This window comes from Pseudoxanthomonas sp. 134C1, assembly GCF_057773065.1.
In genome coordinates this window covers 52,826-162,142 of the sequence record NZ_JBYMTH010000013.1, presented here as the reverse complement: position 1 = coordinate 162,142, position 109,317 = coordinate 52,826, and the positions used below count along the sequence as shown (strand labels likewise).

Genomic DNA, 109,317 nt, shown 5'->3' with positions numbered 1-109,317 from the left:
CCACGCCCTGCTAGGACGATTCCTATAGCCCATGGCCCGGTGCCTTGTTCATCGTGGCCGGCACCGCAACACCAACGGAGCTGGCATGGGAACCGGGATGTCCACGAAACAAGCGCCAGACCAACGCGCCCTCACCAGCAGAATCCGTCGCCTGCCGGCGCTCGCGCTCGTCGTCGCGTCCGCCACCTGTGCGCAGACACCTGCCGCCTCACCGACGCCGCCGGCCCAGGAACCCGCCGCCGCGGCCTATCGCCCTCACACGCTGGACGAATTCCCGGAACTGACTCCGGAGGAAATCGGGCGGCGCTTCCTGGCCCTGGCCGACAGCCTGACGTCGTTTGACGAACTCACGCTCGACCGCCTGCACGCGGTCATGCGACTGCCGTTGACGCGCCTGCCGGACGCGCCCAGCCCCTTTTTCACGATGCACCTGCCGGCGTCCGGCTGGTACTACGGCTTTTCGTATTACACCAGCCCGGTGGACCCCGGAAACAGAATCGCCATTTACCAGTTCACCAACCGGCCCGCGGGCTGGGACCACAACGACGACCGCGCCGACATGGCGCCGGTGTGCGGCCTGGACTACCCGGCCTACGTGGCGGAACTGAAGAAGAAGGGCTTCGTGGAGCGGGAGGACCTGGCGGAATACGACTCCCCCGTGCCGCCCGCCATCTACAACGCCAAAGGAAAGCAGATTGGCTTCGAGGAGCGCCGGTTCTTCCGCCTGCCTGTCTACTTCTTTTCGCGAGGCGATGTTGGAATCGTCATCCACGAACGGCGCGAAGCCGATGCCCCGGAGGCGAAGCTGTATCACGCCTGTGTAGAGCGCATCAGCATCGGAAGAATGTACTGAGTCATGGCCCACCCCAACCCTCGATTGCAAGCCGCGATTGCTCAATTCACTGGGCAACCCGGCGTCACGTCGGAGCAGGCGGCGCAGCTGCAGGCCGCCGTCACCCGGGAGGCCGGCCTGCTGCGCCAATTGAACCAGGCCGCCGCCGACGGGCAACTCCAGGGGTTTGCCCTGCTCCAGGGCGGGGCCGCCCCCCAGCCGGCCGGCGCCTATGACAAGGCCACCGGGATGGTCTCGCTGCCGGCCACCGGCTTCCAGCCCGGCGACACGGCGCCCAGCGCCGACCTGGTCGCCACGCTGCGGGTGCAGGAGATGGCGGTGCGTTTCGCCCATGGCAGCTACGTGGACGCCGCCCACGTCACCCGGCCGGTCACCCAGGACATGCTCGTCAACCTGCAATCGGCCCTCAATGGTTCGCCGCTGCTGGCCGCCGAGCTCAAGCGGGCGGTCACGCCGCCAGGCCCCGGGCAGGCCGCCCCCTTGCAGCACTTCGCCTTGCTCAGTGGTACCTTAGCGGGCGGCACCTACAGTTCCGCGACCCGCACCATAAGCCTGCCGCCAGGCAGCCTCGCCGTGCCGCCGGCAACGTTCGCCGCGGCGGATATGACCTTCGTGCTGGGGCATGAGATTCAACACGCTTTCAACGCCCAGGACGCGCAGCGCGCCCGCGACGCCGCCTACGCGCAGGCCCGGCAGATTGCGCGCGACCGCCATCCGGTCAACGACTACACCGTCGTCGTCGGCACGGTGATTCAATCCGGGCGCGAGGACGAGGCCAAAGCGCAGATTGCCGGCTGGAATGCCCTGCTCAGCCGTGAACAACACGCAAACCCTTCCGCAAATCTGACCGATATTTGGTCGTTGGCTACGAGACCTCAAGATCGAACTGTTCGGATTCTGGATTTCGTGATGGAAAATCCTGCGGTATCCGGCCAGGCCGTGGCCCTGCCGGGTCTGTCTTTCAACCTAGACGGCAGCCTGTCGATGACGCCAACGAATGTGGCGCAAGTAGGCAAAAACTACTTCGACAAGCCGCCCAGGGGCGCACCCGGCCTGCCCGCCCGTCAGACCACCGGCCTCGGGTTCCACGGCGACTCGGACTATCCCAATTACTACGCGGCCCACGCCGTCAGCAGCATCATCGCCATCGAGCGCACCTACGCCCGCCCCATTCGCGGTGTGGTCCCACGCATGCAGATCGACATGGCAAGCCTGCGCCTGCGCGAGGACCTGATGGAACGCAACGGCATCACGATCGCGCGGGATCCAGGCACGCCACACCCCTACTACGACACCAGCCAGTCGCCGGCGGCCTTGCATCACTTCGACCATACGCACAATCCGGAGCACGCCGATGAAATCAATGCCCATCGGCACATACCGATCGCCCCAGGCGCCTGGCCAGGAGCCCACGGAGACGTTCACTGGCATGACAACGACGCTCCCTTTTCCCGGACAGGGCAGGATGTCCCGTCATCGCCTGCCGTTCCGGAACAGGCCGTGTCACGACAGCGACATCCCCTGGTCGCCCAGTATTTCGCCGCGCTGGAAGCCGGCGACGAACACACCGCACGGACCGCTTCGATGGCCTACGCCACGCCTGAGCGCTGGCAGGGGATGCAGGCCACGGCGGAGCAGCGGATCCTGGAACAACACCGGCAATTGCCAGGCCGGGACAATCCCCTCTTCGGGCAAGCAATGATGCAATTGGAAAAGCTTGGGCCGCAGGCCGGCGGATATCTGGACCGTGTGCAGATGGAACAGATGGCCGGGGTCATCGCCTGTCAAGCCAAGCTGCATCGCCTGCCCCGCATCGATGCGCTGACGCCGAGCGGAGACGGCCAGACGCTGCTGGCCGCTTCAACCCACCCGAACAACCCTTCGCACGTCAACCGTGCTGTCATTGACATGGCACAGGCCACGACACAGCCCCTGGAACAAAGCCTGCGGCAACTCACGACTGAAACACTGCGCCAACAACAAGAGCAAGCCCTGTTCCAGCCCCAGACACGGTCGATGGAAGCGACACGAACGGGTTTTTCACGATGATGCCGCGGCGGAAAAAGTGACATGAGCGAAACCACCCGGGATACCCTGGCACAGATGGCGCTGGCCGCCGGACGGCTGGAAACCTTGATTGTCCGCTTGCAGCAACAGGCCGTGCAGGCGCAGGCGGCACTGCAAGCGACCCGCGAGCAGGAAGAGACCCGATTCAGGCAGGCCATGGGGATGCAATTCCAGGATTTGCAGCAGCGACTGGAAGCGGCACTGCGCCCCAGGGTGGCATGGACCTGGAAGGTCATCACCGTGCTGGCCGGCTTTTCGGTGCTGCTGCTGATGGGATATGGGCTGCTGGTGAAACAGGCCGATGCACGGCTGCGCGCCGCGCAGGCGCGCGCGGATGCCATAGAAGTGAAGGCTGAAATCCTGGAAGCGTCGCGGCATATCGAAATCACATCCTGCGGCGGTCACCCCTGCATCAGGATCGACCGGGAAACGCCCACCTGGAAGAGCAGAGGCCGCGAGTACATCCTTGTGCATGGACAGCCCGGCAGGGAGCAGCGCAAGCAGCCATAGACTGCCAGCGCTGAACCAGGCTGGGCATCACGCCCATGCCGCACATCGCCCCGGATCTCGGCGAGTTCCACTTCCGCCCTCCTGTTCGAAGGCGTCAACGAAGGCTCCGACGACGAGTAGCTGGCCTCGCTGGGCTGAGCCCGCGTTCCCGAGCGGCGGCGGACCCCTCAGTCGCCGCCATCGCGCCCTGCCGCCATTCCATGGCGGTGAGGTCGCGCATCCCGCACCTGCGTCCGCCCGCGCGGTTGCGGCGCCTTCGTGCCGATTGCTAGGCTCGCCACGGTCCACCGTTGCGGAGTCCGTCATGAAGCTGGCCGTTTCGCTGTTCCTGTCTTCGCTGCTCCTCGTGTCCGGCGTCGCCACCGCCGCGCAGCCGGCGCCGTCAACGCGCCCGGCGGGCTATTTCGACAACACAGGACGCGACGACGTGTTGTCCGGCGGCGCCCGCATGATCCCGATCCACACGCCGGTCGGCGACTTCAAGGTCTGGACCAAGCGGGTCGGCAACAATCCGCGCATCAAGCTGCTCCTGCTGCACGGCGGTCCCGGCGCCACCCACGAGTACTTCGAGGCCTTCGACAGTTTCCTGCCCGCGGCGGGCATCGAGTACTACTACTACGATCAGCTCGGTTCCGCCTACAGCGACCAACCCGATGATCCGCGCCTGCTGGACACCGCGCGATTCGTCGAGGAAGTGGAGCAGGTCCGCCAGGCGCTGAAGCTGGACAAGGACAACTTCTACCTGCTCGGCCACTCGTGGGGCGGCATCCTGGCGATGGAGTACGCGCTCAAGTATCCGCAGCACCTCAAGGGCCTGATCATCTCCAACATGATGTCCAGCATTCCCGCGTACAACGACTACGCGCACAAGGTGCTGGAACCGAAGATGGACCCCGCCGCGCTGGCGGAGATCAAGCAACTGGAGAAGGACAAGCGCTTCGACGATCCACGCTACATGGAACTGCTGCAGCCACACTACGAAGCGCATGTCCTGCGCATGCCCGGCGCGCAATGGCCGGAGCCGGTCAACCGTTCCTTCGCCCACATCAACAAGAAGGTGTACGTGCCCATGCAGGGTCCCAGCGAGCTGGGCGCCAGCGGCATCCTGGCCGACTGGGACCGGACCGCCGATCTCGGGAAGATTCCGGTGCCCACCCTCGTCATCAGCGCGCGCCACGACACCATGGATCCGGACTACATGGAAATGATGAGCAAGCGGCTGCCGAAGGGCCGCTACCTGTTCTGTCCGGAAGGCAGCCACATGGCGATGTACGACGACCAGGCCACCTACGTGAACGGGCTGATCGATTTCCTGCTTGATACCGACGCGGGTCGCTGATCCGAAACACCGTCCTGTGGGAGCGGCGTGAGTCGCGGAATGGCTGGCGGCAATATCGCGAATCGCGACTTGCGTCGCTCCCGCAGGCAAGCGTCAATCCTCGTAAAGCTCCAGCGGCAAATCGTCCGGATCCGCGAAAAAGGTGAATCGCCGCCCGGTGAATTCATCCACCCGGATCGGCTCCACCGCCACGTCATGCGTTTCCAGATGGGCAACGGCGGCGTCGAGGTCCGCCACCCGCAGCGCCAGATGGCGCAGCCCGCAGGCCTCGGGACGGGACACGCGCGCCGGTGGCGAGGGAAACGAGAACAGTTCGATTTGGACGTGTTCGTCCACCCGCAGATCCAGCTTCCAGGAGTCGCGCGCCTCGCGGTAATGCTCCGCAATCACTTCCAGTCCCAGCACCTCGACATAGAAACGCCGCGAACGCGGATAGTCCGAAGCGATGATGGCGACGTGATGGATGCCGATAAGTTTCATGCAGACCATTCTATCCCTGCGTCCTGTGGGAGCGACGCAAGTCGCGAACTCTCACCAGATATCGCGATCCTTGAGCAAGCGGTCGCAACTTGTGTCGCCCCCACAACGGGGTGATACCGTTAGTGCGCCGCCGCCGCCTCCGCGCCCGCCGTACCGGCCGCGGGATGCTTGCCGCTCTGCATCATCAACACCAGCGGCATCGAGACCAGGGTCAACAGCATCATCAGCTTGAAGTCGTTGAGATAGCCGATCGCCGCCGACTGCCGCATCACCTCGACGTTGAGCAGCGCGGCGCCGCTCACGGTATCCGGATTCCACATCGGCGGCAGCAGCGTGGTCTCGGCGCCGAAGGCGGGGATGCGCGCGCCAATCTCGGCGTGGTTGATCTGGCCGGCACGCGACAGCAGCGTCATCACCACCGAAATGCCGACCGACGAGCCGATATTGCGGACCAGGCTGAAAAGCCCGGCCGCCTCGGTGCGCTGGTGGGGTTCGAGGGTGGCATAGGCGACCGTCGAAATCGGTACGAACACCAGTCCCAGCCCCAATCCCTGGATGACGCCCAGCCAGACAATGGCCGACATCGACGCGGTCGGACCGAACTGGGTCATGCCGTGCAGCGAGAGCACCATCAGGCCCATGCCGATCAGGATCGGTCCACGCGCATCCACACGCCCCAGCAGGCGCCCGACCACCATCATGCTGAGCATCGTGCCGACACCACGCGGCGCCAGCACCAGACCGATGGTCAGCACCGGGTAGTTCATCAGCGTGCTCAGATAGGGCGGCAGCAGCGCGAGGGTCGCGAACAGCACGATGCCGACGATGAAGATCAACGCGCAGCCGACCGCGAAGTTGGCGTTCTTCAGCAGGCCGAGATCCAGCAGCGAATGCTCGCGATGGCGCCACCACCACAAGGCATAGGTATACAGCGCGAGGAATGCCAGCGCCGCCTCGATCTGGATCTCCAGGCTGTCGAACCAGTCCTCGCCCTGTCCGCGATCCAGGAACAGCTGCAGCGCGCCGATGCCCAATGCCAGCAGGCCCAGTCCGATACCGTCGAGCGGACGCTCGTGCGGCTGATCCTTCTTCACGCTGGCGAGGATGCCGATGAGGGCGAGGATGCCGATCGGCAGGTTGATCAGAAACACCCAATGCCAGCTGTAGTTCTGGGTCAGGAAGCCACCCAGCGGCGGGCCGAGGATGGGGCCGACCATGATGCCCATGCCCCACATCGCCATCGCCGCGCCGTGCTTCTCCTTGGGAAAGGCATCCAGCAGCAGCGACTGCGAGATCGGCACCAGCGAGGCGCCGAACACGCCCTGCAGGACCCGGTAGAACACCATCTCGCCGATCCCGGTGGCGATGCCGCACAGCAGCGAGGCCACGGTGAAACCGCCCACCGCGATGATCAGCAGGCGACGCCGGCCCAGCCGGCCGGCCAGCCAGCCGGTGACGGGCGTCAGGATCGCGGCGGCCACGATGTAGCTGGTCAGCACCCACGACACCTGGTCCTGGGTCGCCGACAGCGAGCCCTGCATGTCGGGCAGCGCGACATTGGCGATGGTGGTGTCCAGCGCCTGCATCAGCGTCGCCAGCATCACCGACACCACCAGCAGAGTGCGGTTGCCGTTCGCGTCGTTGTTCTTCAATCGGCTGATCATGGCATCACGGCCCGCGGGTGGCCGCGGCGCCAGCGGGCGGCCACGGCCTGGAATCAGGAGTCATCCCGGAGCGCCGCGGAACCCACCACGACTCCACCACAGCGCCGCGATACGATCCGCAGACGCCCGGAATGACGAAAACTTCGGAAATCAGCGCGCCGCCGTCGCCTTGCCGGCGTGACCACCACCATCCGCTTCGCGCAGATCGACCTTGACGTCGGCGCTCATGCCTGCGCGCAGTTGCGGCGCATCCTGCTTGTCGGCGCCGTCAATCTCCAGCCGGACCGGAATGCGCTGCACGATCTTCACCCAGTTGCCGGTCGCGTTCTGCGGCGGCAGCACGCTGAACTCGGCGCCGGACGCCGGCGCGATCGAGGCCACGTGCGCCTTCCATTTCACACCCGGATAGGTATCAACCTCGATGGTCGCCGGCTGGCCGACACGCATCCGGGTCAGCTCGGTTTCCTTGAAGTTGGCTTCCACCCAGATCGGATTGGTCGCGACCAGCGGCATCGCGGTCTGGCCGACGTTGATGTATTCGCCGACCTGCAGGTCGTGCAGGCCGATGATGCCGTCGACCGGCGCGCGCACTTCCGCGTGCGCCAGATCCAGCCGGGCCTTGGCCAGCATCGCCAGCGCACCGCGATAGCCCGGCAGTTCCTGCAGGGGCGTGCGCGCGCTGCCGCTCAGCGCGGCGTTGGCTTCCGATTCCGAAGCTATCGCGTCGGCAAGATCGGTCCTCGCCTCGGCCACGGCATGGCGCGCGTCGTCCAGCATCTTGCGCGAGACCAGTTGTTGGCCGGCGAGCTGCTGCATGCGGGCCAGATCACGCTGCGCCCAGGCCAGGGTTTCCCGCTTGGCCGATACCGACGTGCCCGCGCCGGTCACCTTGGCGCGGCTGGCGCTGGCCGTGTTCGCGACATAGGCCAGGGTGGCTTCGTTCTGTGCGAGCGCGATCTGCAACGGCTCGGGATCGATGCGGAACAGCAGGTCGCCCTTCTTCACCGCCTGGTTCTGGGTCACCGCCACTTCCACCACCCGGCCGCCGACCTGCGGTGCGATGAGGATGCGCTCGGCCTTGATGTAGGCGTTGTCGGTGCCGACCTCGCGACTGGACACCATCCATTCCCAGCCGAAGAAACCGATGACCGCGGCCGGTGCGGCAATCCACAGCCAGACCGGCACGCGCCGGCGTTTGGGAGATGCGGGAGTGGCCGCCTGCTCGGCGGCGGCATTGATCTTGGTGGTCATGGTGGTGGGGTCAGGACTTGCGCAGGGAGGACTCGCCGCGGCTGGCGCGGTCGAGCTGGGAAAGGGTTTCGCGGATCTGGGACAGCACCTTCAGCGTGGTCTGCAGTTCGCCTGCCTCGACCTCTGCGAGGCTGTCCTCGCGCAGACCGGTGGCCACGCCCTCGATCAGATCCATCAGTTCGTTCGACTGCGGCGACAGATGCAGCCGCCAGCAGCGGCGATCGGCGGGATCGTTGCGGCGCTCGACGAAACCGGCCTTCTGCAGGCGATCGACCACCCGGCCGACCGCGATCGGTTCCATATCCATCACATCAGCCAGCGCCGCCTGGGTCAGCCCTTCGTTCTGATGGATGCGCTTGAGCGCGCGCCACTGCACCCGGGTCAGACCCAGGTGCGCGGCGCGCCGATCGAACACCCGGCCGTACAGGCGGCTGAGGTCGGCAATCAGATAGCCGAGGGAGGCGGGGGACACCGGGTCATGGGGCTCGCTCATGGCTGCCTATGATATAGCTGCCTAGGCAACAATATAGAGGGATGCCAGTTTTCTTGAACGGACGTTCAGCTTGAAGAGCCCTTGGACTCTCGGGACGGAAAAAGAAAAACGCCGGCTTGTGGCCGGCGTTTCCGGGGCTTTCTATTGGAATCCCGGTTCGCCGAGCGGGCTCGGCGCCACAGGGCTCAGCCTTCCCACTTGCCCAGCGCGGCCAGGCCATTGTCCTTGGCGCGCGCATAGACGGTGGACTGGGCCTTGGCGAAGTTGCCCTTCAGATCCTCGGACCACAGCTTCAGCGCGGCCTGCTGCATGGCGCGGCCATACGAGAACGACAGCGGCCACGGCAGTGCGCCCAGACGGTTCATCGCGTCCAGATGCGCGGTGGCGTCCTCGTCGCTCTGGCCGCCGGACAGGAACACGATGCCCGGCAGGATCGCCGGCACCGTGCTCTTCAGACACATGACGGTGGATTCGGCGACTTCCTCGACGTCGGCCTGATCCGGGCAGTCCTTGCCGGGAACGACCATCGAAGCCTTCAGGATGGTCCCTTCCAGCAGCACGTTGTGCTCGTACAGGGCGGCGAACAGCGAACGCAGCACCGCTTCGGTGACCTCGTAGCAGGTCTGGATGTCGTGCTCGCCATCCATCAGCACTTCCGGCTCCACCATCGGCACCAGCCCGGCTTCCTGGCACAGCGCGGCATAGCGCGCCAGCGCGTGCGCGTTCGCCTCGATGCAGGTGCCGGTCGGGATGTCCTCGCCGATGTTGATCACCGCGCGCCACTTGGCGAAACGGGCACCCAGCGCGTAGTACTCCTTCAGGCGATCACGCAGGCCGTCCAGGCCTTCGGTGACCACTTCGCCCGGGCAGCCGGCCAGCGGGTGGGTGCCCTTGTCGACCTTGATGCCCGGGATGATGCCGTGCTGGGCCATGTACTTGGCGAACGGCACGCCGTCCTTGGTCGACTGGCGGATGGTCTCGTCGTACAGGATGGCGCCGGAAATGTAGTCGCTCAGCTTGGGCGTGGTGAGCAGCAGCTCGCGATAGGCGCGGCGGTTTTCCTCGGTGTTCTCGATGCCCACGCCGGCGAAACGCTTGGCGATGGTGCTGGTGGATTCGTCGATCGCGATGATGCCCTTGCCCGCGGCCACCATGGCCTGGGCGGTTTCGGCAAGCTGTTCGATGCTCATGTGGGTCCTGGAGGAGCGGCGGGAAAGATACCAATTATAGCCCAATCGATGGAGCGGCTTGGGCCACGGAAAATCTGCAAACGGTTACAAGCATGGCGTAACAACGGAGTGACGATTCAGTCCAAAGCGGACTCCTCCGCTTCCAACCGACCATAACGCCACCGGTGCACGAGCCGGGCCAGGCCAGGTCCCTGAAGCAGGAAAACACCTGCCAACCCGGCTTCGATCAACAACGTCAAGCCCTGTACCGCCAACGGCTCGCTTGCACCGTCCAGTTGCAGGTAGCCAACGCTCGAACGAGACAGCATGACCCATTGGCTCAATAGCGGCGCCACGTCGCGCAGCACCTGGAACAGGAAGTAGGCGCCGATGATCGAGAACGCCAGCCCCAGCCAGGTGCGCGCTTCGATCCGGCTCTCGAACACGGGTTCCTGCGGTCGTGCCAGCGCCAGACGCGCCAGCTTGTCGGCGAACAGCCAGGCCAGACCCAGCACCAACGCCGGCAGCAGAATCCCCGCCAGGCCCAGCCAGATCGCATCGCCTTCGTATGCACCATCGCGCATGGCGATCATCAGGCCGGGAACCATCAGCAGAAGGGAGGCGGAGAACCACACCACGACGGCGCGAATCGCGACGCACAGCAGCGTGTAGGCATTGGTCCTGGTCATGGACTCCGCTTCCATTCGTTGGGCGAGTGCGTGCAGCCTCGCCCGAATGGAGGGTAATTACAACTCGCCCAGACCCTCGGCCTGTCCCTGCATGCCGATCTGCAGCAGGCGCAGGGTGTTGGTGGCGCCATGCTTCTCCATGTGATCGCCGCTGGTGAAGATGATGCGGTCGCCCTCGGACAGCAATTGGCGGTCGTACAGGCAGCGCATCGCCTCGCGCGCGGCTTCGCGCGGCGCCAGCCCGCGGCTGTCGAACGCGATCGGGAACACGTCGCGCATCATCGCCATCCGCCGGCGCGCGCCATCATGGCGGGAGAACGCATACACCGGCGCGCGCGCGCGGAAGCGCGACAGGTAGCGGGCGGTGCCGCCGGACTCGGTCATCGCGACGATCGCGCGAACGCCGATGTGCTCGGTCAGGAACATGGCGGCCATCGCGATCGCCTGATCGGCGCGCGCCAGATCGCGCGGCGCCTTCTCGAAGTCGGTATCGGTCTCGAACTGCTTTTCCGCGCCCAGGCAGATGCGCGCCATCGCCTCGACCGCCTTGACCGGATAGCTGCCGGCGGCGGTTTCCGCGGACAGCATCACCGCATCGGTGCCATCGATGACCGCGTTGGCCACGTCCAGCACTTCGGCGCGGGTCGGGATCGGATTGTCGACCATCGATTGCAGCATCTGGGTCGCGGTGATCACGACGCGGTTGCGCGCCAGCGATTCGCGGATGATCTTCTTCTGCAGACCGGGCAGTTCGGCGTCGCCGATTTCCACGCCCAGATCGCCACGCGCCACCATGACCACGTCGCTGGCTTCGACGATCTCGGCCAGGTTATCGATCGCCTCGGTACGCTCGATCTTCGACACCAGCGCGGCATCGCTGCCGTGTTCGCGCGCGATCCGGCGCGCTTCGTTCATGTCCTCGGCGTTGCGGCAGAACGACACCGCGATGAAGTCCACGCCGATCTCGGCGACGATCGCGATGAGTTCCTTGTCGCGCTCGGTCAGCGCGCCCAGCGACAGGCCGCCGCCGAGCTTGTTCAGTCCCTTGCGGTCCGACAGCACGCCATCGTTGAGCACGGTGGTGATGATGCGTTCGCCATCGACCTGCTCCACCCGCAACTGCATCAGGCCGTCATCGAGCAGCAGCGTATCGCCGTGGGTCACGTCGCCGGGCAATCCCAGATAGCTCACGCCGACCTGGGAAACGTCGCCGGCAGGCGCGTTGGCGCTGGCCACCAGGTCGAAGCGCGCGCCCGCCTTGAGCACGATCTTGCCTTCGGCGAAACGCTCGATGCGGATTTTCGGCCCCGGAAGATCCGCCAGGATGCCGACCTCGGCCCCGGCGCGCTGCGCTGCCGCGCGCACCGCGGCGGCACGCTTGGCCTGGCCGGAGGGATCCCCATGGGAGAAGTTCAGGCGAACCACGTTGACGCCGGCACGGAACAGCTCGTCAAGCACGCCCGGCGGGTCGGTGGCCGGTCCGAGGGTGGCGAGGATCTTGGTGCGGCGCTGGCGTTCGATCATTGGTACGGTTCCCTGAATTGGCGCAAACGCTACCACACCGTGCGCATGCTGCAATGCTGGTGACGGCAACGACGGAAACCGTACGTCGGAGACTGCGTGCCCGCGCGGGAAGGAATCCATTGAAACCGCTGTTTTCATGCGGTTTCGCGCGCATCAGTGATGCGCCGATACTGGTATTTTTTTGGTCTCGTGAGTGCGTCGCCATGCTGCGATCGCACCCCGGTTTGCGCGCCCGCACACGGGCGGGCGCGGTACTCAGGCGAGCAGCGCGCGCAGTTCCGCGGGCATCGCGGCGAGCCGATCCGCACCGGCCTGGCGCAGTTCCGCTTCGCCACCGAATCCCCACAACACGCCGATGTTGCGCATGCCGTGGTGGCGCGCGCCATCGATATCCATGTGGCGATCGCCGATCATCCAGCACTGCGCGGGCGACAGCGACAGGCGGCGCATGGCCTCGGCGATCAGCTCCGGCTTGTGGCTGAGGCTGCCATCGATGGTGGAACCGATCACGTCCTCGAAACGATGGCCGAACGGCAGGTGGTCGATGATCTTGCGCGCGTGCGGTTCATTCTTCGCGGTGACGATGGCCAACCGGTGTCCCCGCGCATGCAGCATCTCCACCGTTTCGCCGATGCCCTCGTAGACATCGTGCTCGGCCCAGCCATGCGACTCGAAGCGCGTACGGTAATGATCGACGGCCAGCTCGACCTGTTGCGGATCCTTAAGCAACGGGCCAAAGCTGGTGCGCAGCGGCGGACCGATCCACCGGCGCAGTTCCGTCTCCGGCGGAATCGGATGCCGCATCTGCTCCAACGCATAGGCCACGCAGCGGGTGATCCCGACGGCGGAATCGATCAGGGTGCCGTCGAGATCGAAGAACAGGGTATCGCGCGTCACGAGCCGCGGGCCTCCAGCGCGGCCACGGCCGGCAAGGTCTTGCCTTCCAGGAATTCCAGGAACGCACCGCCACCGGTGGAGATGTAGCTCACCTTGTCGGCGATACCGTACTTGTCGACCGCGGCCAGGGTGTCGCCGCCACCCGCGATCGAGAACGCCGACGATCCCGCGATCGCGTGCGCCAGTGCCTCGGTGCCCTTGCCGAACGCGTCGAATTCGAACACGCCGACCGGGCCGTTCCACACCACCGTGCCCGCCGAACGGATCAGTTCCGCGTAGCGCTGCGCGGTCTGCGGACCGATGTCGAGGATCAGGTCATCCGCGGCCACCGCGTCGACGGCCTTCACCTCGGCCGGCGAAACCGCCTTGAATTCCTTCGCCACCACCACGTCGGACGGCAGCGGGATGTCGGCGCCACGCGCCTTGGCGTCGGCATCGATTTTGCGCGCGGTATCGAGCAGATCCGGCTCGTGCAGCGACTTGCCGACCGCATGGCCGGTGGCCGCGATGAAGGTGTTGGCGATGCCGCCGCCGACGATCAGCTGATCCACCTTGCCGACCAGGTTGGACAGCAGTTCCAGCTTGGTCGAGACCTTGCTGCCGGCGACGATCGCCAGCAGCGGGCGCGCCGGCTTGTCCAGCGCCTTAGCCAGGGCGTCGAGCTCGGCCATCAGCAACGGTCCGCCAGCGGCTACTTTCGCGAAGCGGATGACGCCATGGGTGGAGGCCTGCGCGCGGTGCGCCGTACCGAACGCATCCATCACGAATACATCGCACAGCGCGGCGTATTGCTTCGACAGCGCTTCGTCGTCCTTGCCCTCGCCCAGGTTCATGCGGCAGTTCTCCAGCAGCACGACCTGACCGGGCTTCACATCGACACCCTCGACCCAGTCGCGCACCAGCGGCACATCCACGCCCAGCAGTTCCGACAGGCGCGCGGCCACCGGCGCCAGCGAATCGGCCTCGCTCCATACGCCCTCCTTGGGGCGTCCCAGATGCGAGGTGACCATCACCGCCGCGCCCTGCTCCAGCGCGTGCTTCAGCGTCGGCAGCGACGCGGTGATGCGCTGTTCGGAGGTGATCCGGCCGTCCTCTATCGGCACGTTGAGATCCTGGCGGATCAACACGCGCTTGCCGGCGAGGTCGAGGTCGGTCATGCGGACGATGGACATGGGCATTCCTTCGGGGCGGGGAAAGACGCCTATTGTCCCGGCTGCGCGCAGGCGCCGCAAACCGCGGGCCTCAACCCGCGGGCGGCGGCTTGCGCAGCAGGCTGAAAGCGAATCCCGCCACCAGCAGGGCGCCGGCCACGAGCAGGCCCCACAGCAACCAGGCCTTCCAGTCGCGCTGCGGCGGCGCGGGCGTCAGCGCCGCATCTCCGGCCACGACCCGGGCCGGCCCGAGCGTCGCCAGCGCCGGTTGCCACGCGGCACCATGCTGTTGCCGAAGCGCGGCCACCAGCTCCACCAGGGGCGCGTCGTCACGCCGGGTGCGCGCGCTTCCGGCCGCAAGGGTGAACGGCGCCTCGCCCTGCGCAACGAACACCAGCGTCTCGGGCCGGTAGCCCAGACGCAACCGCGGCGTCTCCACCGCGACGCCGCGCGCGGCGGTCAGTCGCCAGTGGCGGTCCCGGCGCATGCCATCCAGCGCCTGCGGCGGCGAGGCATCGGTGCGCCCGCCGGATTGCAGGCGATAAGCCACCCACGGCGCCGCGGCCTGGCGCCACGGCGCCGTGGTCGCATCCCGGGATTCCAGGGTCCACGATTGGGTGCTGTTGCCGGGCAACCGCACGTCCGCGCGTTCGATCGGGAAACGGCCGGGCAGGCTGAATTCGTAATGCACCGTGCCGTTCGGATCCTCGCCGCGGGTCGCCGGCAATTCCTGCCAGGCCCACGCCGGTTCGCTGCCGGCCTGCGCCAGCTCGGCCTCGATGCGTTCCAGGCGCAGGGCCGGATTCGCGGCCAGCGGTACCAGTCGCAGGTAGCGCGCTTTCGCCGTCGCCACTTCGATGCGATCGCGCACGACCCGCTGGCCCTGATTCTCCAGTTCGACCAGGTGCGCTTCGTCCTGCACGCTCCGCCAGTCACGGAGATTGTCGGAGGCCAGCACCTGGTAGGCGCGATCGAACGGTGCCTGTCCCGCGGCCCAGTGAATCCGCAGCGCGATCGGCGCCGACGTCAGCCGGCTGGCATCGATCAGGATGCCGCCATCCCGCGCATCCGTGCCGCGCAGTTCGACCCGGCGCAGACTGCCATCGGTGGCGATCTCGCTGATCGCGGCGATGTCGCGCGAGGCCGCGCCGGTCATCGCCGGCAGTGGAAACCACGGCAACGCTTCAAGCCGCGCGGGCGCGACCTCCGGCCGGACCGGATCGAACAGCGCGGCCGGTACCGGCCGGCCGCGTACATCGAACACCTCCAGATCACGCAGTCCGGACGACTGCACCTGCCGGTAGATCGCCTCGTCGAGCACCACCCGATAGGCGCCCGCCTCCGCTTCGGATGCGGTCAATGGCCACTCGCGCGCGTAGTCGCTGCGGGAGCCCGCCAGGGCCACCACGGGCAGGAGCGACAGCAACAGTCCCCGCGCGGTGCGTGATGCGATCGGATTCATGCGCGTTCTTCCTCGTTTTCCAGGGTGGCCGGGCGCGGCGGCGCCGGCGCCAGATAGCCCACGACCGTGCACAGCAGGCCGTAGGCGATGAAGGACGCGATGCCCAGCACATCGCCCAGGTTGCCGCGGTCCACCAGGATCAGCTTCACCAGCACCACGCCCATCAGCACCGCGCCAGCCAGCCACAGGCCGCGCTGGCCGCGCCGCGACCCGGCGATCCAGCCGAGCACGCCCAGCACGCTCCATACAACCGTCAGGCTGGTCTGGGCCAGGCCGGTCGAAATCAGGTTGCCGTTCCAGGCCACGCTCCCCCAGTGATGCACCGCATGCAGCACGATCGAGGTGATCAGCACGAAGCCGAGCAACGCCAGCACCATCGGCCGCCGCTCCCGCAGAAGCGCCGGCGCCTGCGGCGACCAGACCCAGCAGGCGAACAGCACAAAGGCGGCCAGTTGCGCCAGCTCCAGCGGATTGATCAACGGGATCCACGGCAACGGCGCGGCGCTGCCGGCCAGCCACAGGGACCACAGTCCGGCGACGCCGATGATCAGGAACAGCACCGTCAGCAGCCTGTCGCGATAACCGTTGAACCGTTCGCCCAGCGGCGCCGCCAGCCAGGGCCAGCGGAACAGACCCAACGCGGCCGCGACGAGCCACGGCAGCGCAACGCCCAGCGCGCGCCAGCCCTCGGCGAGTTCGAAGTGCCCGCCCGTCCATTCCAGCAGCATCGACAGGACCGACGGCCATACCAGCAGCCAGACGAACTGCGCCCATCCGGCCAGCGCATGCTCGCTCGAACGCAGACACAACAGGCTGCGCACGCCCAGTACCGCGTAGACCAGCCATGCCAGCGCGCCGTGCCCGCCAAATGGCTGGTCGTGCGCCTGCGCCTGCGCCAACGCCAGCGGCAAGGCGGCGGCCAGACCCAGCAGGGTGGTCGTCGCCAGCGCGGCCGCGGGACGGCGGCGATGCACTTCGGCGGCGATCCAGCCGGTGATGGCGATCAGTGCGAGCACCGCGTCGGCACGCGCATCCCAGGCGATGAACCGGCCAATCTCGTTGACCGTCGTGCCCAGCCACCAGGCCAGACCCCACAGGTAGAAGACCAGCGCGGGCATCTGCCTGGCGTGCGCACGCAATACCCACGCGCTCGCCAGTCCCGCCAGCGCGATCAACAACGCGCCCATGAACTGCGGGTTGGCGATCGCGGTGGCCGGCGCCAGCCGCTCCATGCCCACCACGAAGGCGAACGCCGCCAGCAATTGCAGGCCCGTGCCGCTGATCAGCGGCAAACGGCGTTGCTGCCGCAGTCCCAGCCAGACCAGCGCCGCGCCTTCCAGCGCGAACACGCTGGCGGTGGCGTGCGCGGACAAGGCCAACGGGACCGCCAGGGTGGCGAAACCCACCGCCAGCACCGCATAGGACGGCACCATCCGCTCGAAACCGCCGCGTCGCCGCAGGGCCGCCGCCAGCAACGCGTACAGCGCCGCCAGTCCCAGCGCATTGAAGGCCAGCGGCAGGCGGTCACCGTGCAGCAATCCGGCTTGCAGCGAGAACGCCACCAGCGGTGTGCCGAACACCAGACAGCCTTCCACCAGCCCCCGTCGCCCTTCCGGTTGCCGGCGCGCGTACAGCAGCGGAATGATCAGGTAGAACGCGAAGAACAGCAGCAGGAACGGCTCGGTCGTGGCGAACTTGGACGGCGCGTAGTCGAACACGCCCCAGGCCGTGCCGATGCCGAAGGTGAAGGCGAATCCCAGCAGGTTGAGGATGCGCCAGGGTTTCCACCAGGCCACGCCGAGAATGGCCGCGTTCAACACGGCGTAGTACGAGAACAGCGCGACATGGTTGCCGCTGCCGGTGGACAGCCAGATCGGCGCCAGGAAGCCGGCGAGGATCGCGAACACGGCCAGCGCCTTCGCGTTCTGCAGCACCGCCAGCGCGCCGGCACCCGCGATCAGGATGACGCTCAAGGCAAAGGCAGGTAAGGGCTCCAGCAATTCATAACGCTTGAACGCCGCGAACACCGTCAGCAACAGGATGCCGATGGCGCCGCCCTGCAACGACAGCGCGAAGCTGCGGTTGCTTTCGCGCTTGCGCCAGGCGAACACCAGCGCCGCCAGCGAGGCCGCCGCGATACCGGCAAGGCGCAGTTCGATCGGCAGGCGCAACCAGCCCTGGTCGCTGGCGTACTTCAACAACGCCGCCACGCCCGCGAACAGCACCAGCACACCGATCTTGACCGGCACGTTGCCGACGGTGAACCAGCGCTTGACCGCGCGCAGGCCCAGGCTGATCACATCCGGACGCGGTGGCTCGGCGGGTGCCGGGGGCGTGCGTGGCCGCGGGGGCGCTTCCGGCGCGGCGGATGCGGGCGCCGTGTTCGCGGAAACGGGTGGCAGCGGCGGCGGTACCGGCGCGGCGGCGCGCGGCGGCGGTGTTCCCGGAGAAGGTTGCGGCGAAGTCGCTCGCGTCAGCTCCGCGAGCGTGGGCGAGGCTGCGTCGTCGCTCTGCGACGCCGGTCGGACGCGCTCGCGGACGGGAATGTCGGCACGGGCGTCCTGTGCCATCCCGGCCGCCGCCGCGTTCCGCAGGCCATCCAGTTGCTGCTCCAGCGCCCCCACCCGCCGCTTCAATCCAGCGATGGATACCAGCGCCAGGATCAACAACACCGGAACCGCCAACACGATCAGGCCGATCAGGACCAGCAATCCCGCCAAGTCATCCATTTCCTGTCCTCGTCAAGAAGCCGCGCCGGGCAGACGCCTTCGGCGCATGGCATCCCGCAGCGTCCGGCAAAGCCGGGGCCATTGCAAGAAGCTGGCCCCCGGTCGCCTCCCGTTGTCCGGCGGGTATAGCACGGCGCTACCTGGGTAGGGCGGCGCGCGGAGACGTCCCGGGTCAGCCGCCGCCGGGGCCAGTCATCGGGACCGGCCCGTCGGCGCGGAACAGGCGGCGCGGAACACGCTGTGCAGAAACGCGGAAGGCGCCCGCAGGCGCCTTCGCGTATATGGCCTTCGGAAACGCGGCTTACTTGCCGGCGACCACGCGGACCATCTCCAGGCACTTGTTGGAATAGCCCCATTCGTTGTCGTACCAGCTGACCAGCTTGACGAAGGTGCCATCCAGGGCGATGCCGGCATCGGCATCGAAGATCGAGGTGCGGGTGTCGCCGCGGAAATCGGTGGCGACCACCTTGTCCTCGGTGTAGCCGAGGATGCCCTTCAGCGCGCCTTCGCTCTGCGACTTCATCTCGGCGCAGATCTCGGCGTAGGTGGCGGGCTTCTCGAGTTCGCAGGTGAGATCCACGACCGACACGTCGCTGGTCGGCACGCGGAAGCTCATGCCGGTCAACTTCTTGTTGAGTTCCGGGATCACCACGCCGACCGCCTTGGCCGCACCGGTGCTGGAGGGAATGATGTTCTCCAGGATGCCGCGGCCACCACGCCAGTCCTTGTTGGACGGGCCATCGACGGTCTTCTGGGTGGCGGTGGCCGCATGCACGGTGGTCATCAGGCCGCGCTTGATGCCCCACTTGTCATGCAGCACCTTGGCCAGCGGCGCCAGGCAGTTGGTGGTGCACGAAGCATTGGAGATGATCGCTTCGCCCTTGTAGGTCTTGTCGTTGACGCCGTAGACGAACATCGGCGTGTCGTCCTTGGACGGCGCCGACAGGATCACCTTCTTCGCGCCGGCATCCAGGTGCTTCTGCGCGGTGGCCTTGTCGAGGAACAGGCCGGTCGATTCGATCACCACCTCGGCGCCGACTTCATCCCACTTGAGGTTGGCCGGATCGCGTTCCTGGGTCAGGCGGATCTTCCTGCCGTTGACGACCAGGGTGTTGCCCTCGACCTTGACGTCGCCCTTGAAGCGGCCGTGCACGGAGTCGTATTGCAGCATGTACGCCAGGTAGTCCGGTTCCAGCAGATCGTTGATGGCGACGATTTCGATGTCGTCGGCGAAGTTCTGCACGGCGGAACGCAACACGTTGCGACCGATACGGCCGAAGCCGTTGATACCAACCTTGATCGACATTGCTCGGGACTCCTGCGGCCGCGCCCGGCGCGGCGGGGTTGACGGGACCCCCATTCTATCAGGGCCAGCGCGACTCACATTCCCCTCTCCGGGCCATGCCCTCGCATACCGCCCCCCACCCGTACGTGAACACCGGAACTCACATATTTCCGGACATTGATCCGGATCAAGGCGGGGATCCGGGATGGCGCAGACACTGGCGCCCGTTCCTCACAACCGACAGAACTAAAATGAAAAAGCCCCTTTCCGCCCTCCTCGCCGTCGCCATTGCGGGCTGCGCGCTGCCCGCGTTCGCCCAGTCCAAGGGCGACTGGACGCTCGGCGTCGGCGTCCATCAGGTCAATCCGAAATCCGACAACGGCAAGCTCGCCAATGGCACCCTGGCGCTGGACATCGACAGCGACGTCAAGCCGACGGTGACCTTCGAATACTTCCTGCGCGACAACCTGGGCCTGGAAGTGCTGGCGGCGCTGCCGTTCAAGCACGACATCGAGATCAAGGGCCTGGGCCGGGTCGGCAGCACCAAGCACCTGCCGCCGACCTTCACCCTGCAGTACCACTTCAACAACCAGGGCAAGGTGTCGCCATTCCTGGGTGCCGGCGTCAACTACACCACCTTCTTCAGCGAGGACACCCGCGGCGCGCTGGCCGGCAGCAAGCTGAAGCTGAAGGACTCCTGGGGTCTGGCCGCGCATGCCGGCCTGGATTTCAAAGTCAGCGAACGCGGCGCGGTGCGCGTGGACGTGCGCTGGATCGACATCGACAGCGACGTGAAGGTCGGTGGCGTGAAGCTGGGCCAGGCCAAGATCGATCCGCTGGTCTATGGCGCGGCATATGTGCTGAAGTTCTAAGGTCGTAACCACCGGGACGGGGCATGTCGGTTAAAGTGCCGGCATGACCCGGTCCCTCCTGTTCGCTCTCTTCGCTTTCGTCCTCGCCCTGCCGCTGTCGCCGTCCGCGCATGCGTGGGGACCGCTGGGACATCGCCTGGTCGCGCGTCTCGCCGACACCGATCTGGATCCACGCGCACGCGCCGAGATCCATCGGCTGCTGCAAGGTGAAGCCGATCCCACCCTCGCCGGCATCGCGAACTGGGCCGACAACCTGCGCGAGAACGATCCGGATCTGGGCAGGACCAGCGCACGCTGGCACTACGTCAACATCGGCGAACACGATTGCAGCTACCAGCCCGCACGCGACTGCCCCGACGGCAAATGCGTGGTCGAGGCCATCCGCGCGCAGAGCGCCATCCTCGCGGACAGGAGCCGTCCGGATGCCGAGCGCCTGCAAGCGTTGAAGTTCGTCGTCCACCTGGTCGGCGACGCCCACCAGCCGCTGCATGCGGGCTATGCGCGCGACAAGGGCGGCAACGATTTCCAGACCAGCTACCAGGGCAAGGGCGGCAACCTGCACCGGGTATGGGACAGCGGCCTGCTCGGCAGCCGTGGACTCGACGAGGACAGCTATCTGCGCGTGCTGCGTGCCCTGCCCGCGCCCGCGGCTGACCGCGCAGACGCGCTGCCGCCCACTTCGGCCGATTGGGCCAGGCAGTCCTGCGCGATCGTGGTGGCTCCCGGTTTCTATCCCGCCCGCGCCACCCTGGACGCCGCCTACTACGAGGCACAGCGCCCGATCGCCGAACGGCAACTGCGCCTGGGCGGCGCGCGGCTGGCGGCGCTGTTGAACGCGACGCTGGCGGCACATTGATTCCCCGGCCAGGACGCATTCCGATGAATGTCCGACGCATTGTTTCGCTGGCACTGCTGCTGTCCATGTCATCTGCCACCGCCTGGGCGGAAGATCATCCGCATGCCGCCGCATCCACCGCACCCGCACCGGTGAGCCAGTCGATTCCGCTGGATGCGGCCGCGCGCAGCGGATTGCCGCGCGAGACGGCCGAGTTCAGCGCGCATGGCCAGCGCCACGCCTGCGAAGGCGTCGCCCTGATCGCCGTCCTGCGGCGGGCCGGCGCGATGTCGGCCGAACCCCTTCGGGGGGCCGACCTCGCGCGCCGGGTGGAAGCGGTGGCGCGCGACGGCTACCGGGTGACCTTCTCGCTGGCCGAACTGGATCCCAGCCTGGGCAACCGCCGCGTGCTGCTGGCCGATCATTGCGATGGCCAGGCCCTGTCGGCGGCGGACGGGCCATTGCGCCTGGTCGTCCCCGAGGATGCGCGCCCGGCCCGCAGCCTTCGCCAGTTGGACACGCTGACCGTCCTGTCCCCCTGAATCCACCCGGAGCCATCCCATGAGCTTCCCTGTTCCCGTTCGCCGAAATCTGATGCGTCTGTGCCTGATGGCGCTGCTGCCGTGGTTCGCGACCACCTCCATCGCCCAGGAACAGGCGCCGCTGACCGTGTTCGCCGCGGCCAGCCTGAAGGAATCCATGGACGAAGCCGCCGCCGCCTACCAGCGACATACCGGCATTCCGGTACGCGTGTCGTACGCGGCCAGTTCCGCGCTCGCACGCCAGATCGATCAGGGTGCGCCCGCCGACCTGTTCTTCTCCGCCGATCTGGAATGGATGGATTACCTGCAGCAGCGGGGCAAGGTCGACGCCGCGCAGCGGCGCAACCTGCTCGGCAACCGATTGGTCCTGATCGCACCGAAGGCGAGCACGCTCAAGGTGGACCTGGGCAAGGCCGGCGCGCTCACCGCCGCGCTCGGTCAGGGCCGGCTGGCGGTCGGCCAGACCAGCAGCGTTCCCGCCGGCAAGTACGCCCGCGCCTCGCTGGAAAATCTCGGTCATTGGAGCGGCGTGCAGACGAAGCTGGCGGAATCCGAAAGCGTGCGCGCCGCCTTGATGCTGGTGGCGCGAGGCGAAGCGCCACTGGGCATCGTCTACCTGTCCGACGCGCTCGCCGAACCGGCGGTGCGCATCGTGGCCACGTTCCCCGACGACAGTCATCCGCCCATCGTCTACCCGGTCGCAGCGTTGCGCGGTGAGCGCAACGCCCAGGCGCAGGCGCTGGTGACCTGGCTGGCCTCGCCGCAAGCCGCGACGATTTTCCAGCGCCGCGGCTTCGTCCTGCTGAAGTAGGCCGCCCGGTTGGACTGGTTCACGCCCGAGGAAATCACCGCCATCCGGCTGAGCCTGAAGGTGGCGATCACCGCCGCCGTGGCCAGCCTGCCCTTCGGTGTGCTGGTGGGCTGGCTGCTGGCGCGCCGACGCTTTCCCGGCAAGGCGCTGCTGGATGCGCTGGTGCACCTGCCGCTGGTGTTGCCGCCGGTGGTGATGGGCTACGCGCTGTTGATGACGCTGGGAACACAGGGCGCGGTGGGCGGCTTCCTGGAACGGCATTTCGGCATCGTGTTCGCGTTCCGCTGGACCGGCGCGGCGCTGGCCTGCGCGGTGATGGGATTCCCGCTGATGGTGCGCGCCATCCGCCTGTCGCTGGAAAACACCGACCGGCGGCTGGAACAGGCCGCGGCCACGCTGGGCGCCGGCCCCTGGCGGGTGTTCTTCACCGTCACCCTGCCGCTGGCCTGGCCGGGCCTGGTCGCCGGCACGGTGCTGGCCTTCGCCAAAGCGCTGGGCGAATTCGGCGCCACCATCACCTTCGTCTCCAACATTCCCGGCGAGACCCAGACCCTGTCTTCCGCGATCTACGGGCTGATGCAGGTGCCCGGTGGCGAAGCCGGCATCTGGCGGCTGGCCGCGGTCGCGATCGCCATCTCGCTGGTCGCGCTGCTGCTTTCCGAATGGCTGACGCGCCGCCATCGCGGACGGGAGGAAGCCTGATGCTGCGACTCGACGCGGAACTCAGGCGCGGCGCCTTCCAGCGGCGGGTACGCATCCATTCGGATGCGCGCGTGCTCGCCCTCACCGGTCCTTCCGGCATCGGCAAGACCACCGTGCTCAACGCCATCGCCGGACTCGTCTCGCCGGTGGCGGGACATATCGAAGTGGATGGCCGGGTGCTGTTCGACAGCGCGGACCGCATCGACGTGCCGACCCACCGGCGGCGCATCGGCTACGTGTTCCAGGATGCGCGCCTGTTCCCGCACCTGGATGTGCGCGGCAACCTGCGCTATGGCCGTCATGGCCGCGATACGCCGGTGCGTTTCGGCTTCGACACGGTGGTCGATTTGCTGGGCATCGCGCCGCTGCTGGGCCGGCGCACCCGCAATCTTTCCGGCGGCGAAGCGCAGCGGGTGGCGATCGGCCGCGCGCTGCTCTCGCAACCGGCGATCCTGCTGTTCGACGAACCGCTGTCGGCGCTGGATCAGGCTCGCCGCGAGGAACTGATCCCGTATCTGCAACGGGTGCGCGATGAAATCCGCCTGCCGATCATCTACGTCAGCCACCATGCCGAGGAAGTCCGGCGCCTGGCCGACGCCGTGCATGCGATGGATCCGCAGGACGGCTAACGCTTCGTCGCCGCCACTTCGCCCTTGCCGTTGCGCAGGCTGAAGGTGAAGGCGTAGGCCAGCGACACCGGTACCACCCGCGCCTGCGCCGTCGCCCCCGCGCAGCCGACGCCGTTCCAGTCGCGATCGCGGGTGGCCGCATCCGGATAGTCGCAGAACATCGCCGGCTCGAAACGCCAATGCGCGACAGCGGCCAGCATCGCATCGCGCAGCGAGGCGAACTGTTCCGCGGGCGCGCAGCCTTCCTGCGTCAGTGCGGCCACCCGGGCCGGCTCACCCTGTTCGTCCACCACGAACGACACACACAGCGTTGTCGGCGCGAGTTCGCGCGCGGGATAGTCCGCGGGAAACACCGGCGAAGCATTGGCATGCGGTTCCGGAAAAGCGAATGCCTGATGGGCCGCCATTTCATAGCGGGCGCCGCCTTCGGGCAGGATCAGGCGGCGCTCGACACTGTCGATGCGAGTCTCCCCGGGCGCGCTGGCGCAGGCTGCCAAGGCGGCGATCGTCAACGTCGGCAGCACGCGCGATGCGATCGCGCGCGGGGTGTTCTTCATCGCCACTCCCTCCCTGCTTCGTTGCGCATGGGTCCCTCGGAGGCGTACCCGTCCTGTTGGGTATCGGCCTGCGGTTCATCCAGCGAGAATTCCACCGGCACCCGGATCGTGGAGGCCACGGCCCGGCCCCCCTCGATGGCGGGTTCGATGTACCAGCCCCGCGCCGCGGTCATCGCGGCCTGATCGAGATCCTCGAAGCCGGAGCTGCGGTCCAGGGCCACCCGCGTCACCCGTCCGTCCGTTCCGATGTCCAGCAGCATCACCACTTTGCCCTCGTGCCTGCTGACGGGATACCGCGGTGGTGCAAGCTTCGAGTGATCCACGCGACGGTCGAACCCGTTCGCTGGCATGTTGTCGCGCACGAATGGCGATGCGATCGCCGGCTCGCGGGCAACCATGAGTTCGATCGCCAGCGGAACGGTTCCATCCTCACCCCCGAGGCGTATTCCCGACGGCTTGCCCAGCTCGACCACGAGTTCCGGCTTTCCCGCCGCCTTTCCCGCAATCTCGATCTCGGTGAAAACGCGTGCCTGGCCGGCGCCCGTCGGCTCGATCCGGAACACGCCCTTCCAGGTCCCGCCGGCATCCGTCGCGCCCGATACCGCGAACGCTTTCCCGGGATGCTCGCGAATCTCGAACGCGCGGGTCGCACCCTCCACGCTCACCTGCAGAGCAATGTGATACAGGCCCTCCTGCGTAGTCGCCGGTCGCTGCGCCGGTTGCGCGGCCCAGGCACCATAGCCGGCCGCCGCGGCCAACGCGGCGACCAGCAGCGTGGCCAGCGCGCGGCGGCGGGCGGAGGGAAGCTTCTTTCCCAGCATCGTGATCCTCTCCCTGAGCGGATGCGGCGCGGGCCAGTGGCAGGCCAGCGGTACCGGACCGATGTCCAGTTGTCCCTTCAGCATGGCCTCCCCGTAGGCGCGTCGCGCATCGGGATGGCGGCGGATCACATCCTCGTCGCAAGCGAGTTCCTGATCGATGCGGAAGCGACGCGCAGCCAGATGCAGCAACGGATTGAACCAGTACACGCAACGCAGGGCGGCGACGCATGCGTTGGCGAACAGATCGCCACGACGGACATGAAGCTGTTCATGGCAGGCAATCAACGTCCGCTCCCGCGCCAGATAGCGGGATTCGTAGTCGGCGGGCACCACCACGCGGGTGCGGAACAGTCCGACCGCCGCCGGCAGCCCACGGGAGGTTTCCGCCATCCACAGCCCGTCCGTGCGCCGGTGCAGTTTCCCCAGGCCGCGCACGAAGCGGTGCTGCTGCATCCACAACCATGCGGCCATCGCCACCATGCCGCCCAGCCAGATGACCAGCAGGAAGGCTTCCCACATCAAGGCCAGGGAAGGCGCCGTTGCGGCAGCGGCGGCCCGCGTCGGCATCAGCACCGCAGCTATCGCGCCCCATTCCATCGGCACTTCACGCGCGGGCAGCAGCACCGCCGCCGCGGCCGCAGGTACGCACAACCATGAAGCGTAAGCGGCACCGGCTCCGAGCCATCGCCGGAGCGGAGCGCGCAGCACGTGCAGCAACAGGATCATCGCGGACGCGGCCAAGGTGGTCGTCAGCAACCCATGCAGGACATCACTGCTCATCGTCGAGCTCCGCGATCAGTTTCTTCAGCTCGGCGATGTCCGTCGGCGACAACCGGCCACGCTCGCTGAAATGCGCCACCAGCGGCGCCACCCGGCCGCCGAACAGCCGTTCCAGCAGGCCGGCGCTCTGTTGTTGCACCCAGTCCCCGCGGGCCAGCAGCGGCGAGTAGAGATAGCGACGCCCCTCCTTCCGGGCCTGGATGGCGCCCTTGTTGAGCAGGCGATTGAGCAGGGTCTTCACGGTCGGCTCGGCCCAGCCCGTCTGCGCGGACAGCGCCGCCAGAACCTCGTCGGCGCCCTGGGGATGCTTTCCCCACAGCACCTCCATCACCACGGCCTCGGCATCGCTGATGGGCATTTTGTTTACGCCTGTAATTTTTATCGATTACGCGCGTAATCGAATTACCTGTCAAGTCCCCCGCCCGCGCTTCCCTTCGAACGCCCCTCACCGGCTTTCGCCTAAGCTTGCGCGCATGACCGTTCACCTGGACTCCCTCGACGACGCCGTCGACTTCATCCTCCAGCACACCCCGCAGACACTGCGCATGGGCGCGCCGCTGGGCATCGGCAAACCGCACCGGCTGATCAACGCGCTGTACGCCCGCCTGGAGCAGGATCCGACGCGTCCCTGGTTCTTCTACACCGCGCTGTCGCTGGATCCACCGCGGGCGCACGCGGGGCTGGAAGCACGCTTTCTCGGACCGTTCGCCGCGCGCCATTTCGGTGACGACTTCCCGCGCCTGGCCTATGTGCAGGCGATGAAGCACGACGCGTTGCCGGCGCACGTCGAGATCGAAGAGTTCTACATGCAGTCCGGGGCATTGCTGGGCTCGTCACAGGCGCAGCGGCACTACGCCAGCCTCAATTACACCCACGTGGCGCGGGCGCTGGGCGAGCGTGGCCTCAACCTGATCGTGCAGAAGGTCGCGCGTGAACCCGGCGGGCGGCGCCTGTCGCTGTCGTGCAACAACGACCTCACCCAGGACGCGGTGGACGCCGTGCTGGCGCGCGGCCTGCCCCGCCCCCTGCTGGTGGCGGAAGTGGATCCGCAGCTGCCCTGGCTGGGCGGTACCGCCGCGGTGGAAGAAGACTACTTCGATGCGGTGCTGACGCCCCCGGGGCCATACCCGATGCTGTTCGGGCTGCCGCGTCAGCCGGTCTCCGATCCTGAGTACGCCATCGGCCTTTACGCCAGCGCGCTGGTGCGCGACGGCGGCACCCTGCAGATCGGCATCGGCGCGTTGGCCGATGCGCTCTCCCACGCGCTCGTCCTGCGGCATACCGACAACGTCGCCTATCGCGAGGTGCTGGCGGCGCTGGACCCCGAACTCGAACGGCACCCGGCGGTGATCGAGAGCGGCGGCCTCGGCCCGTTCGCCATCGGCCTGTACGGCTGCAGCGAAATGGTCAACGAGGGTTTCAAGCGGCTGGTGGAAACCGGGGTCATCCGCCGCAAGGTGGTCGACGACGAACTGCTGATGCAGCGCATCGCCGACGGCACCGCCAATCTCGGCGACCACGCCCGTCTGCAACGCGATGGCGAATACCTGCACGGCGCGTTCTATCTGGGTTCGCCCGACTTCTACGAATGGCTCCGGCATCTGCCGGACGACGAACGCCGCGCCATCGGCATGCGCCGCATCGGCAGCGTCAACCAGCTCTACGGCGGCCATGAATCACTGGAGCGCCTGCAGCGCCGCGAAGCCCGCTTCTTCAATTCCGCCATGATGATGACCGCGCTGGGCGCGGCGGTCTCCGACGGCCTGGAAGACGGCCGCGTGGTCTCCGGCGTCGGCGGCCAGTACAACTTCGTGGCAATGGCGCACGCGCTGGAGGACGCGCGTTCGGCGCTGCTGTTCCGCGCCGTCCGCGAGGCCGGCGGCAAGCCGCAATCGAACGTGCGCTGGAACTATGGCCACACCACGATCCCGCGCCATCTGCGCGATCTCTGCATCAGCGAGCACGGCATCGCCGACCTGCGCGGCCGCAATGACGAGGACTGCGTGATCGCGATGGCGGGCATCACCGATGCGCGTTTCCAGGCGGGTCTGCTGGAGGAGGCGCAACGCAACCTGAAACTTCGGCGCGGCTTCGTCCCGCCGGCGCGATGGAACGACAACACGCCCGCGCACCTCACCGCGTCCCTGCGCCGCTTCCGCCATGACGGAACCCTGCCCGACTATCCGCTGGGCAGCGATTTCACCGAGGTGGAGCAGCGTCTGGTGAAGGCGCTGTCGTGGTTGAAGGGCCAGACAATGACACCGCTGGCAAAAGTGGGCACCGTGTTGCGGGCGTTGTCCGCGGGCGCCGGGGAGCCCGAGGCGATGGCGCGGATGGGGTTGGCGAAACCCACGGGATTGGGGGAATGGGTGGAGGCGAGGTTGTTGGCGTTGGGATTGCGGGAGACGCTGCGATAGTTTCGAGATTGCTGTTTTCTAGTTGGCGCTGGCGCGGTGGTTGCTATCGGTTGGCGTAGGTGGCGCGCTCGCCGCGGGGCATTCTTTCTTTGCTTGTGCAAAGAAAGAATCAAAGAAACACACCCCTGGCGGCGTGCCCTGCGCTGCGCTCCGGGTCCGCAATCGTTCCGGGAATTTTCGGAAGGGGCATCCTGCCCCTGCCGAAAACGGCGCACGTCCTGTGCGCCGCCCTGCGGGTTTTACCCGGCCCGCTTGCCACGCCTGAACGGGGCCCCGAAGAGCAAAGGCAACAGCGATTGCCGAACCTCGTGAAGGTATCGCTATAGCGCTTTGGCTTTGGTTTTGGACTTTGCTTCCAGGCCCCCTTCCGCAGCGGTGGCGACGGTGGGCAAACCCGCAGGGCGCCGCACAAGGATGTGCGGCGTTTTGGGTCGGCACAGGATGTGCCGTCCCAAAATTCCCGCCGGCGACACGAACCCCAGCCGCCACGCGGCTGGGGCGCGAAGGCCGGGGTGTGCTTTCTTTTGGTTCTTTTCTTTGCACAAGCAAAGAAGCGCTCCTCAACAGCCGAATGGCTGGTCAAAGAATGCCCACGGCAGCGCGCCATCTACGCCAACCGATAGCAACACCGCGCGTCAGCGCCAGCCCCAGATGCGCAGGAGAGCAAGATATCGCTACAAAGCGGTATGTCCCCGCGCCTTTGTCATCAGATCAATAATTCGCAGACATGAAAAAAGCCGGGCTCACGCCCGGCTTTTCCATCATCACAAGGAAGCAGAACTTACCCCAGCGACTTCGCCGCCTCGATCACCTTCTCGACGGTAATCCCGAAGTGCTTGTACAGCGCCTCCGCCGGCGCCGACGCGCCGAAGCTCTCCATGCCCACCACCGCGCCATCCAGGCCTACGTACTTGCGCCAGAAATCCACCGTCGCCGCTTCCACCGCCACGCGCCTGCGCACCGCCTTCGGCAGCACCGCCTCGCGGTACTCGGCCGGCTGGCGATCGAACACGTCGGTCGACGGCATCGACACCACGCGGGTCTTGATGCCTTCCGCATCCAGCGCCGCCTTGGCCTGCGTCGCCAGGCCGACTTCCGAACCCGTGGCGATCAGGATCACGTCCGGAGTGCCGGCGGCATCCGCCAGCACATAGCCGCCGCGCGCGATGTCGGCCACCTGCGCTTCGCTGCGCGCCTGGTGCGGGAGGTTCTGGCGCGAGAAGATCAGGCAGCTCGGACCGTCACGGCGGACGATCGCCGCCTTCCACGCCACCGCCGACTCGACCGCGTCGCACGGACGCCATACATCGTTGTTGTGGATGTAACGCAGCGAAGCCAGGTGCTCGACCGGCTGGTGGGTCGGACCGTCCTCGCCCAGGCCGATGGAATCGTGGGTATAGACGTGGATCGCGTGCGCCGGGATCAGTGCGCTCATGCGCACGGCGTTGCGCGCATAGTCGCTGAACACCAGGAAGGTCGCGTCGAACGGCAGGAAGCCGCCGTGCAGCGCCAGACCGTTGCTGATCGCGGTCATGCCGAACTCGCGCACGCCGTAGTACACGTAGTTGGCGTTCGGATCATCGGTGGCGACCGACTTGCTGGCCTTCCACAGGGTCAGGTTGGAGTGCGCCAGATCCGCCGAACCGCCAATCATTTCCGGCAGCAGCGGGGCGAATGCTTCGATCGCCAGCTGCGAAGCCTTGCGCGAGGCGATCACCGGGCCTTCGGCCTGGGTCCTGGCGATGAAGGCGTCGGCGGCGGCCAGGAAGCCCTCCGCCAGTTCGCCGTGCGAGCGGCGGCTCAGCTCGGTGGCCTGCTCCGGATACTGCGCGGCGTACTTGTCGAACAGCATGTTCCACTGTTCCTCGCGCACCAGGCCAGTGTTGCCGGCGCGCCAGCCGTCGTAGATTTCCTGCGGGATCTCGAACGGACCGTACGGCCATTCCAGCGCCTTGCGGGTGGCTTCCAGTTCTTCCTTGCCCAGCGGCGCGCCGTGCGATGATTCCTTGCCGGCCTTGTTCGGCGAACCGAAGCCAATCGTGGTGCGGCAGCAGATCAGCACCGGCTTGTCTTCCGACTTCAGCGCGGTGTCGATGGCGGCCTTGATCTCGACCGGATCATGGCCGTTGACGTTGCGCACCACCTGCCAGCCATAGGCCTCGAAGCGCGCCGGGGTGTCGTCGGTGAACCAGCCGTCGGTGTTGCCATCGATCGAGATGTGGTTGTCGTCCCAGAAGCAGACCAGCTTGCTCAGGCCCCAGGTGCCGGCCAGCGAAGCGGCCTCGTGCGAGACGCCTTCCATCAGGCAGCCATCGCCCATGAACACCCAGGTGCGGTGATCGACGATTTCGAATTCGGGGCGGTTGAAACGCTGCGCGAGCAGCTTCTCGGCCAGGGCGAAACCGACCGCGTTGGCGAAGCCCTGTCCCAGCGGGCCGGTGGTCGTCTCCACGCCGGGGGTCTCATGGCGCTCCGGATGACCGGCGGTTTTGCTGTGCAGCTGGCGGAAGTGCTTGAGTTCTTCCAGCGGCAGGTCGTAGCCGCTCAGGTGCAGCAGCGCGTACTGCAGCATCGAACCATGGCCGTTGGACAGGATGAAGCGATCGCGGTTGAACCAGTGCGGGTTCTTCGGGCTGTGGCTCAGGTAATCGTTCCACAGTACTTCGGCGATGTCGGCCATGCCCATGGGCATGCCGGGATGGCCGGACTTGGCGGTTTCCACCGCGTCGGCGGCGAGGAAACGGATGGCGTTGGCGAGCTGGCGGCGGGAGGGCGTCGTCATGAGGAGATCGGGGCTTTGGAGTGGCGCGCCGGAATGCGGGCCACCCATTGTCCCATAGACCGCCGGCCGGACTGAATCGGCGGAATCGCCCGGCGAGCCGAATCCCTCCATGAATCAGTGACTTGCGGAGACCCTGGATTTCCTGTCTTCAGTGTTTCCCGGCCGCGAACGCCGACGCCCCGCGATAAGCGGGGCGTCGGGAGCGGTTCGGCGAGGTCACGGACTCAGGCGTGACCGCGATCGGCCTCGCCCTTGGACACCATCGCCGCGATGGCGATGTCGCCGGTGACGTTGAGGGTGGTGCGGCACATGTCGAGGAAATGGTTGACGCCCAGGATCAGGCCGATGCCCTGCGGCGGCACGCCCACCATGCCGCAGATCATCGCCACCACCGGCAGCGAACCGGAAGGCACGCCGGCCGTGCCGATGCCGCCGAGGATGCAGACCAGCATCACCAGCACCTGCTGGAACAGGCTGAGATCCACGCCGAAGAACTGGGCCAGGAAGATCACCGTCACGCCCTCGAACAGCGCGGTGCCGTTCTGGTTGGCGGTGGCGCCGACGGTCAGCACGAAGCGGGAGATCCGCGGCGGCAGGCCGAGCTTCTCTTCCGCCACCCGCAGCGAGGTCGGCAGCGTGGCGTTGCTGGACGCGGTGGAGAACGCCAGCACCATCGCTTCCTGGGTACCGCGGAAGAACGCGCGCGGCGAATAGCCGCCGATCGCGCGCAGCGCGATCGAGTACACCACGAACAGGTGCAGGGCCAGCGCAAGCACCACCACGCCGACGTAGCTGGCGAGCTTGAACAGCAGGTCCCAGCCGAACTTCGCGGCCAGGTCGAACATGAAGCAGAACACCGCATACGGAGCCAGGCGGATCACCAGGCCGATCAGGGTCATCGAGACGTCGAACAGGCCCTGGATGCCCTCGCGCAACGTATCGGTGGCCTTGCCGGGCGTCAGCACCATGCCGATACCCAGCATCAGGGCGAAGAACATCACCGCCAGGATCGTGTTGTCGGCGGCCGCCTTGATGACGTTGTCGGGCACGATCGACAGCAGCATGTCGAGCCCGTGCGGCTGCTCGTGCGTGCTGGCGACGATGGCGCTGGCGCGCTGCGCGCCCTCTGCGAGCAGGTGCTGCGCGGTCTCGCGGTCGATGCCGCTGCCCGGCTGCAGCCAGTTGACCAGCAGCAGGCCCAGCACCACCGCGATGGACGACATCAGCACGGTGTAGCCCAGCGTGCGCCAGCCCACCCGGCCGAACGCCCGGATGTCGCCCATCTCGGACACGCCGACCACCAGTGCCGAGAACAGCAGCGGCACCACCAGCATGAAGATCAGGTTGAGGAACAGTTGCCCGATCGGGCCGGTCACGTAACTGGTGATCAGCTGGACCCACGGCGTGCACTGCCAGGGCAGTTCGGCGGCCCCGGCGACGCAGGCCGGGCTGCCGGCGCCGGCGGCGGTCAGCTGGCCGATCCCCGTCATGTACACCAGCAATCCCATTGCCAGGCCGGCGATGAAACCGATCGCCATTTTCCAGTGCAGCGGTAGCTTGTTCTTGCCGGCGGTCGGTGCTTCGGTCATGGGGCGGGCCTTCGGAACGAAGCATCCAGCTTAGCAAACCTCGTCCACGCGGCCGTTGTGCGCCTGCGTCAGCCCTGTTTCGGCGACGGATACAGCGGTGGCAGCGGTGCCTGCGGCGGTTCGATCGCGTCCACCCACCGTGGGCCTTCGGCGAAGGCCGAGCGCAGGGCATTGCGCGCCGCGCTGCCGTCGCCGTCGGCCCAGCGCGCGCGCCGCAGTTGTTCCACCGCATCGCGTTGCGCCGATGGCCGCAGACGCCGCACGAGTTCATCCAGATCGGCGGCCGGCGGGGTCGCCATGCCCCGCAGCACATCGCCCACTTCATCCAGACTGCCCGTATCCAGCGCACGCTTGAGATCCGGCAACGCATGGCGCGCCGTCGCGACGGCCTGTCCACGGACACGGCTGCCGGACGGCGGCGGCACGCGACGGCGCTGCAGCGCCCACAGCAGGGTGATCAGCCAGAGCACCGCGAACATGACCGCCAGCCATGGCCAGATTCCGCTGCCGTCGAAACCGGCAGCCGGGCTTCCGGCACGGGAGCCCGATACGGAAGCCGGCCCCGGCGCGATCGCCGGCGTACTTGTAGCGGGCGCACCCGCGCCGACCTGCAGCGGCAGATCCGGCAGCCGGGCCATCTTCGCGGTGCCCGCGGCCACGTCCCACCAGGGGATCCCCAGGCCCGCGACGGTCAGGCGGCCCGGTCGGTCCGGCACCACCGCGTAGCGCTGGGTCCATTTCACCTGCGGCGTCCCACCGGTAAAGGTTTCGTCGTACTGGACGGGTTCGGCGAACACCTGCGCCCCCGGCACGGACGGCAGGGGCATTTCCGGCAGCTGCGCCTGGGTGGCGCCCTGGGCGACGCCTTCGACGATGACAGTCGCGGCCTCGCCTGCGCGCGCAGATGTCGGCGCGCCGACATAGCGCAGACGCAGGTCCCTCAACGGCAGCCAGGGCTGCGGCACGCCCGTGGGTTGCGGACGCACCGTCAACATGCGCGGCGCTCCCGCCACCCGCAACTCGCGTCGCCCGTTGCCCACCAGATCGTCGAACCAGCCGCCCGCCCCGCGTCCGTTGAAGCGCGGCGCCGGCAGGGTCAGGGTGCCGCTGCGCTCGGGCACGAGCAGGTAGCGTCGCTCGATGAGGTTGTAGCGGCGGCCGTTGATCTGCTGGCTGCCCTGCACGTCGTCGCCGATCTTCTGCAGCACGGCGCCGTCCGGCGCATCCAGATCCAGTTCGCCCGATACCAGCGGCACGCCATAGAACAGGCGCAGCACCACGCCCACGCTCTGCTGGACGAACGGAGAGGCGTCATCCACTTCGGTTTCCAGGAAGACATCGGCATTGCCGGCACGGGTGGCGACCGGCGGCGCGGGACGGACGGTGAGCGCGATGGGAGCCGTGCGCTGATTTCCGACCTGCAGCGCGGGAATCACCAGGCTGCCATCGCGCCGGGGCTGCAGCGTGATCTGGTAGACCACCCGCGAACTGCTGACGCCATTGGTTATTCCCAGCGAGCGTCCGCTGGTCTGGTCCAGCAGTTCGAAATCCTGCATGAGCGGGGTCAAATCGGGCGCGGCCGCCGCGCCGGTCGATTCGATGCTCAACACGACCGCGTCGCCCAGATCGATCGGATTGCGATCCACGCGGGCCTGTACCTGCGCCTGCGCGGTCCATGGCGCCAGCGCCAGCACCATCCACACGAACACGCCCAGTACGCGCGACCACCACGGTTTCATTGCCCTTCCCTCATCCGACGCTCGTGTTCCAACTGGAATTTCGCCTTCAGCAGGCCACCCGGGTCATCCGGTACCCGCTTCAACCAGGCCTGCAGGGCCTGCCGGCGCTCGCGTTGCTCCGGTGTCTCGTCCGCGGGCGCCTCTCCTTCCGTCGCCTTTCCGGGCGGCTCGCCGGAACGCTGTTTGGCCAGTGCCTGGCGCATGCGTTCGCGCTGTGCCGCATCCGCGGCCTGCTGCGTCTTCGGATCCGCCGCGGGATCCGACGGAGGTTCCGCCGCACGCGACGCCGACTGAGCGGGTGGCGGCGATGATGGTTGCGATGGCGATGGGGATGACGGTTGGCTGGGCGTCGACGATGACGATGCGGGTTTGGCGTTGTTGGCCGCACGCGACGCGTTCGGCGAGCTGCCGGCGCTGCCGGACTCCCGTCCGGACGAATCCTTGCCTGATTGTCCCTGTCCCTGTCCCTGTTGGCGCTGGCGCGCGCGATCGACCGCGCTGCGATTGGCCGCGGCGTCCGCCATGCCCGGCTGTTTGCGCAGGGCCCTGTCGTATGCGCCGATGGCTTCGTCGTACTTGCCCTGCTTGGCCAGCGCGTTGCCCAGGTTGTACTGCGCCTCGGCACTGTCCTGCCCCGCGAACGCCTGCTCCGCCGCGGCGAAGTCCCCGTTGCGGTAGGCCTGGACACCCTCCGCCATCCTGGCGTGCTGCTGCTGATCCGCGCGACGCCACCAGCCGCCATCGGCGGCCTGCGAGGGCATTGCCCACAGCAGCGAGCACGCGCCCAGCAGCACCAGCGCCGCACCACGCCGGAAGGCGAGCAATCCCAGCAGCATCAGCGGCGGCAGCAGCCAGTAACCTTCATCCAGCCAATCCCTGCCGCGCCCCTCCGACGCCTGGCGGGCATCCAGGCTCTCCGGCGCCAGTACGCCGAGTGCTTCCAGATCCGTTTCGTCGCGTGACAGCGCCTGGAAACGCCCGCCGCCGCGAGCCGCCAGTTGCCCCAGCGAAGCGGCATCCAGGCGCGCACGCCCGAGCGAACCATCGCGCGCGCGGTAGGCGGTGCCGGCCGCGCTGCCCAGGCCCAGCGCGGAAACGCGATAACCCTGCTTCGCGGCCTGCGAAGCCGCTTCGAGCGCGGCGGCATCGGCATGGTCACCGATCAGCAGGATCTCGCCTTCGCGGAAGCCCGCCTGCTTCAGCAACCTCGTCGACCACGCGATGGCGCGATCCACGCGCTGCCCGTCCGCCGGCATGATGTCCGGCGCCAATGCATCTAGAAAGAGGGCGACGTTGCCCGCGTCCTCGGTCAAGGGCGCCACGGTGAAAGCGTCTCCGGCGAACGCGACCAGCGCGATCTGGCCCCCCTGGCGCTGCCGCAGCAGCGTGGCCAGCTTGCCGCGTGCCTGCAACAGGCGCGACGGCGGCAGATCGGCCGCCTGGCTCGCGCTGGACAGATCCAGTGCAATGACCAGTGGCGCGCGTTGCTCCCACAACGGTTGATCGCCCTGCCGCCAGCTCGGACCGGCCAGCGCCAGCACCGCCAGCACATGGCCCGTGAAAAGCAGCGCCAGTCCCCGCCATCCGGCGCGTCCCGACGCGGCCAGCAGATGCGGCAACAGGTGTGGATCCACCGACTGTCGCCAGACGTTCGAGCGACGCCGGCGCAATTGCCAGCCCCAGCCAATCAACGGCAACAGCAGCAGCAACCACAACGCATGCGGACGCAGGAAATGCAGCGATGCCAGCCATGCGGTCATGCGTACCTCCGTGGCAGTACGAAACCGAGCAGGCCGACGCCCAGCGCGGCCAGCAACGGCAGCGCGTAGCGTTCGACGCGTGGACGCACCTGTTCGCCCGGCTGGGCGACCGGTTCAAGCCGATCCAATTCCGCATAGATGCTCGCCAGCTGTTCGATGTCGCGGGCGCGGAAGGAGCGGCCTCCGGTCATCTCGGCGATGCGACGCAGGGTGGCTTCGTCGATTTCCTCGCCACCCGCACCCGGCACCGGCACCGCCATGCCGAAGAACGAGGTCATGCCACTGCCTCCGAAAGCGATGGTATGCACGCGCACGCGGGCCTGCGCGGCGAGTTCGGCGGCCTTCAGCGGTTCCAGCATGCCGGCGGTGTTCACGCCATCGGTCAACAGGATCAGCACCCGCTGGCCCTTCTCCCGCGCCGACAGCCGCTTGACGGCCAGTCCGATCGCGTCGCCCAGCGCGGTTTCCCTGCCGGCGAGTCCGACCACGCTGTCGCGCAGCTGTTCCCGCACGCTCTGCAGATCCAGGGTCAACGGCGTCAGGGCATAGGCGCGCTGTCCGAACACCAGCAGGCCGACGCGATCCCCGCTGCGACGATCGAGGAAATCCGCCAGCACGGCCTTGGCCGCGGTCAGCCGATCCACCACGCTGCCACCGAGTGCCATATCGGCCTCGCTCATGCTGCCGGACAGATCGACGGCCAACATCAGATCGCGGCCGGCATGCGGCGGCGTCACCGCTTCGCCGAACGTCTGTGGCCGCGCCGCGGCCGCGCACAGCAGAAACCAGGCCAGCCACGCCAACGCCGCCACCCGTCGCCGTCCCTTGAATCCGTGAACGCTGGCGATCGATCGCAGTTGCCCGCCATAGGGAACACGCAGTGCCGCCGACGTGCCGCGAACCGGTGGCAGCAGCCAGCGGGTCAGCCATGGCAACGGGAATGCGAGCCACATCCAGGGCCACGCGAATCCCGCGTACGCATCACGCAGCACCTGCCACCATGACCAGTCACCGATCATCGCCGTCCCGCCATCAGTTGCAGGAAACGCGCTCGCGCAAGATCACGCAGGCGGGCCACCGCATCGGCATCCGCCCGCGGGCGATAACCTCCGTCCAGCAACAGGCGACCATCACCCTGCGAAAAGGCCGTCGTCGCCCCGCCATCCAGGAAAACCAGCCAGGTCTCGCCCTGCAACCGATCCGCCTGCGGATCCACGCGACGAGCCGCACGCCGGAGCAACTCCGACATCGCCGCCACCTGCGCGGCGGGCGCCGCGTTTTCCCCCGACTGGTCGAACCAGCGCGCCCATTGCCGCCGACGCCTGCTGCTGCGCCATCGGCGCAACAGCAGAAGCAGGATCACGAGTCCGAGCACGCCCGCCAACACCCACCAGCCGGGTGCCAGCGGCCACCATGCGGGCGCGCCTGGCAGATGGACATCCCGCAGGACCAGGTCGACCGGCTTCATCACGCCACCTGCGGGCTCGGGCCGCCTGCCGGCAACCACGATTCGCTGGGCGCATCGCCGCGAAGCGCGAACGCCCGCACACCGCGCCGGGGCAGATTGCGCACGGCCGCATCCATGGGTTCCGAAAACAATTGCTCCCAGCGTTGGCGCTGGGCGACGTCGGCCAGATCAAGCTGCACCCGATGCTCGCCCGCCTGGAACGGCAATGCGGCACTTGGCGGCGTCGCCTCCAGTGCGTCGAACAACATCAGTACGCTGATCTCGTGGTGCGCGGCCCATCGCGGCCAATCGCTTTCCGGAATCGCCGCGATGCTGGCGGGATCGGCCAGGATGATCATCCGCGAACCCGGACGCAGCAGACGTACCGCGTGCTCCAGCGCGAACGCCAGGCCCTGATCATCCGCGGGGGGACGCGCATACCAGCGCACCAGCGCGTCCAGCACACGCAACGCCCCGCGCGTACCGGAAGCGGGCGGCACCGGCGCTTCCGCGGCGGTGCCGCGCAACGCCGCCACGCGATCGCCGTCGCGTATCGCGCTCCAGGCCGCCACCGCGCCCGCGCGCGCGGCCTGGGTCGACTTGAATCGCGTGCGGGTGCCGAAATAGAGCCGGGGCGAGGTATCCGCCACGATCAGCGTGAGGCGCTCGCGTTCGGCCTGGAACAGCTTGGTATGGGTGCGTCCGCTACGGGCGGTCAATCGCCAATCGATGTGGCGCACGTCGTCACCGGGGACGTACTCACGGGATTCGGCGTATTCCATGCCGCGCCCGCGCAGGGTCGAAGCCGCAGGCCCGGTGATCGAATGTCGCCCCTGGCGCGCGGGTTTCCGCCGCTGCGCGGCCGCACGCAGCGCGACCAGTTCGGCCAGGGTCGGGGCGATGCCGTCGTCGCTGGTCGCCATGCCGGCGCTCCTCAGGGCAGCGGCACGACGTCGAGCAGCGCCGCGACCAGGCGGTCGCCGTCCCAGCCCTCGGCGGTGGCCTCGTAGCTGGGCAGCACGCGATGGCGCAGCACGTCCGGGGCGATCGCGCGGACATCCTCCGGCGTCACGTAGTCACGTCCGGCCAGCCATGCCCGCGCACGCGCGCACCGCTCCAGCGCGATCGAGCCGCGCGGACTCGCCCCCCAGGCGATGCGGCGGGCCAGCGTCGCGTCGTAACGGGCGGCATCGCGCGACGCCAGCACCAGTTCGATCAGATAGCGCTCCAACTGCGGGGCGACATGCAGATCGAGCACGGCCTTGCGGGCCGCGAACACGTCTTCCTGCGGCATCCGGGTCAGGGCGACCGGGACCGGCTGCAATGTCTCGCGCGCCCGCTCGCGGGCCAGGCGCAGGATTTCGGCTTCCGCCGAAGCTTCGGGGTAACCGATGCGCACATGCATCAGGAAGCGGTCCAACTGCGCCTCCGGCAGCGGGAACGTGCCTTCCTGCTCGATCGGGTTCTGGGTGGCCATCACCAGGAACAGCGCCGGCAACGGATAGGTATGCCGTCCCACCGTGACCTGGCGTTCACCCATGGCCTCCAGCAACGCCGACTGCACCTTGGCCGGCGCGCGGTTGATTTCGTCGGCCAGCAGCAGCGGATGGAAGATGGGGCCGGGCTGGAACTCGAAGCGGCCATCCTGGGGACGCCAGACCTCGGTTCCGGTCAGGTCGGCAGGCAGCAGGTCCGGCGTGAACTGGACCCGGGCGAAGTCCGCTTCTAGCCGGCCGGCCAAGGCGCGCACGGCCGTGGTCTTGGCCAGCCCCGGCGCGCCCTCGACCAGCAGATGGCCATCCGCCAGCAATGCGATCAGCAGGCGCTCGATCAATGCGGCCTGGCCGACAATGGTGTCGGCCAGGTCCTGTCGCAGCGCCGTGAAGGCGGCGTGCAGACGGTTGGCCTCGGACGACGGGAAGGAAACGGCGGCGGAATCTTCCATGGGGCGTTGGCGCGTGGAATCGGAGGGCCATTTTGACCCAAGGACGGGAGATTGGTTCAGGGCCGGCCGGCACCGTTCAGATCATATGCACACGTTCGGGTCGTCCAGCAGGCGGGACAAACGAAACGGGGGCGCAAGGCCCCCGTTCGTCATGCTTTGGCTGTATTTCGCCTTCGATCAGTTGCCGGCGCGCGAGATTCCCTGCTGCGGCGCCACACGCAACACCTTCGGGGTCACGAAGATCAGCAGCTCGGCCTTTTCCTTGCTGCGTCCCTTCTTCTTGAACAGATTGCCCAGGAAGGGGATGTCGCCCAGGAACGGCACCTTGGCGATGCTGGTGCGATCGCTGAACTCGTAGACGCCACCGATGACCACGGTCTGGCCATCGTCGACCAAGACCGCAGTGTTGATCTCACGACGCGCCAACTCAGGAACAGAGCCGAAGTCGCCCAAATCGATGAAGCGCAGGACTTCATCCTTCTTGACGTTCAGATTCAGGAACACGCGATCATCGCTGGTGATGGTCGGCACCACCTTCAATTCCAGCAGCGCCTCCTTGAACTGGACCGTCGGCAACGCGGCGCCGCCGGTACCCTGCGCGGTGACGGTCAGGTAACCGACTTCACGGCCCTGCTTGATGACCGCCTCGCGCTGGTTGGTGGTGACCAGGCGCGGGTTGGAAATGACCTCGCCCCGCCCCTCTTCCTGCAGCGCCTGCAGTTCGATGTCGAGATTGAAATTACGGCCCAGCAGGGTATAGGCGATGCTCGCCGAAGTACCCGTGGTGAAGGTCTTCGCCGGCAGATTGACGTTCAGCCCGCGCGACGCGTTGGCGTTGCCGCTGGCACCGCTGCCGATCGTGCCGGTGTTGTCGCCGTTGTTGTAGCTGCGGCGGCCACCGATGCCGAACTTCGCGCCCAGGTCACGCGCGAACGTATCGGTCGCGATGACGATGCGGCCTTCGATCAGCACCTGATCCACCGGGCGATCGATGACACTGATCAGCTCGCGCATCTGCGCGATCTTCTTCGGAATGTCGCTGATCATCAGCGTGTTGGTGCGTTCGTCCGCGACGAGGCGTCCGCGCGGCGACAGGAAACTGTTTTCCTGCTGGTTGACGCCACCGCTGCCGCCGCCGGACGCACCACCGATACCCTTGGCTTCGGTCAGCGCTTTGAAGATGGCCGCGGCATTGTGGTAGTTGATCTGGATGTAGTCGGTGACCAGATCCTCGCGATTCTCGATCGCGATGCGGGCGTCTTCCTTGTCCTGCTCGAACTTGGCCAGTTCCTGCTGCGGCGCCACCCAGACCACGCCACCTTCGCGGCGCTTGTCCAGGCCCTTGGCGCGCAGGACGATGTCCAGCGCCTGATCCCACGGCACGTTGACCAGGCGCAGGGTCACATTGCCCTGCACCGTGTCGGAGGCGACGATATTGAGGTTGGATTCCTCGGCGATCAGCTGCAGGACGGTGCGGACCGGCACATCCTGGAAGTTGAACGTGACCGGGCGTCCACCGTAGGCGCGGGTGCTCTGCGAGCTTGCGACCTTGGCCGCGGCGCTGGCGACGGCGCCTGCCGCGGTACCCGCCGTGCCCACCGCCGGTTTGTCGGTACGCGGGGTGATCTCCACCACGTATTCGTTACCGGTCTGATAGGCCAGCGATTCGAAAGTGCCCTGCGTGCTCAGCACCAGTTGGGTGCCCTTGCCGCTCGGGCGGGCGTCGACCCGCTGCACCGGGGTCGCGAAATCGACCACGTTCAGGCCGCGCTGCAGGTTGGCCGGAATCTCGGCGTTGCCGACGTCCACCACCACCGAGGACCCCAGATTACGCAGGTCGGGCGCCGCGCCGGCGCGGTCGAACTTGATCACCAACCGACCGGCGCCATCCTCACCACGCCGGAAGTCGATGTTGGTGATGGCCACCTGGCCGGTCGCTTGCGCGCCGGCTTGCACCGTGGACGGCGCGGTGGCGTGGGCCTGAGGTATTGGATTGGCCGCGCCGGCTGCACCCGTGGCGACCAGCAGGCCGATGGCGAAACCCAGGCTCTGGGTCCTGAGCGAAGCCAGGCGCCGGATCGGCCGCAGGCCATTAGCGTTTGAAGCGGTCATCGTGTTTCCCCCAATCATTGTTCTTCAAGCGCGACCGAAGCGGGCCTTTCCAGCCAGCCGCCGGCGCCATCCGGCACCAGTTCGACCATTTCGATGCCGTCCTCGCGCACTGCGGTGACGCGACCATCGCTCTGGCCCATGTAATTACCCGGACGAATCCGATAGGTCACCTTGTCCGGCGCCATCACCAGGGCGATCAGACCCGGTCCCTTGCCGATGGTCCCCACCATGTCCAGGCTGTCCAGCGGATACTGTTCCAGGGTTTCCTTGCGACGGTTCGGATCAGGCCTCAGCCCCCCGTTGTCCACATTGCTCCAGGCGTTGCTGAACGGGTCGCGCAGGCTCTGCGCCGCATATTCGAAGGTTTCAAACTGCTGCATGACCGGCAGTGGATCCAGCGGAGGCGCGGGACGGGCGCGCACGTCCGCCACCCACTTCTCCAGATTGGGGGCATCGCCCGGCGTGCTGGTGACGCCGCGCGCGCAGCCCGCCAGCGATACCACCAGGCAAGCCAGGAGCAGCGGACGGAAAGCGGAATGCATGTTCTTCACTTCGCTCCTGCCTTTGCCGCATCCGCGGCGGCCGCCTTCTCCTGATCCTCGATTTCCTTCTCGTCGAGGTAGCGATAGGTCTTCACGGTACCCGACAGTTCGAGCGCTCCGCGGGCGGTGATCGCGCCCTTGCCTTCCTTCGGCTTCAACGAGATGTCATGCATGGTCAGGATGACCACGCGCGGCAGCGAAGCCACGCCGCTGACGAAGGCACCGAACTGGTGGTAGCTGCCGACCATGCGCAACGCAATCGGCTTCTCCGCGTAGAACTCCTTCGGCGTCTCCGGTCCGGGCTGGAACAGCTCGTTGGAGAGGCCGCTGGACAGCGCCGTCTGCGAGATGTCGATGATCAGATCCGGCATCTCGGTCTTGCTCGGCAGCTGGCGCAGCATCTGCTGCAGCACCTGTTCCATCTGCGCCAGTTGCTGCTTGAGCGGACCCAGGTTGGCGGCGCGTCCCTGCTTCTCCTCGAAATCACGGCGCAACGAGCTTTCCTGGCCTTCCAGCTGGGCGAGATCCTCGCGTTTGCCCTTGATCACCAGCAGGTAGGCCATCACCAGGATGAACAGACCGACGATCACGCAGAAGCCGATCTTGGCGTTCTGCGGCCAGGCGCCGATGTTGTTGATGTCGAGATTCTTGAGCGATGTCTTTTTCTGGCTCATGACGCATTCCCCGGGCTGTTGGCGGGCGTCGGGGCCGGGTTCGCGGGAGCGGCCGGGGTGGTGGCGGGCGTCGCCGGTTGCGATGCCGGCGCGGGAGCGGCGGCCGGGGCCTTGCCGTCAGCGGGGACGACCGGGGTGACCGGCGCGGCGGCGGCGGGCGCCGCGGTCGCAGTCGCATCGGCCACGGGCACCGCGGTGCCATCCGGGGCCTCGCCGTCCTTGCCTTCGGAAGCGTTCGGGTTTGCCAGCCGCACCTGCAGGTTGAACACGTAGGGCAGCGAACTGCTGACGCCGCCGGAAAGCGCCTTGGCGTCCTCCGCCTTGGCTTCGATGATCGCCAGGTCGGGTTTGGTCATCCAGCCGGAGCCTTCCAGCTTGCGCATGTATTCGCTGACCCGGGCATTGGACTGGGCACGCCCCTCCAGGGTCAGCACCTCGCCTTCCTGCTTGATGTTCGACAGCGCCACGCCATCCGGAATCGTGCGCACCAGCGAGTCGAACAGATGGACCATCTGCGAACGGTTGGCCTGCAGTTGCTCGATGACCTTCTTGCGCGCGAGCAGGCGATCCTTCTGCTTGTCCAGCGTCTCGATTTCCTGGATCTGCCCTTCGACCTTCTGGATTTCACCCTTCAGGAAATCGTTGCGCACCATCTGTCCGCTGATCTGGCGGTCGTAGTGGAACCACAGCAGGAACGACAGCATCACGCCGGCCAGCGCGGCCAGGCCCAGCATGGCGTAGAAATCACGCTGCCGCTGGGCGCGTCGTTCGGCGCGCCAGGGAAGTAGGTTGATTCTTGCCATCAGTCAAAGCTCCTCAAAGCCAGGCCGGTGGCAATCATCAGCGCGGGAGCGTCCTGGGCCAGCGCATGCGCCTGGACACGCGGCCCGAGGGTCATCTGCGCGAGCGGGTTGGCCACCACGGTGGGAACGCCGAGCTGTTCCTCCACCATCTCCGGCAGGCCCGGGAGCGCGGCGCAGCCACCGGCCAGCACGATCTGGTCGACCCGGTTGAATTCGCTGCCCGCATAGAAGAACTGCAGCAGGCGGCTGATCTGCTGCACCGTCGCTTCCTTGAACGGTTCCAGCACCTCGACCTCGTAGCTTTCCGGCAATCCTCCCTGGCGCTTGGCCAGTCCGGCTTCCTCGTACGTGAGCCCGTACCGGCGCATCACCTCGTCGGTGAGCTGCTTGCCGCCGAACACCTGTTCGCGGCTGTACAGGCTGCGGCCACGGCGCAGGACGTTCAGGGTGGTCATGGTCGCGCCGATGTCGACCAGTGCCACCACGCCATCCTGCGGAATCGGCAGGTCATTGGCGATCAGGGCGAACGCGTTCTCGACCGCGAAGGCCTCCACGTCCATCACCCTGGCCGTCAAGCCACCGAGCTCCAGTGCCGACTGGCGCAGCTCGACGTTCTCGGAACGCGAGGCCGCAAGCAGCACCTGCACCATTTCGGGGTTGTTCGGCATCGGGCCGAGCACCTCGAAATCGAGGTTCACTTCCTCGATCGGATACGGGATGTAGTTGACCGCCTCCAGCTCCACCTGGGCCTCGAGATCGCTCTCGTCCAGTTCGGCGGGCATCGGGATGATCTTGGTGATGACGGCCGAGCCCGCCACCGCGGCGGCGGCGTGCTTGACCTTGGTTCCGGCCCGCGTCACCGCGCGCCGGATGGCCTCGCCGACGGCCTCGACCTCGACGATGTTCTTTTCCACCACCGCGTTGGGCGGCAGCGGTTCGACCGCGTAGTGCTCCACGCGGTAACGGTTACCGACGCGGGAAAGCTGCAGGAGCTTGACCGCGGTCGAACTGATATCGACGCCGACCAGCGGCGCCTGGCTTCTTGGGATTAGCCCCACGGTCTTTCCCCTTCCGACGGGCATTGGACGGTACTGCTACCGCCGACATTAATAACCAACTTTTTACGCTTGGCAACTTCAGTTTTCGTGGCTGTGCGGCTTGTCACGGTTCACGAAGGTTGTCACACAAGTTACTGTTCCCCCTAGGATCGCCGGCGGCGACCCCGGCCGTCATCTATACTCTGCCCCCGAGAATTCTGCAATCGGATCCCACTGGATGCCCCGTTTCCGCCGTCTCCTGCGCTGGGCCCTGCTCGCCGGCCTGGCCCTCACCCTTGCCGGCCTGGCCGCCATCGGCGTCCTCTATTACGTGGTTTCGGCCAAGGTTCCGGACATCCAGTCCCTTCGCAGCGTCGAATTGCAGGAACCCCTCTATGTCTATGCCAGCGACGGCCGCCTGATCGGGCTGTTCGGCGAGACCCGGCGCTACCCGGTCTCCATCAAGGACGTGCCCGAGCCGGTCAAGCGGGCCTTCATCGCCGCCGAGGATTCGGACTTCTACAAGCACAACGGTGTCGATCTGACCGGCGTCAGCCGCGCAGTCTGGCAGATCGTCAGCCGCAAGGAAGGCCGTGTGGCCGGCGGCAGCACCATCACCCAGCAGGTGGCCCGCCAGTGGTTCCTCAGCTCCGAGTACAGCTACACGCGCAAGCTGGTGGAAATGATGCTGGCCATGCGCATCGAGAAGATGCTCACCAAGGACGAAATCCTGGAGCTCTATCTCAACAAGAGCTTCTTCGGCAATCGTTCCTACGGCGTGGCGGCGGCGGCCGAGTATTACTACGGAAAATCGCTTGACCAGTTGACCCTGGCCGAAACCGCGACCCTGGTCAGCGCGCTGAAATTTCCTTCCAGCGGCAATCCGATCAGCAATCCGGTGCGCAACCATCAGCGCAGCGTGTACGTGATCAGCCGGATGCTGGAGGATCGCTACATCACCCCGGCGCAGGCCGCCGAGGCCAAGGCCGAGCCGATGCATGCGACCCCGCACGAGCGCCCGGTCGAGGTCTATGCGCCGTACGTGGCCGAGATGGTCCGCCAGGAAATGATCGCCCGCTTCGGTGGCGATGTCCTGACCAAGGGCTATCACGTCACCACGACCATCGACGCCGACCTGCAGGCGGCCGCCGACCAGGCGGTCAGCGAGGGTTTGCAGTTGTACGACCGCCGCCATGGCTGGAACGGCGTGGAACGGCATTTCGACGTGCCGGCCGAAGCGGACGCCAAGGCGTTGGCCGCCCAGTTGAACGGCGTACCGCCGCAGGGCGGCATGCGTCCGGCGATCGTTGCCGCGACCACGGCGGACGGCAGCGCCACGGTGGTCCTGTCCGATGCCAGCGAGCTGGTGCTGCCGCCGTCGGCCAGCCAGTGGACCGGCAAGGCGCCCGGCAAACTGTTCAAGCGTGGCGACCTGGTCCGCCTGAAGGCCGGCAAGACCGAAGGCAGCTACGTCGTCGACCAGATTCCGCGCGCGCAGGCGGCGCTGGTGTCGCTGGACGCCGACACCGGCGCGCTGCGGGCGCTGATTGGCGGCTACAGCTTCGCCGGCAACAAGTTCAACCGCGCCACCCAGGCGCGCCGCCAGCCGGGCTCCAGCTTCAAGCCGTTCCTGTACGCGGCCGCTTTCGAGAAGGGCTTCAACCCGGCCTCGATCGTGCTCGACGCCCCGGTGGTGTTCCGCGACCGCCGCGGCCACATGTGGCGACCGCAGAATGACGGTGGTGGCTTCCGCGGCCCGATGCGCCTGCGCGAGGCGCTGGTGCAATCGCGCAACCTGGTGTCGGTGCGCCTGCTCGACGCCATCGGCGTGGATTTCGCCCGCAAGTACATCAGCCAGTTCGGCTTCGAGGAGGCGGAACTGCCGCCCAACCTGTCGATGTCGCTGGGCACCGCTTCGCTGACCCCGATGTCGGTCGCGCGCGGCTACGCGGTCTTCGCCAATGGCGGTTCGCGGGTGACGCCCTGGTTCATCGACGAGGTGAAGGACCGCGCCGGCACCGTGCTGTTCAAGGAGAAGCCCGCGGTCGCCTGCCGCGGCTGCAGCGGCACGTCGCTCGGCAACGCCGCCTCGCCCGCCAACGACGTGGTCGATGGCTTCAACTTCGGCCCGCAGCAAGCGGCCGCGCCCAAGCCCGCCCCGGCCAAGGCCACCGCCCCCGCGCCTCCGGTGAAGCCGCCGGCGCAGCCCGGCGATACCGTCGCCGCGCCGCGCGCCATCGACGAACGCACCGCTTACCAGCTGGTCTCGATGATGCGCGACGTGGTCCAGCGCGGCACAGGTACCGCGGCCAAGGTGCTCGGACGCGAGGACGTGGGTGGCAAGACCGGCTCCACCAACGATCACCGCGATGCCTGGTTCTCCGGCTTCGGCGGCACCTATGCCACCACCGTCTGGGTGGGCCGCGACGATTTCCGTTCGCTGGGCTACCGCGAATACGGTGGCAAGGCCGCCCTGCCGATCTGGATCGACTACATGCGGGTGGCGCTGAAGGACAAGCCGATCGCCGCCAATGATCCGCCGGCCGGCATGGTCCAGGTCACCACCAACGGGGCGACCGAGTGGGTCAAGGCCGAGGATCTGGAGCGCATCGAGCAGTTCGACGACTTCGGTCCCGAGGACGCCGTCCCGGACGAAGAAGCCTTCGACATCTTCTGACGGACGCCGACACGTCCGGCCGAATCGGTGGATCACCCGGGTGATCCACCGATTTACATTCACAATCCTTGGTGTACAGTCGCCGCTAGTTTCGACGCGGAGGCTCGCCATGCACCACGCTCGTCAGCACGCCGAAACCCGCACCCGCGAGCGCCGCCATCGGCTCGCCCATGAAGCTGCCAGGCTGATGGCCGAAGGCGGCATCCGCGACTTCCATCAGGCCAAGCTCAAGGCCGCCAGCCGGCTGGGCATTCACGACGACGCGTCGTTGCCGCGCAACCGCGAGATCGAGGATGCCCTGCGCGAGTACCAGCGCCTGTTCGCGGGTGAAGCGCATGTGCAGGGACTGCGCCAGCGGCGCGAGGCGGCATTGCGCGCACTCGACTTTTTCCGTGATTTTTCGCCGCGCCTGGTCGGGCCGGTGCTGGAAGGCACCGCCGATGCCAATTCGGCCGTGCTCCTGCACGCGCACAGCGACGACCCCGATGCGCTGCCGCGATTCCTGGACGAACACGGCATTCCCAGCGAGTCGCGCATGCGGCGCCTGCGGCTGGATCGGGAACGCAGCCTGGACGCGCCGGTCTGGCTGTTCAGCGCGGAGGACCTGAGTTTCGATGTGACCGTGCTGCCGCTGGATGCGCTGCGGCAGGCACCGCTGTCGAACGTGGACGAGAAGCCGATGCGGCGATCGTCGCTGGCCCAGTTGCGGCAACTGCTGGCGGAAGAGGAAATCGCCGGTTACGAAATCGACGTTCCGCGCTGATCGGCCGGAAGCGACACCGGTGATGCTGCGCGCTCCGATACCGCCATTGCGTCCTTTCATCGCCGCCGTGTGGCACGGTGAAGGTACATCCGTGTCGTCTGCACGCGAATCCAATCTTCCCGACGGCAATGCGCACCTGGCCATCCGCCTTGGCGGCTGCGTTCTGCGTCGCCACGAAGGCATCGACGACCTCGAAGGGCATGCCATCTCCGACGCGGTGATCGCCGGCCCGCACGAACGCTGTTACCTGAAGGACGTGTCCCGGGCGACGCCTTCGGTCGGCGCCCTGCTGCGGCCGGGTGCGATCCGCGCCCTGTTCGGCTGTCCGCCGACGGAACTGCGCGATCGGCACGCGCCGCTCGATGTGTTCTGGCCGGTCGAAGTGGAGTACCTGCGCGACAGGCTGAATTCGGAGATCGACCCGGAGCGGCGGTTGGAATGCCTCCAGGCTTGGCTGCTGGCGCGCCTGCGGCCATATCGTGGCCTGCATCCCCAGGTCGCGCTGGCCGTGCAGGGACTGCGGCAGGGACGGAGCATCGGCGACCTGGTCGCGGATTCGGGCTACAGCCACCGCCGTTTCATCGATCGTTTCCGCGACGGTATCGGCCTGGCCCCGAAGTCGTACTCGCGCCTGTTGCGCTTCGGCCACGCCCTGCGGCTGGCACAGGGCGAGCGGGACTGGTCGCGGATCGCGCTGGACGCCGGCTACAGCGACCAGCCGCATTTCATCCGCGAGTTCCGCGCCTTCGCGGGATTGTCGCCGGAAGCCTATCGGCGTGCGCGCCGGCGCGGCGGGCGCCACGTTCTGCTTCCCGAACCCGCCTGATGGTTCAATTTTCTTCAATCCCGGGCTGACCGCCTGATCCATGCTGGTCTCCCCAGCGGAGAAAACGCCATGCCGGTACATGAACTGTTCGCCTATCTGTGCGTCGGTGACGCCGAAGACGCCATCGCCTTCTATCGCGACGTGTTCGACGCGCGCGAGAAATTCCGTCTGGTCGAGCCCGGCGGCCGCATCGGGCACGTCGAAATCGAAGTGGCCGACACCACCCTGATGCTGTGCGAACCGTATCCCGAATACGGCATCGTCCCACCGGATCCGGCGGCCAGCAGTCCGGTCACGCTGCACGTGCACGTGGACGATGCCGACACCGTCATCGCCCGCGCCGTGTCCTCGGGAGCGACGCTGGTCATGCCGCCGCAGGACATGTTCTATGGCGAGCGTTCCGGCGTGCTGCGCGATCCCTTCGGCCATCGCTGGAACATCGGACACAGCATCGAAGAGGTGACGCCCGAGGAAATGCAGCGGCGCTACGACCGCATCGCATCGCCGTGCTGAGAGCCGGACGCCCGCGAATCCAGGGCGCCCGGTTCATGGCATCGGGACACCTCACGCGATGCGCGCCGACGCGGCCTGCGAGGCTGCGCTTGAGGTGATCCCGGTGTTCCAGAGCGGACATGGATGTCGGCGCCGTTGGAGAAGGCGACAACATGGAAGATCCGGCGGCTGTCGCGCCGGCGGACGGTGCCGGACTCCCCTTCGGTCATCGGGCCGCATGCCCCCGGAAAAGCGAAGCCCCGCGATGGCGGGGCTTCGGAGGTACCACGGCGATCGAACGGCGCTCAGCGCTGGTCGATGCCCTTGTAGTCGCGTACGTCGTAGCCGGTGTAGATCTGGCGCGGACGGCCGATCTTGGCTTCCGGATCGACCTGCTGTTCCAGCCAGTGCGCGACCCAGCCGGCGGTGCGGCCGATGGCGAACATGACGGTGAACATCTCGGTCGGGATCTTCAGCGCCTTGTAGATGATGCCGCTGTAGAAGTCGACGTTCGGATACAGCTTGCGCTGGATGAAGTAGTCGTCCTTCAGTGCGGCCTCTTCCAGCTTCAGCGCCACTTCCAGCAGCGGATCGTTGACGCCCAGTTCGCCCAGCACCTTGTGGGTCATCTCGCGGATGATCTTGGCGCGCGGGTCGAAGTTCTTGTAGACGCGGTGGCCGAAGCCCATCAGGCGGAAACCGGATTCCTTGTCCTTGGCCTTGGCGATGGCGCTGTCCACCTTGTCCGGGGTGCCGATCTCTTCCAGCATCTTCAGCACTGCTTCGTTGGCGCCGCCATGGGCCGGGCCCCACAGGGCGGTGATGCCGGCGGCGACCGAAGCGTACGGGTTGGCGCCGGTGGAACCGACCAGGCGGACGGTCGAGGTCGACGCGTTCTGCTCGTGATCCGCGTGCAGGATGAACAGCAGATCCAGCGCCTTTGCCACCACCGGGCTCAGTTCCAGCGGCTCGCTCGGCACTTCGAACATCATGTGCAGGAAGCGGTTGACGTAGTCCAGATTGTTGCGCGGATAGCGGATCGGCCAGCCAATCGAATAGCGATAGGCGGCGGCGGCGATCGTCGGCACCTTGGCGATCAGGCGGATGGCCGCCAGGCGGCGCTGTTCCGGATCTTCCAGGTCAAGCGTGTCGTGGTAGAACGCGGACAGCGAGGCGACCGTGCCGGCCAGCATCGCCATCGGATGTGCATCGTAATGGAAGCCGTGCAGAAAGTTCTTGAGCGACTCGTGCATCATCGTGTGATGCGTGACTTCGTGATCGAACTTCTCGAATTCCGCCTTGCTCGGCAGTTCGCCGTTCATCAGCAGGTAGGCCACTTCCAGGAAGCTGGAATTCTTGGCCAGTTGCTCGATCGGGTAACCGCGATACAGCAGCACGCCATTGTCGCCATCGATGTAGGTGATGGCCGATTTGCAGCTGGCGGTGGCGGTGAAACCGGAATCGTAGGTGAAAAGACCGGTTTCCTTGGTCAACTTGGAGATGTCCACGCAGTTGTTGCCCAGCGTGGGTTTCAGTACCGGCAGGTTGACGGATTTGTCGCCGGCGGTCAGCGTGACCTGGTCGAGTTCGGACACAGTGTGCGCTCCTTCGTGGGGAAGCACCGGCCGCTTGCGCGATCGGTGTGTGACGGGAGTCCGGAGGGGATTCCTCGGATAACGTCGATTATCGCACACGCGGTTTGGAGTCGTCGCTCGGTTCCAGACCAAACTCAGACCAAAGCATAAGGCGCAGCGCAGCGCGCGTTACGCTGTCCTGATGACGGAAATGCAAACGGCCGCGCCCAGGGCGCGGCCGTTGCGGGACGAACCGACCGTTCGCTCAGCGCGCGTAGCGCTTCTGGAACTTGTCGATGCGGCCGCTGGTGTCGATGACCTTGTGCTTGCCCGTGTAGAACGGATGCGAAGCGGAGGAAATTTCAACCTTGATCAACGGGTAGTCGTTGCCGTCTTCCCACTTCGTGGTTTCCTTGCTGCCCAGGGTCGAGCGGGTCAGGAACTTGAAATCGGAGGTCACGTCGTGGAAGACGACTTCGCGGTACTCGGGATGGATGTCGGCCTTCATGGCGGGCACACCGTGTTGCGGGATAGGGAAGAGCGGCATTGTAGCCCGCCCTCCCCTCCCGGTGCAAGCCGGGGGTCCGTCCCGCCTCAGCGGGCGGCCAGGGCGGCCTGGATCAGGGCCTCGAAGCGCTCCTGATCGTACTTGAGCAGGATATCGACCTTGTCCGGCTTGCCGCCTTCCCGGCGCCAGTCCACGACGCTGGCGCCCCGGCTGTGGGCGCCCTGCAGTTCGATGACCAGGGGGCGCTCGGCCCGCTCCAGCGCGCCTTCCGGCTCCAGCGCGAACGCCATGGCCAGGGCATCGGCGGCGTACCAGTAGTCGCCCCGACGGTCGATCGACCAGAGGCGGGTCTTTTCCGAGATGCCGGCGTAGAACCTGGCCCGATCCGAATCGGCTCGCAGCCAGCCGGCGACCCGCTCATGGTGGAGGCCATGGGCGATGGTGGCTTCCCAGTCGGCCAGCTCGACGCGCTCGAACGCCTCGAACACCAGATGGGCGGCCTCGGGATCGAAGTAGAAATTGAACTCCGCCGCCGGCGTGATGTTGCCGTGCGCGGTGACCGCGCCCCCCATCACCACGAAGCGCGCGATTCGTTGCGGCAGGGTCGGATCCAGCTTCAGCGCCAGCGCGATGTTGGTCAGGGGGCCCAGCGCGACCAGCATCAGCTTGCCGGCGTGCGCATGCGACAGCCGCAGGATGGCCAGCGCGGCATGTTCGGCTTCGGCCTGCTTGGCGGGCGCCTCATGGCCGATGTCGCCGAAACCGTCCTGGCCGTGCACGTAACCCGCATCCGGCGCCGGATGCAGCAGCGGCTCGGGTGCGCCCGCGAACACCGGGATGTCGGTGCGTCCGCTGACTTCGCACAGTTTCAGCGCATTGCGCACGGTGTGCTTCAGGCCGACATTGCCGGCGGCGATGGTCAGACCGATTACGTCGTGGCGTCGATCATTGAATGCCATCAGCAGCGCCAGCGCATCGTCGACGCCGGGATCGGTATCAATCAGCAGTGGAATCCTGTCACTCATGCTTCTTCTTCATTCATCTATCGGCCCGCGAGTCTCGCACCGATGGATGACGAACGAAAGTCGCGGCTCAGGCGCCGGCGTAGCGCGCCGCGCCGCCGACCCAACGCTGCACGATGCGATCGGCCAGTCCGGGTGATTCCGCCAGCAGACGGTCCGCCAGCTCGCGCACCTGCGGCAACAGCCCCGCGTCGCGCGCCAGATCCGCGACCCGGAACGTTGCCAGGCCGGTCTGCCGCGTTCCCAGCAGTTCTCCCGGTCCGCGCAGCTCCAGATCCTTCTCGGCGATCACGAAGCCGTCGTTGGTCTCGCGCATGGTGGCCAGGCGCTGCTTGGCCATCTGCGACAACGGCGCCTGATACATCAACACGCAGGTCGATGCGGTCGCTCCACGTCCCACCCGCCCACGCAACTGGTGCAGCTGCGCAAGCCCGAGCCGTTCCGCGTTCTCGATGATCATCAGCGAGGCATTGGGCACGTCCACGCCGACCTCGATCACGGTGGTCGCGACCAGCAGATCGCTCTCGCCCTGCTTGAACGCGCGCATCGCCGCCTGTTTCTCGGCCGCCTTCATGCGCCCGTGGACCAGCGCGATGCGCAACTCCGGCAATGCGGCGGAAAGCTGCTCGTACGTGGTCTGCGCGGCCTGCGCGATGACCTCGTCGCTGTCGTCGATCAGCGTGCACACCCAATAGGCCTGGCGTCCCTCGGCGCAGGCCGCGCGGATCCGCTCCACCAGCTCCGGCCGGCGCTCCGCGCTGAAGGCCACGGTGTGCACCGGCGTACGCCCGGGCGGCAGTTCATCGATCGCCGAGACATCGAGATCGGCGTAGGCCGCCATCGCCAGCGTGCGCGGGATTGGGGTCGCGGTCATCACCAGCTGGTGCGGGACCGACTCGCCACTGGCGCCCTTGTCGCGCAGCGCCAGGCGCTGGTGGACACCGAAGCGGTGCTGCTCGTCGACGATGGCCAGCGCGAGATCCTGGAAGGCCACCGCCTCCTGCATCAGCGCATGCGTGCCCACCACCACCTGCGCCTCGCCGGACGCGACCTCTGCCAGCACCTGCGAGCGCGCCTTGCCGGTGACCTTGCCGGCCAGCCACGCCACCCGGATGCCGAGGGGCTCCAGCCACTGCCGCAGATTGACCAGATGCTGTTCGGCCAGCAGCTCGGTGGGCGCGGCCAACGCCGCCTGCCGGCCCGCCTCGACCGCCAGCATCGCCGCCATCGCCGCGACCACGGTCTTGCCGCTGCCGACGTCGCCCTGCACCAGCCGCAGCATCGGCGAGGGCTGCTTCAGATCCTCGCGGATCTGCTTGAACACCCGCTGCTGGGCACCGGTCAGGCGGAACGGCAGCGACTTCGCCAGTTGGCCCGCCAGCGTGCCGCGCCCGGTCAACGCCGGGGCGCGATGACGCTGCAGTGCGATGCGCTGCCGACGCAGGCTCAGGTGATGGGCCAGCAGCTCCTCCAGCGCCAGCCGCCGCTGGGCCGGGTGCCGCCCGAGCGACAACGCCTGCAGGTCGGCGTCACGCGGTGGCCGGTGCATGACCAGCAACGCCTCGCGCAGCGAAGGCAGGCCGGCCTCGCGCAACAGCGCGTCCGGCAGCAGTTCCAGCGAGGCGTCGGTGGGCAACCGATCCAGCGCCTGCCCGACCAGCTTGCGCAGGCTGGCCGGCCCCACGCCCTCGACCGCCGGGTAGATGGGATCCAGCGCCTCGCCCAGCGCAACGTCGGCATCACCATCGAGCACCCGATAGCTGGGATGGACGATTTCCAGGCCGTGCTGGCCCGGCTTGGGCGTGCCGTAGCAGCGCACCCGGGTTCCCGGCGCGAACTGGGCGACCTGCGCCGCGCGGAAATGGAAGAACCGCAGCACCACTGTCGCGTGAGAATCATCCCCGAGCGCCACCCGCAGCATCGGTCGATAGCGGAACCCGCGCTCGACCGCCTCCACCCGCCCTTCCAGTTGCGCCGGCACGCCGGGCTTGAGCGCGCGGATCGGCGTCAGCGCGGTGCGATCCTCGTAGCGCAGCGGCAGGTGCAGCCACAGATCCTGCAGGCTCAGCAGGCCGCGCGCCGCCAGTTTTTCGGCAATGCGCGCGCCCACGCCTTTCAGCGACGCGATCGGAAGACGGGCCACCTCGTCGGCCCCGGGAATGGCATGCGGCATGGTGCAAGCATGCCGGGGATCGCGGTGCGATTGCCAGCCCGCGGGCGGTTCCGGCAAGGGCCGGAACCGCCTGCCGGCGTCAGAACCGGGCGCTGAACTCCACCCCGACCTGGCGCGGCGCGGAGATCGAGGCGAACGGCGTGCCCAGCACCGAGGCCGTGATGTTGTTGACCCCGGTCACGTAGCGCTTGTCGAACACGTTGTTGCCGTAGAGACCCACGCCCCACATGCCGTCGGCCGACGACCACTGCACGCGCATGTCCGTGCGGTTCTGCGCCTCGCCGGTGCGGAATGCCGGACTGGTCTGACAGGTGCCCTGGGTCTCCGATTCGGCGTTGCAGCGGCTCTTGCCCCGATAGGCGTGCAGCAGCGAGAAACGCACGTCGCCGCCGTCGCCCAGGTTCCAGGTATAGCCCGCGCCCAGCGAGGCCGACAGATAGGGCTCGCCGGTGGGATCGCCGGAAATGTCGCGGCCATTGGCGGACAGGCCATCCTTGTAGCTCGCGTCGATGAAACCCGTGTTGAAGGTCAGGTCCAGGCCGGTTACCGGCCGCCATTGCAGATCCACGTCCACGCCCCAGGCCTGCATGTCGCTGGTATCGACGATGTAGCGCGGCACGCCGGAACCGGCGGTGTTCAGATCCAGACTGATGGCCTGGCGGTCCTTGTAGATGTAGTAGTAGCCGGACGCGTTGAGCGACAGCTTGTGTTCCGGGAACACGGTCTTGATACCGAACTCGGCGTTCCACACGTCTTCGTTGTCGAACTGCGACTGCGGCTGCACGCTGTTGAAACCACCGGCCTTGTAGCCCTTGGCCAGCGAGCCGAACACCATGGTGTTGTCGTTGACCGCGTAGTCGACCACGAAGCGCGGGCTGAGGTCGGTCCAGGACTTCTTCCGGCCGTTCTTCACGCCTTCCAGCTCGCCGAAGGCGAACACGAAGTCCGTGTTGAACATGTCCGCGCTGACCGGATAACCCATCTGCTGCAGCAGCTCGAAGAAACCCTGCTGATCCAGCATCGCCACCGTCGCATCCAGGGTCGCCGCGTCACGCGCGCCGTTGAACCAGCTGAAATCCTTGCGGTCGTGGGTCAGGCGCAGGCCGAAGGTGAGGTTCCAGCGATCGTTGACATGCCAGATCACGTCACCGAACGCCGCATAGGCTTCCGCCTTGCCGTGGTTGACCATGCTCTCGCGCCACGAATGGCCCTGCAGGCGCAGCGGCATGCCCGCGCCTTCCAGCACCTGGTCCAGCAGCGCGATGATGTTGACGCCGCCGAAGTTGGGCAGATTGCCCATCGCGGTGCCCACGCTGTCGGTGAACAGATTGGTCTCGCTGGTCTGGTCGGCCTCTTCCTTGAACCAGCTGGCGCCGGCCACCCAGTCGAACCTGCCCGATACGCCGGAGAACTTGAACTCCTGGTAGTAGCTGCGGTTGCTCTCGATGTTGGCGGTATCGAAATACAGGTTGATGCGGTTTGTACCGTCCTCGTCCTCGCGGTTGACCGTGTCGAAGTCGCGCACCGCGGTGGTCGATTGCAGGCTGCCCCACGGGAAGGCGTGATCGATCTGCAGGGTCAGGCCGTTGAAGGTGCGCGACTCCTCGTTGTTGACCACGTCGTTGAACACCGGCGCCTTCAGCGGATTGCGGTACGTCAGCGGTTCCGCCGGATAGGGCGCCGGCGCCGGATAGGGATCCAGCGCCACCAGGCCGACCGCCGGGCGCGCCAGCTGATCGATGTTCTCGTAGTCCCAGGACAGATTGAGGGTGGTCGACTCGCCCAGGTCCGAACGCCAGGCCACGCGCATGGCCACCGTGTCCTCGGGATTGAGCCGGCCACCGGTGCCGGCATCGGTCATCCAGCCGTCGCTGTGATTGGACAGCGCGCTGAAACGCAGCGCATGGCGTTCACCGAACGGCACATTGACCAGGCCGGACATGTAGCGGCGGCCGTCCTCGCCCACACGGATGCGGGCGTTGCCTTCCGCGATGTTGCTCGGCTTGTTGGTGATGATGGACACCGCACCGGCGGCGCTGTTGCGGCCGAACAGGGTGCCCTGCGGTCCCTTCAGCACCTCGATGCGTTCGATGTCGTTGAACGCCAGCATCGCGCCACCGGTACGCGCCGAATAGACACCGTCGATGTAGACGCCGACCGCGGGATCGGTGCCGATGCCGAAATCGCCCGTGGAGATGCCGCGGATCGCGTAGCGCGGCTGGGTCGGACTGCCGTCATTGACCTCCAGCCCGGGCACGAACATGTCCAGATCGCCGATATCGGCGGCGGCGACCTGATCGATCATGTCGCCGTTGAGGACGTTGATCGCGATCGGCACGTCCTTGAGTTCCTGCTCGCGGCTCTGCGCGGTCACCTTGATGGTGTCCAGCGTGGTCGCGTCCTCCTGCGCGGGGGCGGCCTGCCCCCATGCGGCGCCCGAGACCCCCAGCAATGCGCAGCTTCCGAACAGGGCATGCCGCAGCCCCACCACCAGACACCGTTGATTCAACTTCATCACTCCCTCCCAGAAGCATTTTGTCTTTACGGATATACCCCTCAGATGGACGCCGGTACCGCTTCTCCCCCCGGCCCATCCCCATCGCAACTGCCATGCTGCGCGCGAATCCACGCATCAATCAGTTCCACTCCTTCGCGGTGCACCACCGAGCGCCCCAGCTCCGGCATCATCACCGCCGGATCCGCACTGTCCATGCGGAAGCTGAGGATGGACTCCCCCGGCTTGCCGGGCTCGATGTCGTGGTGCCGATCGCCGGTGCCCTTGCCGGCAGCAATCGGCTGCTTGCAGAACCCCAGCTTCAGGCGTTCCTGCGTGCCCGCGTCCAGCCACAGGCCGGATGTGATCGCCGGTCCGGTCGGGCTGTGGCAATGCCCGCAATTGACGTCCAGATAGGCGCGCGCACGCGCGTCCAGGCTGGCGTTGCCCGCATCCATCCAGTCGGCGTCGCGCGGCGCCTGCGCCGGCGCGGGCGCGCCGGTCAGGTAGCCGACGCGCGCCAGGTGCGCCAGTTGGTTCTCGCGCCCGCCCAGGTACTCGAAATCCCGGTTCAGATGGCGCGCCTTGGGACCGATCGGCGACAACTGGCGTGACCGGTTGTCGGTCATGTGGCAGCCGCCGCACTGGTTCTGGTCCGGCACCTGATACGCGGCTTCCTCGCGCTGGCCGGAAGCGTCGACCAGATCGAGCATGATCAGGTCACCGGTGCGCTTGAGGGTGGCTTCGGTCTGCGCCTCGTTCCAGACATACGGCATCGCCACCCAACCCGATTCCCGCCGCACCAGCAGGCGGGTCTCGATCAGGCGCACCTTCGACAGCTCCAGCGATTCCCGCTCCAGCACGCTGGCCGACGGCGGCGTGCGCGCGACCGAACGGCCGTCCCACGCCTGCCCCGCCGGCAGCGGGTAGTAGAAGGTCTTGCTGATGATGGTGCCCACCGGGAAATCCAGCGCCGCGTCCGGCCGATAGGCCGCGCTCTTGCCCTTGGGCATCCAGATCGTGCGCAGCTTGTGGGCGTAATCGCTGAACAGCGGCGTGTTGAGGTCGTAGGGCACCACGCCCTCATTCAGGCGAAGGCGCCCGTCCTCGATGCGCAGCACATGCCAGTCATCAAGGCGCGCGGGCTGCCCTTCGGCGAAGAAGGTCACGTCCTGCGAAGGCTTGCATCCCGTGAACAGCACGGCGGCCAGCAACGCGGCGATGGCCACCGACGCGGCCCGGTACTTCCGCATCGTGCTCAACCCCGCTTCAGATCCACCGCCGGCAGGCGCGGCAGCTCGCACTGGAACGATTGCGTGTCCTTGCTCGGGCTCTTGTAACCGCCGGGGCCGTCGGCGTTGATCACGCCACTGACGTCGCGCAGGCAGATTTCCGGCCCGCGCGCCTGGCCGTCGACCTTGCGGTCCTTGTTGTAGTAGCCATCCCAGAGCACGTCGGGGAAATTCCCGCGCAGGCCGTACATCGCCATCTTCAGTGCCTTCAGGTCGAAGCCGTCGGGCGAGTCGCCGCCGCCGGACAGGGTATTGCCGTGCACGTAGACCCGCTCCGGATAGGGATCGAAGGTTTCGGATTTGCTCGAATCCTTGTAGCCGGTGGAGTAGACGCTGGAAATGATGATGTTGGTGGTCGCGTTGTCGCGGATCTCGTTGCCGAAGATCTCGATGTCGTCGTTGGAATTGACCACGATGCCGGAACCGGCCGGTACGCTGGCCACCGGCGTGCCCTTGGCGCCGAAATTCTCGTGGTTGTTGGCGATCACCTTGTTGTTGAACACCCGGATGTTGCCGCCCTGCTGCTTCAGCCCGGGCATGTTGAACACCAGGATGCCGCCGGTGTTGCCGGTGGCGACATTGTCGTAGACATCGGCGTTGATGGTGTTCTCGATCTCGATGCCGGCCACGTTCTTCTCGGCGCGGCTGCGGCGCACGATGACGCCGTCGGACTGGCCCACGTAGATGCCCGCATCCGAAGCACCGATGGAAACCGAGTCCTCGATCAGCACGTTCCTGGTCAGCACCGGATACAGGCCATAGGCGCCGTTCTTGGTGCTGGGACCGCCGGTCCATTCGACCTTCACGCCACGGATGGTGATGTTTTCCGATTCGCTGATCTTCAGGCCGTCGCCTTTGGAATCCTGGATGGTCAGATGCTCGATGGCGAAGTCGTCGCCATTGACCAGCAGGCCCTCCGCGCCAGCCTTCTGGCCCTTGAAGCTGAGCACGGTCTTGTCCATGCCGGCGCCACGGAGCGTCACGCCGTCCGCGCGCAGGGTCAGGCTGCGGTCGAAGTGATAGGTGCCGGCGGGAATCTCGATGACGTCGCCGGGCTTGGCGTCGAGCAGGCGCTCGTGGAGCTTCTGCGCGAAGTCCGCGCTGGCCGCATCGGCCTTCGGCACCTGCTCGTCGGTCTTCGGCTGGCAGGCCGCCAGCGCCAGTGCCAGACCCGCCATCAACATCGTCCGCTGCATCGCGTTCCCTCCCCGGTGATCACGCGGCGGCCGGCGGCCACCATACGCGTGCGAATTCAGTAATCGAGAGTCTTGTCTTACTGGTTTCCCTGAAATAGGGCAGGAGCGGCATACTTGGGGGGGCAAAGCGGACAAGCTGGAGGGGCTTCGATGCGCCGAAAACTGGGCCTGGACGGGGGCAACCGCCTGTCCATCGCCAACCTGCCGACCAACATGCTGTGCAGCCTGGTGCTGCTGGCGGGCGAGTTGGGGGTGAATTGCGAGCCCTGGTTCAGCGGGCTCCGCCTGACGCCGCGCGAGATCCAGGATCCGCAGGCACGGGTCTCCTACCGGCAGGCCACCGAGGTCATCCGCCGCGCATTGCCGACCCTGCCCATCGAGGATGTCGGCCTGACCCTGGGCGGCAACCAGAACGGCGCCAACTTCGGACTGCTGGGCCTGGCGATGCGGATGGCGCCGAACTTCGGGGAGGCGGTCAACATCGGCCTGACCTACCAGCGCAATCTGGGGCCGCTGATGGATCTGCAACTGCTGCAGGAGGACCCGGACGTGGTGTCGGTGGTGGCGACCACGCCGCTGGATCTGCCCGAGATCCTGCCGTTCCTGTGCGAGGAAATGTTTTCCAGCGTGCTGATGCTGGCGCGGGAACTGGCCGGCCCGGAATTCCATCCGGTCCGCCTGGACCTGACCTACCCCGCTCCGGCCTACGCCAGCAAGTACGGCCGGATGTTCGAATGCGAGGTGCGTTTCCGCCAGAACCAGAACCGGATGCTGGTGGATCGCAGCTGGTTCTCGCTGCCGTTCACCAGTTACAACCCGGTGGGTTCGCAACAGGTGCTGGCGCTGTGCCACGCGCAGCTGGCGGCGGTGGCGACCTCGGGCGAGGCGACCGCGGCGGTGGAAAGGCAACTCCGGCCACGCCTGCGCGAGAACCCGCAGATGACCGAAATCGCGACCGCGCTGCACCTGAGCGAGCGCACCCTGCGCCGGCAGCTGTCCGACGAGGGGCAGCGCTTCAGCGACATCCATGACCGCGTGCGCACGGATCGCGCGCTGGAACTGCTGCAGGACCGCGAGCTGACCATCGCCTACATCGGCACCCAGCTGGGCTTCAACGACGTGCGCGAGTTCCGCCGCGCCTTCAAGCGCTGGACCGGGCATACGCCCAGCGAGGCGCGCGATCGCATGGTGTGATCGCGCGCTTCGGCGCGGGGATCAGCCGATGACCATCACCGCGTCGACCTCGAACGCCGCGCCCTTGGGCAGGCCGGCCACTTCGATGGTGGAACGCGCCGGGAACGGCGCCTGGAAGTAGTCCTGCATCACTGCGTTGACCTTGGCGAACTCGCCCAGGTCGGTCAGGTACAGGCCCAGGCGGACGATGTCGCCCAGCGAGCCGCCGGCGGCTTCGGCCACCGCCTTGAGGTTGTCGAAGGCGCGGCGTGCCTGCGCCTCGATGTCGCCATCGACCAGGTTGCCGGTGGCCGGATCCAGCGGGATCTGCCCGGAGAAATAGACGGTATTGCCGGCGCGCACGGCCTGCGAGTACGGGCCGATGGCGGCGGGCGCCCGTTCCGTGTGGATGATCTGCTTGCTCATGGAGCGCTCCTGGCGGGAAAGGCGGGGATTTTACCCGAGGCGGCAACCCGCCACGGCGCACCATCCCCCTTGTGGGAGCGACGTGAGTCGCGACGGGTTGTTTCCTGGCGACCGCAATCGCGACTCACGTCGCTCCCAGAGGAGGGAATCCGGGCGCCGGGAAATCCGGCGGAGCAAGGCTCCGCGCTACTGGCGGCGGACGCCGTGGACGACGTTGAGCCGGCGCAGCCTACGCATGACCTCGGCGAGATGGTTGCGATCGCGGACCTGGATGGAGAAGCGCAGCACCGCGACGTTGATGTCGCGTTCCAGGTATTCCACCCGTTCGATGTTGGACTGGCTCTTGGCCACCGCCGCGGCGACCTGGGCCAGCACGCCGGGCCGGTTCTCCACGTCGATCAGCAACGAGGCATCGTAATCGCCGGTGACGTTGGCGTCCCAGGCGATCGGCACCCAGCGTTCGCGGGATTTGCGGAACTCGACGACGTTGGGGCAATCCATGCGATGCACCACGATGCCCTTGCCGGCGGTGTGGTAGCCCATGATCTCGTCGCCGGGAATCGGCTGGCAGCAGTTGGCGAAACTGACCACGCCGCGCTCGGTGCCCGTGATCAGGATCTTTTCCTGCGAGTGGCGCGAATGGCCGCCGGCGCGCAGTTCGGCATGCGCGGTCAGCGCCTGCGCGGCCTGCGCCGGCATCCAGTTGCCCAGCGCGACGTCCGCCAGCAGCGCTTCCAGGCGCGGGTAGCGATGCTCGGCCAGGAAGGTATCCAGACGCTGCTGCGGCAGTCGCTCCAGCGAACTGTCCAGTTCCTCCAGCGCGCGATCAAGCATGCGGTGGCCCAACTGCACGGCGTCCTCGTGTTCCAGTTGCTTGAGCTGGTGGCGGATGGCGGTGCGGGCCTTGCTGGTGACGACGAACTCCAGCCACTGCGGCTTGGGCGCCGCGGACTTCGCGGTGATGATTTCCACGCTCTGGCCGCTGGTCAGCTTGGTGCGCAGCGGCACCAGTTTCTTGTCCACCCGCGAGGCCACCGCCTGGTTGCCGACATCGGTATGCACGGCATAGGCGAAATCGAGCGCGGTCGAATTCCTCGGCAGCGCCAGGATTTTGCCCTTGGGGGTGAACAGGTAGACCTCGTCGGGGAACAGATCGACCTTGACGTTCTCCAGGAACTCCAGCGACGAGCCGGCGGCGCGCTGGTTGTCGATCAGTTCGCTGATCCACGCATGCGCGCGGTTCTGCGCGCTGTTGGGCGAATCGGTGCCGAACTTGTAGGTCCAGTGCGCGGCGATGCCGCGTTCGGCGATCAGATCCATTTCCTGGGTGCGGATCTGGACCTCGATGGGCGAACCATAGGGACCGAACAGCACCGTGTGCAGCGACTGGTAGCCATTGGCCTTGGGAATGGCGATGAAATCGCGGAAGCGTCCGTCCAGCGGTTTGTACTGCGCGTGCGCCGCGCCGAGGGCGTGGTAGCAGGCGGGCACCGAATCGACCACCACGCGGAAGCCGAAGACATCCATCACCTGATCGAAGCTTTTCCCCTCCGCCCGCATCTTGTTGTAGATGCTCCAGGGCGTCTTGATGCGGCTGACCAGGCGATGCTCGATGCCCTCCTTGGTAAGTCGCTGGGAAAGATGCGCCTCGATCTGCGCCATCGATTCGCGGCGCATCACCGGCTGGCTGCGGATGTGCTTGTCGATCACCGCGTGCCGCCAGGGATGCAGCGCGCGGAAGCCCAGATCCTGCAGTTCCGACTTGACCAGGTTCATGCCCAGGCGCTGGGCGATGGGCGCGTAGATCTCCAGGGTTTCGCGGGCGATTCGCTGCCGCGCTTCGGCGCTCTGCGCGCCGAGCGTGCGCATGTTGTGCAGGCGATCGGCCAGCTTGATCATGATCACGCGCAGGTCGCGCGACATCGCCAGCAGCATCTTGCGGAAACTCTCGGCCGCGGCTTCCTGGCGATCCCGGAATTTCAGCTTGTCCAGCTTGGTGACGCCATCGACCAGTTCCGCCACCGACTCGCCGAATTCCCCGGCGATCTCGTCGCGGGTCAGCGGCGTGTCCTCGATGGTGTCATGCAGGATCGCGGCGATCAGGGTCTCCGCATCCATGCCCAGTTCGGCCAGCACGCCGGCCACCGCCACCGGATGGGTGATGTAGGGTTCGCCGGACTTGCGGGTCTGCCCGGCGTGCGCGGCGGCGCCGACTTCCCAGGCCCGGCGCAGCAGCGGCAGTTGTTCCTTGGGCAGGTAGCGGGCGGTCTTTTCGAATTGGGCGAGGTAGTCCGGCACGCCGTCGCTGCGCGACGAAGCGGGAGTGCGGAGCGCCTTGGCGGTACGGCCTGGGTTCATGACGCCAGCCTAGTGCAGACGTGGCGGGACGGCAAACCCGGAAAACGCGAAAAGCCCGCTCGCGCGGGCCTTTCCGATGAATGCGTCGATGCTGGCCGCCGATGGATTCCAGCGGCGGCGCAGACCTCAGTCGTCGCCCTTGGACATGTCCTCGTCGGCAACCACTTCGGCGGCGGCCCATTCCAGCGCTTCACGCTCGGCGCGCTCGCGCTCGGCCTTCTCGACGCGGTCGATCAACTCGTTGTCGATCTTGCGGGCGGCGATTTCACGCAGCGCCAGCACGGTCGGCTTGTCGGCGGTTTCGCTGTTGTCGATGGTGGACTCGACGCCATTGGCGAGCTGGCGGGCGCGCTTGGCGGCCATCGTGACCAGTTCGAAACGGTTGTTGACGACTTCCAGGCAATCTTCGACGGTGATGCGGGCCATGCGGGCTCCCGGCGACCCCAGGGCCGCGCGATGAATAGGGAAAGGGGCGGCGATTGTACGGCCTCGCCCGGGCGCAGGCAACCGTTTCTTTATAAATCAGTCAGTTAAACGCCCGGAATGCCCCGGACGGCGCCCTACCCGGCGAGCAGGGCTCCGATCAGCCCCTCATGCCGCTGCTGCTGGGCCTCCCGGCGCAGGCGGCTGGCGGTGAAGATGGCGTGCATCTGGTCGCAGGCGGTTTCGAACACGTCGTTGACGATCACGTAGTCGAATTCGTCGTAGTGCGACATCTCCTCGCGGGCGGCGGCCAGCCTGCGCTGGATCACCTCCTCGCTGTCCTGGCCGCGCGCATGCATGCGCTGCTCCAGCGCGTCGCGCGAGGGCGGCAGGATGAACACGCTGACCGCGTCGGGCACCTTCTCGCGCACCTGGCGCGCGCCCTGCCAGTCGATTTCCAGCAGCACGTCCTTGCCGGCGCACAGCTGCGGCTCCACCGATTGCCGCGCGGTGCCCTTCCAGTCGCCGTGGACCAGCGCGTATTCGAAGAAGTCGCCGGCGCGGATCATCGACTGGAACTCGTCGGCGCTGATGAAGTGGTAGTGCTGGGCGTGGCGCTCGCCGGGGCGCGGCGCGCGCGAGGTGAAGGAAATCGACAGCGCGATTTCCGGATCCCGGGCCAGCACGGCGTTGACGATGCTGCTCTTGCCCGCGCCCGAGGGCGCGGCAACGATGTAGAGGGTGCCGCGGCGGCTCATTCGATGTTCTGCACTTGTTCGCGGATCTGGTCGATCAGGACCTTCAGTTCCACCGCCAGATTGGTGGTGCGGGTATCCACCGACTTGGATCCCAGGGTGTTGGCCTCGCGGTTGAATTCCTGCAGCAGGAAATCCAGCCGGCGGCCGACCGGTTCGGTCTGCTTGAGCACGCGGCGGATTTCCTTGACGTGGCTGTCCAGCCGGTCCAGTTCCTCGTCCACATCCAGCTTCTGCAGCCACAGCACCAGTTCCTGTTCCAGCCGGCCGGGGTCGGCGGGCTGGGCCAGATCGGCCAGCCGGGTTTCCAGCTTCTGGCGCTGGCCGACGCGGATGGCCGGGATCAGTTCGCGCACTTCGGCGGCGCGGGCGGCGATGGCGTCGACGCGCTCCAGGATGGCGGCGACCAGCTTCCGCCCCTCGCGCTCGCGCGCGGCGACGAATTGCTCCACCACCGCATCCACCAGCGCCAGCGCCTCGGCCTGCAGGATCGCCTGATCCACCGCCTTGCCCTGCAGCACGCCGGGGAACTGCAGCAGGTCGGTGAACTCGGTGCGCAGGGCCGGGAACCGCGCATGCAGATCCAGCGCCAGTTCCGACAGTTGCCCGACCAGCGCGGGATTGATCTGCAGCGTGCCCTCGCCTTCCGGCGCGCGCAGCCGCAGGGTGAAATCGAGCTTGCCGCGTGATACCCGCGCGGAAACGCGCTCGCGCAGCGCCGGCTCCAGCGCGCGCAGCTCTTCGGGCAGGCGCGTGCCCAGCTCCAGAAAACGATGGTTGACCGCGCGGAGTTCGCCGGTCAGCGTGCCACCGGAGGTGACGCGTTCGACGGCGGCGAAGGCGGTCATGCTGCGGATCATGGGAAACCCGGTCGGATCGAAAGCGCGAATGGTACCCTAGCGCCCCCCGGTCGGCCGAATCCGCGGGCCATCCGGCCCCCGCGGTCTTCCGCTCCTTTCCTCAGCCGAGCTCCCTGCATGTCCGTCCTTCGTCCCAGCGGCCGCCTTCCCGATCAGATGCGCGAGGTCCGCATCGAGCGGGGTTACACCCGCCATGCCGAAGGTTCGGTGTTGATCCGCTTCGGTGAAACCCGTGTGCTGTGCACCGCCAGCGTCGAGAACAAGGTGCCCCCGTTCCTGCGCGGCAAGGGCGAAGGCTGGGTGACCGCCGAATACGGCATGCTGCCGCGCGCCACCCACACGCGCGGCGATCGCGAAGCCTCGCGCGGCAAGCAGGGCGGACGCACGCTGGAGATCCAGCGCCTGATCGGCCGCGCCCTGCGCGCCTGCGTGGACCGCGCCGCGCTCGGTGAACGCACCATCACCCTGGACTGCGACGTGATCCAGGCCGACGGCGGCACCCGCACCGCCGCCATCACCGGCGCCTACGTGGCGCTGGCCGATGCGATCGGCTGGCTGCGCAAGCGCAACGAGATCAAGCGCGACGTGCTGCTGGGCGCGGTCGCCGCGGTCTCGGTGGGCATCTATCGCGGCGCGCCGGTGCTGGACCTCGACTACGCCGAGGACAGCGACTGCGACACCGACATGAACATCGTCATGAATGATGGCGGCGGCTTCATCGAACTGCAGGGCACCGCCGAGGGGCACGCCTTCCGCCGCGACGAACTGGACACGCTGCTCGCGCTGGGCGAGAAAGGCACCGCCGAGCTGTTCGCGGCCCAGCAGGCCGCGCTGGCCGGCTGAAGCCGGCGGACACCCTTTCCACACGTCAAACGGATCCTTCGATGCGTCAGACGCTCAGCCTGATCACCGTGGTGGTTGACGATTACGATCGCGCCATCGCCCACTACACCGACGCGCTCGGTTTCGAGTTGCGCGAGGACACCGACCGGGGCGGCGGCAAGCGCTGGGTGCGGGTGGCGCCGCCAGGCTCGCGGGAAACCTGCCTGCTGCTGGCCGCTGCCGGCAACGACGCCCAGCGCGCGCGCATCGGCGACCAGACCGGGGGCCGGGTCGGCTTCTTCCTGGAGACCGACGACTTCCATCGCGATCACGCGCGGATGCTGGCGCGTGGCGTGGAGTTCCTGGAAACCCCGCGCGAGGAAAGCTACGGCACGGTCGCGGTGTTCCGCGACCTCTACGGCAACCGCTGGGACCTGCTGCAACTCAAATCCTGAGTCCTCCGAAATCCCCCTGACGGATCCCCACCCGTGAAACTGGTACTCGCCTCCTCCAACGCCGGCAAGCTCGAGGAACTCCGCCACCTCCTGGCCGATACCGACATCGAACTGATCGCGCAATCCGATCTCGGCGTCACCGATGCGGACGAAACCGCCACCACCTTCGTCGAAAACGCGCTGATCAAGGCGCGGCATGCCTCGCGACTGACCGGACTGCCGGCGCTGGCCGACGATTCCGGCATCTGCGTGGACGCGCTCAACGGTGCGCCCGGCCTGTATTCGGCCCGCTATGCCGGCGAGCACGGCAACGCCGGCCGCAACATCGACAAGCTGCTGGAAGCGCTCACCGGCGTGCCCGACGAGCGGCGGACCGCGCACTTCTATTGCGTGCTGGTGCTGCTCCATCACGCCGACGACCCGCAGCCGCTGATCGTGGAAGGCGAATGGCGCGGGCGCATCCTGCACGCGCGCCGCGGCACGGGCGGCCACGGCTACGACCCGGTGTTCCTGGACCCGGAACTGGGCCGTTCGGCGGCGGAACTGGAGACCGCGCTGAAGAACCGCATCAGCCACCGTGGCCGCGCGCTCGCCGCGCTGCGCGAGCGCCTGACCTGGTCGTGAGCGGCGAAGGGAGCGGACGCGGACGCCCGGCGCCCCGCCTGCGCCGGAATGCGGGAAAATGATCCGGCCATGCTGATTCCACCGCCGCTGTCGCTGTACGTGCACCTGCCCTGGTGCGTCCGCAAATGCCCGTACTGCGATTTCAACTCGCACCAGGGCAAGGGGCCGTTGCCGTTCGAAGACTATGTCGACGCACTGATCCGCGACCTGGATTTCGATCTGCCGCTGGTCTGGGGACGCACCGTGCAGTCGGTGTTCTTCGGCGGTGGCACCCCGAGCCTGTTCCCGCCGGAGGCCATCGACCGCTTTCTGCAGGCCGCCGCGTCGCGATTGCGGTTCGCCCCCGGCCTGGAAGTCACCCTGGAGACCAACCCGGGCACCGCCGAGCATGGCCGCTTCGATCGCTATCTGGCGGCCGGAGTGAACCGCATCAGCTTCGGCATCCAGAGTTTCGACGATGGCTGCCTGCAACGGCTGGGTCGCATCCATGACAGCGGCGAGGCGGAAGCGGCGGTGAAACTGGCGCAGGACGCCGGTTTCGACAATTTCAACCTGGATCTGATGTACGCGTTGCCCGGGCAGACCCTGGCGATGGCCGAGCGCGATCTGGAGCGCGCCTTCGTGCTGCGGCCGGCGCACATCTCCCACTACCAGCTCACCCTCGAACCGAACACGGTCTTCTTCGCCCGTCCCCCCCGGGGCATTCCCGACGACGATGGCGCGTGGGACATGCAGGCGCACTGCCAGGCGCTGCTGGCCGAAGCCGGTTTCGCCCACTACGAGACCAGCGCCTATGCCCGCCCCGACCGGCAGTGCGCGCACAACCTCAATTACTGGCGCTTCGGCGACTACCTGGGCATCGGCGCGGGCGCCCACGGCAAGATCACGCTCGGCGCCGAACAGGCCGTGCTGCGGCGCTGGAAGATCAAGCACCCCACCGCCTACCTGGCGGCGGCCGGCGGCGCGCAGGCGCTGGGGGGCGACGACCGCATTCCGCCGGAACAGCGGCCGTTCGAGTTCATGCTGAACGCCCTGCGCCTGCATGAAGGATTCCGGGTCGTCGACTTCGAACACCGGACCGGGCTGGCCCTGGCGACCGTCGACGCGCCGCTGGCGCAGGCGCTGGCCGCGGGGTGGCTGCGGCGGGAACAGGACCGGTTCATTCCGACGGAACTGGGACGGCGTTTCACCAACGACGTGGTGGCCGCGTTCCTGGCCGACTGACGCCGGCCGTCACCCCGCCCCCACGCTCGCCGGTCCAGCATCCAGGAAATGTGATAATTGTGGCTTCAGGGGAGATCCACCACACGTGACCGCAATCCCACCGCCACCGCCGAGCACCTCCGCGGGCAGCCTGGCCAGCACGTCGCTGCCGCCCCGCGTGCGCAAGCTCCTTCGCGGCTTTTTCGATCACATCTCCAGCGACGTCATCCAATCGCTCAACGCGATGTTGCCGGAATACGAGCAGGCCCTGTTCAAGCAGGCCGAACAGGCGCGCAGCGATAACCGCCAGGCCGAATTCTTCAACAATCTTCAGGCCTTGCAGCGCAATCGCGGCGAGTTCGTCCCGCATTTCATGTTCGCGCTGGAAGCCGAGCTGGCCGCGGTGCGCGCGCCGGCCGCGCGCGCGCGCGCTCCCGCCCCTTCCGGCATCGAGTTCCGCACCCTGACGCTGGTGGAAGACGCGGCGATGGACGAGGAAATCGTCCTCAGCGACATCGCCCGCCGCCACGAAGTCCGCGCCGCGCAGGCGTTGCTGCTGCTGGGTCAGCGCTTCGGCGCGCTTGGCGGCGCGCCCGCGTTCGACAACGAACGCCTCCCGGTCGGTCCGCAGGGCCTGTGCCGGATGCTCAAGCTGGCCGCCCGCACCCTGGAACTGGATCTGGAGGAGCGGCTGCTGCTGTACCGCACCTTCGATCACAAGGTGATGGGCAACTATCACGAGTGGGCCGAAACCCTGAACCAGTACCTGTCGCAGGAAGGAGTCCTGCCCGGGCTGATCTACCTGCCACGCCGTACCCGGGCGGTGGACGTGCCGACGGCCGCGCGTCCGGGCGCCGAGGCATCCGATCGCGCCGCCGGCCGCACCGCCGCCAACCGCCCGCTGACCGGCTGGCACGGCCCCTCCACGCCCTCGGCCTGGACCATTCCGACCGCCGGACCCGGCACGCCGCCGCCGCTGCCGGATGCGTCCCCGGGACCCTCCCGGGACGGCGAAGGTCCCAGTTTCGAACTGCTGCGCCAACTGCTGGCCGCGCGAAGGCAGGCGACGGCACGTTTCAGCGAACCGGCCGCCACCCGCTTCGGCGCGATGGCCGGCAGCGCGGGCATGCCCGCGGCTGGCGCGGCGGGTGCGGGTGCCCCCGACGGCGCCGCCCGCCGCCTGGTCCCCACCCCGGACGTGTTGTCCGCGTTGCAGGCCCTGCAGGGCGTGGCCACGCCACGCATCGAGGGGCAGCCCCGGCGCAACCTGAAGGACATCCAGCAGGCCCTGCTGGCGCGCGCGCGCCAGCAGCATGGCGAGCAGGCCGCCCTGGCGGCGCCGGACTCCGATACCTTCGAGCTGCTCGGCCTGCTGTACAACGAGGTCGAGCGCGAAGTGCGCCCCGAATCACCGGCCAGCGACCTGCTGACCCGCCTGCAGGTGCCGCTGGCGCAGGTCGCGCTGCGCGATCGCGAGTTCTTCCTGCGGCCGGAGCATCCGGCCCGCGAACTGCTCAACGCGGTGGCCGAATCGGGCGCCACCTGGCAGACCGACGACGATCTGGATCCGCGCCTGCTGCACCAGTTGCACCAGTCGGTGGATTTCGTGGTCAAGCACTACCACGGCGACGAGGCGGTGTTCGCCCAGGCCAACCAGGAAGTGCAGCGGCACCTGGAAGCCGCGGCGCGCAAGGCCGAGCTGGCCGAGCGGCGCCACATCGAGGCCGCGCGCGGCAAGGAACGCCTGGAGATCGCCAAGCAGCGCGCGAACGAGACCATCGAGGCCGCGTTCAACGATCAGCAGCCGCCGCGCTTCGTGCAGGCGCTGGTCAACCAGGCCTGGGCCGACGTGCTCACCCTGACCCAGCTGCGCCAGGGCGAGCATTCGGACGAATGGACCGAGCAGCTGCAGACCACGCTCCAGATCGTCGCCGCCACCACCGCGCCCGCCGACGCGCCCAAGGACCCGCAGTTGCCGCAACGCATCGAGAAAGCGCTGCTGCAGGTGGGTTATCACGAGGAAGAGGCGCAGGCCATCGCCCGCCGGTTGTCCAGCGCCGATGGCGAGGATGACGGCACGTCGAAAACCGAGCTGACCGCCAAGCTGAAGGCGCGCGCGCGGCTGGGCGAACAGAACATGGTCCGGCGCCAGCCGATCCAGCCGCGTTCGCCGAAGGAGCAGGAGTGCTACGACATGCTGCGCGCGCTGCCGTTCGGCACGTGGTTCGAATTCACCCTCAACCAGCAGGGCGACGTGCAGCGCCAGCGCCTGTCCTGGTTCAGTCCGGTCACCGGACACGCGCTGTTCGTCAACCAGCGTGGCCAGCGCACCGGCGAGCATTCGCTGGACAGCCTGGCCCGGTTGATGGCGCAGGGCCAGGCGCAGGTGGTCACCGAGGACAAGGGCCGGTTGATCGACCGCGCCTGGAACGCCACGCTGCGCGCGCTGCGCAGCCTCACGGGAATGGGCAAGCCGGCGGATATCGGAGGAAACGGCGCATGATCCAGGAATTCCGCCGCGCCCGCCGCCGCAACGTCCCCGAACCGGTGGCGGTCATGGACACCCTCGCCGATCAATTGATCGGCCGGCTGGGCAACGTCTCCGAGTCGGGCATGCTGCTGATCGCCAGTGCGCCGATCGTGGAGGACGCGATCTACCAATTGCGTTTCCACCTGCGCGCGCCCGCGGGCCGCGAGATGCCCATCGAGGTGGGTGCGCACGTGCTGTGGATGGCCGCCGCCAACACGCCCGGCCAGAGCTTCGCCGGCCTGCGCTTCCTGACCATCGAGCCCGCGCAGCTGGATGCGCTGCGCGCCTGGGTGAACGCGCCCGGTCCCGGCTGAGCGCCGGCCACGGGAAAGCCCGGCGCGGATGCGGCAAAATGCGGGTTTCACCCGCAAGAGTCGCCGTCATGAACGTTTCCGCCCCGCTGGCCACCGAACTCGCCCCGCTCTACGCCGAGCACCTGGCGCTGATGCAGCGGCGCGCGGAGGAAGCCCTGGCGCGCGGCGGTTTCGATCACCTGGTCGTGCCCAGCGGCAGCCTGCACTACCAGGTGTTCGACGATCGCGACTATCCGTATGCGGTCAATCCGCAGTTCAAGGCCTGGTTGCCGCTGACCCGGGTGCCCGACAGCTGGCTGGTATACACACCGGGCCAGCGCCCGAAGGTCATCTATCACCAGCCGTTCGACTACTGGCACGTCGTGCCCGCCGCGCCCAGCGGCTGGTGGGTGGATCATTTCGACATCCACGTCATCCGCAAGCCCGCGGATGCGCAGGCGCTGCTGCCCGGCCCGGCCGCACGCTGCGCCATCCTCGGCGAGCCGCAGAGCGCGCTGGGGGATCACGTTCCCAACAATCCGGAAGCGGTGGTCAACTATCTGGAGTACCAGCGTTCGTACAAGTCCGCCTACGAAATCGCGCTGATGCGCGAGGCGCAGCGGCTGGCGGTGCGCGGACATCGCGCCGCCGAAACGGCATTCCGCGAAGGCCGGAGCGAATTCGCCATTCACATGGCGTACTGCGCGGCGGTCGGCCAGGATCCCGCCGAGCTGCCGTACGGCAACATCGTGGCGTTGAACGAGCATGGCGCCGTGCTCCACTACATGGAACTGGATCGCAGCGCGCCGGCCGAACACCGCAGCTTCCTGATCGACGCCGGCGCCAGTTTCCACGGCTACGCCAGCGACATCACCCGGACCTACGCGACCGACGCCGCCAGCGAGTTCCAGGCGCTCATCGATGCGGTGGATCACGCGCAGATCGCGATGGGCCAGGCGGTGCGCGCGGGCATCGACTACCGGCAGTTGCACCTGGACGCGCACCTGGGTCTGATGGGCATCCTGAAGGAGTTCGGCGTTCTGAAGGTCTCGCCGGAAGCGGCGGTGGCCAGCGGCGTCAGTTTCGCGTTCTTCCCGCACGGCCTGGGCCACGCGATCGGCCTGCAGGTGCACGACGTGGCCGGTTTCGCGGAGAGCGATCGCGGCGGCCGCATCCCGCGCCCGGAAGGTCATCCCTACCTGCGCATGACCCGGATGCTGGAGCCCGGGATGGTGGTGACCATCGAACCCGGCCTTTATTTCATCGACATGCTGCTGGATGAAGTAAAGAAGAACGGCCACGCCGACAGCATCGACTGGGCGCGGGTGGATGCCTTCCGTCCCTATGGCGGCATCCGCATAGAAGACGAAGTACTGTGCACCGAGGGCGAACCGCTCAACCTGACCCGCCCGGCCTTCGCGGCGGGGTGAGCGCCCTCTCCCCGCAGGAGCGACGTAAGTCGCGATGCTTTTCCTGCCTTCGGGAACGGATTCGCGACTTACGTCGCTCCCACGGGTGAGGTTTGGCCGGCCATCAGCCGGCCATCGCCGCTTCGATTTCGTCCGCGCTGCGGGCCAGGCCGTCGGTCAGCACCCGATGGCCCTGCTCGGTGATGACGACATCATCCTCGGTGCGGATGCCGATGCCGCGCCATTTCTCGGCGACGCTGGTGTCGTCGGGCGAGACGTACAGGCCCGGTTCGATGGTGAAGACCATGCCCGGCTCCAGCAGGCGCGACTCGCCCTCGATGCGATAGTCGCCGACGTCATGCACGTCCAGCCCCAGCCAATGGCCGGTCTTGTGCCGGTAGAACCGGCGATAGTCGCCTTCGCTGATGTTGCGCTCCAGCGATCCCTTCAGCAGGCCCAGCCGCAGCAGGCCTTCGGTCAGCACTTCCACCGCCGCCAGATGCCCGGCCTCGTAGGGTTGTCCCGGCAGCGCCTTCGCCAGCGCGGCCTGCTGGGCCTCGCCCACCAGATCGTGCAGGGCGCGCTGCGCCGGGCTGAAGCGGCCGTTGACCGGGAAGGTGCGGGTGATGTCGCTGGCGTAACCGCGAAACTCCGCGCCGGCGTCGATCAGCACCAGGTCGCCATCCTTCGCGGTGCCGTTGTTGGCGCGGTAGTGCAGCACGCAGGCATTGGCGCCCGCGCCGACGATGCTGCCGTAGGCAGGCCAGGCGTCGTTGGCGCGGAACACCCGTTCCACATCCGCCTGCAGTTCGTATTCACGGATGCCGGGCCGCGCGACGCGCATCGCCACGCGGTGCGCTTCGATGCTGATGTCGGCGGCACGCTGCATCAGCTTGAGTTCGTCCTTGGACTTGAACAGCCGCAGGTCGTGCAGCAGGTGGCCCAGTTCCAGGAACTCGTGCGGCGGCTGCGCACCCTGGCGCACCTGCGCGCGCACATGGCGGACCCAGCCGATCAGCTTGAGATCGAAATCGGCATCGCGGCCGAAGTGGTAGTAGACGCGCGAACGTCCTTCCAGCAGGCCCGGCAGGATCTCGTCCAGATCCTCGATCGGATAGGCATCGTCCATGCCGTAGTCTTCCACCGCGCCTTCCTGGCCCGCGCGCGGACCATCCCAGCTTTCCCGTTCGGGATCGCGTTCGCGGCAGAACAGCAGCACTTCGCCATGGCGACGGCCGGGCACCAGCACCAGCACCGCTTCCGGCTCCGGAAATCCGCACAGGTACCAGAAATCCGAGTCCTGCCGATACGGATAATGGGTGTCGTGGCTGCGCACCCGCTCCGGAGCGGCCGGCAGCACCAGGATGGCGTCGTTGCCGACCATCCGCATCAACTGCCTGCGCCGGCGCGCGAACTCGGCGGCGGCGAGGCCGGCCTCGGCCTTCATCAGTTGAGCCGCTTGCGGTGACGCGGCCCCATCACGCAGTCGCCATGCAGCAGCAGGACCGCTATCCGCACGTATTCCTCGATTTCCGAGAGGGCGTCCTCGTCTTCCTGCTCGTCGCCGCCTTCCGGGCTCGCCTGGGCCAGCCGGGCCAGATCCTGGAGCGCTTCGGCGCCTTCCTCGGAAAGCGGCGGCTGCGCGCCCGCGGCCAGTCCGAAACTGCCCAGGAACCCCCTGCACCAGGCGAACAGCGCATCGGCGCGGTCCACCGTGCTGGCCTCGCCATCGGGCAACAGCAACTCGAACGCGAAGCCGCGGTCTTCCAGCTGGGCAACGCTGGCCGTGCGCAGGCGGTCCAGCGCGCTGCCGGGTTGCGGCGTCGGCAACTGCGGATCGGCCAGCGCGCGCGCCGTCCAGTCGGCCACGTCCGCACCCCCGCCGGCCAGCCAGCCGCACAGCGCGCCATGGAGTTCGGCGGGGTCGGCGGCCAGGTGTTCCTGGCGCGATGCTTCGCCGATTTCGGCGTAGGAGGGGAGATCGGACAGCTGATGGGACATGGAATAACGCAATCCGCGAACGGGTTCGGACAGACGGGAAGTGTAACAACGAAAAGCCTCGGGGCCGCTTGTTGTGCCTGTTCGCCCGCCCCTACACTGGCCCATCTCCAGGCTCCGGACGGCCCCGCGCCTACATGCTCTCCGCACTTGCCGCCGTCACCCACCCCAGCTGGCCGCTGTCGGCGCGCCTGCCGCTGCTGGCGGTGGCGCTGCTGGTGCTGGCGGGCGTCGCACTGGTCGCCACCCGCCGTTACTGGCGCCCCTGGCTGGATGCGCGGCGCACGCCGCCGGAGCCCCTGCGCACCGAATCCAACCGGACCCGCGACGAACGCCTGAAACTGGCCCTGTGGGCCTCCGGCGAGCATTTCTGGGATTACGACCTGGTGCAGCGCAAGCTCTACCGGATGCGCGCGGACGAGACCGCACTGCACTCCTCCGACATCACCGTGTTCACCCGCCACGGCGAAGTGCCGCCGATCCACGCCGACGACATGCCGCTGGTGATGGAACGCCTGCGCCTGCATCTGCAGGGCAAGGCGCCGTTGTTCATGTCCGAACACCGCATGGACATGAACCAGAACGGCAACTGGATCTGGGTGCGCGCGCGCGGACGGGTGGTCGAGCGTGATCAGGAAGGCCGACCGGTCCGCATCGCCGGCACCGCCCGCGACATCACCCTGAGCCGCAATGCCGAGTACGAACACCGCATCGCCGGCGAGGTCATGCGCAGCATGAACGAAGCGGTGGCGGTGCTGGACTGGGCCCACCACTTCATCACCATCAATCCCGCCTTCACCCGCATCACCGGCTACAGCGAGGACGAGGTGATCGGCCAGCCGGCGCGGATGCTGGACAGCGACCAGCACGACGAAGCGTTCTTCGAGCGCATGAACGCCGAACTGCTGCACACCGGCCACTGGTCCGGCGAAGTCTGGAAGGTGCGCAAGGACGGCGAGGAAATCCTGTGCCGGATTGAAACCAACGTGGTTCCGGATGCGTCCGGCGAGCGCCAGCTGTACGTGCAGGTGCTGACCGACATCACCGAACAGAAGCGCGCCGAACAGGAGCTGCGCTACCTCGCCAACTACGACACCCTGACCAGCCTGCCGAACCGCTCCCTGCTGTCCGAACGCCTGTCGCGCGCCATCGTCCGCGCCCGCCGCGAACAGGGCCACGTGGCCGTGTTGTTCATCGACCTGGATCGCTTCAAGGACATCAACGATTCGCTCGGCCACGCCACCGGCGACCGCATCCTGCGCGCGGCCGCCTCGCGCGTGCAGCAGACCGTTGGCGCGCAGCACACCGTGGCGCGCCTGAGCGGCGACGAGTTCACCGTGGTGCTGGAAGACATCGAGTCCCTCCAGGACGCCGAGCAGATCGCCCAGCGGATCATCGACGCCTTCCGCACCCCGCTGAACTTCGGCGAACGCCTGGAGATGTCGGTGTCCCCGTCGATCGGGATCAGCCTGTACCCGCAGCACGCGCAGGTGCCGACGGAGCTGCTGAAGCACGCCGACACCGCGATGTACCAGGCCAAGGCGATGGGCCGCCACACCTACCAGGTGTATTCCGAATCGATGGACGAGAAGACCCGCCACCGCGCCATCCTGGCGAGCGCGTTGCGGCGCGCGCTGGAGCGCAACGAACTGTCGCTGGTATTCCAGCCACGGCTGGCGATCATCCCGCAGCGGATCACCGCGGTGGAGGCGCTGATGCGCTGGGACAGCCCGGAATTCGGCATGGTCTCGCCGGCGCAGTTCATCCCGCTTGCCGAGGAATCGGGCCTGATCCTGGAGATCGGCGCCTGGGCGCTGCGCGAATCCTGCCGGCTCATGCGCAGCTGGCACGACCTCGGGCTGGAGGAACTGACCGTGGCGGTCAACATTTCCGCCATGCAATTGCAACGTGGCGATCTGCCCGCCGTGCTGGCGCGGATCCTGGCGGAGACCGGCATTCCCGCGGATCGGCTGGAACTGGAACTCACCGAAAGCGTGGTGATGGCCAACCCGGAACAGAACGCCGACACACTGCGCGCCTGTCGCCGCCTGGGCATTTCCCTGGCCATCGACGATTTCGGCACCGGCTATTCCTCGCTGGCCTACCTGAAGCGGCTGCCGCTGACCACCCTGAAGATCGATCGCGAGTTCATCGGCGACCTGCCCAACGACGGTGACGACGCCGCCATCACCAGCACCATCATCACCATGGGCCGCTCGCTGGCGCTGAAGGTCATCGCCGAGGGCGTGGAAACCTACGACCAGTTCGAATTCCTGCGCGACCACGGCTGCGACGAGGTGCAGGGCCATTGGGTCTCGCGCGCGCTGGAACCGGAACAGTGTCTGCAGTTCATCCGGGAGTACTATCCCGGTTCGGGCATGCGCGCGGTCTCCTGAACGGGGCGCCCGCCGCGCGCCCTTGACCGGCCTCCGGCCCCGCCCCTATCGTGCCGCCCATGGACAACGCCGACCCGCTGGAACAGATCCGACGCCTCTCCGCGCGCATCCAGGCGCTGGCCGATCGTTGCCAGCAACTGGCCGACGAGAACCGCAGCCTGCGCCACCAGCAGGAGCAACTGGTCGGCGAGCGTTCGCAACTGCTCGCCAAGAACGAGCAGGCCCGCTCGCGCGTGGAAGCGATGATCAGCCGCCTGAAGTCCCTGGAGCAGCACACGTGAGCGCCAACGAGCCGGTCAGCATCCACATCCTCGACCGCGAGTACACCGTCGGCGTGGAGCCGGAGGAACGCAGCAGCCTGATGGCGGCGGCCAAGCTGCTGGACAGCAAGATGCGCGAAGTGCGCGGCAGCAACCGGATGGCCGCGGTGGATCGGATCGCGGTCCTGGCCGCCTTGAACCTGGCACACGAATTGCAGCAATTGCGCGACGAACGCCATTCGCGCGATCGCGAGTTCTCGCGCGCGCTCGACGATCTGCATCGCAGGCTGGACGAAGTGCTCGACGCACCGCGTTAGTGCGGTGATCACGCGGTCCTGCGAACCGCGACTGAATTCCGCCGACGAACGGACTAGGCAATTTCCGGCATCCCGCTATACTGCGCCTGCGTCCTCTGCTGTGAACGACAGCGCGCGCAAACATTCGCCTTGTCCCTTAATGACGACCACGGGATGGCAACGGTAGCCGGGAGTGCAGGTCCGCCTTCGCAGCGGGAAGCCCGATGGATACCCAGCCTTCCCACTTGAACCCCGGGTTCAAGGTCGTTTCGCGAGCATCGCCATGGCGGAGGACGTATTTTTCCCGCGCAGCAGCGCCGTCAGTCGCGACCCGGCCGGTCTTGCCATCCACCTTTCGCCGGATTGCTTCGCGACGAAGCCGTCGTTACCCGGACCGCGCTCCCGCGGCCGCGACTGACGGCGCTGCTGCCTTCCGCTTGTCTTCCTGGCTTTTGTCTCCCTGGCTTTTTTCCCGCGTTGTTCCGGACCGGAACGATGTTTCGTCGCGTTTCCCGCGCCGCGGCGAGCCGGGCCGTGGCGGCTTGGCTTAAAATTCCCGCCATGGATTCGCCCCGCCTGCCCTCATGAGTTCAGAACGCGACGCGCTCAGGCGCGAATTGCGCCAGCGCCGCCGGGCGATTCCAGCCGCCCAGCGCATCGCCGCCGCCGATGCGCTGGCCGAACGGCTGCGCGCGCTCCCCTTCCTGCCCGCATCCGGCTACGCCGCCGGCTACTGGGCCATGGACGGTGAAATCGGCCTGCACAACTGGCAATTGCGCCTGCCCGCCGGCCTGATCTATTGCCTGCCGGTATTGCGCGCGGACAACACCCTCGGCTTCGCGCCCTGGCGCCCCGGCGATGCGCTGGTCACCAACCGCTTCGGCATTCCCGAACCGGACGTCGATCCCGCCTCCGCGCTGGCTCCGGAACAGATGGCGCTGGTACTGATGCCGCTGGTGGGCTTCGATGGCGAGGGCCACCGCCTGGGCATGGGAGGCGGCTGGTACGATCGCAGCTTCGGTTTCCGCCAGGGTTCGGCGGCGCCGCCCTGGCTGGTCGGCGTCGGTTTCGCCACGCAGCGGATCGACGCGCTGGCACCCGCGGCCTGGGACGTGCCGGTGGATGCCATCTGCACCGAAAGCCAGACCTTGTTCCCGTCCCGCAGCCCCCACGGAATGCCCGCATGACCGCACGCAAGCGCTATTGGCTGATGAAGTCCGAACCGGACGCGTTCTCCATCGACGACCTCAAGAAGGTCGGCGTGGAACCATGGAACGGCGTGCGCAATTACCAGGCGCGCAACTTCATGCGCGATGGCATGCAGGTGGGCGATGGCGTGCTGTTCTATCACTCCAACTGCCCGGTGCCGGGCATCGTCGGTGTCGCCAGGGTGGCCAGCGCGGCCTATCCGGATCCGACCCAGTTCGACCGGAAGAGCGACTACCACGACCCCAGGAGCAAGCCCGAGGAACCGCGCTGGGTGCTGGTCGACGTCGCCTTCGACCGCAAGCTCAAGCGCACCATCCCGCTGGATGAAATCAAGCAGCAGGCCGATGCCCTGGGCGATGGCTTCGCGCTGATCGCCCGTGGCAACCGCCTGTCCGTGCTGCCGGTCACCGCCGCGCAGTGGAAACACCTTCTCTCCATGGAATGACCGTCGTGTCGCAGAACGAGCACAAGCGCCTGGCCGGCGAAAAGGCCATCGATTTCGTCGAGGACGGCATGATCGTCGGCGTCGGCACCGGTTCCACGGTCGCCTATTTCATCGACGCGCTGGCGCGGATCAAGGACCGCATCGCCGGCGCGGTATCCAGTTCCGACCAGAGCACCGAGCGCCTGCGCCGGCATGGCATCGAGGTCATGGACCTCAATGCCAGCGGCACCCTGTCGCTGTACGTGGATGGCGCCGACGAGTGCGATCCGCACAAGCGCCTGATCAAGGGCGGCGGCGCCGCGCTGACCCGCGAGAAGATCATCGCCGAGGCCAGCCGCAAGTTCGTCTGCATCATCGATCCGATCAAGCAGGTGCCGGTGCTGGGCAAGTTCCCGCTGCCGGTCGAGGTGATCCCGATGGCGCGCAGCCTGGTGGCGCGTGAAATCCTGGCGATGACCGGCGGCCAGCCGGTCTGGCGCGACGGCGTGACCACCGACAACGGCAACTGGATCCTGGACGTGCACAACCTGTCGATCGTGGATCCGGTCGGGCTCGAGCGCGAACTCAACCAGATCCCGGGCGTGGTCAGCGTCGGCCTGTTCGCGCGACGTCCGGCGGACGTGGTGATCATCGGCGGCGAACCGCCACAGGTGCTGTAACCCCCTTTCCGTCCCGCGCCCCGCAGGAGGCCGCATGCTCTACCGTATTCTCGTTACCGGATTGCTGGCGCTGGGCGGTTCGCTCTCACTGAGCGGATGCGCCAGCGCGGACGGCCGATGGGTGGAAATCGGCGGCCAGCGCTACCAGGTGGAGATCGCCGATGACGATGCCGAGCGCGCCCGTGGACTGATGTTCCGCGACGTCCTGGCCGACGGTACCGGCATGCTGTTCATCCACGATCGCGAAGAGCCGCAGGCCTACTGGATGAAGAACACCCGGATTCCGCTGGACATCCTGTACTTCGACGACGAGCGCAAGCTGGTCGCCCAGCGCCGCAATATCCCGCCCTGCTCGGCCGGCGACGCCTGCCCGTCCTATCCGAGCGAAGCGCCGGCCCGCTACGTGCTGGAACTGAACGCCGGCGAAGCCGATCGGCTGAAGCTGCAGGACGGCGCCGAACTGCATCTGGGCAAGGGCATCACGCCGGCCCGCTAGGGCTTGATTGCGGGAAGAAATGGCCCCAGTCTGGCGGCATGGGGGATCACCTCACATTGCCGGATTGGAACAGCCTGGCGACCCGCGCCGACGAGGCCCTGCCGTTGCTGGAAACCGCGCTGCTGATCGCGCGCGACGAGTATCCCGATCTTGACGCGGATCTGTACGACACGCTGGTGCAGAGCCACGTCGCGCATCTGCACCACGAGATAGACGCGATCGCGTCGTGGCCGCTGAAGATGGCGGCCATCAACCGCCATCTGTTCGAGGAACTGGGCTATGGCGGCGATCACGAGGAGTACTACGATCCCCGCAACAGCTACCTCAACCAGGTGTTCGAGCGCCGCCTGGGCAATCCGATCTCGCTGGCGATGGTGCAGATGGAAGTCGCACGACGGTTGGGCGTGCCGCTCGACGGTGTCTCCTTCCCCGGCCACTTCCTGGTCAGGCTGCCGGTGGACGATGGCCTGCTGGTGATGGATCCGTTCAACGGTGGACGTCCGCTCGGCGCCGACGAACTGCGCGAACGCGCGCGTCCGCACCTGGGCGGCGACATTCCCGACGACAACGCGCTGCTGCGGATCCTGGATCCCGCCAGTCATCGCGCGATCCTGGTGCGCGTGCTGCGCAACCTGCATGGCGTGTACGCCGAACGCGACGAATGGGATCGCGCCGCGCGCAGCGCCGATCGCGTGCTCAAGCTGATTCCCGACCAGGCCGAGGCCCTGCGCGATCGCGGCATGGCCTACCTGAAGATGGAACACGTCAGCGGCGCCCGCCAGGATCTGGGACGCTACCTGCAACTGGCACCGGAGGCGGCCGATGCCGCCGAACTGCGCGAGCGTCTGGTGGAACTGAACGCCGCGCCGCGGTCCCGGATGCATTGAAGGCCGGGATTCGGAGCTTTGCTTTTTCTCCCCCTTTGAAAAAGGGGGATTGAGGGGGATTCGGCCTTGGGTGCGAAGAGCAAATCCCCCGTCACCTGCTTCGCAGGTGCCCGCCCCTTTTGCAAAGGGGGCTCCAGGAGCGGAATCTTCCCCTGCGCATCACCTGGTGCGGAGCTTGCTCTGCTCTGGACGTCCAACCACCCATGTCCCGTGACCGGCCTTTGCCGGGCAAAACCGGGCGGGCCCGGCGCTACGGAACTTCGACCATCTCGAAATCATCCTTGGTCACGCCGCAATCCGGGCAGGTCCAGGTGTCGGGGATGTCCTCCCAGCGCGTGCCGGGGGCGATGCCCTCTTCCGGCAGCCCCTCCGCTTCGTCGTAGAGGAAGCCGCAGACCACGCACATCCAGGTGCGGTAGGTGGTGGCGGTGGCGTCGGTCATCGGATAATGCGGGCGGGTGGGTCCTGCATTGTCCCACTCCCGTTCCCGCACCGGAAGTTACACCGATGAATTCCCGTTGGCCCGCCAACGGCCCCGCGCCGCGCGGCCTGTACCTGATCACGCCCGATGAAGCCGACACCCATCGCCTGTTGGCGCGGGTGGAACCGCTGCTCGCCGAGGGCGTCACCTGGCTGCAATACCGCCACAAGGAAGCCGGCCCGGCGCTGCGCCGGGAGCAGGCGGAAGCGCTGCAGGCCCTCTGCGCGCGTACCGGCGTTCCATTGATCGTCAATGACGACGTGCGGCTGGCCGAAGCGGTGGGCGCGGCCGGCGTGCACCTGGGCGAGGACGATGGCGATATCGCCTCCGCCCGGGCGCTGCTGGGCGAAGCGGCCATCGTCGGCGCCTCCTGCTACGACGAACTGGAACGCGCCCGCCGCGCGGTCGCCGCGGGCGCCAGCTACGTGGCGTTTGGCGCGTTCTTCCCCACGCGCAGCAAGACCACCACCCGCCGCGCCATGCCCGCGCTGTTGTCCGACGCCGCGGTGCTGGGCGTGCCGCGGGTGGCGATAGGCGGCATAACCCCGGACAATACGCCTGCCCTGGTCGCCGCCGGAGCCGATCTGGTGGCGGTCATCGGCGGCGTATTCGAGGCCGCCGATCCCGTCGGGGCGGTGCGCGCCTACCGGCGAAGCCTTGCCGGCTAGCCCGCGGCCCGGCTGTGGGAGCGACGTCAGTCGCGATGAAGCTTTCCCGGCGTTCCTTCGCGGCCCAGGCCGCTCCCACCGGACGCCCTCCTGCCTGTTTGGAATCCAGATGAACCACGATCAGTCCCACGCCCTGTTCTCCCGCGCCCAGCAACTGCTCCCCGGCGGCGTCAATTCGCCCGTGCGCGCATTCAAGTCGGTCGGCGGCGAACCCTTCTTCGTGCAGCGCGCGGACGGTGCGTTCCTGCATGACGTGGATGGCAACCGCTACATCGACTACGTGGGTTCGTGGGGGCCGATGATCGTCGGCCACAACCATCCGAAGGTGCGCGAGGCGGTGCAGGCCGCCATCCAGAACGGCCTGTCGTTCGGTGCGCCCTGCCCGGCCGAGGTCACCATGGCCGAAACCATCACCCGGCTGGTGCCGTCCTGCGAGATGGTGCGCATGGTCAATTCCGGCACCGAGGCCACGCTGTCGGCGATCCGGCTGGCGCGCGGCGCCACCGGCCGCAACCGGATCGTCAAGTTCGAGGGCTGCTACCACGGCCATGGCGATTCGTTCCTGGTCAAGGCCGGCAGCGGCATGCTGACCCTGGGCGTGCCGACCTCGCCTGGCGTGCCGGCCGGTCTCAGCGAGCTGACCCTGACCCTGAGCTACAACGACTTCGAGGGCGCCACCGCGCTGTTCGAGCAGTACGGACAGGACATCGCCTGCCTGATCATCGAGCCGGTGGTCGGCAACGCCAACTGCCTGCCGCCGCGCGAGGGCTATCTGCAACACCTGCGCGAACTGTGCACGCAGCACGGCGCGCTGCTGATCTTCGACGAAGTGATGACGGGCTTCCGCGTCGCCCTCGGCGGCGCCCAGGCGCATTACGGCATCACGCCCGATCTGACCACGTTCGGCAAGGTCATCGGCGGCGGCATGCCGGTGGGCGCCTACGGCGGCCGCCGTGAACTGCTCTCGCAGATCGCGCCGGCCGGCCCGATCTACCAGGCCGGCACGCTGAGTGGCAATCCGGTGGCGATGGCCGCCGGCCTGGCGATGCTGGAACTGATCCAGGCACCGGGTTTCCACGATGGGCTGACGGCGGCCACGAACGCGCTGTGCGATGGGCTGGAAGCCGCCGCGCGCGAAGCCGGCGTGCCGTTCTCGACCACCCGCGTGGGCGCCATGTTCGGCATGTTCTTCACCGACCAGTACGTGGATACCTATGCGCAGGCGGTGGCCTGCGACATCGGCGCGTTCAACCGCTTCTTCCACGCGATGCTGGATCGCGGCGTGTTCCTGGCGCCCTCGGCGTTCGAGGCCGGCTTCATGTCCAGCGCGCACGATGCCGCGATCATCGAGCAGACCATCGCCGCCGCGCGCGAGGCGTTCAAGGTGGTGGCGGCGGGATGATGGTGCCACCGCGCATCCAGCGGGTCCTGTTCGACTTCGATGGCGTGCTCGCGCACTACCATCACGAACGGCGCATCGCCCACCTGGCCGACTACGCCGGCGCGGATCATGAACGCGTGCGCGAGGTGCTGTTCACCTCCGGCCTGGAAACCGAGTACGACGGCGGCCGGATCAGCACCGGACTGTATCTGTCGCGCCTGGGAGAAGGCATCGCGCGGGCAGTCGACGAGGAAACCTGGATCGCCTCGCGGATGGCTGGCAGCCACGCCGACGCGGCGGTGCTGGATCAGATTCTTGGCCTCGACACCGGCCTGGAGCTGGGCGTGCTCACCAACAACGGCCTGCTGATGGCGCGGGCCATCCCGCGCATCGTCGCGCCGATTCATCCACGCATCGAAGGCCGCGTGCTGTGCAGCGGCGCGCTGGAATTGCGCAAGCCCGAACCCCGCATCTACAGGCTCGCGCTGGAGCGGCTGGGCTGGGACGCCTCGCACACCCTGTTCGTCGATGACGTGTTCGCCAACGTCCAGGGCGCGCGCGGCGTGGGCCTGCACGCGGAAACCGTCACCGACGCCGCCAGCCTGCGGCAGGTGTTCAGGCGCTACCGGTTGGCCTGAAACTCGCCGCGCATTCCGGCCTGTCTTGTGGGAGCGGCGCAAGTCGCGATTGCCGTCCACCGAGTTGCTGTCGGCACACGCGCGGAAGCTTCGCGACTTGCGTCGCTCCCACAAGAGGAGCCATCGACTGTGTGCTTACTTCCCCACGAACGCACGCAACGCCACGTGCAGGCGCTTGCAGCCTTCGGCCAGTTCGTCGTCGTGGATGTTCAGCGCCGGCACGAAGCGCAGCACGTCCGGTCCGGCCTGCAGCAGCAGCACGCCATGCGCCGCCGCGTGGTCGAGGATTTCGCTGGCGCGACCCGCATGGGCAGGCTTGAGCACCGCGCCAAGCATCAGGCCACGGCCACGCACCAGCGAGAACAGGCCCAGTTCGGCATCGATGTCGGCCAGCGACTTGCGCAGCGCCGCCGACTGGCGTGCGACGTTGTTGGCGATCGCCGGCGAAGCCAGCTTGCGCAGCGCCACCCGCGCCACCGCCGCGGCCAGCGGATTGCCGCCGAAGGTGGTGCCGTGCGCGCCGAACTGCATCGCCTCGGCCACCTTCGGGCCGGCCAGCATGGCGCCGATCGGGAAGCCACCGCCCAGCGCCTTGGCCAGGGTGACGATGTCCGGCGTCACGCCATCCTGCCAATGCGCGAACAGGGTGCCGGTGCGCCCCATGCCGGACTGGATTTCATCCAGCACCAGCAGCGCGCCATGGTGATCGCACAACTCGCGGACCGCGCTCAGGAAGCCGGGCGCCGCTGGCATCACCCCACCCTCGCCCTGCACCGGCTCCAGCATCACCGCGGCCACATCACCGGCCGCCATCGCGATTTCCAGCTGGGTGAGATCGTTGAAGTCCACGTAGCGGAAACCGCCGGGCAGCGGCTCGTAGCCTTCCTGGTACTTCGGCTGCGCGGTCGCGGTCACCGTCGCCAGGGTGCGGCCATGGAAACTGCCGCGGAAGGTGACGATCACGCGCTTGTCCGGTGCCCGGCCCTGGCCGGCGGCCCACTTGCGGACCAGCTTGATCGCCGCCTCGTTGGCCTCGGCGCCGGAATTGCACAGGAATACGCGACTGGCGAAGCGCGACGACGCCACCAGTTCCTCGGCCAGCCGCAACGGCGGCTCGCTGTGGAAAACGTTGCTGGTGTGCCACAGCTTGCCGGCCTGTTCGACCAGCGCCGCCACCAGATCGGGATCGTTGTGGCCCAGTCCGCAGACGGCGATGCCGGCGGACAGGTCGATGTACTCGCGACCCTCGCTGTCCCAGATGCGCGCGCCCTGGCCACGTTCGAGGACAAGCTCGCGCTGGCGATAGATGGGCAGGTAGTACTGCTTGCCCTTGGCGAGCAGTTCGGAAGCGGGGCTGGTGGTCATGGCGGCGACGGACGAACGGGACAAGTCCGATATTGTCGCTGATTTCCTGTCTGCCGGCGGTCTTCGCGCGCCGCCGGCGCCATCATCCCGGACGCCAAAACGGGGCGTGCCGGGGATGCCCCGCGCGGGGCATTCCGGATCAGACGAAATCGATCGCGTCCACGGGCACCGCCCGGATGCGCGGTCCGAAACTGGTGATGTCCGGCAGGGTGGCATTGTGGTGCGTGCGGATCTGCGCGGCGCTGGCATGCGCCTTGTCGTGGGTGGTGTGGGCATCCGCCGCCAGCGTCACCGCGTAACCGTGCGCGGCCGCGCTGCGGGTGGTGGTATCCACGCAGAACTCGGTGGCGTAGCCGCAGAGCACCAGCTCCTGCACACCCAGGAACGCCAGCACCTCGTCCAGTCCGGTGCGCAGGAACGAGTCCGGCGTGCTCTTGCGGATCCTGCGATCCGCGGCATCCACTTCCAGCCGCGGATCCAGTTGCCATGCGTGCGACTCGGCTTCCATCCCGCTCGCGCGCTCGTGCTGTACGTGGATGACCGGAACGCCCCGCGATCGTGCGCGCCTGGCGAGCGCGTTGATGCCGGCGATGACGTCTTCCGCATCGGCCGGCGGCGGGCTGGTCTCGAACAATCCACGTTGCACATCAATCACCAGCAGCGCCAGGCTCATCATGCGTCCGTCATGTCATCGCGGGAGCACAGCTTCTCCGATCTCGATGGCGAATCCAAGTGCGATCCGCGCGTTCACGACGCCGCCAACAACGTCGCATTCACCATACGCCGACGTTTGCCATCGACGTCCATGGCTCCTGTGGCGGCAACGCCGCGCCTTTCTGCAGCAGTTCGATGGAAATCAGGTCCGGCGTGCGCACGAACGCCATGCGGCCATCGCGCGGCGGGCGGTTGATCGTGATGCCCAGCGATTGCAGGTGCGCGCAGGCAGCGTAGATGTCGTCCACCTCGAACGCGAGATGACCGAAGTTGCGGGCGCTGCCGTAGTCCTCGTCCGAGCCCCAGTTGTGGGTCAGTTCGATTTCCGACTCGGGATTGGCCGGCGCGCCGAAGTAGACCAGGGTGAACTTGCCAGCCTCGTTGTCCATGCGCCGGGTTTCCTTCAGGCCCAGGCCCTCGGTGAAGAACTTGCTGGTGGCGTCCAGATCGTGGACGCGGATCATCGCGTGCAGATATTTCATGTCGTTCTCGTGAATCGTGAAGCGGATCAGTGGGGGATGCTGGATCGCCGGGGCCGGTGGGCCCAGGCCAGGCCGAGCAGGCACGCCAGGATCAGCACGCTGTACTCCACGCCGTTGCGACCGAGGCCGACCACGAACCAGCCTTCCCGCGCATGCACCAGCCAGATGCCGCAGGCATAGATGACGGCGAACACCAGCGCCAGCGGAGTGATCCAGCGTCCCCAGGCCAGCAACAGGGTAGCGGAGAGCTCGAACACGGTGATGAACCAGGCGATGCCCACGCCAAAGGGGAACCCCTGCGCCTCCAGGAACTGGCCGAACGGCGCCACCCCGCCGGCGCCCAGCCGGGCGGCGCCATGGATGAAGAGCAGCGTCGCCAGGACGCAGCGGACGAGGGTGAGTCCTTGCCGGAAGGAAGCGGCGTCGGCGGTCATCGAAATGCTCCGGTGAGGGTGAGGGCTTCGGAGGCAGACAGGCCCCGTCGCGGTGGCTTCGGCAGGAAGACTTCAGGACGTGGCGTCGCAGCGCGGGCGCAGGCGTGCGGCCAGCTCATCCAGGGTGTCGCGCGCGGCCGGCACCGGCAGCCCCTGCGGATACAGCCGGAACAGGCCGTCGCGATGGCGGCGCGGCTGCACGTGCAGGTGCACGTGCGGAACTTCCTGTCCGCCGGCATGGCCGTTGGACTGCCACAGATTGAGGCCCGGCGGCTCGAATTCCGCGCGCAGCGCCTGCGCGACCCGCACCGCCATCCGCATCAGCGCGGCGGCCGAGTCCGGCGTCAGTTCGTAGATCGTCTCCACGTGCGCGCGCGGCACGACCAGCACGTGCCCCGGCACCGGCTGGCGCAGATCCAGGAACGCCACCACGTCGGCATCCTCGGCCACCCGGCTGGCCGCGGCCCGACCTTCGAGGATGGCGCAGAAGATGCAGTCCATCAGGGATCCAGGAACAGGTCCGGCAGCAGCGGCTGCGAGGGATCGACCGCGTAACCGGAGAAGTCCTCGACACCGGCTTCGCGCAGCACGTCTTCGTCGATCAGGAAATTTCCGTGGAAGCCCGTCGCGGGCCGGGTGAGCACGGCATGCGCGGCGTCGGCGACGATGGCCGGGGTGCGGCAACGGGGAATCTCGACGCCGGGAATCATGTTCAGCGCGTCGGTGGCGATGATGGTGCGCGGCCACAGCGCATTGACGGCCACGCCCTGCGGGCCGAATTCGCCGGCCAGTCCCAGGGTCACGAAGCTCATGCCCATCTTGGCCAGCGTGTAGCCGGTGTGCGGCGTCCACCAGCGCGGATCCAGCGAGGGCGGCGGCGCCAGGGTGAGGATGTGCGGATTCGCGGCCTGGCGCAGATAGGGCAGGCAGGCCTGCGCGCACAGGAAACTGCCGCGGGCGTTGACCTGGTTCATCAGGTCGAAGCGCTTCATCGGCGTGTCCAGCACCCCCGCCAGCCAGATCGCGCTGGCGTTGTTGACCAGGATGTCGATGCCGCCGAAGGCGTCCACCGTCGCGGCCATCGCCGCGCGCACGTCATCCTCCTCGCGGATGTCGCATTTCAGCGCCAGGCCCTGCCCGCCCGCCTCGGTGACCGCCTGGGCCGCGCTGTGGATGGTGCCGGGCAGTTTGGGATTGGGCACCGAGGACTTGGCGGCGATCGCCACGTTGGCGCCGTCCCGCGCCGCCCGCAGCGCGATGGCCAGTCCGATGCCGCGCGACGCGCCGGTGATGAAGAGAGTCTTGCCCTGCAAACTGGCCATGGAAGTCCTGCGCCCGACGATGGAAAAGGGATTCCTTTCAGGATACTCCGGCCGGGCGGCGGGCCGGCGGCGGCGGGGACGAAGCGCCGGATACGGGTGCCGGGAGCACGCCGCCAGCCACTTTTTCCATCGAAAGTCCACGCCCATCAGACGGGATGCCAGTCATGAACCGCCCCCTATAATCCAGCCGATGAATCCGTCCTGGTTCGACTCGCTGCTGGCCTGGATCAGCGCACATCCGGTGGCCGCGGGGGCGGTGATCTTCGCGATCGCCTTCTGCGATGCGGTGATCATCCTGGGCGCCATCGTGCCGGCGCTGCCGCTGCTGTTCGCGGTCGGCGTACTGATCGGCCTGGGCGAGATCTCCGGACCCTACGCCCTGATCTGCGCCGCCATCGGCGCGCTGGCCGGTGACGGCACCAGCTTCTGGGTCGGCCACCGCTGGGGACCGCAACTGCGTCGGCACTGGCCTTTCAGCCGCTATCCACAGCTGCTGGATCGGGGCGAGGTGCTGTTTCGCCGCAATGCCTTCAAGAGCATCCTGATCGCCCGCTACGTCGGTCCCATCCGGCCGTTCGTGCCGGCGGTGGCGGGCATGTTGCGGATGCCGATGAAGCGCTACCTGCCGGCCAGCCTGCTGGCAGCGATTTCGTGGGCCGCGCTGTTCCTGCTGCCGGGCTGGGTGTTCGGCCATGCCTACGACGCGGTGGCCGCGGTCGCCGGACGACTGGGCCTGGTGCTGGGCCTGCTGCTGGTGGTGCTGGCCCTGGCCTGGGCGCTGGTGCTCTACGGCTACCGCTGGTTCGCCGCCCACGCCGACGCGCTGCTGGCGCGCGCATTGGCCTGGTCGCACGCGCATCCGGTCATCGGACGCTACTCGGCGGCGGTGTTCGATCCCAAGCGCCGGGAGTCCGTGCCGCTGGCGCTGCTGGCCATCCTGCTGCTGGCGATCGTCTGGGTGTGGTTCGCGTTCCTGATCATCGTCATCGGCCACGGCGAACCACTCGGCATCGATCTCGCCGTGCACGAACTGATGCAGGCGCTGCGCAATCCGCTCGCCGACCAGCCGCTGGCGGCGATCGCCTCGCTCGGCGACGAGCAGGTGCTGGCGCCGGCCTCGTTGCTGGTGCTGGTCTACCTGTGCTGGCGCAAGCGCTGGATGGCCGCCGCGCACTGGCTGGCCGCGCTGGCCTTCGGGCTCGCGCTGACCGCGTGGCTGGGGGCTTCGGTCGACATCCCGAAGCCGCCGTCGGTCAGCAGCGGTTTCGGCTTCCCGTCCATCGCGGTGACGATGGCGACCATCACCTTCGGTTTCTTCGCCGTGCTGATCGCGCGCGAACTGCCGGGTCGGCAGCGGGTCTGGCCCTACCTGGTGTCGGGAATAGTCGTTGCGCTGATCGGCTTCGCCCGCATCTATCTGGGCGCGCACTGGCTAAGCGACATCATCGGCGGCATGTTGTTCGGCATCGTCTGGCTGCTGGTGCTCGGTATCGCCTATCGCCGGCGCATGCTGCGCTCGTTCTGGATCACGCCGCTGGGCTGGCTGTTCTACGGTTCGTTCGTTGCGGCGGCGCTGTGGCACGCGCCACGCAATGTGGATCGCATGCTGGCGCAGTTCGAGACGCCGGTGATGGTGCAGTCGATGGGAATGGACGACTGGTGGCGGCAGGGCTGGCAGCGCCTGCCGGCGCGCCGCAACGAGTTCGACGACGAGCAGCGCTGGCCGCTGGACATCCAGGTGGCGGGGCCGCTGGCGCCGCTGCAGGCGCGACTGGAAGCCGCCGGCTGGCGGGCGCAGCCGCAGGCCGGCTGGCAGGACGCGCTCAACCTGCTGGACACCGATCTTTCCCCGGCCGAACAGCCGGTGCTGCCGGCGACCCTGGATACCCGCGCCGAGAGCCTGCTGATGGTGCGCGACGGCGCCCAGCCCGGCCTGCGCTTCGTGCTGCGGCTGTGGCCGGCGAACACGCTGCTGCAACCGGGCGACACCCCGTTGTGGATCGGCAGCGCGCAGGTACTCAAGCATCAGCAGGCGTTCCGCCTGGTGGGCGTGTGGCGGCCGCTGCGCGAGGCCGATGCGGCGCTGCACGCGGTCAGCGCCGCGACCGCGCCGATGCAGCATCGGATCGAACCGCATCCGCAGTCGCGCCTGCCGGTGCTGCGCGTGCGCACCGACGGCGCGACCGTTCCGCAACCCGATGGTCCACCACCGGACGTTCCGCCATCGGAGCCGGCCACCCGGCGCTGACGCTCAGGCGATGGCCGAGAGCAGCCGGTCCAGGCGCGTGTGCGGGCTGTCTTCCTGCAACAGCATTCCCCGCTGCTGCGCGGTGAGCGGCAGCAATTCGGCGAGTCGCCATCCCACCCAGGCCGCGTTGTCCATCTGCGCCGGCGTGATCCGGTTCAAGTCCGCGCCGGCCTGCTCGAGCAGGCTCTGCAACAGCGTCGCCAGCAGGCTGTGCTGGGGCAGCAGTTCATCATCGGAATCCGGCTCGCACCACTGCACTTCGCCCACCACCAGGCCGTTGTCGCGCACCCGCGTGCGGATCACCCTGAACCGGCGCACGCCGCGCACGCGCAAGGCGAGCAGACCGTCGGGACCGGTATCGAAATCCTCGATCAGCGCCTCGGTGCCGTAGGCGGCCGGAATCGCCGGCTGCCCGGCTTCGTCGCCTTCCAGGATCAGGCAGACACCGAAGCCGCGGCCGGCGCGTCCGCAGTCACGCACCAGATCCAGGTAGCGCCGTTCGAACACCCGCAGGCCCAGGCCCGCGCCGGGCAGCAGCACGGCATGCAGGGGGAACAGCGGCAGGGTTTCGGTCATCGGATCTCCGTCAGCCACGGTCCACGGCGGCATGCCGGCATCCCGCCATGGCTCGCTCGTCGATGCGGCGCGGCGGCGGGCCGAAGCCCACCCTACGCGGTTTCGCGCAACGCGGCCAGAAAGCGGCGCGGCGCGCCGTCGAAGCCGCCGTTGGACATGAACACCACGTGGTCGCCTGGCCGTGCGATGGCTCGCAGCGCCGCGATCAACGCATCCACGTCCGGCACCGTGCGCGCATCGCCACGGATCGCATCGATCACCTTGCCCGCATCCCACGGCAGTTCGGGGCGATGCAGGAACACCACCGCGTCGGCCAGCGCGAGCGAAGGCGCCAGCGCATCGGCATGCGCGCCCAGCCGCATCGAATTGCTGCGCGGTTCCATCGCCACCACGATGCGGGCATCGCCGACCTTTGCCCGCAACCCTTCCAGGGTCGTGTGGATGGCGGTCGGATGATGGGCGAAATCGTCGTACAGGGTGATGCCGTCGGCCTCACCGATGATCTCGAGTCGTCGCTTGACGCTGCGGAAGCGCGCCAGCGCCGGCATCACCGTCGCCGGATCCACGCCGACCGCGTTCACGGCGGCCAGCGCGGCCAGTCCGTTGAGCACGTTGTGGCGGCCGAGCAGCGGCCAGCGCACTTCGCCAAGCTCGCGACCCTGGTGGCGCACGGCGAACGCGCTGCCATCCTCGCGGATCAGGCGCGCGCTCCATTCCAGCGCCGGGTCGAAGCCGAAGCGTTCCACCGGCGTCCAGCACCCCATCGCCAGCACTTCCGCCAGGCGCGCATCCTCGCCGTTGACGATCAGGCGGCCGCGTCGCGGCACGGTCCGGACCAGATGGTGGAACTGGCGCTGGATGGCGGCCACGTCGGGAAAGATGTCGGCGTGGTCGTATTCGAGATTGTTGAGAATCGCCACCAGCGGCCGGTAATGGACGAACTTGCTGCGCTTGTCGAAGAAAGCGGTGTCGTATTCGTCCGCCTCCACCACGAACTCGCGGCCCTGGCCGACCCGCGCGGACACGCCGAAGTCCTCGGCCACGCCGCCGATCAGGAAGCCCGGCGAACGCCCGGCCGCTTCCAGCAGGAAGGTCAGGATGGTGGTGGTGGTGGTCTTGCCGTGGGTGCCGGCCACCGCGAGGGTGTCGCGTCCCGGCAGCACCCGCTCCGACAGCCACTGCGCGCCGGAAATGTAACGGCGGCCCTCGTCCAGCACCGCCTCGACCGCCTCGTTGCCGCGCGAGAGCGCATTGCCGATGACGATCTCGTCGCAGTCCGGGGATATGTTCCGCGGCAGGTAACCCTGCGCCAGGGTGATGCCGAGCTGTTCCAGCTGGGTGGACATCGGCGGGTAGATCGCCTGGTCGCTGCCTTCGACGTCATGCCCGAGCTCGCGCGCGAGCGCGGCCACGCCGCCCATGAAGGTACCGGCGATTCCCAGAATGTGGATCTTCAAGACGACGCTTCCGTGGTGAACGACGAGACTGTAGCCCAGCGCCCCGGTTTCGGCACGCGGGCGGACCGGAGCGAAGATGGCACCGCGGCCGCGGTGCGCGGATCAGGTGCGGGTCCGGGTCCGGACGATCCGGGACCCGCGCTCCGGGTGGACCGGCCGCCGCACCGGGTACGGCGGACCGGAGTCCGCGGAAACCGGCCTCAGCCGACTTCCTTGGCCGGCGACAGCGCCTCGATCAAGCGGCTGAACACATCGTCCAGCGAGCCCACGCCGTCGACGACGGTCAGCTGACCGTGCTGGCGGTAGTAATCGATGACCGGCGCGGTCTGGCTGGTGTACTTGTCCAGGCGGTTGCGGACCACTTCCGGCGAATCGTCGTCACGGCCCTCGGCCTTGGCGCGGCCGGCGATGCGTTCCACCAGCAGGTCGGTGGGGACTTCCAGCTGCACCGCGAAGTCCATCGGCTGCCGGATCCGGTCGAGCAGCGCGCCCAGCGCGTCGGCCTGCGCCAGGTTGCGCGGGTAGCCGTCCAGGATGAAGCCGTTGGCGGTGTCTGGACGGGCGAACCGGTCTTCCAGCATGCCCAGCAGGATCTCGTCGCTGACGAAATCGCCGCGCGCCATGATCTCCTTGGCCTGCACGCCCAGCGGACTGCCCGCCGCGACTTCCGCGCGCAGCAGATCACCGGTGGAAATGTGGGGAACCTGCAGATATTCCTTCAGACGCGCCGCCTGAGTGCCCTTGCCCGACCCGGGGGGGCCCAGTAGAACCAATCGCATTGTGTAACTCCCGAACTAGAATCCTGCCGGCGGTGCCGGGCGGCGGGATCCCCCGCGCCTCGCTGCACCGCGTCATCTGTGTGAAGCTTACCGCATCAAGACAACCCGGAACGAATCCCCCATGAGCCAGGGCACCCTACTTTATGCGCAGTCCGGTGGCGTCACCGCCGTCATCAACGCCACCGCCGCGGCCGTCATCGGCGAGGCGCGCGCCCGTAAAATCAAGGTCTTGGCGGCCCGCAACGGCATCCTCGGTGCCCTGCGCGAGGAACTGATCGACACCAGCAAGGAGTCGGCCGCCGCCATCCGCGCGCTGGCCCAGACCCCGGGCGGCGCGTTCGGATCGTGCCGGGTCAAGCTGAAATCACTGGACGCCGACCGCGCCCGCTACGAGCGCCTGCTGGCGGTTCTCAAGGCCCACGACGTGCGCTGGTTCCTCTACAACGGCGGCAACGATTCGGCCGACACCGCGCTCAAGGTGTCCCAACTGGCCAAGGCGTTCGACTATCCGCTGACCTGTATCGGCGTGCCCAAGACCGTCGACAACGATCTGGCGGTCACCGACACCTGCCCCGGCTTCGGCTCGGCGGCCAAGTACACCGCGGTGTCCGTGCGCGAAGCCGCGCTGGATGTGGCGGCGATGGCGGAGACGTCCACCAAGGTGTTCGTCTACGAAGCCATGGGCCGGCACGCCGGCTGGCTCGCCGCCGCCGCCGGCCTGGCCGGGCAGTCGCCGGACGACGCGCCCCAGATCATCCTGTTCCCCGAGCGCGCCTACGACGAGGCGGCGTTCCTGGCGCAGGTAAAGAAGGTCGTCGCCAGGGTCGGCTGGTGCGTGGTGGTCGCCAGCGAGGGCATCCAGCATGCCGATGGCCGCTTCGTCGCCGATGCCGGCGGCGGCAAGGATTCGTTCGGGCATACCCAGCTTGGCGGCGTGGCCTCCTACCTCGCCGGCCGGGTCAAGGACCAGTTGGGTTTCAAGGTCCACTGGACCCTGCCCGACTACCTGCAGCGCTCCGCCCGTCACATCGCTTCCAGGACCGACTGGGAGCAGGCGCAGGCGGTGGGCAAGGCCGCGGTCCAGTACGCGTTGAAGGGACAGAACGCGGTGATGCCGGTGATCGTGCGCACCTCCGATGCGCCGTATCGCTGGAAGATCGAAGCAGCACCGCTGGAAAAGGTCGCCAACCACGAAAAGAAAATGCCGAACGGCTTCCTTCGCAAGGATGGCTACGGCATCACCGCCGCCGCGCGCAAATATCTCGAGCCGTTGATCCGCGGCGAGGCCTATCCGGAATTCGGCCGCGACGGCTTGCCGAAGTACGTGACGCTGAAGAACGTGGCGGTGAAGCAGAAGCTGCCGAAGTGGGAGGGGTGACGGGAGCATTCACGTCCAGAAGGCAGCGGCGTTGCATCGCACTGCCGCTTTTTGCCTTTCTGTTGGCTGCATGCAACCGCGACATACCCGCCGACCAGACACCCGTACAGTCCAACACGCACATACGGGAGACCGAGCACTACCGCATCGAATCCAGTGCTTCCGGCGAGGAGACCCGGAAAACGGCGGATGCGACCGAGAGCCTCTACCGCACCTACATCCACTTCTTCGATCTGGCGGACAAACCACGCGGTGACAAGCTCAAATTGATCCTCTACCGGGATCGCGCAGAGTTCAAACAGCACAACCGCAGCAGACCGTGGGCGGAAGCCTACTATCTGCCCAACACCTGCCATGCTTACTACGCCCGCGACGCCGTCAATCCATACCACTGGATGCTGCACGAGGCCACCCACCAATTGAACCGCGAGGTCGCCGGCTTCCAGCGTCGGACCTGGATCGAGGAAGGGCTGGCTACCTACTTCGGTGCCAGTCGACTGGAGAATGGGCAACTGATCGCGGGGAGCATAGATCCGGCTGCTTATCCCATCTGGTGGCTGCCCGGGCTGCCGTTGTCAGGGGATCTGCAGCGCGACATCCGGGAAGGGAAACTCATTGCCCTTCGTTCGCTGATCACCGGCTCAGGCGGACCGCCGATAGATGCTCACGTCAACCAGTACTATGTCGGTTACTGGAGCCTTTCGCATTTTCTGTTCCACTACCGCAACGGCAAGTACGCGGATGCATATCGGAAGCTCATTGTGCGGGGTGGCGACATCTCCGATTTCGAATTCCTGATCGGACCGGTGAGCGTCATTGAAACGGAATGGTACGGCTACCTCCGCGAAGCCGCCGCCAACCAGTGATCCGGTTCGGACCAAGACGCTCGGCCGGCGGGTTCGGCCAGCACCTCCCCTTTGCAGTTTTCGCTACCTGCGCTAGCCTGCGCACGGGGAAATCTGAAGGGGAAACCCGATGTCGACGGTTCGCGCCATGCCGGCGCTGGCGTTGCTGTGCGCGTCCGGCGTCACCGGAACCGTCATACCGGCTCCGATTCCCTCCGATACCGCGGTCCCGCCTCCGCCTGCCGCGGAAGCGATGCCGGCCTGTCCACCCTCGGAAGGCGCGGAACTGGTACTCGCGCTTTCTGAAACCTTGAATTCAGCCCGGACCCGGCGGGGCGATCGCTTCCGCCTGACGCTTGCCGAGCCCTTGATCACTTCCGATGGCATCTTGCCCATCGGTACACCCGGCGTCGGCGAAGTCGTGCATGCCGAACCGTCCCGTGGAGGCGGCAAGCCGGGCGAGATCCTGCTGGCCGCCCGGTACCTGGAGTTCCAGGGCGAGCAGATACGGCTGCGTGGTTTCAAGCTCGGCGGCAGTGGCCAGGATCGGTCGCACGCCGCGATCGGCACGGCCGTGGTGGCCGGCCCCTTCGCCTACTTCCTCAAGGGCAGGGAAATCGAGCTGCCCGCCGGTACCCGTGCGCGCGCCAGGCTGGCCCGGACATTACCGCCATCGGCGGCAACCCCATCGCCTCCGCCGTCCTGCGCCACCGCACGGACGTCCCCATCCGAATCCCCACGCATCACCACCCAACCAACGGAGTAGAGCATCCATGCGTTTCCGCCTGACCCGCCTCGTGATCGCCGCTGTCCTGTGTGCCCCGTTCATCGCCGCTGCCCAGGAGGCCGCCACCGCGGCGCCCGCGGAAGAAACCAGCGCGCCGGCTTCGCCCTCGGCGGAGGAAGCGCCAGCACCCGCCGCCGCCGCCGCGCCGGCGGCCACATCCGAATCGAAGGGCGCGATCGCCATCGCGGCTCCCGAGGCGGGCAAGGGCCAGATCGTGTTCTTCCGCGAAAAGAAGTTTGCCGGCGCGGCGGTCAACTACATCGTCCGTGAAGGCGAACAGGAACTGGGCAAGTTGAGCAGCGGCAGCTATTTCGTCATGCCGGTGGAACCGGGCGCGCACACGTACACCGTGCACTCGGAGGCCAAGGACGTGCTCAACATGGAAGTGGAAGCGGGCGAGACGTACTACGTGGTCGGCGGCATCACCATGGGCTTCCTGGCCGGCCGGCCCAATCTGTCTCCGTCGGATCAGGCCACGTTCGACGGCATGTCCAGGAAACTCAAGCCTTCCAAGCCGCTGAAGAAGTAAGCCTCGCCCGCCGGCGCACCCAGGATCACGGTCCGCGTGCGCCGCGCATCATCCTCGGCATGACGCCCGATGATGATCCGAACCGATGGTTCCGATCCCTGGCGCGGGGATGGCGATGGTGGACCGAGCCCCACCTCAAGGGCATTTGCCCTCGACCTTCATTTCGGCGGCGAACAGCGGAATCTTCGCCTGCGCGATCTTGCCGGCGGCGATGTCCTGCTTGGCGTCTTCCAGGTAGATGCGGGCCTGGCCCTGTCCGTCCTTGTCCGGCGTGCTGACCGCGACCGGCTTGCGCCATACGCGCACGACCGCCTGCTGCGATGCGCAGGCGGCGCTGGGAATGCGGATCACGTCGTTGAGCAACCACCCCGACGATGCGCCCGGCCTGGCCTTGGCGGCATCCAGCAGGCGTGCGCGCGGCTGACACTGGGCGCTGGTGCGGACCACGCTGAAGCGGTAGGGCTGCGCGGCATCGCCGGTGAACATGCCCTCGAAGCGGGCACATGCCTCCGGAATCTGGCGGATGGTATGGACCGCGCCCACGGCCTGCGCGGTGGCGGTGGCCGGCCGCTTGATCTCCGGTTGCGGTTCGGCCGCAAACGCCGGCAGGACAACGGCGGCGGCCAGGGTGGCGGTCAGGGCGAGGGGGGAAATCGGACGCATCGGACAACCTCGGGAATACGACCGCGCAAGGCTGGCACGGGCTGCCTGAACCCCCGCTCGTGGTTGGCGGGCGGGGCGGGCTCGGGTCATACTCGGGACGCTCCAGGGATTGTCTGAACACGTCGGTATCCGCGCGGCCCACGCCGCAGTGGCTGTATCCCGTTCGACAGGCTCCATCGGGATCACCGCCCCACCCGGATTTTCGACCGGTCACGCACTCGCCGGACGTCATTCATCAACCTTGGGAGGGGTCATGCTGGAACAACACGGTTTGACGCTGTCGCTGGTCTGCGCCGCGGTGGCAATTCTTTATGGAATATTCTCGGCACGCTGGATTCTTTCCCGGCCTGCCGGCAATCCGCGCATGCAGGAAATCGCGGCGGCGGTGCAGGAAGGCGCAAGCGCCTACCTGCGCCGGCAATACACCACCATCGCGATCGTCGGCGTCATCCTGTTCCTGATCATCGGCCTGGTCCCCGCGCTGGGCTGGCCCACCGCCATCGGTTTCGCCATCGGCGCGCTGCTGTCGGGCGTGGCCGGCTTCATCGGCATGTTCGTCTCGGTACGCGCCAACGTGCGCACGGCCGAGGCCGCCACCCACGGCCTGAACCAGGCGCTGAAGATCAGCTTCACCGGCGGCGCGGTCACCGGCCTGCTGGTGGTCGGCCTGGGCCTGCTGGGTGTGGCCGGCTACTTCCTCGTGGTCTGGAACGGCCAGCCCACCGAGGCGGCGATCAAGGCCGCGCTGCAGCCGATGGTCGGCCTGGCCTTCGGCGCATCGCTGATCTCGATCTTCGCCCGTCTGGGCGGCGGCATCTTCACCAAGGGCGCCGACGTCGGCGCGGATCTGGTCGGCAAGGTCGAAGCCGGCATCCCCGAGGACGACCCGCGCAACCCGGCCGTGATCGCCGACAACGTGGGCGACAACGTCGGCGACTGCGCCGGCATGGCCGCCGACCTGTTCGAGACCTACGCGGTGACGGTGATCGCGGCGATGCTGATCGCCGGCATCTCCTTCGCCACCTACGGCTGGGCCGGCGTGGTCTATCCGCTGGTGCTGGGCGCGGTTTCGATCCTGGCTTCGGTCATCGGCACCTTCTTCGTCAAGGCGCGCGAAGGCGGCAAGATCATGAACGCGCTGTACCGCGGCCTGGCCGTCTCCGGCGTGCTCGCGGCAATCGCGTTCTTCTTCGTCACCAAGTCGATGTTCGCGCCGGAACTGCTGCTGCCGCTGTTCGGCTGCGCGCTGATCGGCCTCGTGCTGACCGCGGCGATGGTGGTGATCACCGAGTACTACACCGCCACCGAATATCCGCCGGTGCAGCAGGTCGCCAAGGCTTCCGAAACCGGCCACGCCACCAACATCATCGCCGGCCTGGCGGTGTCGATGAAATCCACCGCGCTGCCGGTGATCGCGGTGGCGATCGCCATCCTGGCCAGCTTCTGGGTGGGTGGCCTGTATGGTGTTGCGGTGGCCGCCACCGCGATGTTGTCGATGGCGGGCATGGTGGTCGCGCTGGATGCCTACGGTCCGATCACCGACAACGCCGGCGGCATCGCCGAGATGAGCGAACTGGGCCCGGACATCCGCAGGATCACCGATGCCCTGGACGCGGTCGGCAACACCACCAAGGCGGTGACCAAGGGCTATGCGATCGGTTCGGCCGCACTCGCCGCGCTGGTGCTGTTCGCCGACTACGCGCACAAGCTGGGCGAGAAGTTCGGCGAGGGCGCGGTCAGTTTCGCCATCAATGATCCCAAAGTCGTGGTCGGCCTGCTGATCGGCGGCCTGATTCCGTACCTGTTCGGCGCCTTCGCGATGCAGGCGGTGGGCCGTTCGGCCGGTGCGGTGGTGGAGGAAGTGCGCCGCCAGTTCCGCGAGATCAAGGGGATCATGGAGGGCACCGGCAAGCCGGAGTACGACAAGGCGGTGGATCTGCTGACCAGGTCGGCGATCCGCGAAATGATCGTGCCGTCGCTGCTGCCGCTGATCATCCCGATCATCGTCGGCCTGTTGCTGGGACCGGCCGCTTTGGGTGGCCTGCTGATGGGCACGATCGTCACCGGCCTGTTCGTCGCCATCTCCATGTGCACCGGCGGCGGCGCCTGGGACAACGCCAAGAAGTACATCGAGGAAGGCCACCACGGCGGCAAGGGTTCGGACGCGCACAAGGCCGCGGTCACCGGCGACACCGTCGGCGACCCTTACAAGGACACCGCCGGTCCGGCCATCAACCCGCTGATCAAGATCATCAACATCGTGGCGCTGCTGCTGGTGCCGCTGCTGCCGGTGGACGGCTGGTTCAAGGGTGGGGCAAGTGCGGCGGTGGGCGGCGCCCATTCCGCCGAGTCGATGCACATGGCCGAACTGACCAACGATCATCTGGCCAAGGTGTATTTCGACGTCGGCTCGGCGGTGGTGCCGGCCGACGCCAGCGCGCGTCTGGCCAGCGTGCTCGGCAGCCTGCACGCCAAGACCGACAGCAAGGCGCGGGTGTCCGGCTTCCATGACGCCACCGGCGATCTGGCGACCAACCAGGAACTGGCCAAGCAGCGCGCGCAGGCCATCCAGCAATGGCTGGTGGTCAATGGCATCGCCGCCGAGCGCATCGAACTGGACAAGCCGATGCAGACCGAGGGCAACGGCAACGCCGACGAGGCGCGGCGGGTGGAAGTGAAGGTGGAATAGCGCGAACCGGCATCCATCGTCGCAATGAAACAGGGCGGCCATGGCCGCCCTGTCTTGTTTCTAGCGCTGACTTGTGGGAGCGACGCAAGTCGCGATGCGACGACCTTCGACGGACACGGCTTTCAAAAGTTTAGCGACTTCCGTCGCTCCCACAGGTCGGGGATTCACTGCGTCGGCTGCAACGCCACCACGCGCACGTTGAACGAGTTGCAGGCGTTGTCCACGCAGATGCCGTTGAGCCAGGCTTCGCCGTTCCCGAACATCACGCCCTTGCCGTTGACGAACAGTTCCGAGTACCGCTGTCGCACGATCACGTCGGCCATCTCCGGGGTGACGATGCGACCGTACTGGGTGATGAATCCGGGCGCGTCCTTCACGGTGGCCGGCTTGCCTTCAATGGTGGTCTTGAACGGGAAATCGATCATCGCCGCCACGGTGGCGGCATCCTTCTGCGCCACCGCCTGCTGGAACGCCAGGATCGCCGTTTCATAACGGGTGGCGTCGCCCAGTATCTGGCCGATGCGCTGGTTGACCTCGCCGTGAGCGTCGGCTTCGCCAGCCGCCGCCGGCGTCGGCGCCGCCGCGCCGCCGTGGGTCTGCGCGATGGACTCGGGTACGGCCTGCGTCGCGTTCGCGGCCGGAGCGGCGGGCGATGCCGGTTCGGCGGCGGGTTTGCAGGCGACCAGCAGAACGGCCGCGGCCACGGGAATCCATGCTCTCATCGTTCGCCTCCGGGCAAGGCGCGCGCATCGCGCCACGGCCGGCATGTTAGCCGGTTCCGTGGTGGCGACGCGTCGAGGCGCGCCTACTCCACCACTTCCGCCAGCACGCGGCGGCCGGTCGCGATTTCCGCCGCCTCCTCCGCCTCGGTTTCGCGCCGCACCGATTCGGCCAGCGCACTCGCGCAGGCCTCGGCCTGCTGCTTCAGGTACACCGGGCAGTGCTCCATCATGTAATCCATGTCGAACTTCAGGCGTTCGACCAGGAAGTCGACGAACGCGCGCACCTTCGGCGACATCATGCGGCCGCGCGGGAACACCGCGTTGAACTCGAACTCCGGACCGGTCCAGCCGGCCAGCACGCGCTGCACATAGCCCTGTTCCAGGTAGGGCTTGACCATCACGTCCGCCGCGACCATCAGGCCCTCGCCGCACAGCAGCGCGCCTTTCAACGCGGCGGGATCATTGGCGATCAGGATCGGATTGATCGCGAAGTCCTTGTCCTGATTGCCGTCGTTGAGGGTCCAGCAGAAGCTGCCGCCACCACGCCGGTGCTTGGGCATCGCCAGCGCGCGGTGGTGCTGCAGGTCATCCGGACCCAGCGGCTCGCCGTAGCGGGCCAGATAGCTCTTGCTCGCATACACCTGGGTGCGCAACACGCCCAGCCGACGCGCGACGAGGTTGGAATCGGGCAGGTTGCCCAAGCGCAGGGCGACGTCGATTTCACCGCCAATCAGATCCAGCGGCTCGTTGCTCAGCAATATCTCCACCCGGATCTCCGGGTATTGCGCATGGAACTCGCCCAGCAACGGCGCGATCTTGTCGATGCCGATCGAGTACGGCGTGGTGAAGCGCAGCCAGCCGCGCGGGCCACCCTGCAACTGGTTGACCGCGCTCTCGGCCTCGCTGAGTTCGCGCGCGATGCGTTGGCAATGTTCGTAATAGATGTTGCCGGCTTCGGTGAGGCCGAGCTTGCGGGTGGTCCGGTGCAGCAACTGCGCGCCCAGGCGCGTTTCCAGTTCCTGGACTTTGCGGCTGACCGTGGTCTTCGGCAGGCCGAGCGTCTTGGCGGCGGCGATGAAACTGCCCTGCTCGACCACCTTGACGAAGATCAGCGTGTCGTTCAAATCGTGGCTCATGGGGGGACTCCGGGGAGGCAGATCCGGATTGGACCGCCAGCGGGATGATTATTCCCCTAAATCTGGACTAATCAAGTCCCCTTTGTCGGCATAAGGTAGCCACCTGCTCCAACTGCAGTGACCGCTCTCATGCTTGTTTCCCCGCCAATCCGCCTCCCCCTCGCTGCCCGCAATCTGGCCGAAACGCCGGTCATGCGGACCTTTGCGCTGGGCATGCGCGCGCCGGGCGTGGAAATCCGGCTGCACCCCCGCCGCCGGCAAGCTATCGGTGACGCCGGTCATGATTTTGTCCTGTCAGCAGGTACTTCCTGGCTGGCCTCGGCAATTGTCCCGTTAACGGGAGAAAACATCCCATGAGCGGGACACTGTCACTCACCGCGACCCGGCGGAGCCCGGTGGCGGCGCAGGCGCCGCGATTGAACCTGGCCGCCACCATTCCGCCCCATGCCCATGCGCAGGCCGCGCAGGAATGGGCAATCACACCGCAGGATCCGGATATCGGTGTCCCGCCCCTCCGCTCCACACTTTCCCCCACGTCGGAATCCTCCCCCGCCGACGCGGAGAAGGCCGCCCACCACGACCACGCCGCTCCCCCCCTCCCCCCGCGCGGCGTGCTCGGTTCGTTGGTCGGCTGGTGGCGCCGCTGGTCCCGGGGACAGTCCGTCGACACGCAGACCGAAGCGTCGCGTTCGCGCCTGTCCCCGCGACCACCGGTGTCGGGTTTCCGCGAGTTCACCGTGCCGCGCCGCATGCAGGCGGGCGCCGCGACCGTGGTGCGCGCCCGCGCATTCGGCCAGCGCGCACTGCTGGCCGGCCCACGCCGGAGCCGCTCGTGAAAGGCGCCTCGCATCCGCAAGCCCTGGTGCTGGGCGCCGCCGGCACCGTCGGCGCCGGCGTGGTCGGCGCGCTGCTGGAAGTCGGCAGCCCGGTGCTGGCGGTCGGACGCGAGGGGCCGCGCATGCAGGCGCTGGCCGATCGTTTCGTGGACGAGCCGGCGCTGGAAGTGATGCACAGCGGTTGCATCTTCAGCGATGACGATGCGGCGCAGCTGGCCCGGAACATCCGCGCGCGCGGCCGGCCGCTGCGCGCGGTGTTCGCCAGCCTGACCAGTCCGCTGGAAGCGGGACGCCTGCTGGACAAACCCAGCGACGTGCTGCGCCACAAACTGGAAATGGATGTCATCCCGCACCTGGCCGCGGCCCGGCACCTGCTGCCGCTGCTGGCCGAGTCGGGCGGCACCACGCATTACATCCTGGTCGGCGGGCCGTTCGCCGAACGCGGCTGGTCCGGCTACGGACACGCCTCGGTCACCGGCGCGACGATGCGGATGATGGCGCAGGTGCTGCACGAAGAAGCGCACGCGCTGGGCGTGCGCGTGCAGCTGCTGTCGGTGGACAAACCGATCTGCACGCCGGCCAACGCCGTCAACGCCTGCGCCGAATGGCCCAACGCGCTGGCGGTCGGACGCAACGCGGTATCGCTGCTGAGCCGTCACGGCAAGCCGCTCCCGATCGTCTCCTATTCCAAGGAGCTGGCGGAAGCGCCGACCCGGACCCTGTTTTCCGACTTTCCCACCTCCCGCTGGGGCGATGCCGCCCCCGCTTGACCTCAACTCAAGTTCAGGTCTTAGGCTTCCCGCCCGTTGTTCCTCCCCCACCCACCACGAGACTTCCATGAACAAGTACATCGACATCGCTCCGCGTACGCGACGATTCCTTGCCCTGGGCGCGGCCAGCGCGCTGTCACTGGCCATCCTGGCCGGCTGCAGCGGCGGCCAGGCCAGCGAAACCGGCGCACCGCCGCCGCCTTCGGTCAGCGTCGCCCCGGTCCTGATCAAGCCGGTCAGCCAGTGGGACGAATTCAGCGGCCGCATCGAAGCGATCGAGAACGTCGACCTGCGTCCGCGCGTGTCCGGCTACATCGATCGCGTCAACTACACCGAAGGCCAGGAAGTGAAGAAGGGCGATGTCCTCTTCACCATCGACGCACGCAGCTACCGCGCCGAGTTGGCGCGCGCGCAGGCCGAACTGGCGCGCGCGCGCACCCAGGCCGAACTGGGCCGCAGCGAGGCCGAGCGCGCACGCAAACTGTCCGAACTGCAGGCCATCTCCACCGAGGAATACGAGCAGCGCCGCTCGGCCGCCGCGCAGGCGCAGGCCAATGTCGCCGCCGCCCAGGCCGCGGTGGACTCGGCACGCCTCAACCTGGAATGGACCCAGGTGCGCGCGCCGATCGACGGTCGCGCCGGCCGCGCGCTGGTGACCGCCGGCAATCTGGTCACCGCCGGCGACAGCGCCAGCGTGCTGACCACGCTGGTGTCGCTGGACAGGGTGCACGTGCACTTCGACGCCGACGAGCGCGCGTTCCTGCGCTACGCCGAGATGGCGCGCAAGGGCGAGCGCCCGAGCGAACGCGACGGCAAGGTGCCGGTGCAGGTCGGCCTGGCCGATGACCAGGGCTTCCCCTACGGCGGCACCGTCGACTTCCTCGACAACCAGGTGGATCGCAGCACCGGCACCATCCGTGCCCGCGCGGTGCTGGACAACAAGGATCGGTTGTTCACGCCGGGGCTGTATGCCCGCGTGCGCCTGCTGGGCAGCGGCGAGTTCAAGGCCGCGCTGATCGACGACAAGGCCGTGCTCACCGATCAGGATCGCCGCTACGTGTTCGTGGTCGACAAGGAAGGCAAGGCCCAGCGCCGCGACGTCAAGCTCGGCCGGATGGTCCAGGGCCTGCGCATCGTCGAACAGGGCCTGGTCGCCGGCGACCGCGTGATCATCAGTGGCGTGCAGAAGGTGTTCTTCCCCGGCATGCCGGTCAACGCCAAGGTAGTCGCGATGGATGCCAAGCCGGAAGCCAAGGTCCCCGCGCCCGACGCCGTCGCCATGAAGTAATCCCCGCCGCGCCCGCCGGAGGCGGGCCAGGCAACACCTGAGCCGTCCCTCCCCACCTCCCCCACGTCGGGGGAGGGGCGAGTCCTCTGCTTTCCCATTTTCCAGGAAATCCACCCATGGACTTCTCAAAGTTCTTCATCGACCGGCCGATTTTCGCCGCGGTGTTGTCGATCGTGATCTTCGCCGCCGGCCTGATCTCGATCCCGATGCTGCCGATCGGCGAGTACCCCGAAGTGGTGCCGCCTTCGGTGGTCGTGCGCACGGTCTACCCCGGCGCCAACCCCAAGGTCATCGCCGAAACCGTCGCCACCCCGCTGGAAGAAGCCATCAACGGCGTCGAGGACATGATGTACATCAAGTCCGTCGCCGGTTCCGACGGCGTGCTGCAGCTGACCGTGACCTTCAAGCCGGGCACCGATCCGGACGAAGCCGCGGTGCGCGTGCAGAACCGCGTCGCCCAGGCGCAGGCCCGCCTGCCCGAGGACGTGCGCCGCCAGGGCGTGACCACGCAGAAGCAGTCGCCCGTGTTCCTGATGGTCGTCCATCTGGTTTCCAAGGACGGCAAGTACGACTCGCTGTACCTGCGCAACTACATGCGCCTGCACGTCAAGGACGAAATGGCGCGCATCACCGGCGTCGGCGACGCACAGGCCTTCGGTGGCGGCGACTACGCCATGCGCATCTGGCTGGATCCGGACAAGGTCGCCGCGCGCGGCCTGACCGCCAGCGACGTGCTGCGCTCGGTGCGCGAGCAGAACGTGCAGGTGTCCGCAGGCCAGCTCGGCGCCGAACCGATGCCCAACGGCAGCGACTTCCTGCTGCCGATCAACGCCAAGGGTCGTCTGGAAAGCGCCGAGGAATTCGGCGACATCGTGCTCAAGAGCGGCAACGAGGGCGAAATCGTGCGCCTGTCGGACGTCGCCCGGATCGAACTGGCCGCCGGCGACTACACCCTGCGTGCACGCCTCAACGGCATGAACGCCGCCGCGCTGGGCATCTTCCAGGCACCCGGCGCCAACGCGCTGGACATCCGCGACGCGGTCGTCGACAAGATGGCCGAAATCCGCAAGAAGCTGCCGCCGGGCGTGGAAATCACCTCGGTGTACGACACCACGGTGTTCGTGCGCGATTCGATCAAGTCGGTGATCACGACGCTGCTGGAAGCCACCCTGCTGGTGGTGCTGGTGGTGATCCTGTTCCTGCAGACCTGGCGCGCCTCGATCATCCCGCTGCTGGCGGTGCCGGTGTCGGTGGTGGGCACGTTCGCGGTGCTGTACCTGCTCGGCTATTCCATCAACACCCTGACCCTGTTCGGGCTGGTACTGGCCATCGGCATCGTGGTCGACGACGCCATCGTGGTGGTGGAAAACGTCGAACGCCACATCGAGGAAGGCGCCACGCCGCTGGAAGCGGCGCACCTGGCCATGAAGGAAGTGTCCGGCCCGATCATCGCGATCGCGCTGGTGTTGTGTGCGGTGTTCGTGCCGATGGCGTTCCTCACCGGCGTGACCGGCCAGTTCTACAAGCAATTCGCGGTCACCATCGCCATCTCCACCGTGATCTCGGCGATCAACTCGCTGACCCTGTCGCCGGCCCTGGCCGCCAAGCTGCTGAAGCCGCACGGCGCCCCCAAGGACGCCCCGGCGCGCATCATCGACCGCCTGTTCGGCTGGCTGTTCCGTCCGTTCAACCGGTTCTTCAAGCGCAGCTCCGAGCGCTATGAAGGCGCGGTCTCGCGCGCGCTGGGCCGTCGCGGCGCGGTGTTCGCGGTGTACGCGCTGCTGCTGGTCGGCGCGGGCGTGATGTTCAAGGCGGTGCCGGCGGGCTTCATTCCGCTGCAGGACAAGCTGTACATCATCGCCGGCGTGAAGATGCCGGAAGGCGCCTCGATCGAACGCACCGACGCGGTGCTGAAGAAGATGGCGAAGATGGCGATGGAGGTGGAAGGCGTGCAGGACGAAATCGCGTTCCCCGGCCTGAACCCGCTGCAGTTCACCAATACGCCCAACAGCGGCGTGGTGTTCTTCAACCTCAAGCCGTTCGGTGAACGCAAGAACAGCGCCGCGCAGATCACCGCCGAGCTGAACCAGAAGTTCTCCGGCATCCAGGAAGGCTTCACCTTCGCGCTGATGCCGCCGCCCATCCAGGGCCTGGGCAACGGTTCGGGCTGGTCGCTGTTCATCGAGGACCGCACCCGCCTGGGTTACGGCGAGCTGCAGAACGCGGTGCAGGCATTCCAGGGCGCGGCGTCGCAGACGCCGGGCATGGGCTTCCCGATCAGCAGCTACCAGGCCAACGTGCCGCAACTGGACGCCGAAGTCGATCGCGTCAAGGCCAAGGCCCAGGGCGTGCCGCTGACCGAGTTGTTCGACACCCTGCAGACCTACCTGGGTTCGGCCTACGTCAACGACTTCAACATGTTCGGCCGCACCTGGCAGGTGATCGCGCAGGCCGACGGCCCGTTCCGCGACAACGTCGAGGACATCGCCAACCTGCGTACCCGCAATGCCAACGGCGAGATGGTGCCGGTCGGCAGCATGGTCAGCATCAAGCAGACCTACGGTCCGGATCCGGTGATCCGCTTCAACGGCTATCCGGCCGCCGATCTGCTGGGTGAAGCCGACCCGCGCGTGCTCTCGTCCGGCGAAGCGATGGCCAAGGTCACCGAACTGGCCGGGAAGGTCCTGCCGACCGGCATGGGCATCGACTGGAGCGACCTGAGCTACCAGCAGGCAACCCAGGGCAAGGCCGCACTGGTGGTGTTCCCGCTGGCGGTGATGCTCGCCTTCCTGGTGCTGGCCGCGCTGTACGAGAGCTGGACCCTGCCGCTGGCGGTGATCCTGATCGTGCCGATGACGCTGCTGTCCGCGTTGCTGGGCGTATGGCTGACCAACGGCGACAACAACGTGTTCGTGCAGGTGGGCCTGGTGGTGCTGATGGGCCTGGCGTGCAAGAACGCGATCCTGATCGTCGAATTCGCCCGCGAACTGGAACTGCAGGGCAAGAGCATCGTCGAGTCGGCGCTGGAAGCCTGCCGCCTGCGCCTGCGCCCGATCGTCATGACGTCGGTGGCGTTCATCGCCGGCACCGTGCCGCTGGTGCTGTCGACCGGCGCCGGTGCGGAAGTCCGCTCGGTGACCGGCATCACGGTGTTCGCCGGCATGCTGGGCGTGACC

At 67.5% G+C, this 109,317-nt stretch carries 99 protein-coding genes, 1 other RNA gene and 1 pseudogene (1 of these 101 running past the window's edge); 46 read left to right on the top strand and 55 right to left on the bottom strand.

Features of this window, described 5'->3' with window-relative positions; translation table 11 throughout:
- Window positions 1-85 precede the first annotated feature (85 nt).
- The 4 genes from AC3DEZ_RS19630 to AC3DEZ_RS19615 all read left to right on the top strand — a co-directional run bounded on the left by AC3DEZ_RS19630 (window position 86) and on the right by AC3DEZ_RS19615 (window position 4,769).
- The gene (locus AC3DEZ_RS19630; protein ID WP_488389699.1) at window positions 86-853 is read left to right on the top strand and encodes a hypothetical protein; all 768 of its coding nucleotides are present in this window, start codon (window positions 86-88) and stop codon (window positions 851-853) included.
- 3 nt (window positions 854-856) lie between these two features.
- A complete protein-coding gene (locus AC3DEZ_RS19625) occupies window positions 857-2,902 on the top strand; it encodes an XVIPCD domain-containing protein (RefSeq protein ID WP_488389698.1) in 2,046 nt (681 codons plus the stop codon).
- Window positions 2,903-2,923: 21 nt separating this feature from the next.
- Complete coding sequence (locus AC3DEZ_RS19620) at window positions 2,924-3,430, top strand: hypothetical protein (protein WP_488389697.1); 507 nt, start codon at window positions 2,924-2,926, stop codon at window positions 3,428-3,430.
- Between the two features lie 304 nt (window positions 3,431-3,734).
- Complete coding sequence (locus AC3DEZ_RS19615; RefSeq protein ID WP_488389696.1) at window positions 3,735-4,769, top strand: proline iminopeptidase-family hydrolase; 1,035 nt, start codon at window positions 3,735-3,737, stop codon at window positions 4,767-4,769.
- 93 nt (window positions 4,770-4,862) lie between these two features.
- Here the strand turns inward: AC3DEZ_RS19615 and gloA2 are convergent, their stop codons facing one another.
- The 12 genes from gloA2 to gap all read right to left on the bottom strand — a co-directional run bounded on the left by gloA2 (window position 4,863) and on the right by gap (window position 19,584).
- The gene (gene gloA2 / locus AC3DEZ_RS19610) at window positions 4,863-5,249 is read right to left on the bottom strand and encodes an SMU1112c/YaeR family gloxylase I-like metalloprotein (protein WP_488389695.1); all 387 of its coding nucleotides are present in this window, start codon (window positions 5,247-5,249) and stop codon (window positions 4,863-4,865) included.
- 119 nt (window positions 5,250-5,368) lie between these two features.
- Window positions 5,369-6,913 carry an MDR family MFS transporter gene (locus AC3DEZ_RS19605; RefSeq protein ID WP_488389694.1) on the bottom strand — a complete coding sequence of 515 codons (1,545 nt, stop codon included), beginning with the start codon at window positions 6,911-6,913 and terminating at the stop codon, window positions 5,369-5,371.
- Between the two features lie 150 nt (window positions 6,914-7,063).
- Complete coding sequence (locus AC3DEZ_RS19600) at window positions 7,064-8,164, bottom strand: hypothetical protein (RefSeq protein ID WP_488389693.1); 1,101 nt, start codon at window positions 8,162-8,164, stop codon at window positions 7,064-7,066.
- A 10-nt stretch (window positions 8,165-8,174) separates the two neighbouring features.
- Window positions 8,175-8,657: a MarR family winged helix-turn-helix transcriptional regulator gene (locus tag AC3DEZ_RS19595; protein ID WP_447104766.1), complete on the bottom strand. Its 483-nt coding sequence runs from the start codon at window positions 8,655-8,657 to the stop codon at window positions 8,175-8,177.
- Between the two features lie 185 nt (window positions 8,658-8,842).
- Complete coding sequence (locus AC3DEZ_RS19590; RefSeq protein WP_183644257.1) at window positions 8,843-9,847, bottom strand: class I fructose-bisphosphate aldolase; 1,005 nt, start codon at window positions 9,845-9,847, stop codon at window positions 8,843-8,845.
- A 116-nt stretch (window positions 9,848-9,963) separates the two neighbouring features.
- Window positions 9,964-10,515, bottom strand: coding sequence for a hypothetical protein (locus tag AC3DEZ_RS19585; RefSeq protein WP_488389692.1), 552 nt, complete (start codon window positions 10,513-10,515; stop codon window positions 9,964-9,966).
- A 57-nt stretch (window positions 10,516-10,572) separates the two neighbouring features.
- Window positions 10,573-12,039 (bottom strand): pyruvate kinase, encoded by a 1,467-nt coding sequence (gene pyk, locus AC3DEZ_RS19580; protein ID WP_488389691.1) that lies wholly within the window; start codon window positions 12,037-12,039, stop codon window positions 10,573-10,575.
- A 255-nt stretch (window positions 12,040-12,294) separates the two neighbouring features.
- Complete coding sequence (locus AC3DEZ_RS19575; protein WP_488389690.1) at window positions 12,295-12,936, bottom strand: HAD hydrolase-like protein; 642 nt, start codon at window positions 12,934-12,936, stop codon at window positions 12,295-12,297.
- Window positions 12,933-14,108, bottom strand: a complete 1,176-nt coding sequence (locus tag AC3DEZ_RS19570) for a phosphoglycerate kinase (protein WP_488389689.1) — start codon at window positions 14,106-14,108, stop codon at window positions 12,933-12,935. The genes AC3DEZ_RS19575 and AC3DEZ_RS19570 overlap by 4 nt, the downstream gene beginning before the upstream one ends.
- Before the next feature lie 70 nt (window positions 14,109-14,178).
- Entirely contained in the window at window positions 14,179-15,549 is a 1,371-nt protein-coding gene (locus AC3DEZ_RS19565; protein ID WP_488389688.1) for a DUF3999 domain-containing protein, read from the bottom strand.
- Window positions 15,546-18,269, bottom strand: a complete 2,724-nt coding sequence (locus AC3DEZ_RS19560; protein WP_488389707.1) for a DUF2339 domain-containing protein — start codon at window positions 18,267-18,269, stop codon at window positions 15,546-15,548. The genes AC3DEZ_RS19565 and AC3DEZ_RS19560 overlap by 4 nt, the downstream gene beginning before the upstream one ends.
- Window positions 18,270-18,579: 310 nt before the next feature.
- Window positions 18,580-19,584 carry a type I glyceraldehyde-3-phosphate dehydrogenase gene (gap, locus tag AC3DEZ_RS19555; RefSeq protein WP_488389687.1) on the bottom strand — a complete coding sequence of 335 codons (1,005 nt, stop codon included), beginning with the start codon at window positions 19,582-19,584 and terminating at the stop codon, window positions 18,580-18,582.
- A gap of 230 nt (window positions 19,585-19,814) precedes the next feature.
- Here gap and AC3DEZ_RS19550 point away from each other — a divergent pair, with 230 nt between their 5' ends.
- The 6 genes from AC3DEZ_RS19550 to AC3DEZ_RS19525 are packed head-to-tail and all read left to right on the top strand — an operon-like array spanning window position 19,815 to window position 23,954.
- Complete coding sequence (locus AC3DEZ_RS19550; protein WP_488389686.1) at window positions 19,815-20,435, top strand: OmpW/AlkL family protein; 621 nt, start codon at window positions 19,815-19,817, stop codon at window positions 20,433-20,435.
- A 43-nt stretch (window positions 20,436-20,478) separates the two neighbouring features.
- Window positions 20,479-21,291, top strand: coding sequence for a S1/P1 nuclease (locus tag AC3DEZ_RS19545; RefSeq protein WP_488389685.1), 813 nt, complete (start codon window positions 20,479-20,481; stop codon window positions 21,289-21,291).
- A gap of 23 nt (window positions 21,292-21,314) precedes the next feature.
- Window positions 21,315-21,812 carry a hypothetical protein gene (locus AC3DEZ_RS19540; RefSeq protein ID WP_488389684.1) on the top strand — a complete coding sequence of 166 codons (498 nt, stop codon included), beginning with the start codon at window positions 21,315-21,317 and terminating at the stop codon, window positions 21,810-21,812.
- 52 nt (window positions 21,813-21,864) lie between these two features.
- Window positions 21,865-22,623, top strand: a complete 759-nt coding sequence (gene modA, locus AC3DEZ_RS19535; protein ID WP_488389683.1) for a molybdate ABC transporter substrate-binding protein — start codon at window positions 21,865-21,867, stop codon at window positions 22,621-22,623.
- A 9-nt stretch (window positions 22,624-22,632) separates the two neighbouring features.
- Window positions 22,633-23,325: a molybdate ABC transporter permease subunit gene (modB, locus tag AC3DEZ_RS19530; RefSeq protein ID WP_488389682.1), complete on the top strand. Its 693-nt coding sequence runs from the start codon at window positions 22,633-22,635 to the stop codon at window positions 23,323-23,325.
- On the top strand, window positions 23,325-23,954 hold the full coding sequence (locus tag AC3DEZ_RS19525; RefSeq protein WP_447104753.1) for a molybdenum ABC transporter ATP-binding protein: 630 nt from the start codon (window positions 23,325-23,327) through the stop codon (window positions 23,952-23,954). The genes modB and AC3DEZ_RS19525 overlap by 1 nt, the downstream gene beginning before the upstream one ends.
- On the opposite strand, the gene AC3DEZ_RS19520 is transcribed toward AC3DEZ_RS19525, so the two are convergent.
- The 3 genes from AC3DEZ_RS19520 to AC3DEZ_RS19510 are packed head-to-tail and all read right to left on the bottom strand — an operon-like array spanning window position 23,951 to window position 26,470.
- Complete coding sequence (locus AC3DEZ_RS19520; RefSeq protein ID WP_488389681.1) at window positions 23,951-24,511, bottom strand: energy transducer TonB; 561 nt, start codon at window positions 24,509-24,511, stop codon at window positions 23,951-23,953. The genes AC3DEZ_RS19525 and AC3DEZ_RS19520 overlap by 4 nt on opposite strands.
- Entirely contained in the window at window positions 24,508-26,112 is a 1,605-nt protein-coding gene (locus AC3DEZ_RS19515; protein WP_488389680.1) for a TonB family protein, read from the bottom strand. The genes AC3DEZ_RS19520 and AC3DEZ_RS19515 overlap by 4 nt, the downstream gene beginning before the upstream one ends.
- Window positions 26,102-26,470 carry a BlaI/MecI/CopY family transcriptional regulator gene (locus tag AC3DEZ_RS19510; RefSeq protein ID WP_447104750.1) on the bottom strand — a complete coding sequence of 123 codons (369 nt, stop codon included), beginning with the start codon at window positions 26,468-26,470 and terminating at the stop codon, window positions 26,102-26,104. Before AC3DEZ_RS19510 ends, AC3DEZ_RS19515 begins: the two co-directional genes overlap by 11 nt.
- Window positions 26,471-26,585: 115 nt before the next feature.
- Here AC3DEZ_RS19510 and AC3DEZ_RS19505 point away from each other — a divergent pair, with 115 nt between their 5' ends.
- Window positions 26,586-28,529, top strand: a complete 1,944-nt coding sequence (locus tag AC3DEZ_RS19505; protein ID WP_488389679.1) for an acetyl-CoA hydrolase/transferase C-terminal domain-containing protein — start codon at window positions 26,586-26,588, stop codon at window positions 28,527-28,529.
- 781 nt (window positions 28,530-29,310) lie between these two features.
- Here the strand turns inward: AC3DEZ_RS19505 and tkt are convergent.
- From tkt to AC3DEZ_RS19440, 13 genes are all read right to left on the bottom strand, one after another.
- The gene (gene tkt, locus AC3DEZ_RS19500; RefSeq protein ID WP_488389678.1) at window positions 29,311-31,311 is read right to left on the bottom strand and encodes a transketolase; all 2,001 of its coding nucleotides are present in this window, start codon (window positions 31,309-31,311) and stop codon (window positions 29,311-29,313) included.
- 224 nt (window positions 31,312-31,535) lie between these two features.
- A complete protein-coding gene (locus tag AC3DEZ_RS19495) occupies window positions 31,536-32,900 on the bottom strand; it encodes a dicarboxylate/amino acid:cation symporter (protein ID WP_447104747.1) in 1,365 nt (454 codons plus the stop codon).
- Window positions 32,901-32,968: 68 nt separating this feature from the next.
- A complete protein-coding gene (locus AC3DEZ_RS19490; protein WP_488389677.1) occupies window positions 32,969-34,639 on the bottom strand; it encodes a BatD family protein in 1,671 nt (556 codons plus the stop codon).
- Window positions 34,636-36,399 (bottom strand): VWA domain-containing protein, encoded by a 1,764-nt coding sequence (locus AC3DEZ_RS19485; protein ID WP_488389676.1) that lies wholly within the window; start codon window positions 36,397-36,399, stop codon window positions 34,636-34,638. Before AC3DEZ_RS19485 ends, AC3DEZ_RS19490 begins: the two co-directional genes overlap by 4 nt.
- Entirely contained in the window at window positions 36,396-37,418 is a 1,023-nt protein-coding gene (locus tag AC3DEZ_RS19480; protein WP_488389675.1) for a vWA domain-containing protein, read from the bottom strand. Before AC3DEZ_RS19480 ends, AC3DEZ_RS19485 begins: the two co-directional genes overlap by 4 nt.
- Window positions 37,415-37,867, bottom strand: coding sequence for a DUF4381 domain-containing protein (locus AC3DEZ_RS19475; protein ID WP_488389674.1), 453 nt, complete (start codon window positions 37,865-37,867; stop codon window positions 37,415-37,417). The genes AC3DEZ_RS19480 and AC3DEZ_RS19475 overlap by 4 nt, the downstream gene beginning before the upstream one ends.
- Window positions 37,867-38,769 (bottom strand): DUF58 domain-containing protein, encoded by a 903-nt coding sequence (locus tag AC3DEZ_RS19470; RefSeq protein ID WP_488389673.1) that lies wholly within the window; start codon window positions 38,767-38,769, stop codon window positions 37,867-37,869. The genes AC3DEZ_RS19475 and AC3DEZ_RS19470 overlap by 1 nt, the downstream gene beginning before the upstream one ends.
- An 11-nt stretch (window positions 38,770-38,780) precedes the next feature.
- Window positions 38,781-39,791, bottom strand: coding sequence for an AAA family ATPase (locus tag AC3DEZ_RS19465; protein WP_447104741.1), 1,011 nt, complete (start codon window positions 39,789-39,791; stop codon window positions 38,781-38,783).
- Between the two features lie 177 nt (window positions 39,792-39,968).
- Window positions 39,969-41,903 (bottom strand): type IV pilus secretin PilQ, encoded by a 1,935-nt coding sequence (locus AC3DEZ_RS19460; RefSeq protein WP_488389672.1) that lies wholly within the window; start codon window positions 41,901-41,903, stop codon window positions 39,969-39,971.
- A gap of 14 nt (window positions 41,904-41,917) precedes the next feature.
- Window positions 41,918-42,445, bottom strand: coding sequence for a pilus assembly protein PilP (locus tag AC3DEZ_RS19455; RefSeq protein ID WP_447104739.1), 528 nt, complete (start codon window positions 42,443-42,445; stop codon window positions 41,918-41,920).
- A 5-nt stretch (window positions 42,446-42,450) separates the two neighbouring features.
- On the bottom strand, window positions 42,451-43,119 hold the full coding sequence (locus AC3DEZ_RS19450) for a type IV pilus inner membrane component PilO (protein WP_447104738.1): 669 nt from the start codon (window positions 43,117-43,119) through the stop codon (window positions 42,451-42,453).
- Complete coding sequence (locus AC3DEZ_RS19445; protein WP_488389671.1) at window positions 43,116-43,922, bottom strand: PilN domain-containing protein; 807 nt, start codon at window positions 43,920-43,922, stop codon at window positions 43,116-43,118. Before AC3DEZ_RS19445 ends, AC3DEZ_RS19450 begins: the two co-directional genes overlap by 4 nt.
- A complete protein-coding gene (locus AC3DEZ_RS19440; RefSeq protein WP_447104736.1) occupies window positions 43,922-44,980 on the bottom strand; it encodes a pilus assembly protein PilM in 1,059 nt (352 codons plus the stop codon). Before AC3DEZ_RS19440 ends, AC3DEZ_RS19445 begins: the two co-directional genes overlap by 1 nt.
- A 217-nt stretch (window positions 44,981-45,197) precedes the next feature.
- On the opposite strand from AC3DEZ_RS19440, the gene AC3DEZ_RS19435 reads away from it, so the two are divergent.
- The 4 genes from AC3DEZ_RS19435 (at window position 45,198) to AC3DEZ_RS19420 (ending at window position 49,738) form a co-directional block, all read left to right on the top strand.
- Window positions 45,198-47,636, top strand: coding sequence for a penicillin-binding protein 1A (locus AC3DEZ_RS19435; RefSeq protein ID WP_488389670.1), 2,439 nt, complete (start codon window positions 45,198-45,200; stop codon window positions 47,634-47,636).
- 109 nt (window positions 47,637-47,745) lie between these two features.
- A complete protein-coding gene (locus AC3DEZ_RS19430) occupies window positions 47,746-48,399 on the top strand; it encodes a hypothetical protein (protein ID WP_488389669.1) in 654 nt (217 codons plus the stop codon).
- Window positions 48,400-48,421: 22 nt separating this feature from the next.
- Window positions 48,422-49,225 (top strand): helix-turn-helix domain-containing protein, encoded by an 804-nt coding sequence (locus tag AC3DEZ_RS19425; RefSeq protein ID WP_488389706.1) that lies wholly within the window; start codon window positions 48,422-48,424, stop codon window positions 49,223-49,225.
- A 69-nt stretch (window positions 49,226-49,294) separates the two neighbouring features.
- Window positions 49,295-49,738, top strand: a complete 444-nt coding sequence (locus AC3DEZ_RS19420) for a VOC family protein (protein ID WP_488389668.1) — start codon at window positions 49,295-49,297, stop codon at window positions 49,736-49,738.
- 284 nt (window positions 49,739-50,022) lie between these two features.
- On the opposite strand, the gene AC3DEZ_RS19415 is transcribed toward AC3DEZ_RS19420, so the two are convergent.
- From AC3DEZ_RS19415 to AC3DEZ_RS19385, 7 genes are all read right to left on the bottom strand, one after another.
- Entirely contained in the window at window positions 50,023-51,312 is a 1,290-nt protein-coding gene (locus AC3DEZ_RS19415) for a citrate synthase (protein WP_488389667.1), read from the bottom strand.
- A 244-nt stretch (window positions 51,313-51,556) separates the two neighbouring features.
- Window positions 51,557-51,799 (bottom strand): type B 50S ribosomal protein L31, encoded by a 243-nt coding sequence (locus tag AC3DEZ_RS19410; RefSeq protein WP_295379977.1) that lies wholly within the window; start codon window positions 51,797-51,799, stop codon window positions 51,557-51,559.
- Between the two features lie 86 nt (window positions 51,800-51,885).
- Window positions 51,886-52,824 carry a nucleoside hydrolase gene (locus AC3DEZ_RS19405; RefSeq protein ID WP_488389666.1) on the bottom strand — a complete coding sequence of 313 codons (939 nt, stop codon included), beginning with the start codon at window positions 52,822-52,824 and terminating at the stop codon, window positions 51,886-51,888.
- 67 nt (window positions 52,825-52,891) lie between these two features.
- On the bottom strand, window positions 52,892-54,994 hold the full coding sequence (gene recG / locus AC3DEZ_RS19400) for an ATP-dependent DNA helicase RecG (RefSeq protein ID WP_488389665.1): 2,103 nt from the start codon (window positions 54,992-54,994) through the stop codon (window positions 52,892-52,894).
- 79 nt (window positions 54,995-55,073) lie between these two features.
- Window positions 55,074-57,509: a TonB-dependent receptor gene (locus AC3DEZ_RS19395; RefSeq protein WP_488389664.1), complete on the bottom strand. Its 2,436-nt coding sequence runs from the start codon at window positions 57,507-57,509 to the stop codon at window positions 55,074-55,076.
- A 41-nt stretch (window positions 57,510-57,550) separates the two neighbouring features.
- Window positions 57,551-58,741, bottom strand: a complete 1,191-nt coding sequence (locus AC3DEZ_RS19390) for an SO2930 family diheme c-type cytochrome (RefSeq protein ID WP_488389705.1) — start codon at window positions 58,739-58,741, stop codon at window positions 57,551-57,553.
- Window positions 58,742-58,746: 5 nt separating this feature from the next.
- Entirely contained in the window at window positions 58,747-59,976 is a 1,230-nt protein-coding gene (locus AC3DEZ_RS19385) for a parallel beta-helix domain-containing protein (protein WP_447104725.1), read from the bottom strand.
- 150 nt (window positions 59,977-60,126) lie between these two features.
- Here AC3DEZ_RS19385 and AC3DEZ_RS19380 point away from each other — a divergent pair, with 150 nt between their 5' ends.
- Window positions 60,127-61,170, top strand: coding sequence for an AraC family transcriptional regulator (locus AC3DEZ_RS19380; protein ID WP_488389663.1), 1,044 nt, complete (start codon window positions 60,127-60,129; stop codon window positions 61,168-61,170).
- Between the two features lie 21 nt (window positions 61,171-61,191).
- Here the strand turns inward: AC3DEZ_RS19380 and AC3DEZ_RS19375 are convergent, their stop codons facing one another.
- The 5 genes from AC3DEZ_RS19375 to AC3DEZ_RS19355 form a co-directional block, all read right to left on the bottom strand.
- Entirely contained in the window at window positions 61,192-61,575 is a 384-nt protein-coding gene (locus AC3DEZ_RS19375) for a RidA family protein (RefSeq protein ID WP_488389662.1), read from the bottom strand.
- Window positions 61,576-61,761: 186 nt separating this feature from the next.
- Entirely contained in the window at window positions 61,762-63,933 is a 2,172-nt protein-coding gene (locus tag AC3DEZ_RS19370; protein ID WP_447104722.1) for a RelA/SpoT family protein, read from the bottom strand.
- A gap of 126 nt (window positions 63,934-64,059) precedes the next feature.
- Entirely contained in the window at window positions 64,060-64,359 is a 300-nt protein-coding gene (gene rpoZ / locus AC3DEZ_RS19365; protein WP_447104721.1) for a DNA-directed RNA polymerase subunit omega, read from the bottom strand.
- 134 nt (window positions 64,360-64,493) lie between these two features.
- Complete coding sequence (gmk, locus tag AC3DEZ_RS19360; protein WP_488389661.1) at window positions 64,494-65,114, bottom strand: guanylate kinase; 621 nt, start codon at window positions 65,112-65,114, stop codon at window positions 64,494-64,496.
- Window positions 65,111-65,971 carry a YicC/YloC family endoribonuclease gene (locus tag AC3DEZ_RS19355; RefSeq protein ID WP_488389660.1) on the bottom strand — a complete coding sequence of 287 codons (861 nt, stop codon included), beginning with the start codon at window positions 65,969-65,971 and terminating at the stop codon, window positions 65,111-65,113. The genes gmk and AC3DEZ_RS19355 overlap by 4 nt, the downstream gene beginning before the upstream one ends.
- 117 nt (window positions 65,972-66,088) lie before the next feature.
- On the opposite strand from AC3DEZ_RS19355, the gene rph reads away from it, so the two are divergent.
- The 7 genes from rph (at window position 66,089) to pepQ (ending at window position 73,328) form a co-directional block, all read left to right on the top strand.
- A complete protein-coding gene (rph, locus tag AC3DEZ_RS19350; protein WP_488389659.1) occupies window positions 66,089-66,814 on the top strand; it encodes a ribonuclease PH in 726 nt (241 codons plus the stop codon).
- 41 nt (window positions 66,815-66,855) lie between these two features.
- Entirely contained in the window at window positions 66,856-67,248 is a 393-nt protein-coding gene (locus AC3DEZ_RS19345) for a VOC family protein (RefSeq protein ID WP_447104717.1), read from the top strand.
- 33 nt (window positions 67,249-67,281) lie between these two features.
- Window positions 67,282-67,872, top strand: a complete 591-nt coding sequence (rdgB, locus tag AC3DEZ_RS19340; protein WP_488389658.1) for an RdgB/HAM1 family non-canonical purine NTP pyrophosphatase — start codon at window positions 67,282-67,284, stop codon at window positions 67,870-67,872.
- Window positions 67,873-67,941: 69 nt separating this feature from the next.
- A complete protein-coding gene (gene hemW, locus AC3DEZ_RS19335) occupies window positions 67,942-69,096 on the top strand; it encodes a radical SAM family heme chaperone HemW (RefSeq protein ID WP_488389657.1) in 1,155 nt (384 codons plus the stop codon).
- Window positions 69,097-69,181: 85 nt separating this feature from the next.
- Window positions 69,182-71,578, top strand: coding sequence for a DUF1631 domain-containing protein (locus AC3DEZ_RS19330; RefSeq protein ID WP_488389656.1), 2,397 nt, complete (start codon window positions 69,182-69,184; stop codon window positions 71,576-71,578).
- On the top strand, window positions 71,575-71,919 hold the full coding sequence (locus AC3DEZ_RS19325) for a PilZ domain-containing protein (protein WP_488389655.1): 345 nt from the start codon (window positions 71,575-71,577) through the stop codon (window positions 71,917-71,919). Before AC3DEZ_RS19330 ends, AC3DEZ_RS19325 begins: the two co-directional genes overlap by 4 nt.
- Window positions 71,920-71,987: 68 nt before the next feature.
- A complete protein-coding gene (gene pepQ / locus AC3DEZ_RS19320) occupies window positions 71,988-73,328 on the top strand; it encodes a Xaa-Pro dipeptidase (protein ID WP_488389654.1) in 1,341 nt (446 codons plus the stop codon).
- A 103-nt stretch (window positions 73,329-73,431) separates the two neighbouring features.
- Here pepQ and AC3DEZ_RS19315 read toward each other — a convergent pair whose 3' ends face one another.
- Both AC3DEZ_RS19315 and AC3DEZ_RS19310 read right to left on the bottom strand, forming a co-directional pair.
- Window positions 73,432-74,754, bottom strand: coding sequence for an aminopeptidase P N-terminal domain-containing protein (locus AC3DEZ_RS19315; RefSeq protein WP_488389653.1), 1,323 nt, complete (start codon window positions 74,752-74,754; stop codon window positions 73,432-73,434).
- Window positions 74,754-75,308, bottom strand: coding sequence for a UPF0149 family protein (locus AC3DEZ_RS19310; protein WP_488389652.1), 555 nt, complete (start codon window positions 75,306-75,308; stop codon window positions 74,754-74,756). Before AC3DEZ_RS19310 ends, AC3DEZ_RS19315 begins: the two co-directional genes overlap by 1 nt.
- A 134-nt stretch (window positions 75,309-75,442) precedes the next feature.
- Between AC3DEZ_RS19310 and AC3DEZ_RS19305 the strand changes: the two genes are divergently transcribed.
- From AC3DEZ_RS19305 to AC3DEZ_RS19265, 9 genes are all read left to right on the top strand, one after another.
- Entirely contained in the window at window positions 75,443-77,701 is a 2,259-nt protein-coding gene (locus AC3DEZ_RS19305) for a putative bifunctional diguanylate cyclase/phosphodiesterase (RefSeq protein WP_488389651.1), read from the top strand.
- A gap of 59 nt (window positions 77,702-77,760) precedes the next feature.
- Entirely contained in the window at window positions 77,761-77,982 is a 222-nt protein-coding gene (locus tag AC3DEZ_RS19300; RefSeq protein WP_141454012.1) for a TIGR02449 family protein, read from the top strand.
- Complete coding sequence (locus AC3DEZ_RS19295; RefSeq protein WP_447104708.1) at window positions 77,979-78,278, top strand: cell division protein ZapA; 300 nt, start codon at window positions 77,979-77,981, stop codon at window positions 78,276-78,278. The genes AC3DEZ_RS19300 and AC3DEZ_RS19295 overlap by 4 nt, the downstream gene beginning before the upstream one ends.
- Window positions 78,279-78,367: 89 nt before the next feature.
- A non-coding RNA gene (gene ssrS / locus AC3DEZ_RS19290) (6S RNA) lies at window positions 78,368-78,554 on the top strand.
- Between the two features lie 287 nt (window positions 78,555-78,841).
- Window positions 78,842-79,444 carry a 5-formyltetrahydrofolate cyclo-ligase gene (locus AC3DEZ_RS19285; protein ID WP_488389650.1) on the top strand — a complete coding sequence of 201 codons (603 nt, stop codon included), beginning with the start codon at window positions 78,842-78,844 and terminating at the stop codon, window positions 79,442-79,444.
- Window positions 79,441-79,911, top strand: a complete 471-nt coding sequence (locus AC3DEZ_RS19280) for an EVE domain-containing protein (protein WP_488389649.1) — start codon at window positions 79,441-79,443, stop codon at window positions 79,909-79,911. Before AC3DEZ_RS19285 ends, AC3DEZ_RS19280 begins: the two co-directional genes overlap by 4 nt.
- 5 nt (window positions 79,912-79,916) lie before the next feature.
- Entirely contained in the window at window positions 79,917-80,570 is a 654-nt protein-coding gene (gene rpiA, locus AC3DEZ_RS19275; RefSeq protein WP_447104705.1) for a ribose-5-phosphate isomerase RpiA, read from the top strand.
- Between the two features lie 34 nt (window positions 80,571-80,604).
- Window positions 80,605-81,066 carry a DUF192 domain-containing protein gene (locus AC3DEZ_RS19270; RefSeq protein ID WP_488389648.1) on the top strand — a complete coding sequence of 154 codons (462 nt, stop codon included), beginning with the start codon at window positions 80,605-80,607 and terminating at the stop codon, window positions 81,064-81,066.
- A gap of 38 nt (window positions 81,067-81,104) precedes the next feature.
- Window positions 81,105-81,953: a SirB1 family protein gene (locus tag AC3DEZ_RS19265; RefSeq protein ID WP_488389647.1), complete on the top strand. Its 849-nt coding sequence runs from the start codon at window positions 81,105-81,107 to the stop codon at window positions 81,951-81,953.
- A gap of 250 nt (window positions 81,954-82,203) precedes the next feature.
- On the opposite strand, the gene AC3DEZ_RS19260 is transcribed toward AC3DEZ_RS19265, so the two are convergent.
- Complete coding sequence (locus AC3DEZ_RS19260; protein WP_141454019.1) at window positions 82,204-82,395, bottom strand: rubredoxin; 192 nt, start codon at window positions 82,393-82,395, stop codon at window positions 82,204-82,206.
- Between the two features lie 65 nt (window positions 82,396-82,460).
- On the opposite strand from AC3DEZ_RS19260, the gene thiE reads away from it, so the two are divergent.
- From thiE to AC3DEZ_RS19245, 3 genes are all read left to right on the top strand, one after another.
- Window positions 82,461-83,102: a thiamine phosphate synthase gene (gene thiE / locus AC3DEZ_RS19255; protein WP_488389646.1), complete on the top strand. Its 642-nt coding sequence runs from the start codon at window positions 82,461-82,463 to the stop codon at window positions 83,100-83,102.
- Window positions 83,103-83,211: 109 nt separating this feature from the next.
- The gene (hemL, locus tag AC3DEZ_RS19250) at window positions 83,212-84,504 is read left to right on the top strand and encodes a glutamate-1-semialdehyde 2,1-aminomutase (RefSeq protein WP_488389645.1); all 1,293 of its coding nucleotides are present in this window, start codon (window positions 83,212-83,214) and stop codon (window positions 84,502-84,504) included.
- A complete protein-coding gene (locus tag AC3DEZ_RS19245; RefSeq protein WP_488389704.1) occupies window positions 84,504-85,121 on the top strand; it encodes an HAD family hydrolase in 618 nt (205 codons plus the stop codon). The genes hemL and AC3DEZ_RS19245 overlap by 1 nt, the downstream gene beginning before the upstream one ends.
- A gap of 135 nt (window positions 85,122-85,256) precedes the next feature.
- Here the strand turns inward: AC3DEZ_RS19245 and AC3DEZ_RS19240 are convergent, their stop codons facing one another.
- The 6 genes from AC3DEZ_RS19240 to AC3DEZ_RS19215 form a co-directional block, all read right to left on the bottom strand.
- Window positions 85,257-86,486, bottom strand: a complete 1,230-nt coding sequence (locus AC3DEZ_RS19240) for an acetylornithine transaminase (protein ID WP_488389703.1) — start codon at window positions 86,484-86,486, stop codon at window positions 85,257-85,259.
- Window positions 86,487-86,625: 139 nt separating this feature from the next.
- Complete coding sequence (locus tag AC3DEZ_RS19235; protein ID WP_488389644.1) at window positions 86,626-87,159, bottom strand: cysteine hydrolase family protein; 534 nt, start codon at window positions 87,157-87,159, stop codon at window positions 86,626-86,628.
- A 100-nt stretch (window positions 87,160-87,259) separates the two neighbouring features.
- Complete coding sequence (locus AC3DEZ_RS19230; protein ID WP_488389643.1) at window positions 87,260-87,682, bottom strand: VOC family protein; 423 nt, start codon at window positions 87,680-87,682, stop codon at window positions 87,260-87,262.
- A gap of 26 nt (window positions 87,683-87,708) precedes the next feature.
- The gene (locus AC3DEZ_RS19225) at window positions 87,709-88,116 is read right to left on the bottom strand and encodes a DoxX family protein (protein ID WP_488389642.1); all 408 of its coding nucleotides are present in this window, start codon (window positions 88,114-88,116) and stop codon (window positions 87,709-87,711) included.
- A 72-nt stretch (window positions 88,117-88,188) separates the two neighbouring features.
- Window positions 88,189-88,617, bottom strand: a complete 429-nt coding sequence (locus AC3DEZ_RS19220; RefSeq protein ID WP_488389641.1) for an HIT family protein — start codon at window positions 88,615-88,617, stop codon at window positions 88,189-88,191.
- Window positions 88,617-89,438, bottom strand: coding sequence for an SDR family oxidoreductase (locus tag AC3DEZ_RS19215; RefSeq protein ID WP_488389640.1), 822 nt, complete (start codon window positions 89,436-89,438; stop codon window positions 88,617-88,619). Before AC3DEZ_RS19215 ends, AC3DEZ_RS19220 begins: the two co-directional genes overlap by 1 nt.
- Window positions 89,439-89,628: 190 nt before the next feature.
- Here AC3DEZ_RS19215 and AC3DEZ_RS19210 point away from each other — a divergent pair, with 190 nt between their 5' ends.
- Window positions 89,629-91,686: a bifunctional DedA family/phosphatase PAP2 family protein gene (locus AC3DEZ_RS19210; RefSeq protein ID WP_488389639.1), complete on the top strand. Its 2,058-nt coding sequence runs from the start codon at window positions 89,629-89,631 to the stop codon at window positions 91,684-91,686.
- Window positions 91,687-91,689: 3 nt separating this feature from the next.
- Here AC3DEZ_RS19210 and AC3DEZ_RS19205 read toward each other — a convergent pair whose 3' ends face one another.
- The 3 genes from AC3DEZ_RS19205 to AC3DEZ_RS19195 form a co-directional block, all read right to left on the bottom strand.
- Window positions 91,690-92,262 carry an LON peptidase substrate-binding domain-containing protein gene (locus AC3DEZ_RS19205; protein WP_488389638.1) on the bottom strand — a complete coding sequence of 191 codons (573 nt, stop codon included), beginning with the start codon at window positions 92,260-92,262 and terminating at the stop codon, window positions 91,690-91,692.
- Between the two features lie 92 nt (window positions 92,263-92,354).
- Entirely contained in the window at window positions 92,355-93,719 is a 1,365-nt protein-coding gene (gene mpl, locus AC3DEZ_RS19200) for a UDP-N-acetylmuramate:L-alanyl-gamma-D-glutamyl-meso-diaminopimelate ligase (protein WP_488389637.1), read from the bottom strand.
- A 200-nt stretch (window positions 93,720-93,919) separates the two neighbouring features.
- Window positions 93,920-94,498 (bottom strand): adenylate kinase, encoded by a 579-nt coding sequence (locus AC3DEZ_RS19195; RefSeq protein WP_447104691.1) that lies wholly within the window; start codon window positions 94,496-94,498, stop codon window positions 93,920-93,922.
- A gap of 121 nt (window positions 94,499-94,619) precedes the next feature.
- Between AC3DEZ_RS19195 and AC3DEZ_RS19190 the strand changes: the two genes are divergently transcribed.
- The 4 genes from AC3DEZ_RS19190 to AC3DEZ_RS19175 all read left to right on the top strand — a co-directional run bounded on the left by AC3DEZ_RS19190 (window position 94,620) and on the right by AC3DEZ_RS19175 (window position 98,037).
- Window positions 94,620-95,876, top strand: a complete 1,257-nt coding sequence (locus AC3DEZ_RS19190; RefSeq protein WP_488389636.1) for a 6-phosphofructokinase — start codon at window positions 94,620-94,622, stop codon at window positions 95,874-95,876.
- The gene (locus AC3DEZ_RS19185) at window positions 95,873-96,742 is read left to right on the top strand and encodes a hypothetical protein (protein WP_488389635.1); all 870 of its coding nucleotides are present in this window, start codon (window positions 95,873-95,875) and stop codon (window positions 96,740-96,742) included. The genes AC3DEZ_RS19190 and AC3DEZ_RS19185 overlap by 4 nt, the downstream gene beginning before the upstream one ends.
- Window positions 96,743-96,851: 109 nt before the next feature.
- A complete protein-coding gene (locus AC3DEZ_RS19180) occupies window positions 96,852-97,487 on the top strand; it encodes a hypothetical protein (protein ID WP_488389634.1) in 636 nt (211 codons plus the stop codon).
- Window positions 97,488-97,494: 7 nt separating this feature from the next.
- Window positions 97,495-98,037 (top strand): DUF2846 domain-containing protein, encoded by a 543-nt coding sequence (locus AC3DEZ_RS19175; protein ID WP_488389633.1) that lies wholly within the window; start codon window positions 97,495-97,497, stop codon window positions 98,035-98,037.
- A 135-nt stretch (window positions 98,038-98,172) separates the two neighbouring features.
- On the opposite strand, the gene AC3DEZ_RS19170 is transcribed toward AC3DEZ_RS19175, so the two are convergent.
- The gene (locus AC3DEZ_RS19170; RefSeq protein WP_488389632.1) at window positions 98,173-98,700 is read right to left on the bottom strand and encodes a hypothetical protein; all 528 of its coding nucleotides are present in this window, start codon (window positions 98,698-98,700) and stop codon (window positions 98,173-98,175) included.
- A gap of 253 nt (window positions 98,701-98,953) precedes the next feature.
- On the opposite strand from AC3DEZ_RS19170, the pseudogene AC3DEZ_RS19165 reads away from it, so the two are divergent.
- A pseudogene (locus AC3DEZ_RS19165) lies at window positions 98,954-100,987 on the top strand (sodium-translocating pyrophosphatase); the annotation flags it as partial.
- A gap of 66 nt (window positions 100,988-101,053) precedes the next feature.
- Window positions 101,054-101,389, top strand: coding sequence for an OmpA family protein (locus AC3DEZ_RS19160; protein ID WP_488389702.1), 336 nt, complete (start codon window positions 101,054-101,056; stop codon window positions 101,387-101,389).
- Between the two features lie 164 nt (window positions 101,390-101,553).
- Here the strand turns inward: AC3DEZ_RS19160 and AC3DEZ_RS19155 are convergent, their stop codons facing one another.
- Window positions 101,554-102,111 carry a hypothetical protein gene (locus tag AC3DEZ_RS19155; protein WP_488389631.1) on the bottom strand — a complete coding sequence of 186 codons (558 nt, stop codon included), beginning with the start codon at window positions 102,109-102,111 and terminating at the stop codon, window positions 101,554-101,556.
- A gap of 83 nt (window positions 102,112-102,194) precedes the next feature.
- Window positions 102,195-103,247, bottom strand: coding sequence for a LysR family transcriptional regulator (locus AC3DEZ_RS19150; protein ID WP_488389630.1), 1,053 nt, complete (start codon window positions 103,245-103,247; stop codon window positions 102,195-102,197).
- A gap of 353 nt (window positions 103,248-103,600) precedes the next feature.
- On the opposite strand from AC3DEZ_RS19150, the gene AC3DEZ_RS19145 reads away from it, so the two are divergent.
- The 4 genes from AC3DEZ_RS19145 to AC3DEZ_RS19130 form a co-directional block, all read left to right on the top strand.
- Entirely contained in the window at window positions 103,601-104,083 is a 483-nt protein-coding gene (locus tag AC3DEZ_RS19145) for a hypothetical protein (protein WP_488389629.1), read from the top strand.
- Window positions 104,080-104,853 carry an SDR family oxidoreductase gene (locus AC3DEZ_RS19140; protein WP_488389628.1) on the top strand — a complete coding sequence of 258 codons (774 nt, stop codon included), beginning with the start codon at window positions 104,080-104,082 and terminating at the stop codon, window positions 104,851-104,853. Before AC3DEZ_RS19145 ends, AC3DEZ_RS19140 begins: the two co-directional genes overlap by 4 nt.
- A 67-nt stretch (window positions 104,854-104,920) precedes the next feature.
- A complete protein-coding gene (locus AC3DEZ_RS19135) occupies window positions 104,921-106,141 on the top strand; it encodes an efflux RND transporter periplasmic adaptor subunit (protein ID WP_488389627.1) in 1,221 nt (406 codons plus the stop codon).
- 116 nt (window positions 106,142-106,257) lie between these two features.
- A protein-coding gene (locus AC3DEZ_RS19130) for an efflux RND transporter permease subunit (protein WP_488389626.1) crosses the window boundary here: on the top strand, window positions 106,258-109,317 show its 5' portion. Its footprint extends 111 nt past the window's final position; the window shows 3,060 of its 3,171 coding nt (coding positions 1-3,060); its start codon is at window positions 106,258-106,260; the stop codon falls past the right edge of the window.

Bases quoted from the DNA above. Each gene is read 5' to 3' on its own strand.
- AC3DEZ_RS19625 (WP_488389698.1), top strand. From the start codon at position 857: ATGGCCCACCCCAACCCTCGATTGCAAGCCGCGATTGCTCAATTCACT.
- AC3DEZ_RS19260 (WP_141454019.1), bottom strand. From the start codon at position 82,395: ATGACCGACGCCACCGCCACCACCTACCGCACCTGGATGTGCGTGGTC.
- AC3DEZ_RS19210 (WP_488389639.1), top strand. From the start codon at position 89,629: ATGAATCCGTCCTGGTTCGACTCGCTGCTGGCCTGGATCAGCGCACAT.
- AC3DEZ_RS19160 (WP_488389702.1), top strand. From the start codon at position 101,054: ATGCACATGGCCGAACTGACCAACGATCATCTGGCCAAGGTGTATTTC.
- AC3DEZ_RS19545 (WP_488389685.1), top strand. From the start codon at position 20,479: ATGACCCGGTCCCTCCTGTTCGCTCTCTTCGCTTTCGTCCTCGCCCTG.
- AC3DEZ_RS19470 (WP_488389673.1), bottom strand. From the start codon at position 38,769: ATGGCGACCAGCGACGACGGCATCGCCCCGACCCTGGCCGAACTGGTC.
- gmk (WP_488389661.1), bottom strand. From the start codon at position 65,114: ATGAGCCGCCGCGGCACCCTCTACATCGTTGCCGCGCCCTCGGGCGCG.
- AC3DEZ_RS19325 (WP_488389655.1), top strand. From the start codon at position 71,575: ATGATCCAGGAATTCCGCCGCGCCCGCCGCCGCAACGTCCCCGAACCG.
- AC3DEZ_RS19370 (WP_447104722.1), bottom strand. From the start codon at position 63,933: ATGAACCCAGGCCGTACCGCCAAGGCGCTCCGCACTCCCGCTTCGTCG.
- AC3DEZ_RS19465 (WP_447104741.1), bottom strand. From the start codon at position 39,791: ATGGAAGATTCCGCCGCCGTTTCCTTCCCGTCGTCCGAGGCCAACCGT.
- AC3DEZ_RS19410 (WP_295379977.1), bottom strand. From the start codon at position 51,799: ATGAAGGCCGACATCCATCCCGAGTACCGCGAAGTCGTCTTCCACGAC.
- AC3DEZ_RS19475 (WP_488389674.1), bottom strand. From the start codon at position 37,867: ATGAAGCCGGTCGACCTGGTCCTGCGGGATGTCCATCTGCCAGGCGCG.
- thiE (WP_488389646.1), top strand. From the start codon at position 82,461: ATGAATTCCCGTTGGCCCGCCAACGGCCCCGCGCCGCGCGGCCTGTAC.
- AC3DEZ_RS19390 (WP_488389705.1), bottom strand. From the start codon at position 58,741: ATGCGGAAGTACCGGGCCGCGTCGGTGGCCATCGCCGCGTTGCTGGCC.
- AC3DEZ_RS19460 (WP_488389672.1), bottom strand. From the start codon at position 41,903: ATGACCGCTTCAAACGCTAATGGCCTGCGGCCGATCCGGCGCCTGGCT.
- AC3DEZ_RS19550 (WP_488389686.1), top strand. From the start codon at position 19,815: ATGAAAAAGCCCCTTTCCGCCCTCCTCGCCGTCGCCATTGCGGGCTGC.
- AC3DEZ_RS19135 (WP_488389627.1), top strand. From the start codon at position 104,921: ATGAACAAGTACATCGACATCGCTCCGCGTACGCGACGATTCCTTGCC.
- hemL (WP_488389645.1), top strand. From the start codon at position 83,212: ATGAACCACGATCAGTCCCACGCCCTGTTCTCCCGCGCCCAGCAACTG.
- AC3DEZ_RS19420 (WP_488389668.1), top strand. From the start codon at position 49,295: ATGCCGGTACATGAACTGTTCGCCTATCTGTGCGTCGGTGACGCCGAA.
- AC3DEZ_RS19175 (WP_488389633.1), top strand. From the start codon at position 97,495: ATGCGTTTCCGCCTGACCCGCCTCGTGATCGCCGCTGTCCTGTGTGCC.
- gloA2 (WP_488389695.1), bottom strand. From the start codon at position 5,249: ATGAAACTTATCGGCATCCATCACGTCGCCATCATCGCTTCGGACTAT.
- gap (WP_488389687.1), bottom strand. From the start codon at position 19,584: ATGTCGATCAAGGTTGGTATCAACGGCTTCGGCCGTATCGGTCGCAAC.
- AC3DEZ_RS19240 (WP_488389703.1), bottom strand. From the start codon at position 86,486: ATGACCACCAGCCCCGCTTCCGAACTGCTCGCCAAGGGCAAGCAGTAC.
- rpoZ (WP_447104721.1), bottom strand. From the start codon at position 64,359: ATGGCCCGCATCACCGTCGAAGATTGCCTGGAAGTCGTCAACAACCGT.
- AC3DEZ_RS19235 (WP_488389644.1), bottom strand. From the start codon at position 87,159: ATGAGCCTGGCGCTGCTGGTGATTGATGTGCAACGTGGATTGTTCGAG.
- AC3DEZ_RS19590 (WP_183644257.1), bottom strand. From the start codon at position 9,847: ATGAGCATCGAACAGCTTGCCGAAACCGCCCAGGCCATGGTGGCCGCG.
- AC3DEZ_RS19525 (WP_447104753.1), top strand. From the start codon at position 23,325: ATGCTGCGACTCGACGCGGAACTCAGGCGCGGCGCCTTCCAGCGGCGG.
- AC3DEZ_RS19480 (WP_488389675.1), bottom strand. From the start codon at position 37,418: ATGATCGGTGACTGGTCATGGTGGCAGGTGCTGCGTGATGCGTACGCG.
- AC3DEZ_RS19270 (WP_488389648.1), top strand. From the start codon at position 80,605: ATGCTCTACCGTATTCTCGTTACCGGATTGCTGGCGCTGGGCGGTTCG.
- AC3DEZ_RS19405 (WP_488389666.1), bottom strand. From the start codon at position 52,824: ATGAGTGACAGGATTCCACTGCTGATTGATACCGATCCCGGCGTCGAC.
- AC3DEZ_RS19245 (WP_488389704.1), top strand. From the start codon at position 84,504: ATGGTGCCACCGCGCATCCAGCGGGTCCTGTTCGACTTCGATGGCGTG.
- AC3DEZ_RS19630 (WP_488389699.1), top strand. From the start codon at position 86: ATGGGAACCGGGATGTCCACGAAACAAGCGCCAGACCAACGCGCCCTC.
- rph (WP_488389659.1), top strand. From the start codon at position 66,089: ATGTCCGTCCTTCGTCCCAGCGGCCGCCTTCCCGATCAGATGCGCGAG.
- AC3DEZ_RS19215 (WP_488389640.1), bottom strand. From the start codon at position 89,438: ATGGCCAGTTTGCAGGGCAAGACTCTCTTCATCACCGGCGCGTCGCGC.
- AC3DEZ_RS19180 (WP_488389634.1), top strand. From the start codon at position 96,852: ATGTCGACGGTTCGCGCCATGCCGGCGCTGGCGTTGCTGTGCGCGTCC.
- AC3DEZ_RS19315 (WP_488389653.1), bottom strand. From the start codon at position 74,754: ATGAAGGCCGAGGCCGGCCTCGCCGCCGCCGAGTTCGCGCGCCGGCGC.
- AC3DEZ_RS19300 (WP_141454012.1), top strand. From the start codon at position 77,761: ATGGACAACGCCGACCCGCTGGAACAGATCCGACGCCTCTCCGCGCGC.
- AC3DEZ_RS19145 (WP_488389629.1), top strand. From the start codon at position 103,601: ATGAGCGGGACACTGTCACTCACCGCGACCCGGCGGAGCCCGGTGGCG.
- AC3DEZ_RS19445 (WP_488389671.1), bottom strand. From the start codon at position 43,922: ATGGCAAGAATCAACCTACTTCCCTGGCGCGCCGAACGACGCGCCCAG.
- hemW (WP_488389657.1), top strand. From the start codon at position 67,942: ATGCTGATTCCACCGCCGCTGTCGCTGTACGTGCACCTGCCCTGGTGC.
- AC3DEZ_RS19380 (WP_488389663.1), top strand. From the start codon at position 60,127: ATGCGCCGAAAACTGGGCCTGGACGGGGGCAACCGCCTGTCCATCGCC.
- AC3DEZ_RS19490 (WP_488389677.1), bottom strand. From the start codon at position 34,639: ATGAAACCGTGGTGGTCGCGCGTACTGGGCGTGTTCGTGTGGATGGTG.
- AC3DEZ_RS19285 (WP_488389650.1), top strand. From the start codon at position 78,842: ATGAGTTCAGAACGCGACGCGCTCAGGCGCGAATTGCGCCAGCGCCGC.
- AC3DEZ_RS19515 (WP_488389680.1), bottom strand. From the start codon at position 26,112: ATGAGCAGTGATGTCCTGCATGGGTTGCTGACGACCACCTTGGCCGCG.
- AC3DEZ_RS19495 (WP_447104747.1), bottom strand. From the start codon at position 32,900: ATGACCGAAGCACCGACCGCCGGCAAGAACAAGCTACCGCTGCACTGG.
- pepQ (WP_488389654.1), top strand. From the start codon at position 71,988: ATGAACGTTTCCGCCCCGCTGGCCACCGAACTCGCCCCGCTCTACGCC.
- AC3DEZ_RS19280 (WP_488389649.1), top strand. From the start codon at position 79,441: ATGACCGCACGCAAGCGCTATTGGCTGATGAAGTCCGAACCGGACGCG.
- AC3DEZ_RS19570 (WP_488389689.1), bottom strand. From the start codon at position 14,108: ATGTCCATCGTCCGCATGACCGACCTCGACCTCGCCGGCAAGCGCGTG.
- AC3DEZ_RS19620 (WP_488389697.1), top strand. From the start codon at position 2,924: ATGAGCGAAACCACCCGGGATACCCTGGCACAGATGGCGCTGGCCGCC.
- modA (WP_488389683.1), top strand. From the start codon at position 21,865: ATGCGTCTGTGCCTGATGGCGCTGCTGCCGTGGTTCGCGACCACCTCC.
- recG (WP_488389665.1), bottom strand. From the start codon at position 54,994: ATGCCGCATGCCATTCCCGGGGCCGACGAGGTGGCCCGTCTTCCGATC.
- AC3DEZ_RS19510 (WP_447104750.1), bottom strand. From the start codon at position 26,470: ATGCCCATCAGCGATGCCGAGGCCGTGGTGATGGAGGTGCTGTGGGGA.
- AC3DEZ_RS19565 (WP_488389688.1), bottom strand. From the start codon at position 15,549: ATGAATCCGATCGCATCACGCACCGCGCGGGGACTGTTGCTGTCGCTC.
- AC3DEZ_RS19600 (WP_488389693.1), bottom strand. From the start codon at position 8,164: ATGACCACCAAGATCAATGCCGCCGCCGAGCAGGCGGCCACTCCCGCA.
- AC3DEZ_RS19190 (WP_488389636.1), top strand. From the start codon at position 94,620: ATGAGCCAGGGCACCCTACTTTATGCGCAGTCCGGTGGCGTCACCGCC.
- AC3DEZ_RS19435 (WP_488389670.1), top strand. From the start codon at position 45,198: ATGCCCCGTTTCCGCCGTCTCCTGCGCTGGGCCCTGCTCGCCGGCCTG.
- AC3DEZ_RS19220 (WP_488389641.1), bottom strand. From the start codon at position 88,617: ATGGACTGCATCTTCTGCGCCATCCTCGAAGGTCGGGCCGCGGCCAGC.
- AC3DEZ_RS19450 (WP_447104738.1), bottom strand. From the start codon at position 43,119: ATGAGCCAGAAAAAGACATCGCTCAAGAATCTCGACATCAACAACATC.
- AC3DEZ_RS19605 (WP_488389694.1), bottom strand. From the start codon at position 6,913: ATGATCAGCCGATTGAAGAACAACGACGCGAACGGCAACCGCACTCTG.
- AC3DEZ_RS19520 (WP_488389681.1), bottom strand. From the start codon at position 24,511: ATGAAGAACACCCCGCGCGCGATCGCATCGCGCGTGCTGCCGACGTTG.
- AC3DEZ_RS19310 (WP_488389652.1), bottom strand. From the start codon at position 75,308: ATGTCCCATCAGCTGTCCGATCTCCCCTCCTACGCCGAAATCGGCGAA.
- AC3DEZ_RS19225 (WP_488389642.1), bottom strand. From the start codon at position 88,116: ATGACCGCCGACGCCGCTTCCTTCCGGCAAGGACTCACCCTCGTCCGC.
- AC3DEZ_RS19585 (WP_488389692.1), bottom strand. From the start codon at position 10,515: ATGACCAGGACCAATGCCTACACGCTGCTGTGCGTCGCGATTCGCGCC.
- AC3DEZ_RS19595 (WP_447104766.1), bottom strand. From the start codon at position 8,657: ATGAGCGAGCCCCATGACCCGGTGTCCCCCGCCTCCCTCGGCTATCTG.
- AC3DEZ_RS19540 (WP_488389684.1), top strand. From the start codon at position 21,315: ATGAATGTCCGACGCATTGTTTCGCTGGCACTGCTGCTGTCCATGTCA.
- AC3DEZ_RS19170 (WP_488389632.1), bottom strand. From the start codon at position 98,700: ATGCGTCCGATTTCCCCCCTCGCCCTGACCGCCACCCTGGCCGCCGCC.
- AC3DEZ_RS19345 (WP_447104717.1), top strand. From the start codon at position 66,856: ATGCGTCAGACGCTCAGCCTGATCACCGTGGTGGTTGACGATTACGAT.
- AC3DEZ_RS19385 (WP_447104725.1), bottom strand. From the start codon at position 59,976: ATGCAGCGGACGATGTTGATGGCGGGTCTGGCACTGGCGCTGGCGGCC.
- AC3DEZ_RS19205 (WP_488389638.1), bottom strand. From the start codon at position 92,262: ATGACCGAAACCCTGCCGCTGTTCCCCCTGCATGCCGTGCTGCTGCCC.
- AC3DEZ_RS19430 (WP_488389669.1), top strand. From the start codon at position 47,746: ATGCACCACGCTCGTCAGCACGCCGAAACCCGCACCCGCGAGCGCCGC.
- AC3DEZ_RS19195 (WP_447104691.1), bottom strand. From the start codon at position 94,498: ATGCGATTGGTTCTACTGGGCCCCCCCGGGTCGGGCAAGGGCACTCAG.
- pyk (WP_488389691.1), bottom strand. From the start codon at position 12,039: ATGATCGAACGCCAGCGCCGCACCAAGATCCTCGCCACCCTCGGACCG.
- AC3DEZ_RS19395 (WP_488389664.1), bottom strand. From the start codon at position 57,509: ATGAAGTTGAATCAACGGTGTCTGGTGGTGGGGCTGCGGCATGCCCTG.
- AC3DEZ_RS19375 (WP_488389662.1), bottom strand. From the start codon at position 61,575: ATGAGCAAGCAGATCATCCACACGGAACGGGCGCCCGCCGCCATCGGC.
- AC3DEZ_RS19305 (WP_488389651.1), top strand. From the start codon at position 75,443: ATGCTCTCCGCACTTGCCGCCGTCACCCACCCCAGCTGGCCGCTGTCG.
- AC3DEZ_RS19485 (WP_488389676.1), bottom strand. From the start codon at position 36,399: ATGACCGCATGGCTGGCATCGCTGCATTTCCTGCGTCCGCATGCGTTG.
- AC3DEZ_RS19155 (WP_488389631.1), bottom strand. From the start codon at position 102,111: ATGAGAGCATGGATTCCCGTGGCCGCGGCCGTTCTGCTGGTCGCCTGC.
- tkt (WP_488389678.1), bottom strand. From the start codon at position 31,311: ATGACGACGCCCTCCCGCCGCCAGCTCGCCAACGCCATCCGTTTCCTC.
- AC3DEZ_RS19425 (WP_488389706.1), top strand. From the start codon at position 48,422: ATGCTGCGCGCTCCGATACCGCCATTGCGTCCTTTCATCGCCGCCGTG.
- AC3DEZ_RS19505 (WP_488389679.1), top strand. From the start codon at position 26,586: ATGACCGTTCACCTGGACTCCCTCGACGACGCCGTCGACTTCATCCTC.
- AC3DEZ_RS19455 (WP_447104739.1), bottom strand. From the start codon at position 42,445: ATGCATTCCGCTTTCCGTCCGCTGCTCCTGGCTTGCCTGGTGGTATCG.
- AC3DEZ_RS19615 (WP_488389696.1), top strand. From the start codon at position 3,735: ATGAAGCTGGCCGTTTCGCTGTTCCTGTCTTCGCTGCTCCTCGTGTCC.
- AC3DEZ_RS19355 (WP_488389660.1), bottom strand. From the start codon at position 65,971: ATGATCCGCAGCATGACCGCCTTCGCCGCCGTCGAACGCGTCACCTCC.
- AC3DEZ_RS19150 (WP_488389630.1), bottom strand. From the start codon at position 103,247: ATGAGCCACGATTTGAACGACACGCTGATCTTCGTCAAGGTGGTCGAG.
- AC3DEZ_RS19265 (WP_488389647.1), top strand. From the start codon at position 81,105: ATGGGGGATCACCTCACATTGCCGGATTGGAACAGCCTGGCGACCCGC.
- AC3DEZ_RS19230 (WP_488389643.1), bottom strand. From the start codon at position 87,682: ATGAAATATCTGCACGCGATGATCCGCGTCCACGATCTGGACGCCACC.